Source organism: Streptomyces sp. NPDC054047, from assembly GCF_055585065.1.
The window spans coordinates 773344-886604 of the sequence record NZ_JBVJKV010000002.1 but is presented as its reverse complement, the minus strand read 5'-3'; the positions used below and the strand labels follow the sequence as shown (position 1 = coordinate 886604).

General features: G+C 71.5%; 89 protein-coding genes, 2 tRNA genes and 1 pseudogene (1 of these 92 running past the window's edge). 44 read left to right on the top strand and 48 right to left on the bottom strand.

Annotation, left to right across the window (positions count from 1 at the left end; translation table 11 throughout):
- The first annotated feature begins 85 nt into the window (after window positions 1-85).
- Window positions 86-1246 (top strand): acyl-CoA dehydrogenase family protein, encoded by a 1161-nt coding sequence (locus ACZ6ZP_RS10455; RefSeq protein ID WP_469406353.1) that lies wholly within the window; start codon window positions 86-88, stop codon window positions 1244-1246.
- Window positions 1247-1273: 27 nt separating this feature from the next.
- Here the strand turns inward: ACZ6ZP_RS10455 and ACZ6ZP_RS10450 are convergent, their stop codons facing one another.
- From ACZ6ZP_RS10450 to ACZ6ZP_RS10435, 4 genes are all read right to left on the bottom strand, one after another.
- Window positions 1274-2077: an alpha/beta fold hydrolase gene (locus tag ACZ6ZP_RS10450; RefSeq protein WP_351161127.1), complete on the bottom strand. Its 804-nt coding sequence runs from the start codon at window positions 2075-2077 to the stop codon at window positions 1274-1276.
- A gap of 79 nt (window positions 2078-2156) precedes the next feature.
- Window positions 2157-2636 carry a F0F1 ATP synthase subunit B family protein gene (locus tag ACZ6ZP_RS10445; RefSeq protein WP_351161125.1) on the bottom strand — a complete coding sequence of 160 codons (480 nt, stop codon included), beginning with the start codon at window positions 2634-2636 and terminating at the stop codon, window positions 2157-2159.
- A 78-nt stretch (window positions 2637-2714) separates the two neighbouring features.
- Window positions 2715-4172 (bottom strand): amino acid permease, encoded by a 1458-nt coding sequence (locus ACZ6ZP_RS10440; protein WP_351161122.1) that lies wholly within the window; start codon window positions 4170-4172, stop codon window positions 2715-2717.
- Window positions 4173-4352: 180 nt separating this feature from the next.
- The gene (locus ACZ6ZP_RS10435) at window positions 4353-6164 is read right to left on the bottom strand and encodes an AMP-dependent synthetase/ligase (protein WP_351161119.1); all 1812 of its coding nucleotides are present in this window, start codon (window positions 6162-6164) and stop codon (window positions 4353-4355) included.
- A gap of 138 nt (window positions 6165-6302) precedes the next feature.
- On the opposite strand from ACZ6ZP_RS10435, the gene ACZ6ZP_RS10430 reads away from it, so the two are divergent.
- Window positions 6303-7037 carry a MerR family transcriptional regulator gene (locus ACZ6ZP_RS10430; RefSeq protein ID WP_351161686.1) on the top strand — a complete coding sequence of 245 codons (735 nt, stop codon included), beginning with the start codon at window positions 6303-6305 and terminating at the stop codon, window positions 7035-7037.
- 25 nt (window positions 7038-7062) lie between these two features.
- Here the strand turns inward: ACZ6ZP_RS10430 and ACZ6ZP_RS10425 are convergent, their stop codons facing one another.
- From ACZ6ZP_RS10425 to ACZ6ZP_RS10400, 6 genes are all read right to left on the bottom strand, one after another.
- Complete coding sequence (locus ACZ6ZP_RS10425; RefSeq protein WP_351161116.1) at window positions 7063-9234, bottom strand: 3-hydroxyacyl-CoA dehydrogenase NAD-binding domain-containing protein; 2172 nt, start codon at window positions 9232-9234, stop codon at window positions 7063-7065.
- A gap of 251 nt (window positions 9235-9485) precedes the next feature.
- A complete protein-coding gene (locus tag ACZ6ZP_RS10420) occupies window positions 9486-10700 on the bottom strand; it encodes an acetyl-CoA C-acetyltransferase (RefSeq protein ID WP_468611818.1) in 1215 nt (404 codons plus the stop codon).
- 48 nt (window positions 10701-10748) lie between these two features.
- A complete protein-coding gene (locus ACZ6ZP_RS10415) occupies window positions 10749-11891 on the bottom strand; it encodes an acyl-CoA dehydrogenase family protein (RefSeq protein WP_351161112.1) in 1143 nt (380 codons plus the stop codon).
- A gap of 18 nt (window positions 11892-11909) precedes the next feature.
- Window positions 11910-12935, bottom strand: coding sequence for an LLM class F420-dependent oxidoreductase (locus ACZ6ZP_RS10410; RefSeq protein ID WP_366462393.1), 1026 nt, complete (start codon window positions 12933-12935; stop codon window positions 11910-11912).
- Window positions 12935-14083 carry a CaiB/BaiF CoA transferase family protein gene (locus ACZ6ZP_RS10405; protein WP_469406351.1) on the bottom strand — a complete coding sequence of 383 codons (1149 nt, stop codon included), beginning with the start codon at window positions 14081-14083 and terminating at the stop codon, window positions 12935-12937. The genes ACZ6ZP_RS10410 and ACZ6ZP_RS10405 overlap by 1 nt, the downstream gene beginning before the upstream one ends.
- A gap of 103 nt (window positions 14084-14186) precedes the next feature.
- Window positions 14187-14573, bottom strand: a complete 387-nt coding sequence (locus ACZ6ZP_RS10400; RefSeq protein WP_361461466.1) for an MmcQ/YjbR family DNA-binding protein — start codon at window positions 14571-14573, stop codon at window positions 14187-14189.
- A gap of 84 nt (window positions 14574-14657) precedes the next feature.
- On the opposite strand from ACZ6ZP_RS10400, the gene ACZ6ZP_RS10395 reads away from it, so the two are divergent.
- Window positions 14658-15869, top strand: coding sequence for a saccharopine dehydrogenase family protein (locus tag ACZ6ZP_RS10395; RefSeq protein ID WP_351161102.1), 1212 nt, complete (start codon window positions 14658-14660; stop codon window positions 15867-15869).
- Here ACZ6ZP_RS10395 and ACZ6ZP_RS10390 read toward each other — a convergent pair.
- Window positions 15841-16569: an endonuclease V gene (locus ACZ6ZP_RS10390; RefSeq protein WP_361461469.1), complete on the bottom strand. Its 729-nt coding sequence runs from the start codon at window positions 16567-16569 to the stop codon at window positions 15841-15843. The genes ACZ6ZP_RS10395 and ACZ6ZP_RS10390 overlap by 29 nt on opposite strands.
- Window positions 16570-16700: 131 nt before the next feature.
- On the bottom strand, window positions 16701-17297 hold the full coding sequence (locus ACZ6ZP_RS10385; protein WP_351161097.1) for a hypothetical protein: 597 nt from the start codon (window positions 17295-17297) through the stop codon (window positions 16701-16703).
- A 215-nt stretch (window positions 17298-17512) separates the two neighbouring features.
- Here ACZ6ZP_RS10385 and ACZ6ZP_RS10380 point away from each other — a divergent pair, with 215 nt between their 5' ends.
- On the top strand, window positions 17513-17809 hold the full coding sequence (locus tag ACZ6ZP_RS10380; RefSeq protein WP_361461474.1) for a YciI family protein: 297 nt from the start codon (window positions 17513-17515) through the stop codon (window positions 17807-17809).
- Between the two features lie 20 nt (window positions 17810-17829).
- Here ACZ6ZP_RS10380 and ACZ6ZP_RS10375 read toward each other — a convergent pair whose 3' ends face one another.
- Window positions 17830-18975 (bottom strand): WD40/YVTN/BNR-like repeat-containing protein, encoded by a 1146-nt coding sequence (locus tag ACZ6ZP_RS10375; protein ID WP_469406349.1) that lies wholly within the window; start codon window positions 18973-18975, stop codon window positions 17830-17832.
- A 171-nt stretch (window positions 18976-19146) separates the two neighbouring features.
- Between ACZ6ZP_RS10375 and ssgD the strand changes: the two genes are divergently transcribed.
- A complete protein-coding gene (gene ssgD / locus ACZ6ZP_RS10370; RefSeq protein WP_351161090.1) occupies window positions 19147-19563 on the top strand; it encodes a spore wall synthesis regulator SsgD in 417 nt (138 codons plus the stop codon).
- Window positions 19564-19584: 21 nt separating this feature from the next.
- Here ssgD and ACZ6ZP_RS10365 read toward each other — a convergent pair whose 3' ends face one another.
- On the bottom strand, window positions 19585-20265 hold the full coding sequence (locus ACZ6ZP_RS10365; protein ID WP_469406348.1) for a GOLPH3/VPS74 family protein: 681 nt from the start codon (window positions 20263-20265) through the stop codon (window positions 19585-19587).
- A gap of 310 nt (window positions 20266-20575) precedes the next feature.
- On the opposite strand from ACZ6ZP_RS10365, the gene ACZ6ZP_RS10360 reads away from it, so the two are divergent.
- The 4 genes from ACZ6ZP_RS10360 (at window position 20576) to ACZ6ZP_RS10345 (ending at window position 26569) form a co-directional block, all read left to right on the top strand.
- On the top strand, window positions 20576-22207 hold the full coding sequence (locus tag ACZ6ZP_RS10360; protein WP_361461480.1) for an ABC-F family ATP-binding cassette domain-containing protein: 1632 nt from the start codon (window positions 20576-20578) through the stop codon (window positions 22205-22207).
- Between the two features lie 10 nt (window positions 22208-22217).
- Window positions 22218-24509 (top strand): excinuclease ABC subunit UvrA, encoded by a 2292-nt coding sequence (locus tag ACZ6ZP_RS10355; RefSeq protein WP_351161083.1) that lies wholly within the window; start codon window positions 22218-22220, stop codon window positions 24507-24509.
- A gap of 74 nt (window positions 24510-24583) precedes the next feature.
- Window positions 24584-25414, top strand: a complete 831-nt coding sequence (locus tag ACZ6ZP_RS10350) for a dimethylarginine dimethylaminohydrolase family protein (RefSeq protein WP_366462399.1) — start codon at window positions 24584-24586, stop codon at window positions 25412-25414.
- Between the two features lie 183 nt (window positions 25415-25597).
- A complete protein-coding gene (locus ACZ6ZP_RS10345; RefSeq protein ID WP_351161079.1) occupies window positions 25598-26569 on the top strand; it encodes an acyl-ACP desaturase in 972 nt (323 codons plus the stop codon).
- Between the two features lie 31 nt (window positions 26570-26600).
- Here the strand turns inward: ACZ6ZP_RS10345 and ACZ6ZP_RS10340 are convergent, their stop codons facing one another.
- From ACZ6ZP_RS10340 to ACZ6ZP_RS10325, 4 genes are all read right to left on the bottom strand, one after another.
- The gene (locus ACZ6ZP_RS10340; protein WP_469406346.1) at window positions 26601-29954 is read right to left on the bottom strand and encodes a hypothetical protein; all 3354 of its coding nucleotides are present in this window, start codon (window positions 29952-29954) and stop codon (window positions 26601-26603) included.
- A gap of 97 nt (window positions 29955-30051) precedes the next feature.
- Window positions 30052-30127 (bottom strand) — tRNA-Trp (locus ACZ6ZP_RS10335).
- Between the two features lie 53 nt (window positions 30128-30180).
- Complete coding sequence (locus ACZ6ZP_RS10330; RefSeq protein WP_383823228.1) at window positions 30181-31560, bottom strand: SDR family NAD(P)-dependent oxidoreductase; 1380 nt, start codon at window positions 31558-31560, stop codon at window positions 30181-30183.
- A 40-nt stretch (window positions 31561-31600) separates the two neighbouring features.
- Window positions 31601-31672, bottom strand: a tRNA-Val gene (locus ACZ6ZP_RS10325).
- Between the two features lie 131 nt (window positions 31673-31803).
- On the opposite strand from ACZ6ZP_RS10325, the gene ACZ6ZP_RS10320 reads away from it, so the two are divergent.
- The gene (locus tag ACZ6ZP_RS10320) at window positions 31804-34275 is read left to right on the top strand and encodes a hypothetical protein (RefSeq protein ID WP_469406345.1); all 2472 of its coding nucleotides are present in this window, start codon (window positions 31804-31806) and stop codon (window positions 34273-34275) included.
- Here the strand turns inward: ACZ6ZP_RS10320 and ACZ6ZP_RS10315 are convergent.
- On the bottom strand, window positions 34262-34498 hold the full coding sequence (locus tag ACZ6ZP_RS10315; protein WP_351161069.1) for a WhiB family transcriptional regulator: 237 nt from the start codon (window positions 34496-34498) through the stop codon (window positions 34262-34264). The genes ACZ6ZP_RS10320 and ACZ6ZP_RS10315 overlap by 14 nt on opposite strands.
- A gap of 319 nt (window positions 34499-34817) precedes the next feature.
- On the bottom strand, window positions 34818-35612 hold the full coding sequence (locus ACZ6ZP_RS10310) for a VOC family protein (RefSeq protein WP_469406343.1): 795 nt from the start codon (window positions 35610-35612) through the stop codon (window positions 34818-34820).
- 234 nt (window positions 35613-35846) lie between these two features.
- Between ACZ6ZP_RS10310 and ACZ6ZP_RS10305 the strand changes: the two genes are divergently transcribed.
- Window positions 35847-37073 (top strand): glycoside hydrolase family 64 protein, encoded by a 1227-nt coding sequence (locus tag ACZ6ZP_RS10305; protein WP_383823220.1) that lies wholly within the window; start codon window positions 35847-35849, stop codon window positions 37071-37073.
- Between the two features lie 63 nt (window positions 37074-37136).
- Here ACZ6ZP_RS10305 and ACZ6ZP_RS10300 read toward each other — a convergent pair whose 3' ends face one another.
- The 3 genes from ACZ6ZP_RS10300 to ACZ6ZP_RS10290 all read right to left on the bottom strand — a co-directional run bounded on the left by ACZ6ZP_RS10300 (window position 37137) and on the right by ACZ6ZP_RS10290 (window position 40321).
- Complete coding sequence (locus ACZ6ZP_RS10300) at window positions 37137-37379, bottom strand: chaplin (RefSeq protein WP_351161061.1); 243 nt, start codon at window positions 37377-37379, stop codon at window positions 37137-37139.
- 213 nt (window positions 37380-37592) lie between these two features.
- Window positions 37593-38612 (bottom strand): LacI family DNA-binding transcriptional regulator, encoded by a 1020-nt coding sequence (locus ACZ6ZP_RS10295; protein WP_469406342.1) that lies wholly within the window; start codon window positions 38610-38612, stop codon window positions 37593-37595.
- 83 nt (window positions 38613-38695) lie between these two features.
- Entirely contained in the window at window positions 38696-40321 is a 1626-nt protein-coding gene (locus ACZ6ZP_RS10290; protein WP_469406340.1) for a GMC family oxidoreductase, read from the bottom strand.
- Window positions 40322-40635: 314 nt separating this feature from the next.
- On the opposite strand from ACZ6ZP_RS10290, the gene ACZ6ZP_RS10285 reads away from it, so the two are divergent.
- The gene (locus ACZ6ZP_RS10285; protein ID WP_469406339.1) at window positions 40636-42201 is read left to right on the top strand and encodes a hypothetical protein; all 1566 of its coding nucleotides are present in this window, start codon (window positions 40636-40638) and stop codon (window positions 42199-42201) included.
- Between the two features lie 26 nt (window positions 42202-42227).
- Here the strand turns inward: ACZ6ZP_RS10285 and ACZ6ZP_RS10280 are convergent, their stop codons facing one another.
- Window positions 42228-43310, bottom strand: a complete 1083-nt coding sequence (locus ACZ6ZP_RS10280; RefSeq protein WP_469406337.1) for a multicopper oxidase domain-containing protein — start codon at window positions 43308-43310, stop codon at window positions 42228-42230.
- A gap of 356 nt (window positions 43311-43666) precedes the next feature.
- On the opposite strand from ACZ6ZP_RS10280, the gene ACZ6ZP_RS10275 reads away from it, so the two are divergent.
- Both ACZ6ZP_RS10275 and ACZ6ZP_RS10270 read left to right on the top strand, forming a co-directional pair.
- Window positions 43667-46081 carry a ThuA domain-containing protein gene (locus ACZ6ZP_RS10275; protein ID WP_469406565.1) on the top strand — a complete coding sequence of 805 codons (2415 nt, stop codon included), beginning with the start codon at window positions 43667-43669 and terminating at the stop codon, window positions 46079-46081.
- Window positions 46078-48285, top strand: a complete 2208-nt coding sequence (locus ACZ6ZP_RS10270; RefSeq protein ID WP_383823206.1) for an OmpL47-type beta-barrel domain-containing protein — start codon at window positions 46078-46080, stop codon at window positions 48283-48285. The genes ACZ6ZP_RS10275 and ACZ6ZP_RS10270 overlap by 4 nt, the downstream gene beginning before the upstream one ends.
- A gap of 61 nt (window positions 48286-48346) precedes the next feature.
- Here the strand turns inward: ACZ6ZP_RS10270 and ligD are convergent, their stop codons facing one another.
- Window positions 48347-49360 carry a non-homologous end-joining DNA ligase gene (gene ligD / locus ACZ6ZP_RS10265; RefSeq protein WP_351161046.1) on the bottom strand — a complete coding sequence of 338 codons (1014 nt, stop codon included), beginning with the start codon at window positions 49358-49360 and terminating at the stop codon, window positions 48347-48349.
- Window positions 49361-49433: 73 nt separating this feature from the next.
- Between ligD and ACZ6ZP_RS10260 the strand changes: the two genes are divergently transcribed.
- The gene (locus ACZ6ZP_RS10260) at window positions 49434-50495 is read left to right on the top strand and encodes an ATP-dependent DNA ligase (RefSeq protein WP_383823203.1); all 1062 of its coding nucleotides are present in this window, start codon (window positions 49434-49436) and stop codon (window positions 50493-50495) included.
- 17 nt (window positions 50496-50512) lie between these two features.
- Here ACZ6ZP_RS10260 and ACZ6ZP_RS10255 read toward each other — a convergent pair whose 3' ends face one another.
- Genes ACZ6ZP_RS10255 through ACZ6ZP_RS10240 form a run of 4 tightly spaced genes read right to left on the bottom strand, consistent with a single transcriptional unit; the run spans window position 50513 to window position 54601 of the window.
- Window positions 50513-51835: an LLM class flavin-dependent oxidoreductase gene (locus ACZ6ZP_RS10255; protein ID WP_361461507.1), complete on the bottom strand. Its 1323-nt coding sequence runs from the start codon at window positions 51833-51835 to the stop codon at window positions 50513-50515.
- Window positions 51832-52665 (bottom strand): ABC transporter ATP-binding protein, encoded by an 834-nt coding sequence (locus ACZ6ZP_RS10250; protein ID WP_469406334.1) that lies wholly within the window; start codon window positions 52663-52665, stop codon window positions 51832-51834. The genes ACZ6ZP_RS10255 and ACZ6ZP_RS10250 overlap by 4 nt, the downstream gene beginning before the upstream one ends.
- Window positions 52641-53498 carry an ABC transporter permease gene (locus ACZ6ZP_RS10245; RefSeq protein ID WP_399973839.1) on the bottom strand — a complete coding sequence of 286 codons (858 nt, stop codon included), beginning with the start codon at window positions 53496-53498 and terminating at the stop codon, window positions 52641-52643. Before ACZ6ZP_RS10245 ends, ACZ6ZP_RS10250 begins: the two co-directional genes overlap by 25 nt.
- Window positions 53495-54601 carry an ABC transporter substrate-binding protein gene (locus ACZ6ZP_RS10240; RefSeq protein WP_469406331.1) on the bottom strand — a complete coding sequence of 369 codons (1107 nt, stop codon included), beginning with the start codon at window positions 54599-54601 and terminating at the stop codon, window positions 53495-53497. Before ACZ6ZP_RS10240 ends, ACZ6ZP_RS10245 begins: the two co-directional genes overlap by 4 nt.
- Window positions 54602-55033: 432 nt before the next feature.
- Here ACZ6ZP_RS10240 and ACZ6ZP_RS10235 point away from each other — a divergent pair, with 432 nt between their 5' ends.
- Both ACZ6ZP_RS10235 and ACZ6ZP_RS10230 read left to right on the top strand, forming a co-directional pair.
- Window positions 55034-56827 (top strand): hydroxysqualene dehydroxylase, encoded by a 1794-nt coding sequence (locus ACZ6ZP_RS10235; protein ID WP_469406329.1) that lies wholly within the window; start codon window positions 55034-55036, stop codon window positions 56825-56827.
- A 47-nt stretch (window positions 56828-56874) separates the two neighbouring features.
- Complete coding sequence (locus ACZ6ZP_RS10230; RefSeq protein ID WP_383823195.1) at window positions 56875-57828, top strand: DUF3048 domain-containing protein; 954 nt, start codon at window positions 56875-56877, stop codon at window positions 57826-57828.
- Window position 57829: 1 nt separating this feature from the next.
- Here the strand turns inward: ACZ6ZP_RS10230 and ACZ6ZP_RS10225 are convergent, their stop codons facing one another.
- A complete protein-coding gene (locus ACZ6ZP_RS10225; RefSeq protein ID WP_351161028.1) occupies window positions 57830-58297 on the bottom strand; it encodes a MarR family winged helix-turn-helix transcriptional regulator in 468 nt (155 codons plus the stop codon).
- A 191-nt stretch (window positions 58298-58488) separates the two neighbouring features.
- Here ACZ6ZP_RS10225 and ACZ6ZP_RS10220 point away from each other — a divergent pair, with 191 nt between their 5' ends.
- The 8 genes from ACZ6ZP_RS10220 (at window position 58489) to ACZ6ZP_RS10185 (ending at window position 66827) form a co-directional block, all read left to right on the top strand.
- Window positions 58489-59271, top strand: a complete 783-nt coding sequence (locus ACZ6ZP_RS10220; RefSeq protein WP_351161026.1) for a CoA transferase subunit A — start codon at window positions 58489-58491, stop codon at window positions 59269-59271.
- Entirely contained in the window at window positions 59271-59930 is a 660-nt protein-coding gene (locus ACZ6ZP_RS10215) for a CoA transferase subunit B (protein ID WP_469406325.1), read from the top strand. Before ACZ6ZP_RS10220 ends, ACZ6ZP_RS10215 begins: the two co-directional genes overlap by 1 nt.
- A 2-nt stretch (window positions 59931-59932) precedes the next feature.
- On the top strand, window positions 59933-61135 hold the full coding sequence (locus ACZ6ZP_RS10210; protein ID WP_469406564.1) for a thiolase family protein: 1203 nt from the start codon (window positions 59933-59935) through the stop codon (window positions 61133-61135).
- Window positions 61136-61235: 100 nt separating this feature from the next.
- Complete coding sequence (pcaH, locus tag ACZ6ZP_RS10205) at window positions 61236-61961, top strand: protocatechuate 3,4-dioxygenase subunit beta (protein WP_351161678.1); 726 nt, start codon at window positions 61236-61238, stop codon at window positions 61959-61961.
- Complete coding sequence (pcaG, locus tag ACZ6ZP_RS10200) at window positions 61961-62515, top strand: protocatechuate 3,4-dioxygenase subunit alpha (RefSeq protein WP_469406324.1); 555 nt, start codon at window positions 61961-61963, stop codon at window positions 62513-62515. The genes pcaH and pcaG overlap by 1 nt, the downstream gene beginning before the upstream one ends.
- A gap of 5 nt (window positions 62516-62520) precedes the next feature.
- Window positions 62521-63900 carry a 3-carboxy-cis,cis-muconate cycloisomerase gene (pcaB, locus tag ACZ6ZP_RS10195; RefSeq protein ID WP_469406322.1) on the top strand — a complete coding sequence of 460 codons (1380 nt, stop codon included), beginning with the start codon at window positions 62521-62523 and terminating at the stop codon, window positions 63898-63900.
- Window positions 63897-65009, top strand: a complete 1113-nt coding sequence (gene pcaDC, locus ACZ6ZP_RS10190; protein ID WP_469406319.1) for a bifunctional 3-oxoadipate enol-lactonase/4-carboxymuconolactone decarboxylase PcaDC — start codon at window positions 63897-63899, stop codon at window positions 65007-65009. Before pcaB ends, pcaDC begins: the two co-directional genes overlap by 4 nt.
- A 120-nt stretch (window positions 65010-65129) precedes the next feature.
- Window positions 65130-66827 carry a serine/threonine-protein kinase gene (locus ACZ6ZP_RS10185; protein ID WP_351161005.1) on the top strand — a complete coding sequence of 566 codons (1698 nt, stop codon included), beginning with the start codon at window positions 65130-65132 and terminating at the stop codon, window positions 66825-66827.
- A 9-nt stretch (window positions 66828-66836) separates the two neighbouring features.
- On the opposite strand, the gene ACZ6ZP_RS10180 is transcribed toward ACZ6ZP_RS10185, so the two are convergent.
- Window positions 66837-67853, bottom strand: a complete 1017-nt coding sequence (locus ACZ6ZP_RS10180) for an alpha/beta fold hydrolase (protein WP_351161003.1) — start codon at window positions 67851-67853, stop codon at window positions 66837-66839.
- A 312-nt stretch (window positions 67854-68165) separates the two neighbouring features.
- Here ACZ6ZP_RS10180 and ACZ6ZP_RS10175 point away from each other — a divergent pair, with 312 nt between their 5' ends.
- Together ACZ6ZP_RS10175 and ACZ6ZP_RS10170 are read left to right on the top strand one after the other, a co-directional pair.
- Window positions 68166-68540, top strand: a complete 375-nt coding sequence (locus ACZ6ZP_RS10175) for a hypothetical protein (RefSeq protein ID WP_469406317.1) — start codon at window positions 68166-68168, stop codon at window positions 68538-68540.
- Between the two features lie 125 nt (window positions 68541-68665).
- A complete protein-coding gene (locus tag ACZ6ZP_RS10170) occupies window positions 68666-70168 on the top strand; it encodes a SulP family inorganic anion transporter (protein ID WP_469406315.1) in 1503 nt (500 codons plus the stop codon).
- A 123-nt stretch (window positions 70169-70291) separates the two neighbouring features.
- Here ACZ6ZP_RS10170 and ACZ6ZP_RS10165 read toward each other — a convergent pair whose 3' ends face one another.
- Window positions 70292-71284 carry an SDR family oxidoreductase gene (locus ACZ6ZP_RS10165; RefSeq protein ID WP_469406313.1) on the bottom strand — a complete coding sequence of 331 codons (993 nt, stop codon included), beginning with the start codon at window positions 71282-71284 and terminating at the stop codon, window positions 70292-70294.
- A gap of 20 nt (window positions 71285-71304) precedes the next feature.
- Window positions 71305-72072 (bottom strand): SDR family oxidoreductase, encoded by a 768-nt coding sequence (locus ACZ6ZP_RS10160; RefSeq protein WP_469406311.1) that lies wholly within the window; start codon window positions 72070-72072, stop codon window positions 71305-71307.
- A gap of 67 nt (window positions 72073-72139) precedes the next feature.
- On the opposite strand from ACZ6ZP_RS10160, the gene ACZ6ZP_RS10155 reads away from it, so the two are divergent.
- The 4 genes from ACZ6ZP_RS10155 to ACZ6ZP_RS10140 are packed head-to-tail and all read left to right on the top strand — an operon-like array spanning window position 72140 to window position 75727.
- Window positions 72140-72925 carry an enoyl-CoA hydratase family protein gene (locus ACZ6ZP_RS10155; protein ID WP_469406309.1) on the top strand — a complete coding sequence of 262 codons (786 nt, stop codon included), beginning with the start codon at window positions 72140-72142 and terminating at the stop codon, window positions 72923-72925.
- Window positions 72922-73785 carry a CoA transferase subunit A gene (locus tag ACZ6ZP_RS10150; RefSeq protein WP_469406307.1) on the top strand — a complete coding sequence of 288 codons (864 nt, stop codon included), beginning with the start codon at window positions 72922-72924 and terminating at the stop codon, window positions 73783-73785. Before ACZ6ZP_RS10155 ends, ACZ6ZP_RS10150 begins: the two co-directional genes overlap by 4 nt.
- Window positions 73782-74615 (top strand): CoA-transferase subunit beta, encoded by an 834-nt coding sequence (locus ACZ6ZP_RS10145; protein WP_351160985.1) that lies wholly within the window; start codon window positions 73782-73784, stop codon window positions 74613-74615. The genes ACZ6ZP_RS10150 and ACZ6ZP_RS10145 overlap by 4 nt, the downstream gene beginning before the upstream one ends.
- Window positions 74616-74632: 17 nt before the next feature.
- The gene (locus ACZ6ZP_RS10140) at window positions 74633-75727 is read left to right on the top strand and encodes an NAD(P)H-dependent flavin oxidoreductase (protein WP_469406562.1); all 1095 of its coding nucleotides are present in this window, start codon (window positions 74633-74635) and stop codon (window positions 75725-75727) included.
- A gap of 229 nt (window positions 75728-75956) precedes the next feature.
- On the opposite strand, the pseudogene ACZ6ZP_RS10135 reads toward ACZ6ZP_RS10140, so the two are convergent.
- The 4 genes and pseudogenes from ACZ6ZP_RS10135 to ACZ6ZP_RS10120 form a co-directional block, all read right to left on the bottom strand.
- Window positions 75957-78606, bottom strand: a pseudogene (locus ACZ6ZP_RS10135) (ATP-binding protein).
- Between the two features lie 129 nt (window positions 78607-78735).
- A complete protein-coding gene (locus ACZ6ZP_RS10130; protein WP_469406303.1) occupies window positions 78736-79893 on the bottom strand; it encodes an acetyl-CoA C-acetyltransferase in 1158 nt (385 codons plus the stop codon).
- Window positions 79894-79951: 58 nt separating this feature from the next.
- Window positions 79952-80539 (bottom strand): TetR/AcrR family transcriptional regulator, encoded by a 588-nt coding sequence (locus ACZ6ZP_RS10125; protein ID WP_351161675.1) that lies wholly within the window; start codon window positions 80537-80539, stop codon window positions 79952-79954.
- A 126-nt stretch (window positions 80540-80665) separates the two neighbouring features.
- On the bottom strand, window positions 80666-81448 hold the full coding sequence (locus tag ACZ6ZP_RS10120; protein ID WP_361461563.1) for an SDR family oxidoreductase: 783 nt from the start codon (window positions 81446-81448) through the stop codon (window positions 80666-80668).
- A 155-nt stretch (window positions 81449-81603) separates the two neighbouring features.
- Between ACZ6ZP_RS10120 and ACZ6ZP_RS10115 the strand changes: the two genes are divergently transcribed.
- Together ACZ6ZP_RS10115 and ACZ6ZP_RS10110 are read left to right on the top strand one after the other, a co-directional pair.
- Window positions 81604-82758 (top strand): acyl-CoA dehydrogenase family protein, encoded by a 1155-nt coding sequence (locus ACZ6ZP_RS10115; RefSeq protein WP_469406301.1) that lies wholly within the window; start codon window positions 81604-81606, stop codon window positions 82756-82758.
- A complete protein-coding gene (locus tag ACZ6ZP_RS10110; protein WP_361461569.1) occupies window positions 82758-83753 on the top strand; it encodes an acyl-CoA dehydrogenase family protein in 996 nt (331 codons plus the stop codon). The genes ACZ6ZP_RS10115 and ACZ6ZP_RS10110 overlap by 1 nt, the downstream gene beginning before the upstream one ends.
- A gap of 48 nt (window positions 83754-83801) precedes the next feature.
- Here ACZ6ZP_RS10110 and ACZ6ZP_RS10105 read toward each other — a convergent pair whose 3' ends face one another.
- A complete protein-coding gene (locus ACZ6ZP_RS10105; RefSeq protein ID WP_469406299.1) occupies window positions 83802-84791 on the bottom strand; it encodes a hypothetical protein in 990 nt (329 codons plus the stop codon).
- Window positions 84792-84911: 120 nt separating this feature from the next.
- On the opposite strand from ACZ6ZP_RS10105, the gene ACZ6ZP_RS10100 reads away from it, so the two are divergent.
- A complete protein-coding gene (locus tag ACZ6ZP_RS10100; RefSeq protein ID WP_469406298.1) occupies window positions 84912-86081 on the top strand; it encodes an anhydro-N-acetylmuramic acid kinase in 1170 nt (389 codons plus the stop codon).
- Window positions 86082-86201: 120 nt separating this feature from the next.
- Window positions 86202-87200 (top strand): DUF2510 domain-containing protein, encoded by a 999-nt coding sequence (locus ACZ6ZP_RS10095; protein ID WP_351160964.1) that lies wholly within the window; start codon window positions 86202-86204, stop codon window positions 87198-87200.
- Between the two features lie 171 nt (window positions 87201-87371).
- On the opposite strand, the gene ACZ6ZP_RS10090 is transcribed toward ACZ6ZP_RS10095, so the two are convergent.
- The gene (locus ACZ6ZP_RS10090) at window positions 87372-88007 is read right to left on the bottom strand and encodes a TetR/AcrR family transcriptional regulator (protein ID WP_351160961.1); all 636 of its coding nucleotides are present in this window, start codon (window positions 88005-88007) and stop codon (window positions 87372-87374) included.
- A 169-nt stretch (window positions 88008-88176) separates the two neighbouring features.
- Here ACZ6ZP_RS10090 and ACZ6ZP_RS10085 point away from each other — a divergent pair, with 169 nt between their 5' ends.
- Together ACZ6ZP_RS10085 and ACZ6ZP_RS10080 are read left to right on the top strand one after the other, a co-directional pair.
- Window positions 88177-88989: a phosphatase PAP2 family protein gene (locus ACZ6ZP_RS10085; protein WP_469406297.1), complete on the top strand. Its 813-nt coding sequence runs from the start codon at window positions 88177-88179 to the stop codon at window positions 88987-88989.
- Window positions 88986-89918 (top strand): DMT family transporter, encoded by a 933-nt coding sequence (locus ACZ6ZP_RS10080; RefSeq protein ID WP_351160957.1) that lies wholly within the window; start codon window positions 88986-88988, stop codon window positions 89916-89918. Before ACZ6ZP_RS10085 ends, ACZ6ZP_RS10080 begins: the two co-directional genes overlap by 4 nt.
- A 123-nt stretch (window positions 89919-90041) precedes the next feature.
- Here the strand turns inward: ACZ6ZP_RS10080 and ACZ6ZP_RS10075 are convergent, their stop codons facing one another.
- The 3 genes from ACZ6ZP_RS10075 to ACZ6ZP_RS10065 form a co-directional block, all read right to left on the bottom strand.
- A complete protein-coding gene (locus ACZ6ZP_RS10075; protein WP_383823142.1) occupies window positions 90042-91028 on the bottom strand; it encodes an LURP-one-related family protein in 987 nt (328 codons plus the stop codon).
- Between the two features lie 65 nt (window positions 91029-91093).
- On the bottom strand, window positions 91094-93685 hold the full coding sequence (gene valS, locus ACZ6ZP_RS10070; protein WP_469406295.1) for a valine--tRNA ligase: 2592 nt from the start codon (window positions 93683-93685) through the stop codon (window positions 91094-91096).
- Window positions 93686-93803: 118 nt separating this feature from the next.
- Window positions 93804-95861: a phosphocholine-specific phospholipase C gene (locus ACZ6ZP_RS10065; RefSeq protein ID WP_469406294.1), complete on the bottom strand. Its 2058-nt coding sequence runs from the start codon at window positions 95859-95861 to the stop codon at window positions 93804-93806.
- A 504-nt stretch (window positions 95862-96365) separates the two neighbouring features.
- Between ACZ6ZP_RS10065 and mgtA the strand changes: the two genes are divergently transcribed.
- The gene (gene mgtA, locus ACZ6ZP_RS10060) at window positions 96366-99077 is read left to right on the top strand and encodes a magnesium-translocating P-type ATPase (protein WP_469406292.1); all 2712 of its coding nucleotides are present in this window, start codon (window positions 96366-96368) and stop codon (window positions 99075-99077) included.
- Between the two features lie 31 nt (window positions 99078-99108).
- Here the strand turns inward: mgtA and helR are convergent, their stop codons facing one another.
- Window positions 99109-101274: an RNA polymerase recycling motor ATPase HelR gene (gene helR, locus ACZ6ZP_RS10055; RefSeq protein ID WP_361461591.1), complete on the bottom strand. Its 2166-nt coding sequence runs from the start codon at window positions 101272-101274 to the stop codon at window positions 99109-99111.
- 178 nt (window positions 101275-101452) lie between these two features.
- Between helR and ACZ6ZP_RS10050 the strand changes: the two genes are divergently transcribed.
- Both ACZ6ZP_RS10050 and ACZ6ZP_RS10045 read left to right on the top strand, forming a co-directional pair.
- Entirely contained in the window at window positions 101453-102640 is a 1188-nt protein-coding gene (locus ACZ6ZP_RS10050) for a serine hydrolase domain-containing protein (protein ID WP_366464982.1), read from the top strand.
- Window positions 102641-102715: 75 nt separating this feature from the next.
- On the top strand, window positions 102716-103393 hold the full coding sequence (locus ACZ6ZP_RS10045) for a TetR/AcrR family transcriptional regulator (protein WP_383817897.1): 678 nt from the start codon (window positions 102716-102718) through the stop codon (window positions 103391-103393).
- Window positions 103394-103402: 9 nt separating this feature from the next.
- Here the strand turns inward: ACZ6ZP_RS10045 and ACZ6ZP_RS10040 are convergent, their stop codons facing one another.
- Both ACZ6ZP_RS10040 and ACZ6ZP_RS10035 read right to left on the bottom strand, forming a co-directional pair.
- Entirely contained in the window at window positions 103403-103876 is a 474-nt protein-coding gene (locus tag ACZ6ZP_RS10040; RefSeq protein ID WP_351160941.1) for a carboxymuconolactone decarboxylase family protein, read from the bottom strand.
- A 98-nt stretch (window positions 103877-103974) separates the two neighbouring features.
- A complete protein-coding gene (locus ACZ6ZP_RS10035; RefSeq protein ID WP_469406290.1) occupies window positions 103975-106566 on the bottom strand; it encodes a glycoside hydrolase family 3 protein in 2592 nt (863 codons plus the stop codon).
- Between the two features lie 437 nt (window positions 106567-107003).
- Between ACZ6ZP_RS10035 and ACZ6ZP_RS10030 the strand changes: the two genes are divergently transcribed.
- Together ACZ6ZP_RS10030 and ACZ6ZP_RS10025 are read left to right on the top strand one after the other, a co-directional pair.
- Window positions 107004-107945 (top strand): NADP-dependent oxidoreductase, encoded by a 942-nt coding sequence (locus ACZ6ZP_RS10030; protein WP_469406289.1) that lies wholly within the window; start codon window positions 107004-107006, stop codon window positions 107943-107945.
- 41 nt (window positions 107946-107986) lie between these two features.
- Window positions 107987-108724, top strand: coding sequence for a GNAT family N-acetyltransferase (locus tag ACZ6ZP_RS10025; protein ID WP_383817943.1), 738 nt, complete (start codon window positions 107987-107989; stop codon window positions 108722-108724).
- Between the two features lie 603 nt (window positions 108725-109327).
- On the opposite strand, the gene ACZ6ZP_RS10020 is transcribed toward ACZ6ZP_RS10025, so the two are convergent.
- Window positions 109328-109765, bottom strand: a complete 438-nt coding sequence (locus ACZ6ZP_RS10020; RefSeq protein WP_361461604.1) for a VOC family protein — start codon at window positions 109763-109765, stop codon at window positions 109328-109330.
- Window positions 109766-109847: 82 nt separating this feature from the next.
- Between ACZ6ZP_RS10020 and ACZ6ZP_RS10015 the strand changes: the two genes are divergently transcribed.
- A complete protein-coding gene (locus ACZ6ZP_RS10015) occupies window positions 109848-110237 on the top strand; it encodes a (2Fe-2S) ferredoxin domain-containing protein (protein ID WP_351160934.1) in 390 nt (129 codons plus the stop codon).
- Between the two features lie 3 nt (window positions 110238-110240).
- Here ACZ6ZP_RS10015 and ACZ6ZP_RS10010 read toward each other — a convergent pair whose 3' ends face one another.
- On the bottom strand, window positions 110241-110756 hold the full coding sequence (locus tag ACZ6ZP_RS10010; RefSeq protein ID WP_351160932.1) for an FBP domain-containing protein: 516 nt from the start codon (window positions 110754-110756) through the stop codon (window positions 110241-110243).
- Window positions 110757-111223: 467 nt separating this feature from the next.
- On the bottom strand, window positions 111224-112570 hold the full coding sequence (locus tag ACZ6ZP_RS10005) for a 6-phospho-beta-glucosidase (RefSeq protein ID WP_351160930.1): 1347 nt from the start codon (window positions 112568-112570) through the stop codon (window positions 111224-111226).
- A gap of 151 nt (window positions 112571-112721) precedes the next feature.
- On the opposite strand from ACZ6ZP_RS10005, the gene ACZ6ZP_RS10000 reads away from it, so the two are divergent.
- Window positions 112722-113261 carry the 5' portion of a hypothetical protein gene (locus tag ACZ6ZP_RS10000; RefSeq protein ID WP_351160928.1) on the top strand. Its footprint extends 363 nt past the window's final position, so the window shows 540 of its 903 coding nt (coding positions 1-540); the start codon lies at window positions 112722-112724; the stop codon falls past the right edge of the window.

Genomic DNA, 113261 nt, shown 5'->3' with positions numbered 1-113261 from the left:
TCCCCGTCGTCCCCACGCACTCAACCACAGCTACACAGACACTAACTCAATCTCTTTGTAACTACGCCCAGTCCAGGAGGGTTTCATGACGGAGAGGCTCGGCTCGGAACGGCTCAGCTCGGAGCAGCTCGACTTCATCGCCGCGCTGCGCGATTTCGCCCAGCGCGAGTGCGGCACGCGCGAGCAGCGCGACGCCCTGACGGCCGCGTCCGGCGGCCCGCACTCCCCCGCCCTCTACGCGAAGCTGGCCGAGCTGGGCTGGCTGGGCGTGTGCCTGCCCGAGGAGTTCGGCGGGTCGGGCGGCGGCATGACGGACGCCTGCCTCTTCCTGTGCGAGACGGCACGCGGTCTGGTCCCGGCGGGCGGCTTCGTCACCTCGGTCATCACGGCGAAGGCGTACGACAGGTTCGGCTCGGCGGCGCAGAAGAAGGCGGCGGTGGGCGGGGCCGTCGCCGGGCAGGTACTCTCGATCGCGATGTCGGAGCCGGACGCCGGGTCGGACGTGGCGGCGCTGCGGTGCCGGGCCGAACGGACCGCGGACGAGGGGTGGTTGATCAACGGGCACAAGACCTGGATCTCCAACGCGCATCTGGCGTCGTACATCCTCCTGGTCGCGCGCACGGACGCGAGCGGACCCAGGCACGAGGGCCTGACGATGTTTCATGTCCCCGCCGACACACCGGGGATCGAGATCCGGGGCATCTCCACGATGGGCGGGCGCGAGGTCAACGACGTCTACTTCACGGACGTACGGCTGCCCGCGGACGCGGTGGTGGGCGTCGAGGGCAGGGCCTGGCCTCAGCTGATGGCGGGGCTCAACGCGGAGCGGCTCTTCCTTGCCGCGAACATGCTGGGCCTGGCGGAGCGGATTCTCGACGACACGGTCACGTACGTGCGCGGGCGCGAGCAGTTCGGGCGTCCGGTCGGCTCGTTCCAGGCGCTGCGGCACCGGATCGCGGATCTGGCGACGGAGATCGAGTGCGCGCGGCTCCTCGTCTTCGACGTGGCGGCGAGGTGCGACGCCGAACCGGAGCGCCTCTTCCCGCGCGAGGCCTCGATGGCCAAGCTGAAGGCCACCGAGACGGCGAAGCGCGCGGCGCTGGAAGGCATGCAGATGATGGGCGGTTACGGCTACGCGACCGAGTACGACATGGAGCGGCATCTGCGGGCCGCGGTGGTCTCGACGGTGTACGGCGGGACCAGTGAGATCCAGCGGGAGATCATCGGGAAGAGCTACGGGCTGTGACAGCGCCCCGCGGCCCCACCGCCCCGCCTAGCGCGCGGCCGCGTACGCCTCCCGGATGATGTCGACGACCGCGTCCGGCTCGCGCAGGGTCGGGAAGTGATCACTGTCCCGCAGCCGCACGAGGCGGCAGCCCGGGATGCGGGACGCCATCTCCTCGTTGCAGCGGACCACCTCGGGATCGTCCCGCTCCCCCAGGACCAGGACACACGGCACGTCGAGCTCGCCGAGCCGGTCGAAGGCGGGCGGGTCGGGCACCTGGTGGGGGTGGACGGCGAACCAGGCCGGGATCACCGCCCTGATGAGCTCGTCCGCCTCGGGGTCGCCCCCGGTCCCCGCGGCGGCCGACGTGCGCTTAACCAGGGCCACGATGCCGTCCATGTCGCCCGCCTGGGCGAGCCGGCCGACCTCGGCCGTGAACGCCTCCATGACGAAGTCCGGGTTGCCGGTGATGCCGGGGACCAGCAGGGCGAGCCCCGCCACCCGGGCGGGGTCGCGCAGCGCGAGGCCGATGGCGGTGGCGCCGCCCATGCTCGATCCCGCGAGGAAGGCACGGGCGACGTCGAAGTGGTCGAGGACCGCGATCAGGTCGTCGACGAGCGAGAACGACGCGGTGGGGGCGGGCGACCTGCCGTATCCCCGCGCGTCGAAGCGGATGACCCTGCGCCCCTCCTCGAGGCGCGGCAGGATGCCGTCCCAGACCCGGGAGTCGCCGACTCCGGGGTGCAGCAGGACCAGCGGCAGCGCGTCACCGCCGGCGCCTGACGGGCCACCCGGTCCTCCCGAGTCCTCGGCCCAGACCTCGCCGTCCTTGACCGGCACCATGAGTTCCATGCACCGAGCGTGCCGTGACCCGGGCCGGGGCGCCAGACCGGTGGGCCGCACGGGCCCGGGCGGGACGCAAAGCGTCCCCTCAGCGGCCGGAACCCGTCGTCGCGGCGACCGGCTCGCCCACGATCCTGCCGGCCAGCTCGGAGGCCAACTCCGAGACGTGGGCCCGCAGTTCGGCATCCGCCGAGGCGCGCTGGGCCTCGATCCTGGCCTTGCCGCCCGCCAGCACCTCGTCGCGTTCGCGTACGCCGTCCTCGCGGGCGGCGGCGATCAGTGCGGCGCCTTCCTCGCGGGCCTGCTGGCGCACCTGCGCGGCCTCGCGACGGGCCTCGGCCAGGGTCGCCTCGCGCTCGGCGCGTATCCGCTCGGCCTCACGCCGCAGTTGCGCCGCAGGACCGCCGGTGACCCCTTCGAGGATCGTGGCGCGCTCTTCGAGTACGCGGTTGACGCGCAGGATCATGCGCCTGACGAAGACGTAGAGGGAGCCGAACAGCACGGCTCCGACGACCAGATTCTCGACATCCGGATTGATCGGCCCCAGCGGCATCGGTATGAGCTGCATGGAGCCGATCTACCCGCTCAACCGTGCGCAACAACGCACACCTGTACGAGAGTTGAGTGATTCCCGCCACGTACGCCGTTACTTCGTGAGGTTCGCCGCCTCGTGGTCCACCCTGCGGCGGATGCCGTACCAGCCGGCGACCAGGGCCGCCGCGATGACCGGGATGAGGTAGAGCGTCTTGCGGCCGATCTCCGGGTCCTTCCACATCAGGACGAGCACGGAGAGCAGGAAGACGATCGTGACGATCTCCGTGACCGGGCTGCCGGGGAGCCGGAAGCTGGGCCGGGTGATCACGCCCTCCTTGGCGCGGCGGACGAACGCCAGGTGGCAGACCATGATGATCACCCAGGTGCTGATGATGCCGAGGGACGCCACGTTCAGGACGATCTCGAAGGCCTGGCTCGGCATGAGGAAGTTCAGGCCGACGCCGAGCACACACACCGCGGAGGTGAGCAGGATGCCGCCGTAGGGCACCTGGCTCTTGTTCATCCTCGCGGTGAACTTCGGCGCCGAACCCGCCATCGCCATCGAGCGCAGGATGCGTCCCGTGGAGTACAGGCCCGAGTTCAGCGACGACAGTGCCGCCGTGAGGACGACCAGGTTCATCACGTCACCGGCCGCCGGGACGCCGATCTTGGAGAGGACCGTCACGAACGGGCTCTGGTCGGCCGAGTACACCGATCCCGGCAGGAGCAGCGCGAGCAGGACGACCGAGCCGACGTAGAAGAGACCCACCCGCCACATGATCGAGTTCACCGCGCGCGGGACGACCTTCTGCGGCTCGGCGGTCTCGCCCGCCGCGACGCCGACCAGCTCCAGCGATGCGTACGCGAAGACGACACCCTGCATGACGATCACGACCGGCATGATGCCGTTCGGCAGGAAGCCGCCGTTGTCGGTGATCACGCTCAGGCCCGGCGTCTGCCCGCCCACGTCGTGCTGGGTGACCAGCAGGAAGATGCCGATCAGCATGAAGGCGACCAGGGCCGCGACCTTGACGATCGCGAACCAGAACTCCATCTCGCCGAAGTACTTCACCGAGATCATGTTGATCACGAGGACGACGGCGAGGGCTATCAGCGCGAGCACCCACTGGGGGATGTCGGTGAAGAAGCTCCAGTAGTGCGTGTAGAGCGCGATGGCCGTGATGTCGGCGATGCCGGTGGTCGACCAGTTGAGGAAGTACATCCAGCCGGCGACGTAGGCGCCCTTCTCGCCGAGGAACTCACGCGCGTAACTGACGAACGAACCCGACGACGGCCGGTAGATGACCATCTCGCCGAGGGCACGCACGACGAAGAAGGCGAAGATGCCGCACACGAGGTACGCGACGGCGAGCGCGGGGCCCGCGGAGTGCAGGCGGCCGCCCGCACCGAGAAAGAGTCCAGTTCCGATCGCGCCACCGATGGCGATCATGTTGACGTGACGGGCCTTGAGGTCCTTGCTGTAACCGGCGTCGCCCGCGTCCGCGGGGGCCTGGGACGCATCTGTGCGGGATGCGTCCGCAGCGGCCGTGTCTACGGCTTCCTTGCTCACGTGGGGGGTCTACTCTCTGGTGCCCGGAAAACTCCGGTGTCCGGATGTGCTCCGGTCCACGACACCCCTGACGTGCGTGGACCGACGCGACACCTTCCCCCAGAGATCGCCCGGCATGCGGTGGCGCACGTCACATAGCGGCACTTCTCACATGGTGGGCAGGGGGTGTACACACAATGATCACGAGGTGTACAGGCTGTTGATGGCGTCCTCGTACTTCTCCCGGATGACCCGGCGGCGCAGCTTCAGGGACGGGGTCAGCTCCCCGGTCTCCGGGCCCCACTCCTCCCCCAGGAGCCGGTAGCGCTTGATCTGCTCGGTGCGGTTCAGGCGCGCGTTGGCCGCCTCGACGGCCCGCGCGACCTCCTCGTGCACGGCCTCGCTCGCCATCAGGTCGCCCGTGATGCCGCGCGACGCGGCCCACACGGGCGCCATCTCGGTGTCCAGGACCAGCAGCGCCACCAGGTAGGAGCGGCCGTCGCCGTGGACGAGGGCCTGGCCGATGAGGGGGTGCTCCTTGAGGGTGTTCTCGACGAGCGCGGGCGAGACGTTCTTGCCCGTCGACGTGACGATCAGTTCCTTCTTGCGGTCGGTGAGCCACAGGAAGCCGTCCTCGTCGATCCGCCCGACGTCGCCGGTGGCGAACCAGCCGTCCGCGTCGCAGGCCGACTCGACACCGCCTTCGGGCAGGAGATAGCCGTCGAAGACCGTCGCGCCGCGCACCAGGATCTCGCCGTCGCCGTCGGTGCGGATCTCCAGGCCGTCCAGGGGCCTGCCCACCGAGCCGAGCCGGAAGGCGGCCGGGGTGTTGATGGTGACGACCCCGGTCGTCTCCGTCAGCCCCCACGCGTCCATGATCACGATGCCGAAGCCCGACCAGAAGCGCACCACGTCGAGCGGCATCGACGCCGCCGCGCTCGCGGTCCACACCAGGCGGTCGAACCCGGCCAGGGAGAGCAGTGGGTCGAGGACCTTCTCCTTGGCCTCGCGGTACGCCGTCTCCAGGTCGGCCGGCGGGTCCTCGCCGCGCTCGACGTACGCCAGGTGCGCACGGGTCGTCTCGTTCGCCGCCTCGATCGACTCCCGCTGTTCCCGCGGCAGCCCGGCGAGCACGGCCTTCACGGACGTGGCCAGCTTCTCCCACACGCGCGGGACCCCGAAGAACTGCGCGGGACGCAGCTCGCGCGCGGTCGCGGCGACGGCGGTCGGATCCGCGCACAGGTGCACGTGCGAGGCGCGGAACACCGGCAGGTAGATGCCCAGCATGCGCTCGGCGACGTGGGCGAAGGGGAGGTAGCTGATGTGCTCCACGAAGTCGGGGAGCTCGACGACGGCGTCCAGGGCGACGCCGTTGAGGACGACGTTGCGGTGCGTGATGCGGACGCCTTTGGGGTCGCCGGTGGTGCCCGAGGTGTAGACGACGGTCAGCGGGTCCTCGGACCGGGACTCGCGCCAGGCCTTGTCGAAGGCGTCCGGGTCGAACAGGCGGCTTCCCGTGGCGTGCAGGGAGCCGTACGTGCGGTGCGTGCCCGCGTCGGCCGCCTCGACGACCACCAGGCGCTCCAGCGGAGCCGTGGTGTCCGACAGGAGGGGCTCCCACCGGGCCAGCTCGTGGGCGCCCTCGACGATCGCGAAGCGGGCCCGGCTGTGCCGGGCGATGTGCGCGATCTGCTCGGGGGCCGATGTGCCGTACACGGTGATGGGCACGGCGCCCAGGTGCACGAGGGCGAGATCGCTCAGCCAGTGTTCGGGACGGTTGCCCATCATCATCAGGACGTGCTCGCCGCGCCGTACGCCGAGCGCCGCGTACCCGGCGGCCAGGACGGCGACCTTGCGGCGGGCCTCGCTCCAGGTCAGTGTCGTCCACTCCCCTTCGGGGGTGGTGCGCCAGGAGAGTGCGGGGCGGTCGCCGTGGTCCTCGGCGTTGCGGAGCAGCAGGGCGGGGAGCGTGATGTCGGTGGGTTCCCCGGGGAGTCGCAGGATCGTGGTCATGACCGCCTCCTGGCGTCATCGACGAAGCAAGTGACTGGGCGGGACGCTTTCACAACAGTGGTGAGACAGCAATACTGTTGCACCTGATCGGTGCACAACACCGGTGCACGACTGGGGAGGCGAAGCGCTGCCATGACGATGACGACGACGTCGGACACCGACGAGCCGACGCTCACGGTCGACGAACTGGCCGCACGCGCGGGTGTCACCGTCCGCACCATCCGCTTCTACAGCACCAAGGGCCTGCTGCCGCCGCCCGTGATCGGCCCGCGCCGGGTCGGGCACTACGGCCAGGAGCACCTGTCCCGGCTGGGGCTCATCGAGGAGTTGCAGCACCAGGGCATGACACTGGCCGCGATCGAGCGGTATCTGGAGCAGCTGCCGCCCGACCTGAGCGCCCACGACCTCGCCATCCACCGTGCGGTGGTGGCCTCCTGGGCCCCGGACTCGGCCGAGGACACCGACCGGGCGGAGCTGGAGCGCAGGGCGGGCCGGTCGCTGACCGACGCGGACCTGGACCGGCTCTCGGCGATGGGGGTCGTCGCGCCGACGGAGTTCCCGGGGGCCTACCGCGTCGACCCGGGGCTGCTGCGCCTGGGCGTGGAGCTGCTCGACGTACCCATCGCGCACGAGACGATCCTGGCGGCGCGCACGGTGCTGATGGAGCACACCCGCTCGGCCGCCGTCGAGCTGTCCCGGCTCTTCCGCGACGAGGTGTGGGGGCCCTACCGCGAGCGGGAGTCGGACCCCGAGCACGTGGCGGCGATGCGGTCCCTGTCGGCCCACATGCAGCCGATGGTGGTGCAGGCCCTGGTGACGGCGTTCCAGCGCTCCCTCAAGGAGGAGCTGCGGGAGTGGCTCAAGGAAGGCTGAGCCGCTCCCGCAGCGGGGCGACAGGTCAGGCGTCGCTGAACTTCTCGCCCTTGTCCGCCTTCTCGACAAGCAGCGCGGGCGGCGTGAACCGCTCCCCGTAGCGGTCGGCCAACTCGCGTGCGCGGGCCACGAATCCGGGCAGGCCGCCCTCGTAGCCGTTGATGTACTGGAGCACGCCGCCGGTCCAGCCGGGGAAGCCGATGCCGAAGATGGAGCCGATGTTGGCGTCCGCGACGGACGTCAGGACGCCCTCCTCCACCAGGCGCACGGTGTCCAGCGACTCGGAGAAGAGCATGCGCTCCTGCATGTCCTCGAACGGGATCTGGGTGCCCGGCTTGGTGAAGTGCTCGCGCAGGCCCGGCCACAGCCCCGCGCGCTTGCCGTCCACGTAGTCGTAGAAGCCCGCTCCGCCGCTCCGGCCCGGACGCTCGAACTCGTCGACCATGCGGTCGATGACGGAGTCCGAGGGGTGCCCGGCCCAGGTGCCGCCGGCCTCCTCGACGGCGCGCTTCGTCTCGTTGCGGATCTTGCGCGGCAGGGTGAGGGTCAGCTCGTCCATCAGGGAGAGGACCTTCGCCGGGTAGCCCGCCTGGGCCGCCGCCTGCTCGATCGACGCGGGCTCGATGCCCTCGCCGACCATCGCGACGCCTTCGTTGATGAAGTGCCCGATGACGCGCGAGGTGAAGAAGCCGCGCGAGTCGTTGACGACGATCGGCGTCTTGTTGATCTGGCGTACGAGGTCGAAGGCGCGCGCAAGGGCCTCGTCCCCGGTCCGCTCGCCCTTGATGATCTCGACGAGCGGCATCTTGTCGACGGGCGAGAAGAAGTGCAGGCCGATGAAGTCGACGGGGCGCGTGACGCCCTCGGCGAGCTGGGTGATCGGCAGCGTCGAGGTGTTGGAGCACAGCAGCGCGTCCGGCTCGATGACGTCCTGGATCTCCTGGAACACCTTGTGCTTGAGCGCCGTGTCCTCGAAGACGGCCTCGATCACGGCGTCGCAGCCCGCGAGGTCCTGCGGGTCGGCGGTCGGTGTGATGCGGGCGAGCAGCGCGTCGGCCTTCTCCTGGGTCGTACGGCCGCGCTGCACCGCCTTGGCGCACAGCTTCTCGGAGTACGCCTTGCCCTTGGCGGCGGCCTCGGCGGAGACGTCCTTGAGGACGACCTCGATGCCCGCGCGGGCACAGGAGTAGGCGATGCCCGCGCCCATCATCCCGGCGCCGAGCACGGCGGCCTTGCGGACCGGGCGTGCCTCGATGCCCTTGGGGCGGTTGGCGCCGGAGTTGACGGCCTGGAGGTCGAAGAAGAACGCCTGGATCATGTTCTTAGCGGTCTGGCCGGTGACCAGCTCGGTGAAGTAGCGCGCCTCGATGGTCAGCGCGGTCTCGAAGTCGACCTGCGAGCCCTCGACGGCGGCCGCCAGGATGTTGCGCGGGGCCGGGTAGGGGGCGCCGTTGATCTGCTTCTTCAGGTTGGCCGGGAAGGCGGGCAGGTTCGCCGCGAACTTCGGGTTGGCCGGGGTACCGCCGGGGATGCGGTAGCCGGGCTTGTCCCAGGGCTGCGCGGACTCGGGGTTGGCGTCGATGAAGGCGCGGGCCTTCTCGATCATCTCCTCGCGGGTGGTGGCCACTTCGTGGACCAGGCCGTTCTCCAGGGCGCGCTTCGGGGAGTACTGGGTGCCCTGGAGCAGCACCTTCAGGAGCGCGTCCGCGATGCCCATCAGGCGCACGGTGCGGGTCACGCCGCCGCCCGCCGGGAGCAGGCCGAGGGTGACCTCGGGCAGGCCGATCTTGGAGCCGGGCGCGTCGAGCGCGACGCGGTGGTGGCTGGCCAGGGCGATCTCGTAGCCGCCGCCCAGGGCGGCGCCGTTGATCGCGGCGACGACGGGCTTGCCCAGGGTCTCGATGCGGCGCAGGGATGCCTTGATGGCGACGCCCGCCTCGAACGCGTCCCGCGCGTTCTCGGGGCCTGCCTGCATCATGTCCTTGAGGTCACCGCCCGCGAAGAAGGTCTTCTTGGCGGAGGTGTAGATGATGCCGCGGATGGAGTCCTTCTCGGCCTCCGCGCGCTCGGCGATCGCCGCGATGGAGTCCTTGAACCCCTGGTTCATGGTGTTCGCGGACTGGTTGGGGTCGTCGAGGACGAGGGTGAGGATGCCGGTGGCGTCCTGTTCCCAGCGGATAGTGGTGCTCTGCGTCATGATGCGCTCCGTGAAGTGTGAGTGGGCCCGGGCGGGATCCGGGGCGGGTAACTGAGGGGATGTGACCGGCTGACCGCCGGTGGGGGCTGGTCGCGCAGTTCCCCGCGCCCCTGGAGATGCGCACTGCGTGCGCCATCTCCAGGGCGCGTATCGGGGAAGGCTGCGCGCAGCGCATGCCTTCAGGGGCGCGGGGAACTGCGCGAGCAACCACGACGCACCCGCGGTCGGCGACGGCCCCAGCCCCAGCGGCGCTACACCCGTTCCACGATCGTGGCGATACCCATGCCCCCGCCCACGCAGAGGGTGGCCAAGCCGTACCGCAGGTCCCTGCGCTCCAGCTCGTCCACCAGCGTGCCCAGGATCATCGCCCCGGTCGCGCCCAGGGGATGGCCCAACGCGATCGCGCCGCCGTTGACGTTCACCTTGTCCAGCGAGAGCCCCATGTCCTTCACGAAGCGGAGCACCACCGCCGCGAAGGCCTCGTTGATCTCGACGAGGTCGATGTCGTCGATGGTCAGGCCCGCCTTGGCGAGCGCCTTGCGCGCGGCGGGGGCGGGGCCGGTGAGCATGATGGTCGGCTCGGAGCCGGAGACCGCCGCGGAGACGATGCGGGCGCGCGGGGTGAGGCCGTAGCGCTCGCCGACCTCCTTGGTGCCGATGGCCACGAGCGCGGCGCCGTCCACGATGCCGGAGGAGTTGCCCGCGTGGTGGACGTGGTCGATCTTCTCGACCCAGTGGTACTTCTGCAGCGCGACGGCGTCGAAGCCGCCGAGGTCGCCGATGTCCTTGAAGGACGGCTTCAGCTTGGCGAGCGAGTCGGCGGTGGTGCCGGGACGCATGTACTCGTCGTGGTCCAGGACGACCAGGCCGCTGCGGTCCTTGACCGGTACGACGGACCTCTCGAAGCGGTTGTCCTTCCAGGCGGCCGCGGCACGCTCCTGGGACAGGGCCGCGTACTCGTCGACGTCGCGCCGCGAGTAGCCCTCGACGGTGGCGATCAGGTCGGCGCCGATGCCCTGCGGCACGAAGCCCGTCTCGTAGTTGGTCATCGGGTCGGCGAACCAGGCGCCGCCGTCCGAGGCCATCGGGACGCGCGACATCGACTCGACGCCGCCCGCGAGGACGAGGTCCTCCCAGCCCGAACGCACCTTCATCGCGGCCATGTTGACCGCTTCGAGGCCCGAGGCGCAGAAGCGGTTCTCCTGCACGCCCGCCACCGTGTCCGGCAGCCCGGCGGCGATGGCCGCGATGCGCGCGATGTCGGAGCCCTGGTCGCCGACGGGGCCCACGACGCCGAGGACGATGTCGTCGACGGCCGCCGGGTCCAGGTCGGGGAACCGCGCCCGGATCTCGTGGATCAGGCCGACGACGAGGTCGATCGGCTTGGTGCCGTGCAGGGCGCCATTGGCCTTGCCGCGTCCGCGCGGGGTGCGGATCGCGTCGTATACGTACGCTTCGGTGGTCAAGACAGCAGCCTTTCGCAAAGAACTGTGCAGGTGAGGGTGGAGGAAGGCTCAGGCGAGCAGGGAGCGGCCGATGATCTCCTTCATGATCTCGGTCGTACCTCCGTAGATCGTCTGGATGCGGCCGTCGGTGAAGGCCTTGGCGACGCGGTATTCCGTCATGTAGCCGTATCCGCCGTGCAGTTGCAGACAGCGGTCGGCGACGCGTTTTTGCAGCTCGGTGGCCCACCACTTGGCCATCGACGCGTGCACGGCGTCGAGCTCCCCGTTCGAGTGATCCACGATGCAGCGGTCGAGGAACGTACGGGTGACGGCGCACTCGGTGGCCATCTCGGCGATCTCGAAGCGGATGTGCTGGAGCTTGGAGAGCGGGCGCCCGAAGGCCTCGCGCTCCTTGACGTACGTGGTGGTGATCTCCAGGAGGTGCTCGGCGGCGGCGATCCCCGCGACGGCGATGCCCATGCGCTCCTGCGCGAGGTTCGTCATCAGGTGGATGAAGGCGCCGTCGAGCTCGCCCAGGAGGTTCTCCTTGGGGACGCGTACGTCGTTGAAGAACAGCTCGGCGGTGTCCTGGGACTTCTGGCCGATCTTGTCGAGGTTGCGGCCCCGCTCGAAGCCGTCCATGCCGCGCTCGACGACCAGGAGGGACAGCCCCTTGGCGCCGCCCTCCGGCGATGTCTTGGCGACGACGACCACGAGGTCGGCCAGGATGCCGTTCGAGATGAACGTCTTGGAGCCGTTGAGCAGCCAGTGGTCGCCCTGGTCGGTGGCGGTGGTGCGGATGCCCTGGAGGTCGGAGCCCGCGCCCGGTTCGGTCATCGCGATGGCCGTGATGATCTCGCCGGAGCAGAAGCCGGGCAGCCAGCGCCGCTTCTGGTCGTCGGTGGCCAGGGAGGTCAGATACGGGCCGATGATGTCGTTGTGCAGGCCGAGCGCGAGCCCGGCCGCGCCCGCGCGGGTGAACTCCTCGGCCAGGACCGCGCTGTAGCGGAAGTCGGTGTTCCCGCCGCCTCCGAACTCCTCGGGCACGGCGAGTCCGAGCAGCCCCTGCTTGCCCGCGGCGCGCCAGGCGTCACGGCTGACGATGCCGTCCTTCTCCCACTCCTCGTAGTGGGGAAGCACCTCCTTGGCCAGGAAGGTGCGGACGGTCTCGCGGAACGCCTCGTGTTCGGCGGTAAAGATCTGTCGCTTCACGTACGGCCTCCTGGAGCCCTAGAGCCAGCCCTTGACGGTTTCGATCAACTTGGCCGGCTCGGGGCCGACGGGAATGACGTTGAGCATGTCGACGCCTGCCTCGCGGAAGGCCTCGACGCGCTCGCGGACGTAGCTCTCGGGGCCGCACAGCGACATGAGCTCGCAGAACTCGGCCGGGACGGCGGCCTCGGCCTCCTTCTTCTTGCCCGAGAGGTACAGCTCCTGGATGAGCTTGGCTTCCTTCTCGTAGCCGTACGCGACCGCGAGGTCGTTGTAGAAGTTCTTCCCCACAGCTCCCATGCCGCCTACGTAGAGGGCGATCTGGGGCCGGGCGAAATCCCGTACGGCGGCCGCGTCGTCACCGATGGCGAGCAGTCCTCCGGCGACCGTCTGCAACGGGCCGAGCGCCGGATCGCGCTTCTCCCTGCCCTCGGCGAGCGGTGCGCCCCACACCTGGTGGGCCTTCTCCGGGATGAACAGGGTGGGCAGCCAGCCGTCGGCGATCTCGGCGGTCATCCGGACGTTCGCGGGGCCCAGGGAAGCGACGTACAGCGGCACTTGCGAACGCACCGGCTTGGTGAGGATCTTGAGCGGCTTGCCCAGCTTGCCGCCCTTCTCCTTCGGCAGCGGCATGTCCGTGATGCCGTGGTGGTCGATGACCTCGCGGCGCAGGATGCGGCGGGTCAGCTCGATGGCCTCGCGGGTGCGGGCCAGGGGCTTGTCGTACGGCTTTCCGTGCCAGCCCTCGACGACCTGCGGGCCCGAGGCGCCGAGCCCGATGATCGCCCGGCCCCCGGAGATCGCGTCGAGTCCGGCGGCGGTCTGGGCGATGAGCGCGGGGGTGCGCGAGTAGACGTTGAGGATCGCCGCGCCGATCTTCATACGCTCGGTGCGCGCGGCCAGGTAGCCCATGATGGTGGGCGAGTCGAAGCCGTACGCCTCCGCCACCCAGACGGCGTCCAGACCGGCGGACTCCAGGGCCGCGACGTCGTCGGCGGCCTGGCGCGGGTCGCCCGCGTAGGCGAGAGGTGCGGAGAGTTGCATCAGTCGTCTTCCTTCGTGGGTGTGCCCCGCAGGGCCGGTACGTCCCAGTCGCGGGCCACGTCCTCGGTGTCCGCGCCCGGCTGGGCGGGGCCGCTGCGGACGTGGGTCGGGGTCGTGGAGAAGCGGGGGGCGGGAGCGGGCTGGGTGATGCCGCCGTGGTCGACGAAGGTGCCGCGGGCGGCGAGGTGCGGGTGATCGGGGGCCTCGGAGAGCGAGAGCACGGGCGCGACGCACGCGTCGGAGCCTTCGAAGACGGCCGTCCACTCCTCGCGCGTGCGGGCCTTGAAGCGGGCGGCGACCGCCTCGCGCAGCTCGCCCCAGCGGGCCGGGTCCTTGCGCGCGGGCGCCTCGTCCGCCAGGCCGAGCAGGGCGATGAACTCGTCGTAGAACTGCTGCTCAAGGGCGCCGACGGCCATGTAACCGCCGTCGGCGGTCTCGTAGTTGCCGTAGAAGGGGCAGCCGCCGTCCAGGAGGTTGGCGCCGCGCCGGTCCTGCCAGCCGCCGGCCGCGAGCATGCCGTGGATCATCGACGTGAGGTGGGCGGTGCCGTCGACGATCGCGGCGTCCACGACCTGCCCCGTGCCGTGCTCGCGGGCGTGGTGCAGGGCCGCGAGGATGCCGACGACGAGGTAGAGCGAGCCGCCCGCGTAGTCGCCGACGAGGTTCGCGGGGACGGTGGGCGGCTCTCCCGGATTGCCGATCATGCCGAGGGTGCCGGTGATGGCGATGTACGCGATGTCGTGCCCGGCGCGCTGGGCGAGCGGGCCCTCCTGCCCCCAGCCGGTCATCCGTCCGTAGACGAGCTTCGGGTTGCGGGCGTGAGCGGCGCCCGGCCCGACGCCGAGGCGCTCGGCGACGCCGGGGCGGTAGCCCTCGATGAGCACGTCGGCGCGGTCGACCAGGTCGAGGACGCGGTCCGCGCCGTCCGCCGCCTTGAGGTCGACGATCACGGAGCGTTTGTTGCGGTTGGTGACGTCGTACTCGGGATTGATCGCGAGGCCGCCGCCGCCCGGCCGGTCGACGCGTACGACGTCGGCGCCCAGGTCGGCGAGGAGCATGGCCGCGAACGGGCCGGGCCCGATGCCCGCCAGCTCGACCACACGCACCCCGGCGAGCGGTCCGTGAACACCCTTGTCCGGCACTGCCATTGAGCCCCCAGCGCTATGACACAACTGATGTAACACCAGTGATGCTAAGAACGTGTTCCACTCAACACAAGACCCTAGCAAGCAAGCGCTTAGACAAATCGGGTCACGTGGAGCGGGTGTCCAGTTCCGCGACCAGCTTCTTCGTGGCGATCGTGCGGTAGCTCTCCTCGACCCAGTCGCAGAGCAGGTCGGCGGCCGGGGCGCCCCTCTCCTCCAGCGGGACGCGCACCCATCCGGCCTTGCCCAGGCCGTAGCCCGCGGGCTCCGCGCCCGGCGCCGTCAGGGCATGGGCGTGCGCCGCCTCGTCCGTGAGCTTGACGGTGATGCCCAGTGGGTAGCTTCCGTCGTCCGTTCCGAGGAAGACGAACACCTTCTTGTTGACCTTGGCGACGCTCTCGCCCCACGGGAACTCCTCGACGGCGCCCGGCATCCCGAGCGCGAAGTCGCGCACCCGTTCCCACTTCGTCAGGGCACTCTTCAGGACAGCCATGGGGTACCTCCTGGTAACAACGCCGACTCCTCACGCTAGCCTCGGCCACCGACATCGGCGCGGGGTGCACGGCAGAGAGGTGCCATGACCAGTCAGAACGGCAACGGCAAGGAGCGTGCGGCGGACCGCACGTACGACATCGTCCTCTTCGGAGCCACCGGTTTCGTCGGCGTGCTGACCGCGGAGTACCTCGCCGCGCACGCGCCCGACGGGCTGCGCTGGGCGATCGCGGGGCGTGACACCGGCAAGCTGGAGCGGCTGCGGGAGACGCTCACCGAGGCCCACCCGGCCTGCGCGGAACTCCCCCTCGTCCGCGCGGACGTGGCGGACCCGGCGTCCCTGCGGGAGATGGCCGGGCAGGCGCGCGTGGTCGCCACCACCGTGGGCCCCTATCTCGCGTACGGCCAGGAGCTCGTCGCCGCGTGCGCGGAGGCGGGCACGGACTACGTGGACCTCACCGGGGAGCCGGAGTTCGTAGACCTCATGTACGTGCGGCACGACGCCCGCGCACGGGAGACGGGCGCCCGGCTCGTGCACTCCTGCGGCTTCGACTCGGTGCCGCACGACCTGGGCGCGTACTTCACGGTGCGCCGGCTCCCGGAGGGGGTGCCGCTGCGCGTCGACGGGTTCGTGCGCAGCAACGCGACGTTCTCCGGCGGCACGTTCGCCTCCGCGCTCGCCCAGTTCGCGCGCGGCCCGCAGATGCTGTCCGCCGCGCGGGACCGGCGACGGCACGAGCCGCGCCTGGTGGGCCGCAAGGCGTACGCACCGCCGGGCGCGCCCCGCTACGACGGCGAGGTCGGCGCCTGGGCCCTGCCCCTGCCGACGATCGACCCGCAGGTCGTGCAGCGCTCGGCGCGGGCCCTCGAACGCTACGGGCCCGACTTCCGCTACCGGCACTACGCGGCCGTCAAGACCCTGCCCTTCGCGGTGGGCGGCGCGGCGGCCGTCAGCACCCTGGTGGCCGCGGCGCAACTGCCGCCCGCGCGGCGGTGGTTGTCCTCGCGGCTCAAGCCGGGCGAGGGGCCAAGCGAGCGGCGGCGCGCGGAGAGCTGGTTCTCCGTGCGGTTCGTCGGCGAGGGCGGCGGCAAGCGGGTGTTCACGGAGGTCTCGGGCGGCGATCCGGGGTACGACGAGACGGCGAAGATGCTGGCCGAGGCGGCACTGTGCCTGGCCCTTGACGACGATCTGCCGGACGTGGCGGGGCAGCTGACCACCGCCGTGGCGATGGGCGACGCGCTGACCGCCCGGCTGACGGCGGCGGGGCTCAGGTTCCGGGTGGCGGCGTCGCGCTAGCGATCGCCTCGCGCAGGGCCGCGCGGCACAGGGCGTCCGCGCGCCGCGTCGACTCCGGGAGGCGGTAGCGCGGCGTCAGGGCGAGCGTGTGGGCGCAGGCGTTGTCCAGGCTCACGCGGTGGCCCACGGAGACGAAGACCGGTTTGACGTCCTCGCGGGTGCGCAGGGCGCGGCCGACTTCCTCGGTTCCGTCGAGGAGGGGAGCCGCGCTGCCCCGAGGCGCGCCGGGAGCCCCGTACGTGAACGTGAAGGGGTTCTTGGCCACGCCGATCGTGGGCAGGCCGGTGAGGACGCCGAGGTGGCTGGCGAGGCCGAACCCGCGGGGGTGCGCGATGCCGTAGCCGTCGCAGACGACGAGGCCCGGGGCGGCTTCGAGCTCCCCCAGGGCGGCGAGGACGGCGGGAATCTCGCGGAAGGCGAGCAGGCCCGGCACGTACGGGAAGGCCACGCGGCCCACCGCGGTGGCCTCCTCGACGACGTCGAGCGTCGCGGCGTCCAGGACGACGACCGCGGCGGCGACGAGGTCGCGCTCGTCGTCGTAGGCGACGTCGACCCCCGTGACGTGTCCCGTGCCCGGCCGCGGTCCCACTTCGTCGAGCACGACGCGGGTGCGGAGTCCGTCCTGGACGGCGCGGGCGGCCTGTTCGTCGGTGGGCCAGTCGGCGGGGATGTGCGCGAGGGCGGCGGCGTGGGTCGTCATGGTGCGGTCAAGACTAGGTCTTGCCTCGCCCCGGGCCGGAGTCGGCCCGTGAACGGGAGAGAGCGGGAGAGAGCGGGCAGGGAGCGGCCGAACACGGGGGCGGGCTGAGCTCGACCCGCCCCCGCCGTGCGCTACTTGGCCGCGAACTTCCAGGTGAACGGCTCGCCGTCCTCCTCGGACCAGTGGATCTCCAGGTCCTTGGCGTCCTTGGGGACCAGGTAGGTGTCGCACAGGACGTGGCTCTCGCCCTGCTTCCAGCCCTCGATGTCCAGGGCGTCCTCGCAGCCCGGCGCGTCGTCGGCGGCGCCGATGACCAGGGTGCCGCGCCGGCCGTCCGCCCAGATGGTCGTGCCGTCGTTGGCGTCCGGGGTCTCGGTGAGGGGCGCGCCGGACTTGTGCGTGTACTTCACGTACGAGATGGCCGGGACCAGGCCCTTGGCCTTCTTGGGGTCCGACACCATCTTCTTGGTGTCGGCCTCCGTGCCCAGGTCCACCTTCTGCGCGGTGATCTCGTAGGTGACGTCGGCGTCGCCCTCCTTCACCTTGCCGGTGGCGCTCTCGCCCGCCCCCATCTCGCCCCCGGACTCGGGCGACGGCTTCGCGCTGGCCTTGGCCTTGGGCTTCTCGTCCGCGGAACCCGACGCCTTGTCGTCGTTGCATCCGGTCAGCGCGAGGGCGAGCACGGCCACGGGTGCGGCAACGCGCAAAGCGGTCTTCCTGTACAGCAAAGTGAACTCCCGGCAGAAATGGACCGGCCGCGCACCACGAAGTCAGCTCATGGACCGGCCGGTTGAGCGGTCAGCATAGGAGTCGACTACACGCCGGGTCGAGGCGCTTTCACACCGTGCACACAAGGTGAGTTCACACTTGCTACGGATACGGGATAAAGCGAACGCACCTGCCCGCGGCCACGCCGGCGACGCGCGGCGGTAGCCTCGCGATCATGTTCGTTCTCGAATTGACCTACACCGCGCCCGTGTCCGCCGTCGACAAGGAGCTGGAGGCCCACGTCGCCTGGCTCGACCAGCTGTACGCGCAGGGCGTCTTCATCGCCTCCGGGCGCAAGAATCCGCGCGACGGCGGCGTGATCCTCGCCGTCGCCGACGACCGTGCGGCGATCGAGGAGATCGCGGCGAGCGACCCGTTCGTGGTCGCCGAGGTCTGCGAGTACCGCATCACCGAGTTCATCGCCACGAAGACGGCCCCGGAACTCGCCCCCTACCGGCAGGAACTGCCCTAGCCCTGCCGGCCGCAGCAGCGCTAGTCCCGCTCCCAGCGCGCGATCCGGCCCTTCTCGCCGGACGCCCAGCAGGCCCGGTCGCGCGTGCAGTCCACGGTGTCGTACGACCCCGTGTCGATCGTCCGCCAGCTGCGCCCGCCGTCCGCCGTGACGTCCGTGCCGGTCGGCCCGACCGCGAGGGCGCCCCGGCGGCTCCCGGGCAGCCAGGCCACCCCGGAGCGGTAGGCGGGCGGCGGCGCGGCGGACGTGGTCCAGCTGTGGCCGCCGTCGCCGGTGGTGGCCGCGGCCTTTGGCGACGGCTGGCCTGCGCGGTAGTCGCCGCCGACCGCGATGCCGTGCGTACGGTCGCGGAAGGCGAGGCCGAAGACGCCGCGGGCCGGGTCGCCCGCCGGGATCGGGGCGTCGGTGGCGCTCCAGGTGCGGCCGCGGTCGGCGGAGTGCAGCACCCGCGCGCGCGCCGCTCCGCCGGTGGCCAGCCACACGTCGCGGGTGCCGGAGCTCACCAGGCACTGGCCGCTCGCCGCGAAGCCCGACTCGCCCTCCTGGGCGGCGGGCATGCCCTTGTCGGGCAGGACCTTCCAGGAGCGGCCGCCGTCGGCGGTGGACAGGATGCGGTACTTGCCGTTCACCGGGTCGCTCATCGCCAGGCCGTGGCGGCGGTCGAAGAACGTCATGCAGTCGTAGAAGGCCTTGGGGTCGGTGTTGCGGAAGGACTCCGTCCAGGTCGCTCCGCCGTCCGCCGTGCGGAAGACCCGCGAGGCCTCGCCCTCCCCGATGGCCAGGACCACCGCGCGGCGGCCGTCGAAGGCCTCGATGTCGCGGAACTCCAGCTCCCCCGCTCCGGGCGGGGAGACGTCGCGCCAGCTGTCGCCGCCGTCCGACGTGCGCAGCACGGTGCCCTTCGCGCCGGCCACCCAGGCGGTGTCCCGGCTGACGGCGGCGAGACCGCGGAAACGGGCGTCGGTGCCGCTGCCCTTGAGGTCCCAGCCGCCGTGCTGCGGCTGACTCACCGGGCCGCCGCGCTGCGGCTGACCCGCCGGGGCGGGCGCCGCCTGGGCGAGCCCTGGCAGGGCAAGGGCCGTCGCGGCGAGAGCCGCCCCGCACAGCCCCACCGACACCGCACGACCCACCGACCGCGACCGTCTCGTCTTCCCCAAGGACTTCATGGCGGGCGAAGTTACCACCGGAACGCAGGATTCCTTCCGGAATTCCTGTGAAGACGGTGAAGAGCACGCGGTGACCGAGGTCACTCGGTGTTCGCGTGCACGGATTCCGTCATTCCGACGTCTATCCAAGTGCCGACCCGAGTCGTCCAGCTGTAGTTGAGGGAGCAGGCGTTGTCCAACACCATCGAGCAAGCCGTAGAGGCCCGCCTCGTCGCAGCCGCGCCGCGGATGCAGACCATTCCCGCGACGCTGCACTACGACCAGGGCGATCCGTTCGCCGTCCGGATGAGCTTCCCCGCCCCGGCCACCCTTGAGGGCGTCGAGGTCTACTGGACCTTCGCCCGCGAGCTGCTCTCCCAGGGCATGGAGCAGGCGGTGGGCGACGGCGACGTCCGCGTGCGGCCGTACGGCTTCGACCGCACGGTAGTGGAGTTCCACGCCCCCGAGGGCACGGCCATCGTCCACATCCGCACGGGCGAGCTGCGCCGCTTCCTGCACCGCTCCCTGACCCTGGTGCCCACGGGCGACGAGCATCTGCACGTCGACCTGGACCAGGACCTCGCCGACCTGATGCGGGACGCCTGCTGAACCGGCGCCATCGCCGGTCCCTCAGCCGCCCCCGCCGCTCGACCTCGCCGCCTCCGCGTACGAGACCGCCGACGCCAGCGCCTTGCGCAGCCCCCGCATCAGCTCGGGGAGCTCCGGGGACGGGGCCCCGCTGCGGTCGGTCAGCGCGTCGAGGCGGTCCTTGTACTGCCTGCGGTCCTTGCCCGAGATGATGCCGCGCAGCTTGCCCGTCGCCGCGCACACCACCAGGGCCGCGTCGCCCGCGGGGACCTCGGACACCGGCACCGGACCGCGCAGCACCGCCAGCGCCTCGGCGTGCAGGACCTCGACGTAACCGGCGCGCTCGAGCTCGTACCGCCGGGAGGGGAAGACCCCGAGGATGCGGGTGCGCTCCATCCGCAGATAGCCCTCCGCCGCCAGCTGGTCGCGCACCGCGTCCTGCGTGGCGTGGGACTTGTGGGTGATCCAGCCGCTCCATTTGCGGGGCCGGGACTCCTCGACGAGTTCGAGGACCGAGTCGAGCGCCGGATCTCCCGTGCGCGCGCCGAAGACCGGTGTGACGATGCCGCCCACATCCGAGACGAATCCGCGCTGGGCCAGCTCCGCGAGCGCGCAGGCCCGCACCGCGTAGTGCAGGTCGGGGGCGCCGGCGATCCGGTTCCGGCCGGTGTCCCAGGCCAGCAGGAAGATCCGGGTCGGCAGTGAGAGCGAGCCAAAAGGCATCGGGCCTCCTTGTTCGCGGTCACGATAAATCGTTGACAGCCATCGGGTCGCACCCTACGGTGTATAACGGTTCTGTTGTCGCCGATAGGAGTAGGACGTTGCTCGTCTGAGGTCTGGAGTCACCGCGTCACACGGCTCGGCCGTGTGCGTAGCGTGCGACCTCGGCGTTCGAGCCGTCCCCCGGCGCAGGGCCCATTTTTCCGCCCTCGCCTCCTGACGACGCTGCTTCCGCCCGATCCGTCGCGCCTCGCGGTGCCCCCGAAACGCGTGCCCCTGACCGCGCTTCATCTCACGCAACCGCGAGGACCCCATGTCTACTTCCCCCACCTCCATCACGTGCACCTCCCTCGACTTCACCTGGCCGGACGGCACCGGCGTCTTCGACGGGCTCCAGGCCGCCTTCGGGACCGGCAGGACCGGACTCATCGGCGTCAACGGATCAGGGAAGTCAACCCTGTTGAAGCTCATCGCCGGTGAACTCGCGCCGAGCGACGGCGCCGTGCGCGTCGCGGGCGACATCGGATATCTGCCACAGAACGTCACCCTCGACACCGGTCTGCGCGTCGACGAGGTGCTCGGCATCGCCGCGACGCGCGCCGCCCTGCACGCCATCGAGGCGGGCGACGTGGCCGAGGAGCACTTCACCGCGGTCGGTGACGACTGGGACGTCGAGGAGCGCGCCGTCGCGACCCTCGATCAGCTGGGCCTTGGCCACATCGGCCTGGACCGCACCACCGGCGAGGTGTCGGGCGGCGAGTCGGTGCTGCTGCGCCTTGCCGCGCTGCTGCTGCGCCGCCCCGACGTGCTCCTGCTCGACGAACCCACCAACAACCTCGACCTGTACGCCCGGCGGCGCCTGTACGCGGCCGTCGACGCCTGGTCCGGGGTCCTGGTCGTGGTCAGCCACGACCGTGAACTCCTGGACCTGGTCGACCAGATCGCCGACCTGCGGGACGGCGAGGTCAAGTGGTACGGAGGCAACTTCACCGCGTACGAGGAGGCACTGGCCGCCGAACAGGAGGCGGCGGAGCGCATGGTGCGCGTCGCCGAGTCGGACCTGAAGAAGCAGAAGCGCGAACTGGCCGACGCCCAGGTCAAGTTGGCCCGCCGCAAGCGGTACGGCCAGAAGATGTGGGACACCAAGCGCGAGCCCAAGGTCATCATGAGCGAACGCAAGCGCCAGGCCCAGGTGTCGGCGGGCAAGCACCGCATCATGCACGAGGAGAAACTCAGCGAGGCGAAGGAGCGCCTCGACGACGCCGTCGACGCGGTGCGGGACGACGACGAGATCCGGGTCGACCTGCCGCACACCGCGGTCCCGCCGGGCCGCACCGTACTCACCCTGCGCGAGCTCTCGCTGCGCTACGGAGCGCGCGTGCGGGGCGAGTTCGAGCTGCGCGGCCCCGAACGGATCGCGCTGGTCGGCCGCAACGGCGCGGGCAAGACCACGCTCCTGCGCACCATCGCCGGAGAGCTGGAAGCCGTGGAGGGCGAGGCGCGGGCGCACGTCCCGCTGCGTTTCCTGCCACAGCGGCTCGACGTGCTCGACGACGAACTGACCGTGGCCGAGAACGTGGCGCGCTTCGCCCCCGACGCCACCAACAACAGGATCCGGGCCCGCCTGGCCCGCTTCCTGTTCAAGGGGGCGCGGGCCGACCAGCGCGCGGCGACCCTGTCGGGCGGCGAGCGGTTCCGGGCCGCGCTGGCCGCGCTGCTGCTCGCGGAGCCCGCGCCGCAGCTCCTGATGCTGGACGAGCCGACGAACAACCTCGACATGGCGAGCGTGAAACAGCTGGCCACGGCCCTGGAGTCGTACGAGGGAGCGCTGATCGTGGCCAGTCACGACGTGCCGTTCCTGGAGTCGATCGGCATCACGCGCTGGCTGCTGCTGGACGGCGAAATGAAGGAAATCCCGACAGAAGGTGTCGGGTATTTTGGCTAGCTTCGGGTGTATGCACCAATACATCACGATCACCGGAGCCCGTGAGAACAACCTCAAGGAGGTGAGCCTGCGCATCCCGAAGGACCAGCTCACGGTCTTCACCGGCGTATCGGGGTCGGGGAAGTCGTCGGTCGTGTTCGACACGATCGCGGTCGAGTCGCAGCGCCAGCTGAACGAGACCTTCACGTGGTTCGTCCGCAACCGGCTGCCGAAGTACGAGCGGCCGCACGCGGACACCATCGAGGAGCTCTCGCCCGCGATCGTCGTCGACCAGCGGCCGATCGGCGGACACTCCCGGTCCACGGTGGGCACGATGACGGACATCTACTCGGTGATGCGCGTGCTGTTCTCGCGGCACGGCACACCGAGTGCCGGTCCCGCGACCGCCTACTCGTTCAACGACCCCTCGGGGATGTGCCCCCGGTGCCACGGCCTGGGCAAGACCGTGCGGCCCGACTACGACCGCATCCTGGACCCCGCCAAGTCCCTGGCGGACGGCGCGATCCTCTTCCCGCCGTTCGCCGCGGGCACCTGGCACGGCCAGACGTACACCAACACCCCCGACCTGGACACGCGCAAGCCGGTGGGACAGTTCACCGCGGCACAGCGGCAGTTCCTGATGCACGGCGACCGGCACAGCGGCAAGGTCAGCGTCGACAACACCGGCGGCGCGCGGGACATCGACTACGAAGGGCTCGCCGACCGCTTCGAGCGGCTCTACCTCAACCGCGATCTGTCGACGCTCTCCCAGAAGACCCGCGACCTGGTGCAGCGCTTCCTCGTCGAGGGCAGGTGCGACCTCTGCGACGGCGCGCGGCTCAACGCGGCGGCGCTGGCCACCCGCATCGACGGCCTGAACATCGCCGACTGCTCGCGCATGGAGGTCACCGACCTCATCGCCGCCCTGGAGCCGATCGACGACCCGGTGGCGGGACCGATCGCGGCGGCGGCCGTCGCGGCGCTCGAACGGATCGAGGCGATCGGCCTCGGCTACCTCAGCCTCGACCGCGAGACGTCCACGCTGTCCGGCGGCGAGGGCCAGCGCCTGAAGACGGTGCGGCACCTGGGCTCCAGCCTGACCGGCATGACGTACATCTTCGACGAGCCCAGCATCGGCCTGCACCCGCGCGACGTGGGCCGGCTCAACGACCTGCTGCTGCGCCTGCGCGACAAGGGCAACACCGTCCTGGTCGTCGAGCACGACCCGGACGTCATCGCCGTCGCCGACCACGTCGTCGACATGGGCCCCGCGGCGGGCACCGGCGGCGGCCTGGTGGTCTTCGAGGGGACGCCGGACGAGCTGCGCCGCGCGGACACGCTCACGGGACGGCATCTGAGGCGCTCCACGGGCATCAAGGAGAGCCCGCGCGAGGCCATCGGCGGCCGGTGGGTCAAGGGCGCCGATCTGCACAACCTCAAGGACGTCAGCGTGTGCGTGCCGACCGGGGTGCTCACGGCGGTGACGGGCGTCGCGGGCTCGGGCAAGAGCACGCTGGTGTCGGGGGCGTTCGTCGCCGGGCATCCGGACGCGGTGGTCGTCGACCAGTCGGGCATCGGCATCTCGGGCCGCTCCACCCCGGCGACATACCTGGGGATCATGGACTCGCTGCGCAAGCTGTTCGCGCGGGAGACCGGCCAGGAGACGGGGCTCTTCAGCTTCAACTCCCGTGGCGCGTGCGCGAGTTGCCAGGGCCGCGGGATCATCTACAGCGACCTGGCGTTCATGGACCCGGTGACGACGACCTGCGAGGCGTGCGAGGGGCGCCGCTTCAAGGACGAGGTGCTGCGGCTGACCGTCGACGGCAGCTCCATCGCCGACGTGCTCGACATGACGGCCGAGCGCGCCCTGGAGTTCCTCGCCGCCGTCGACGACACGGCGGTGCGCCGCCGGCTGCGGGCCCTGCACGACGTGGGGCTCACCTACCTGACGCTCGGGCAGCCGCTGAGCACCCTGTCGGGCGGCGAGCGCCAGCGCATCAAGCTCGCCACGCAGCTGCACCGCACGGGCACGACGTACGTCCTGGACGAGCCGACGACCGGACTGCACATGGCGGACGTGGACGGCCTGCTCGCCCTCCTGGACCGGCTCGTGGACGCGGGGAACACCGTGCTCGTCGTCGAGCACAACCTCCAGGTCGTCAAGCACGCGGACTGGGTCATCGACCTGGGCCCCGACGGCGGCAAGCACGGCGGCCGGGTCGTCTTCGAGGGCACTCCGGAGCAGCTGGTCGACGCGGACGGCTCGTTCACCGCCGCTCATCTGCGACGAGACCTGGGCCTGGACCCCTTGCACGCTGCATGATGTGCGGCAGCGCCTTGATCCGGCCCCCGCCGGACCGGGCGCCCCGCCGCTCCCGCACCTACGGAGACCCAGTCGTGCCCAGCCGGAAAGCGCTGATCCGCCGCCCCAGCCCGCGCCTCGCCGAAGGCCTGGTCACGCATGTCGAGCGGGCCCCGGTCGACGCGGGCCTCGCCCTCGACCAGTGGGAGGCGTACGCCGACGCGCTGCGGACGCACGGCTGGGAGACGGTCGAGGTGGAACCCGCCGACGACTGCCCGGACTCGGTCTTCGTCGAGGACACGGTGGTCGTCTTCCGCAACGTGGCGCTGATCGCCCGGCCCGGCGCCGAGTCGCGGCGGGCGGAGACCGCGGGCGTGGAGGAGGCGGTGGCCCGGCTCGGGGCCTCCGTGAACTGGGTGTGGGAGCCGGGCACGCTGGACGGCGGCGACATCCTCAAGATCGACGACACGATCTACGTGGGGCGTGGATCAGGAGGTGCGGCGCGCAGCGCCTCTTTGGAAGGGCGGGGGCGGGAGACGGGCGGGCGCACGAACGCGGCCGGCGTCCGGCAGCTGCGGGCCGTCTTCGAGCCGCTGGGGGCGCGGGTCGTGGCCGTGCCCGTCAGCAGGGTCCTGCACCTGAAGTCGGCGGTGACGGCGCTGCCGGACGGCACGGTCATCGGCCACCCGCCGCTCGTGGACACCCCCTCGCTCTTCCCGCGCTTCCTGCCGGTGCCCGAGGAGTCCGGGGCGCACGTGGTGCTGCTCGGCGGCTCGAAACTGCTCCTGGCGGCGAGCGCGCCGAAGAGCGCGGAGCTGCTCGCGGACCTCGGGTTCGACCCGGTCGTAGTCGACATCAGCGAGTTCGAGAAGCTCGAAGGCTGTGTGACATGCCTCTCAGTGCGGCTCAGGGAGCTGTACTCCTGACCAGTGCTGGGGCGGGTGGGGCAGGAGGGGCACAAGAGCCCCGCCGTCGCAAGCACTTTACGGAGCGCTTAACCTACGGCAACGTAACCTACGACACCGTAGGTAGGTAGCACCCGCTAGTGCTACCGCGTAACCCCTACGCACGTAGTCCGTAAAAAATCTCCCGTCCCCCCTGGAGCCCCCGTGACGATCACCTCTCCTCATCTCGGCAGCACGGACGACTGGACCGATGCCCGGTTGCTGTTCGCCCTGGAAGAAGTGGTCGAGAAGGAGCTCAACCGCCACATGAAGGTGGCGAAGGACTGGATGCCGCACGAGTACGTGCCGTTCTCCGACGCCAGGAACTTCCCCGGCTACTTCGAGGACGGCCAGGCCTGGGAGCCCGAGCAGTCCAAGGTGACCGACATCGGCAAGATCGCCCTTGTCGTCAACCTGCTGACCGAGGACAACCTCCCCAGCTACCACCACGAGATCGCCTCCCTCTTCGGCCGCGACGGCGCCTGGGGCACCTGGGTGCACCGCTGGACCGCCGAGGAGGGCCGCCACGGCATCGTGATGCGCGACTACCTCCTGGCCTCGCGCGCCGTGGACCCGGACAAGCTCGAGCAGTTCCGCATGGCGCACATGGCCGAGGGCTTCGAGTCCGACAACCGCCACTCGATGCTGCACTCGGTCGCGTACGTGGCCTTCCAGGAGCTCGCGACCCGCGTCTCGCACCGCAACACGGGCCACCAGTCGGGCGACCCGGTCTGCGACCGCATGCTGGCGCGCATCGCCACCGACGAGAACCTGCACATGGTCTTCTACCGCAACCTCCTGGGCGCGGCCTTCGAGCTCGCCCCGGACCTCACCATGCAGTCCGTGCGCGACGTCGTCGTCGACTTCCGGATGCCCGGACACGGCATGCCCGGCTTCGAGCGGGCCGCCGCGCAGATGGCGATCGGCGAGATCTACAACATGCGCATCCACCACGACGACGTGATCCAGCCCGTCCTGCGCTACCTGAAGGTCATGGAGATCGGCGGGCTCGGCCCCCAGGGTCTCAAGGCGCAGGAGGAGCTCGGGCTCTACATGAACGGCCTCGACACCGAGGCGAGCAAGTTCGACGAGAAGCTGGCCGCGCGCAAGGCGCGGATGGCAGCGCGGGGCAAGTAGTCCCCTGCCCTGCGGGCTGCCGGGTCCACGATCACTCGTACGACGTGCACACCGTCAGCGCGGCGTCCCGCACGTCCGGGACGCCGTGGGCCCGCAGGGACGTCAGCAGCTCCCTCCACGGGCCCGCCCAGTCCGTTCGCTCCCCGAGGGACTCGGCCGCCGCCACGGCGAAGAGACCGGCCGCGTGGCTTCCGTCCTCCGCCAGCCGGCGTGCCACCGCGAGCAGCGGGGCCACCCGCTCCGCCGACTCCGGGTCGGCGAGGCGCGAGCCCAGCGTCGACGCCGTGGCCACGGCCAGCGCGGGCCGCCCCTCGTGCAGCCGGGCGAGGCGCGACAGCGCGGCCCCCACCTCCGCGGGCGCGGCGTCCAGTGCGACCGCACCGGCGAGCAGCTCGGCGGCCTGCGGCACGAAATCCCCGTACCCGGCGAGAAGCTCGCCCGCCCGCAGGGCGGCGGCCCGGTACACCTCGCCCTCTCCGGCCAGCGACTGCGCCACGTACTCGATCCGCCGCCGCGCGGGCAGATCCCGGTCCGGCGACGGGGCCGCATCGGAGCCCGCGAGGGCCGCGAGCGCCCCGCACAGTGCCTCCTCGCCGTGCGGCGCCGTCGCCGCCGCCGTCACAAGGCCCCGCGCCGCCACCTGCCACGTGGCCCGCCGGTCGAGATCCGCGGCCGCCTGCGCGAGCACGGAGGCCGCGTCCGGCGACCACGGCGCCCACCGGGCCAGCGCGGCGAGCGCCGGGCCCGCCGCCTCGTCGTCGTCCGCGCCGACCACTTCGCGCACGAGACGCGCGTACCGCTCGCGATACCCCTGAGCCAGATCCAGCGGCCGCACCCGCAGCACAGCCGTCCGCAGCACCGCCTCGCCCCCGGCCGCATCCCGCAGCAGCCCCCACACCCGCTCCTCGCCGAGCAGCCCGCCCGCGAAGGCGACACAGGCCGCCCGTACGTCGCGGTGGGCGTCCGGCGCCTCGTAGGCGTCGCCGAGCAGCGCCGCCGCCTCGGGGGCGGGCAGCCGCACGGCGGCGAGGCGCGCGGCCTCCTTGCGGCTGGTCACCTTCTTGCCTGGCCCGCACAGGACGTCGCGCAGCAGCGCGGCGAGCCGGGACGGCGGGACGTGCCGGGACGCCTGCGTCGCCGCGTACACCGCGACCCGCGCCCGCTCGCCCCCGGCGTGCGCGAGCAGTTCGGGCAGCGCATCCCCCGGCCGCGAGACGTGGGCGAGGGCGCCGAGCGCCGCCTCGGCGAGGACGGTGTCGGGCGACCCGGTCCAGCGGCGGACGGTCTCCTCCCCCGCGCCGGGGATGTGCGCGCTGCGGGCGATCGCCAGCGCACGGTCCCACCGCGGGAGACCCGCGTCACTCGCGCTGCGCGCCAACTGCCTTGCCAGTGCTTCCTGTTGGCGTGGCAGCCAACGCTGGACCCGGGTGGGTTCGGCGGGCACGGTCCAGGCCGCGCCCTTGGTCAGGAACCGCCCGTACGGCGGTGTGCCGGACAGGAGTGGGTCGAGCAGGTCCGTGCGGCGGGCGCACAGCACGGAGTGGACCGGGGCGAGCACGGCCGTCGAGGGGTCCTGGGCCAGGACGCGGGCGACGCGTTCGTCGCGGGTGGCGGGCGGTTCGAGCCACAGGTCGACCGCCCGCGAAACGGTCGCGTTGCCGCCGAACCGGACGGCCTGCCACAGGAGTTCCTGAAGCTCCGCCATCCCGGCGGCACGTCGGCCGACCGCGCGGGCCAGCGCGAAGGCGAGGCTGTAGTCGGCCTTCTCCGCGCCCGCCTCGATCCAGGGGCGCAGCGCCTCGAACACGGCGTGCTCCTGGCCGCGGCGCAGGGTGTGGTCGAGGCGTCCGAGGTCGGCGCCGCCGGTGTTGCCGGAGATCCGGACCAGGGTGCGCAGCGCCCAGTTCACCAACTCCCGCCGCCCGCCCGCCGCGTGCTCGCGCAGCACGGCGACGGCCAGACGGCTGAGGCTGCCTCGGGTGCGGTGCGAGGAGTCGCGGGCCGCGACGGCGTCCGCGGAGATCCGGTCGAGGAGCGGTTCGGCTTCGGCGCCGAAGAGGGCGGGCCGGGTCTCGGCGAGCGCGGACAGCGCCGCGGCCCGTACGGGGTCCTGCTCGTTCACGAGCCGGGTCAGCTCTTCGAGTACGGCGGTGACGTGGGCCCTGCTGCCGGAGCGTGCCGCATTGCGGACGAGCAGCGGCCACGCCTCGGCGCGGTCGTCGGCGGCGGGCCGCCGGGTCGCCGCCACGAGCCGCTCGCGCACCTCGGCGCAGGGCAGGAAGGACTCGGCGAGCAGCACGGAACTCCACTGCCCGCCCCGCTCCTTGGCCCGCTCGGCCGCCCGGCGCGCCTCGTCGGCCACGGCGCTGCGGGGCAGCGCGGCGAGGATGACGGCGTCGACGGTGGCGTATCCCGCGCCGCGCCCCTCGACGGCCCGCGCGTGGACGGCGGCACGCTCGGCGGGGGCGTGCGCGAGCATCAGCCGGGCGAGGCCGGCGGAGTCGTCGGCGACGGTACGGGCGTACGTGAGGAGTTCGGGCGCTCCCGAGCGGGCGAGCTTGTGCAGCACGGAGGCCGTGAGCGCACCGCCGCGCCGCAGCGACCGGCCCCAGGTGCCGGAGAGGATCGCGAGGACGCGGCCGGGCGCCGCGTCGGCCAGCACGCCGAGACGGGGGCGGAGTTGACGGGGGAACGCGCTGGGCGCGAACCGGTCGAGCAGGTCGAGCACTCGCACCGGATCCGCCTCCGTGGCCGCCGCCATCCCCGCCGCGTACCGCTGCCACCACCCGTCCCGCAGCGCCTCGGGCAGCGCGCCGAGTTCGCGCGCCGCCACGTCGAACAGCGCACCCGCATGCCGCCTCGCCAACGGCCGCCACCCCCGCACGGCATGGAAGAGTTCCGGCAGGAGCCGCTCCACCACAGGGCCCGAGCAGCCGGGCAGCAGCCGGGCAGCCTCCACGTCACCCCACTGGTGGCGCAGCGGGTCGATGACGCGATCGGCGAGCGCGGTGCGCCGCCCGGCAACTATCGCGCGCAGCAACTGCCGCCGCACCGCCTCGGGAGCGTCCTGGAGCGCGGCCTCGAACGCGGCGTCCGGCACCCGGTGACTCTCCGCGGCCCGCAGCGCGTGCCCCCGCACGAAGGCGTCGGGGTCGGCGATCCGTGCCGCGGTCCACTCGGTGTCCCGGCCCGCACAGGCCAGCACGACGGCCACCCCGCGCTCGTAGGGGCCGCCGCCCTCCAGCTCCTCCAGGACGGGCCGCAGCGCGCCGCGCCCCGCGAAGTCCCGGGCGCTCTCGGCGATCTCCCGCATGCGCCGCGGATACGGCAGGGGGTCGAGGTCGGAGAGCAGATGGCGGGCGGCGGACTTCTCGGGCAGAGCCATGCGCGGATTCTGCCCGGCGGGAGCGGCCCGGGGACAGCGAATTGCCGAGGAGCGGGTCGTCGGGAGGGGCGGGGCGGCCGGCCATCGAGAAGGAGGGGGCGGGGCGGCTGGATTCGAACCAGCGTGTTCCGGTTTTGGAGACCGCCGCGACTGCCTCTGCGCTACGACCCCGCCCTTGGGACGGATCGTACCCTCCCGCTTCAGGCCGTCCCTCGGGCGGAGGTGTTCACCACTCCGCCTCCCGGTAGTCCTTGAGGAACACCCCCGAGAGCGGCGCGCCCGCCTCGCCCCGCACGATCGGGTCGTAGATCCGGGCCGCGCCGTCCACCACGTCCAGGGGCGTGCGGAAGCCCGCGCCGGCGATGCGGTCCTTCTTGGGTGCGGGGTTCTCGTCGGTGATCCAGCCGGTGTCGACGGCGCACATGTGCACGCCGCGCTCGGCGAGTTCGGCCGCGCTGGTCCGCGTGAGCATGTTCAGGGCGGCCTTGGCCATGTTCGTGTGCGGGTGCCCGGGCATCTTGTTGCGCACCGCGAAGCGGCCCTCGACCGCCGTGACATTGACGATGTACGTGCGGGGGCGGGGCGAGGCCAGCAGCAGCGGCAGCAACCGGTCGCAGAGCAGGGCCGGGGCGAGCGCGTTGACCAGCTGGGTCTCCAGGACCTCGGCCGGGTCGAGGCCGCCGAGCCGGGCCGACCAGGAGTTCTCCGGCGAGGGATCGGGCAGCAGACCCGCCTCGTCGGCCGCGCGAAGGACGTCCGACCCGGGCAGGACCTCGGACTCCGGCAGGACCAGGGCGAGCGCGTCCCGCGTCGCGGTCGAGCCCTCCGGCGTCCGCATCGGCCGGAACCCGGGCGCGCCCCGGGCCCCGGCGGGCAGTTCCGCGGACTCCCCCGCCGCCAGGGCCGCGTACGACTCGGGCGGCCTACGGACCGTCTGCGCCGCGTTGTTGACCAGGATGTCGAGCGGCTCACCCTCTTTCCGCAACTCCTCGCACAGACCGAGGACTTGGCGCGGGTCACGCAGGTCCACGGCGAGCACCGTGAGCCGGTCGAGCCACTTCTCGCTGCCCGGCACCGCGCGGAAGCGCCGCTCCGTGTCGTGCGGGAAGCGGCTGGTGACCAGGAGTTCGGCGCCGTCGCGCAGCAGCATCAGGGCCAGCTGGAAGCCGATCTTCACGCGGCCCCCGGTGAGCAGCGCGCGGCGCCCGCTCAGATCGGTGGTGAGCGCGCGCCGGGCACGGTTGTCGCCCGCGCAGTCGGGGCAGAGCCGGTGGTAGAAGGAGTCGACCTGTCGATACGACGCCTTGCAGACATAGCAGGGCCGTGGCCTCCGGAAGACCCCTGCCGCACCCTCGGCGACCAGCGGCGCGTCCTCGCGGCGGCCGTCGGCCCCGGTGGCGGTGGCCGCCATCACGGCGGCGTCGGCGGCGGAGAGTTCGGCCCCGCGCGCCTTGCGCCTGCGCAGCCGTCCGTCGCGGGCGAAGGAGGCGGCGACCTGTTCGGCGCGCAGCCGTACCGGGTCGTCGACCGGCAGCTCGCGGAGCCTGCCGATCATCTCGTGGAAGACCGCCAGGTCCGCCTCGCTGATCCCACCGCTCTCGTTCATCCGTCCCGCCCCGCCCGCGCCGTGCGCGCCGTTCCGCTCGTGGTCCCGACCGGATTCGAACCGGCGTATCCGCCATGTCATGGCGGTGAGTCTGCCTCTGCTCTACAGGACCCCGCACACGCGCCCGACCAGCAGTCTTCGGTCCGCCCGCGCCCCCGGATCGTATCCACACAAGGACCGGCGTGCCGAACGGATTTACGGCCGCCCACCCCGGTGCAACGGTGGGCAGCGGGGGTGGAACCCATGGCACAGACCCATGAGTGGATGTTCTACGAAGTCATGTGGCGCGGCTGGGCGGGGCGGGCCCGGGTGCCCTATCCCGTTCCGTGGTGGGCCCAGGCGGCCTTCCGGCGCTGGAGCGACGACTTCGACGCGGGAACGTACGAATCCAAGGAGGCCGCCTTCGCCTCCAACGCCCTGTACCGCTACTGGCACATGGTGGGCGTCAAGGACCACCGCCAGGAGTCCCTGATCGGGCAGGCGGGCGAGATCGAGCCGGTCTACGACAAGTACTGCCTGTCCTTCTTCCTCTACTCGCCCTCGACCGGCGCCGTGCGCCTGCCGCAGCTGACCGACGCCGGGGCCGTCGGCCAGCGCATGGAGGCGCCCCATCTGCCGGTGGTCCTGACGACGTTCCGCACGTCTGACGGCACCGAGTTCGTGCAGCGGACCTTCGGGACGGCCATCGGCCCCCGGCAGCGGGACCTCGTGGTGACCCGGCTGACCGTGGGCAGCGCGACCGGGCAGCCGCGCGAGGGCTGGCTGTGCGCGGCCGTCATGCCCGCGGGGCCGAGCGGCTTCCAGCGGCACGACCGCAACGGCCGCCAGATCACCGACCGGCGGCTGACCTTCCTGCGCCATCTGCCCGACGAGGGCAGGGTGGAGACCAACAGCGGCTGGGGGCCGGTGTTCGACACGCCTCCCGAGCAGTACGGCGTGTACGGCAACCCGGACTTCACGTACGACCCGGACTCCTATCTGACCCGCAACCCGTTCCACGACCTCGTCATGGGCGGCAAGCTGAACGGCGCGCAGCAGGCGCAGGACCAGATCGCGGGACTGTGCAGCGCGGCCTTCGCCTGGCCCTACCGGGTCGCGGACGACGAGCTGTTCGAGCTCGACGTCCGCCTTCCGGTCGACCGCTACAGCGGCGGCGCCGACCTGGCGGAGATCAGGGCCACTCCGGCCGCCGCACTGGAGGAGGCCAACCGCGTCTTCTGGACGGGCAAGCTGATCGCGCAGGGCGTGCAGCCCGAACTGCCGCAGCCCGTCGGCCACTTGGCCGACCAGTTCCGCCAGTGCCGCTCGCAGCTCCTGATCCTCTCCGACCACGGCGAGATCCATCCGGGCCCGACGGTGTACGACTCCTTCTGGATCCGTGACTCGTCCGTCGAGGCCACGGCGTGCTCGCTGGTCGGCGATGTGGCCCTGGCCGAGCGCCAGTTGGGCACGCACTATCCGCTGAAGTTCAACCGTGGCACGGGCCGGATCGGGCCGTGTGCCGAGTACGGCTTCTACGGCGGGCCGCACGAGAAGAACGACCACGAGTGGGACAGCAACGGCCAGGCGCTGTGGGCGATCGGCCGCTTCGACCGGACCCACGGCCGCTCCACCGCGTTCGGCGCCAAGCTCTACACGCCGTACGTCGTCGACGGCGCCCGGTGGCTGCGCGACAACCGCGATCAGTACGGCCTGCTGCACAGCGGGTGGAGCGCCGAGCACCTGGGCGAGCGAGACAAGCCGCACTACTGGGACGACCTGTGGGGCCTCGCCGGTCTGTACGAGGCCGCGCGGCTCGCGGAACGGATCGGCTCCCCCGACGTGCCCGAACTCTGGGGCGCCTTCGACGACTTGAAGCGGGCGACGGCGACCTCGATCCGCTGGGTCCTGGCCGAGCAGCGCAGGCGCGGCGCCTGGGAGACGTACATCCCGACCGGGCCCGCCGACGTCGGGCGGCTGGACTCGACGATGATCGGCGCGGCGGCGTTCTTCCACCCGCTGCGGCTGCACATGGGCAGCAAGCTGGGCGAGGACATCGACCGGGCGGCCCGCTGGACGCTCGACACCATGTACGCGCACTTCGTGACCGGCGGCTACCGCCACGAAGCGGCCTGGAACACCTACGGCCCCTACCTCACGACGCAGTTGGCGCACGCCTACCTGCTGTCCGGCGACACCGAGCGGATGGACGCGCTGCTCGGCTGGATCGTGGGCGCCTCGCTGCCGCGCACCGAGCAGCGGGCTGTGGCGCTGGGCGCCTGGAACGAGCAGCACGCGTTCCCCATCGCCTCCGACTACCGCGAAGTCCCCTCCCGCCACTGGTACATGGGGGACATCCCGCACGGCTGGGCGGCGGCCGAGTATCTGCTCCTGATCCGCGACATCCTCTTCTTCGAGGCCGACGAGGACCGGGACCCGCATCTCTACATCGCCCCGGGCGTACGTCCTCACTGGGTGCCGGACGGCGCGACGGTGGCCGTCGACGACGCCCCGAACCTGTTCGGCGCGCCCTTCGGCTACCGGCTCACCCATGACGCGGGCGGCCGGAAGGTCACCGTGGACATCACGCGGGCGCCGGAGCGCGTGCGGTACGTCTATCCGTGCCGGTTCGGCCCGGTGCGCGCGGCCACGGCGGACGGCCGGGATCTGACGGTGACGGGTGACGACGTGCACATTCCGGCGGGGACGAGGAGGTTCACGGTCACGTACGCCTGAGGCTGAGCCGTTCCTTCTCCGAGAGCCCGCCCCAGACGCCGAACCGCTCGTCATGGGCCAGGGCGTACTCGAGGCACGCCGGGCGCATCTCGCAGAGCTGGCAGATGTACTTGGCCTCGCGCACCGAGCTGCCCGGTTCGGGGAAGAAGAACTCGGAGCCCGTCTGGGCGCACAGGGCCTGCTCCCAGGCGATTTCCGGCTCGGCTGTCATGTGGATCTGCATGCCGACGATGCTGGCAGGGCGCGCGAAACAAGGGATCAACGAACGATCAACACCATGGCATGGGCTGTTTCGGCCGCTTCCGCCTCGGGCCCCTGCTGGCTGCCCACGCGGGAACGCGGCGAAACGCCCGCTGCGGGTTCGGGTGCCGGACGGGAGCCGGGGCGGCATCGGGGCGAGTGCCGGGTTGGCGCATGGCGAGTGCCGGACGGGATGGTTCCGTCCATCGTCTCTCGTGCCGCTCGTGCCGCTCGTGCCGCTCGTGCCGCTCGAACCTCGTACCGCGCCGTCCCGCCCGACCGTGCCCGCCGGCCCGCACTCCTCAGCCCGCGCCCGGCGCCTCCGGCTGCATCAGCGCGAACCGCGCCCCGGCCGGGTCGGCGAGCTTGGCGAAGCTGCCGACGCCGGCGAGGTCCATGCGCGGCACCCGCACCGTGCCCCCGGACGGCTCGACCTTGGCCAGCACCGCGTCCATGTCGGTCACCTGGAAGTACGGAGTCCAGTACGGCCCGGCATCGGCTTCCTCCGGGGCGTCGGACAGCGGCCACAGGCCGCCGAACATGTCGTTCTCCGTGCCGCCCGCGGGGTGCACCATCGTGTACGAACCGCCCTCGAAGGCCTGGGTGGTGGCGCCCCAGCCGAACACGGAGCCGTAGAACTCCTGGGCCGCCTCGATGTCCGGGGTGTAGAGCTCCGTCCAGCACAGGCTGTTCGGGGCGTCGACCAGGTCCAGGCCCTTGTTCGTGCCCGGCTGCCATACGGCGAAGCCGACGCCCTGCGCGTCGTTGAACACCGCCATGCGGCCGAGGTCGCCGACGTCCATGGCCTCGTACACCGTGCTGCCGCCCGCCTGCTCGACCGCCTTGGCCGTCGCGTCGGCGTCCTGCGTCTTGAAGTAGAGCGTCCAGCCCGGAGGGGACTGGTCGGCGGTGACGGTCATGGCGCCCGCCACGGCTTTCCCGTCCGCCTGATACATGCCGTATCCGCCGAATTCCGCGCCGCCCGACTGGAACTCCCAGCCGAAGAGCGCGCGGTAGAAGGCATGGGCGCCTTCCAGGTCCGGCGTGCCGAGGTCCACCCATGTCGGGGCGCCCACGACATAACGGGTATTGAGCATGATCGACTCCTTTGTCGCATCTCTCTTCCGTCCCCTGAGTCTGACACCCGGCACTGACAGTGCGCGTGTGCTGCCACCTTGTGAAGGAAACAAGATTCTGAGAGCGCTCTCAGCCATAACTCTTGACGCCGGAATTCGCCGCCGCGACAGTGGTCGCACCACGCGGCCGAGCACCCCCCACAGTCACCACGGCCGCACGACATCCCCCCACACACCCATCCCGGGAGACCTTCCGTGATATCGCGTCGAGTGTTCCTGTCCACTGCCGCGGGTGCCGCCGGAGCCCTCACCTACCCCGTCTGGGGAAGCGCCCTCAGCCCCGGCGCCAAGGCAGCCCCCGCGACCTGTGAACTCGCCCTCCAGAACAAGTCGTTGCCCGGCCAGGTGCGCGCCTACGTCACCGGACACGAGCAGGGCACCGACCGCTGGGTCCTGCTGAAGCCGGACGGCGGCGTCTACCGCCCCGACTCCCCCTCGGCCCCGCAGACTCCGCTGCCCGTCGACTGCGCGATTCCGCTCGGCGCGGCGGGATCGGCGCCCAAGGTCCTGACACTTCCTCACATGTTCGGCGCGCGTGTCTACTTCGTACGCGACGACAAGCTGGACTTCTTCCTCAACCCGGGCCCGTCGCTGGTCGAACCCGCCTTCGCGACCAAGGAGGACGCCAACTACGGGCGCACCTGGTCGTTCTGCGAATTCACCTTCAACAGCACGCAGTTGTACGCGAACATCAGCTACGTCGACCTCGTCACGGCCCTCCCCATCGGCCTGACCCTGGAGGGGGACGCCACCCACACGGTGGCACCGCTGCCGGACGGAGCCGTCGGCAAGATCGCCTCCGACCTCGTCGCCCAGGGGGAGAAGGACGGGCAACCCTGGGGTGACCTGGTGATCCGCGGCGACGGCGGCGACGTGCTGCGCGTCATCTCCCCCCAGAACCTCATGGCTCCGTACTTCGACCGCCCGAACGAGATGCCGTTCCGGGACGTGTGGAACAGCTACATCGACCAGGTGTGGGACAAGTACCGCAGCACCGACCTGAAGATCGACCTCCAGGGCGGCCGGGGCGTGTTCACCGGCCGGGTGAGCGGCGACACGCTGACGTTCAACGGCGGGCACACGTTCTCGAAGCCGACGTCCAAGGACATCTTCACCTGCAACCACGGGCCGTTCACCAACAACCCGGGGGACTCCGACGACAAGAAGGGCCTGCTCGCGCGGCTCGCCGCGGGGTTCAACCGGAGCATCATGCTGTCGCACCCGGAGCAGCCGAACGGCGCCGGCGCCGGGGACTACTACAAGGGCGACGTGACCAACCACTGGGCCCGCGTGGTGCACGCGAACTCGCCCATCGGCTACGCGTTCCCGTACGACGACGTCCGCCCGGACGGGCAGCCCGACGTCTCCGGGGCCGCACACGACGGGAACCCGCGGCGGTTCACCGTGAGCGTCGGGGCCTGACGCACACGCCCCGCCCCGCCCCGTAGCGATCAGCTCGCGACGGGGCGGGGCGGGGTCCGGGGCCTACTTGCAGGTGTTGCCGCCGGCCGGGTTGAGGAGGCCGACGACGTTCACGGAGTTGCCGCACGCGTTGACTGGGACATCCACGGGAACCTGCAGGAGGTTGCCGCTGATGACGCCGGGCGAGTTCTGAGCCGTGCCCTCGGCGTAGGCGCCGGGGCCGGGGTCGGCGACGGCAGAACCGGCACCGCCGATGACGGTGACCGCGGCGAAGGCCGCTGCTGCCAGGATCGCGCACTTGCGCATGGTGTTACCTCCGGATGAGGGGAAGTGCTGAACCGAGCCTCACCCCGGCACACCGCGGCAAAAACGCAGGTGGACCGTGCGGGGGAACGAGGGCACCCGTTCGTGGGACAACGACCGCCCCCGGGCCCTCGCGGCGCCCGTGAGCCGCGCGCCGACTGCCCTCACGGCCACCCGGAGGCGCGGGCCGGTAAGAGTCCCATTAGGCCGAGCCCCTTACGCCGACCCCCTCAGCACCAGCTTCGTCGGCAGGACCACGCTTTCCGTCGGCAGTTCGCCGCGCGCCAGGAGCATGCGGGCCATCAGGCGGCCCATTTCCTCGATGTCCTGACGTACCGTCGTCAGGGGTGGCTCCACCTGCTCGGCCACCGCCAGCATGTCGTCGAAGCCCACCACCGCTACGTCCTGGGGCACCCGCCTGCCCCGCTCGCGGAGCACCCGGAGCGCGCCCGACGCCGTCAGATCGTTGGCGGCGAAGACCGCGTCCAGCTCAGGGACGCGGTCCAACAGCTCGCGCATCGCGCGCTCACCGCCCGCCGGGGTGAAATCGCCCTGCGCGACGAACCTCTCCCCCGCATCCGGCAGGACGTCGCGGAAGCCGTCGAGGCGGTCCACCGCCGACGTCTGGTCGAGCGCTCCGGTGATGTGCGCGATGCGGGTGCGGCCCAGCGAGACCAGATGCCGCACCGCGTCCCGCGCTCCGCCTCGGTTGTCGCAGTCGACGTACGGAGACGTCACCGTCCCGTCCGGCCACCCCGGACGGCCGCCGAACACCGTCGGCACCCCCGCGCCCCGGATGATGCCGGGCAGCGGATCGTCCAGGTGCAGGGAGAAGACGAGGGCGCCGTCCACATGGCCGCCCGACAGGTAGCGGCCGACCCGCTCGTGGTCGTCCCGGCCCTCCGTGAGCAGCAGCACCAGTTGGACGTCCCGCGACGTCAACTCCTTGCTGATGCCCCGTAGTTGCATGGCGAAGAACGGGTCGGCGAAGACCCGTGTCTCCGGCTCGGCGATCACCACGGCGACCGCGTCGTGGCGGCGGGTCACCAGACTGCGGGCGGCGCGGTTCGGCACGTAGCCGAGCTCGTCGACCGCCCGCCTGACCTTCTCGGCGAGCACCTCGCGTACGCCCGTGTCGCCGTTGACGACGCGGGACACCGTGGCCCGGGAGACTCCGGCCCGGGCCGCCACGGCCTCCAGGGTGGGGCGCGGGGCGGCGCTCGGCGGCTCGGTCACGTGGGGCTCCTCGGGGGCGGCTGGCTGGTGCGCCGGTCAGGATACGACCGGCGGGCGGGGCGGGGGGACACCCCCTTCCCGCGTCACCTGCGCGCGTCCGCCCTGATCAGCTCGGCCGCCTTCTCGGCGAGCGCCACCGTGGGAGCGTGCGTGTGACCGCGCGTGATCCGCGGCATGACCGACGCGTCCACGACCCGCAGCGCCGTCACGCCCCGCACCCGCAGCCCGGGGTCGGTGACCGACTCCTCGTCGCTGCCCATCCGGCAGGTGCCGACCGGGTGGTAGAGCGTCTCGGACACCCCGCGGATCGTCCGGGCCAGGGCCGCGTCGTCGACCGTGCCCGGATGCGGCGCCAGCGGCCCCGACACGTACGGGGCGAGCGCGCGGCCCGCGACCAGCTCCTCCGCGCGGCGCACCCCGGCGACGAGGGTGCGGATGTCGGCCTCCGCCGTCAGATAGCCGGGGTCTATGTGGGGCGCGGTGCCGACCCCCGGGCCCCTCGGCGTGATCCGGCCCTCGCTCTCCGGCTGGAGCAGCACCACGCCGATCGTGATGCCGTGTTCGGTCGGCGGGGTCAGGCCGTGGTTGATGAAGGGGACCGGGGCGTAGATCAACTCGATGTCGGGGGCCGCGAGTTCGGGCCTGGTCTTGATGAAGGCGACGGCCTCGGCGACGTTCGACGTGAGCGGTCCGCGCCCGCCGAGCAGGAAGCGGCCGATGTTGGCGAAGGAGTCCGCTCCGGTCAGGGTGACGGGCTGCGGGCAGCGCATGGTGATCGCGTAGGCGAGGTGGTCCTGGAGGTGGCGGCCCACCCCCGGGGCCTCGACGCGCGTCTCGATGCCCGCTTTCGACAGGTCACGCGGGTCACCGACGCCGGAGGCCTGGAGGAGCTGCGGGGAGCCGATGGTGCCCGCGCTGAGGATCACCTCGCGGCGGGCGATCAGCCTGCCGGGTACGCCGTCGGCGATGACCCCGGCCACGCGCGTCCCGTCGAACTCCAGCCTGCGGACCCGGGCTTCGGTCAGGACGTGCAGGTTGCGGCGGCGCCGTGCCGGTTTCAGGTAGCCGTCGGCCGCGCTCCAGCGGCGGCCGCGGCGCTGGTTGACCGGGGTGAGCGCGAAGCCGCTGTGGTCGGGCTCGTTCAGTTCGGTCAGCTCGCGCAGGCCCGCGTCGCGGCAGGCGTCGAGGAAGGCGGTGGTGGTCGGGTTCAGGGCGCGGGGCGGGGAGATCCAGAGCGGCCCGTCACTTCCGTAGACACTGTTCGCTCCGGCCCCGCCCGCACCGCTCGCCCCGACAGCCCCGCCCTTCGGGCCCGACCACCGCTCCGCCCGCCGGAAGTAGGGCTCCAGCGCGTCGTAGGACCACTCGGGCCCCGCCGCCTCGCCCCAGGCGTCGTAGTCGTCGCGGTGGCCGCGCACCCACATCATGGCGTTCAGCGAGGACGAGCCGCCAAGGGTGTGGCCGCGCGGCCAGTACAGTTCGCGGCCGTTCAGCGCGGACTGCTTCGCGGTGGAGTAGTCCCAGTCGTAGGGCGTCTTGAACATCTTCGGGAAGGCCGCCGGGATGCGGATCTCGGGCTTGCGGTCGCGTGGCCCCGACTCGACGAGCGCCACGCGCACCGCGGGATCCTCGGAGAGCCGGGCGGCGAGGACGCATCCCGCGGAGCCGGCACCGACGATGACGTAGTCGTACACGCTGTCCTTGCTCAACTCGACTCCCTTGAATGGCAGTTCACGGAGGGTGCGCACGGAGGACGTACGGGGGGTGGCGCGTGGATGAGGCGACGTTGATGCGACGACGTGGGTGAGGCGTACAAGGAGTACACCCACCGTGGACCTTTGGGTAAAGGGATGGGGCCTGGACCGGCATGTCCTACAGGATCTCCACATGCCGACCGGAAGGCCGCCGTATACCCACCGGAATGGCCGCCGTATGCCCACCGGAATGGCCGCCGCCGGGCACGGCCCGCGGCCGGGCACGCACCCGCATCAAGCCCCTGCGGCCCGGCACCTAGGCTGTCGTGATGTTCACGAAGCGGAGAGCGCGCAAGCAGGCTGAGCTGCACGAGGAACTGGCCGCCGCGCTACGGGACCCGGACGCGGAGGTCCGGCGGATGGCGTCGAAGACCGCCGCCGAGTCCGGCGAGCTTTCCTGGGCGCTGCGCGAGCTGGCCTCGGCGGTGGAGCGCGAGCCGTGGGCGGAGGAGTTCTCCGAGACGGTGGTGGAGGGCTTCGCCGCGGCGCTGCGCCGCGAGCGGCCGCTGCGCGAGCGTACGGAGCGGATCTTCACGCAGCACCTGGACGACCCCGAGGGCCTCGTCCGCGCCTGGACCGAGCTGACGGCGGAGCTCGGCGGCGCCCCCGCGCTGCGGGAGGTCGACAGCGACCTGCGCGATGACATGCGGGCCGCCCTCCGCCGGCTGCGCGGCCGGGCATGGGCGTCCGAAGGTCTCTTCCGGACCGGTGATCCGGACGGATTCCTGCGCGCCATGGCCTTCGACGACGCGGTCACGCTGACCTGCGTGGCGATGCGCTGGAGCACACCCGTGTCCGGTCAGGAAGCGGACCAGGTCCGCGCCGAGGCACGCACTGCCCTCAAGAACGCGCTGCTCCACGCGCCGGGGAGCGAAGAACGAGCCGTGCTCCTGGCCCCGTTCGCCCCGGCCTCGGAGCAGGAGTCGTGGACCGACCGCGCCCGCGCCGCCATCCGCGCCGACGAGGCACTCGCCCTGTGCACGGACGAGGTACTTGACCTGTGCACGAGCGAGGCGAACAAGGCGAACGAGGGCGAGGCGAACGAGGAGGGGGAGAACGAGGGGCGGGACATGGTGACTCTGGGCGTGGAGGCCCTGGCCAAGATCCTCTTCTGCAACACGGTCCGGCGCGACCGGGTGCTCGAAACACTCGACCGCCTCGTCGCACGGCAGGCCCAGGACACGCGGGACCCCTTCCTCCTGAGCGGGATCCTGCGGTGCTACCAGCATCTGCACCTGCCTCGATCCCTGGAGGACCCGCCCCTGGACCTCTTCCTGGACGGGCTGCGTCACCCTCACCCCGCCGTCCGCGCCTCCGCCGCCGACGGCCTCCTCCCGATCGCCGCGGGCTCCCCCGAGGAGGCCAGGGCCGTGGAGGGACTCATCGGCCTCCTGGATCACGACCCCGAGGTCAGCGTCCGCCGCGTCGCGGCCAGTGAACTGCGCTGGCTCCAGGCGGGCGAGGCAGGCCACGCCCTTGCCGCCGACGCACTCGCCGCCCAAGCCCTGGAGCGCCAAGCGGACTCCGCCGAGCCCGAGATCCGCGCGCTGAGCATCGCCGACGCCCTGCGACGCGGCGCCCCGGACGCGTTCGACCGGCTCCTCGGCGCGCTCGAATCCCCCGACCCGCACTGGGAGCTGCTGGTGGGCCTCTCGTACGTGCCCGGCGGCGTCCGCAGCGGTCTCCCGTCGCGCTCCGTGCGCAAGGTGCTCATCGAGCGCCTCGAAGCCCTGCACGACACGGGCTGGGCCGTCCGCAACGCGCCGGAGGGTTTCTCGGACGCCGCCGCCAGGGAGGAGCTCGCCGTCCTCCTCGACAACGTGCGCAAGCGTTAGCCCTCGCGCCAGCCTTCGCGCTCGCGCTAGCTGTGATCGTGATCGTGCCCGGACGACCCGGCCTTGGCGGAATCCCCGGCAGCTGCGGACTCCTTCGCCCCGCCTGAGTCCCCGGACTTCTTCGCATCCCCCGAAGACTTCTTCGCGCCCCCGGCCACATGATGCGGCTCATAGTCCGGGATCGTCCCGTCCGCCTTCTTCACCAGGAAGTAGCCCGCCATCCCCATGTCGGAGTGGCTCTGCACGTGGCAGTGGTACATCCACGCGCCCGCGCCCACCCCCTCCCCCGCGATGACCTGGAAGCCGAACGAGTCCCCCGGTCCGGTGATCTTGTCGTCGAGGACCTGGCTCGGGTCGTCGGGGCCGGTCAGCAGGCCCGTGCGGTTGTCCGCCCAGCGGTGACCGTGCACGTGGAACGTGTGGTAGTACTCGCCGTGCGTGATCGAGACGAACTCGACCCGATCACCCACCGTGGCCTCGAAGTTGGGGCTGTCGTGACCCGCCTTGTTGTTGATCGTCATGTCGTTGAAGACGATCGTGAAGGTCTTGTCCGGCAGCAGATCGCCCTTGCGGCGCACGATCAGCGCGCCGTAGAGCCCCTTGCGCACGCCGCCCGTCCCGTGATCGGTGCCGACCACGTGGTCGTGGTAGTGCCAATAGCCGGCCGTACCCGGCCGCCACGTGCCGTCCTTGCGGCGGCCCGGCGCGTGCGTGCGCCAGGTGTAGGTCCGCTTGCCGCCCGGCTCGACGTGGCTCTTGGTGTGCCTGGTGCCGTCGCTGGATATCTCGTAGTCCATGCCGTGGACGTGCAGGCTTGCGTCCACGTCCATGGTGTTCTCGAACTCGATGTGGAGGGTGTCGCCCTCGTTCAGCTCGATCAGCGGGCCCGGGATGGACGCCTTGCCCTTCTCCAGGCCGTAGCCCATCTGCCCGTCCGGCAGCTTCTCGGCGTACATCTTGATGCGGCGCACCTCGCCGCCCGCAGGGGCGGTCTTCGGCCCTTCGGCCGTGCTCGCCTCGGGCGCGGTGGCCAGCGACAACGATGTCACCCCGGCCGTCGCGACCGCTCCACCCACGAGCATCCGCCGGTTGAAGCTCCGTCGGTCCATGCCCAACTCCCCACTGCGGTACGGAGACTGACGGGGCACAGGAGGCCCCCGAGACGGCCACACGGTATCGGGGGGATCTTCGTTTATCCACACGCAGGACAAAGTTCGCGGAATTCCGTCCGTACCTATTGGCGAGTGACGGAAAGAGGTCTAGCTTCATCCGCGCCTGTTGCTGTGACCGACGAGGGGTGGGTGTACTCATGCGGCTCACACCGCATCAAGAGCCCTTGGCTGTACGAGGGTTGAGCAGAGCCAGACGCAGATCGAACCGCCAGGACGAGCCAAGGAACCAGAACCAGAAGCCCAACCGGGTCGGCTCGCGCCGCGCCTGGGCCGCCGCCCTGCTCTCCGGGGCCATGGTCACCGGCGCGCTCTCCACACAGGCCGCCACCGCGCGGCCCTATCCCGAGCCACCGTTGACAACGATGTCCCTGCCGTCGCCGCCCGGCCAGGCGAACGTACGCGTCCTCGTCTTCCACGGCTCCGCCGCGGGCGGCGACGAGTCACCGGTGGTGAACGCGGGCATCGAGGCCATCGAGAAGATCGGCCAATCGGGCCCGGCCGCCCAGCGGTTCAAGATCGAGGCGACCGACGACCCGGCGGTCTTCACGAACGAGGCCAAGCTCGGCAAGTTCAACGCCATCGCCTTCCTGACCGGCGGCGGCGACATCCTCGACCCCGAGCAGGAGGCGGGTCTCGAGGCCTACATGGAGGCGGGCGGCGGTTTCGTCGGCATCCACGACGCGGCCCGCGCCGAGCCGTACTCGACCTGGTTCACCGGCCTGATCGGTGCCCGCCCGGCCGATTCGAGCCCCACGAACGTGCAGCGCGCCACCGTCGAGGTCGGCGACCGGGAGAACCCGGCCACCAAGGACCTGCCCCTCCAGTGGAAGCGCCCCGACCAGTGGCTGAACTGGACCAAGAACCCGACCGGCGAGGTCCACACCGTGGCCCGCGTGCGCGAGTCGACCTACCAGCCGGGCGAGAGCAAGAACGGCGCCGACCACCCGGTCTCCTGGTGCCGTGACTACGACGGCGGACGCTCCTTCTACACCGGCATGGGCGGCACGGCGGCCTCGTACGACGAGACCGACTTCCGCCAGCACCTGCGCGGCGCCCTGCTGTGGACGAGCCGCATCGCGCGCGCCGACTGCAAGTCGACGATCACCGCCAACTACAAGGCGCAGCGCCTGACCCAGGCCAACCAGCCGGGCCAGAACGACCAGATCGGCGAGCCGCACGGCCTGGTCACCGCGCCCGACGGCCGGATCTTCTACATCGGCCGCGGCGGCGCCGACTCCTCGCAGCCGGTCGTCACCGACTGGAACAACCCCGACATCGGCAAGGGCAAGGGCGAGATCCACGTCTACGACCCCAAGACCAAGAAGGTGACGCTCGCGGGAGCGCTCACCATCTTCGGCAACAAGGGCGGCGGCGATGAGCTGATCAAGGTCGAAGAGGGCCTGCTCGGGATCGAGTTGGACCCCAAGTTCGAGCAGAACGGCTGGGTGTACCTGCACTACACACCCCACTCGAAGATCAACCGCGAGACGCACATGGCCGAGCGCTACGTCTCGCGCTTCACGCTCGACCAGGCGACCGACAAGCTGGACCTCGCGAGCGAGAAGGTCCTGCTCAAGTGGCCGGTGCAGATCCACAGCTGCTGCCACGCGGGCGGCGGGATGGCCTGGGACTCCAAGGGCAATCTCTACATCGCGACCGGTGACAACAACTCCTCGGGCTTCAGCTCCGGTTACTCGGGCAACAACCCGCAGCCCAACTTCAAGGGCGTCTCCTTCGCCGACGCGCGCCGCACGGCGGGCAACACCAACAACCTCAACGGCAAGATCCTGCGCATCCACCCGGAGGCCGACGGGACGTACACGCTCCCCGAGGGCAACCTCTTCACCGGCAAGGAGCCGGACGAGGGCGGCGGCAAGACGCGCGGCGAGATCTATGTGATGGGCGTCAGGAACCCGGCGCGCATCTCCGTCGACAAGAAGACCGACACCCTCTACGCGGGCTGGGTCGGTCCCGACGCCGGTGAGCCGTCGACGACGTGGGGCCCGGCGAAGTACGACACGTTCGCCGCGATCACCCACGCCTCCAACCGCGGCTGGCCGTACTGCATGGGCAACAACCAGCCCTACCGCGACCGCAATCTCCCCGACCCGTCGAAGCCGCTGGGCTGGTACGACTGCAAGAAGCTCAAGAACGAGTCGCCCAACAACGACGGCCTGGTGAACATCCCGCCGGCCGAGCCGAACAACATCTGGTACTCGCCGCAGGGCGGCGGCGTCGACTACCCGCGCGACGCGAACGGCATCCCGAGCTACAAGACGTCGGAGCAGAAGACGCTCCTGCCGTGGCTCAAGGGCGGCGGCCAGGCCACGATGAACGGCCCGGTCTACCGCTACGACGCCACCAGCACCAGTGCGGACAAGTGGCCCTCGTACTGGGACGGCAAGTGGTTCGTCGGCGACTTCTACGACTCCGACCAGCCCCGGCACGCGGTCCTGACCGACCCGAAGACGGTCGGCAGCGGCGGTCTGCCCGTGCACGCCGAGTCCCTGAAGAAGATCATCCCGATCGGCAACGACGGCATCAAGAACCTCATGGACTGGAAGTTCGCCCCCGACGGCTCGTTGTACGTGCTCGACTACGGCCGCGGCTTCTTCACCTCGGACTCCAAGTCGGCGCTGTGGCGCGTCACTTACTCGGGCGGCGAGGCCACGCCGGCCGCCAAGGACCTGGCAAGGAGGGCGGGATGACGAAGCCCGCGATACGCAGGCGAAGACTCTGGACGGCGCTCTTCGCGTCGCTCCTGATGGTGCTCGGCCTGACGTCGACGGCGGCGAGCCAGCCCGACAACCCGGGCCGGGCCGCGGCCCAGACGCTGACCTGGACCGCGAACAACGCGATCGACAAGTACGCCTCCGCGCCCGCCACGGCGGTCGCGGGCGCGACGACGATCGTCTTCGAGAACAGCACGGCGACCGGCAACGACACCGGAATGCCGCACACGCTGACGTTCGACGTCTCCGACCCCGAGTACAACAACGACGTACCGCTGAACATCCTGGCCAACCCGAACGACGACCAGGGCGGCAAGCACACGGCCGAGGTCACCCTCTCTCCCGGTCGTTACCGCTACCACTGCACGATCCCCGGCCACGGCTCGATGCAGGGCATCCTCGTGGTGACCGAGGGCGGCGGCGAGGACACCACCGCTCCCGAGACGGCCGCCAAGGTCGAGGGGCAGACCAACGCCGACGGCGCGTACGTCGGTTCCGCCACCGTCTCGGTGACGGCGACCGACGCGGGTTCGGGCGTCGACAAGACCGAGTTCGCGGTCGGGGCCGACGGCGCCTGGCAGCCGTACACGGCGCCCGTGGTCGTCGACCAGGTCGGCACCCACAAGATCCGCTATCGCGCGAGCGACAAGGCGGGCAACGTGGCGGCGGAGAAGGCCGTCGACTTCACGGTGGTCGCGCCGGACACGAACGACAAGACGCCACCGGAGACCTCGGCCACGGTGAGCGGCGAGAAGAACGACAAGGGCGAGTACGTCGGGATGGCGACGGTCACCGTGACGGCGTCCGACACCGGCTCCGGCGTCAACAAGATCGAGTACGCGGTCGGTGACGGCGGTGCGTGGACGGCGTACACCGCGCCGGTCATGGTCCACGCGGCGGGCGCGCACAAGATCCGCTACCGCGCGTCCGACAAGGCGGGGAACCAGGCGGCGGAGAAGGCCGTCGAGTTCACCGTGGTCACGCCGCCGGTCGAGGACAAGACGCCGCCGGAGACCGCGGCGAAGGTCGAGGGCGACAAGAACTCGGACGGCGCGTACGTCGGCAGGGCGAAGGTGACGGTCACCGCGACCGACGCCGACTCGGGCGTCGACAAGGTCGAGTACTCCCTGGACGGCGGTCCGTATCTCGCGTACACCGCTCCGGTCGTCGTCGACCGCGTGGGCCGGCACACGGTGGCCTACCGCGCCGGCGACAAGGCGGGCAACACCGCGGCGGCCAAGGACGTCTCCTTCACGGTCGCGGAGGGCGGCGGGGTTCCGTCCCCCAACTGCGCCGAGTTCGACGAGCGGCTCACGGTCATCGTCGGCACGGTCGACACGGGCATCCCCAACCGCGTCACCAACAACCGGTGCCGCATCAACGAGCTGATCGAGGACGAGAAGGAGTGGACGTCCCACGCGCTGTTCCTGAAGCACGTCAAGGCCGTCACGGACAAGCTCCTGAAGGCCGGTGAGATCGACCAGCGCGAGTACAACAAGATCAACCGCGCCGCCAAGCAGTCCGGCATCGGCAAGCCGGGCCAGACCGAGGGCTACCGCAAGATCTTCGACGGCACCCAGGACTCCCTGAACAAGTGGGAGCAGGTCGGCGGCGGCAAGTTCGGCCTGAACCCCGACGGTTCGATCACCAGCAGCACCACCGTCCAGGGCATGGGCATGCTGTGGTTCCCGCAGCGCAAGTACGGCGACTTCTCGCTGAAGCTCCAGTGGCGGGACGACGCGCCGGGCAACGGCAACGCCAACGGCGGTGTCTTCGTGCGCTTCCCGCAGGTCCACGACCACCCGGAGGAGTCACGTCCGGAGTGGGTCGCCATCAAGTACGGGCACGAGATCCAGGCGCTCGACCGGCCTGACGGCGACATGTACAAGTCGGGCTCGATCTACGGCTTCGACCGGGTGGGTCTCGGCGGCGCCGGGGTCACCCCGAAGGGCACGTGGAACGACTACGAGATCAAGGTGGTGGACCAGCACTACTCGATCTACCGCAACGGTGTCCTGATCAACGAGTTCGACAACACCGGCGGCCAGGAGTTCACGCCGCCGCGTGGCGACGACCCGGGCACGGACGGGCGGCGTTACTCGTCCGGCTATGTCGGGTTGCAGGTCCACGGGGTCACGGACGTGATCTCCTACCGGGACATCAGGATCAAGGAGCTGTAGTCAGCCCCTGACCGGTCCGGCTCCGGCCCCCGCACCCCGACCCGGGGCGCGGGGGCCTTCGTCACTCCTCGTGCCGGGCCCGGCTCGGCTGCACGCGCTTCGGCTCGCCCGGCATCTTCGGGTACTCGGGCGGATAGGGCAGATTGCCGAGGCCGTGCTCCCGCTCGTCCCGTTCGGCGAGTTCGAGGAGGGGCTCCAGGGAGAAGGCGTGCTTCTCCATGTCCGCGTGCACGTCGCCGAGCCGGGCGAACCGCTCCGGCATCGTGCCGATGTCGAAGTCCTCGGGCACCGCGTCGGAGACCTCGTCCCAGGTCAGCGGCGCCGACACGGGGGCGTTCGGGCGGGGGCGCACCGAGTAGGCGGAGGCGATGGTGCGGTCGCGGGCGGTCTGGTTGTAGTCGACGAAGATCCGCTCGCCCCGCTCCTCCTTCCACCACGCGGTCGTGACGGCGTCCGGCATCCGGCGCTCCAGCTCGCGCCCGCAGGCGATCGCGGCCCGACGTACACCGGTGAAGTCCCACCTCGGTTCGATGGGCACGAAGACGTGCAGGCCCCGCCCGCCGGAGGTCTTGGGCCAGCCCTGGAGGCCGTACGCGTCGAGAACCGCACGCAGCTCGTGCGCGGCGCGCACCGCGTCGGCGTAGTCCGTGCCGGGCTGCGGGTCCAGGTCGATGCGGAGTTCGTCGGGGTGGTCGGTGTCCGCGCGCCGGACCGGCCAGGGGTGGAAGGTCAGCGTGTTGAACTGGGCGGCCCAGATGACGGCCGCGATCTCCGTGGGGCACATCTCGTCGGCGGTGCGGCCGCTGGGGAAGGCGATGGTGGCCGTGGGGATCCAGTCGGGATGGTTCTTGGGGATGCGTTTCTGGTAGAAGAACTCGCCCGCGACCCCGTCCGGGAAGCGCTGGAGCGTCGTGGGCCGGTCCCGCAGGGCGCGCACGATCCCGTCGCCGACCGCGAGGAAGTACTGCGCCACGTCCAGCTTGGTGAAGCCCCGCTCCGGAAAGACGACCTTGTCCGGACTGGAGAGCCGCACAGAGCGCCCGCCCGCGTCGAGCTCCACCGCTTTTCCACCCATGCGGCCACGCTAGGCGCAACGGACGAGAGTCGCATACCGGGCGGAGGGTGACTTATGGGGACAGAATCGAGGCATGGATCTGCCGGTCATGCCCCCCGTCAAGCCCATGCTCGCCAAACCCGTGGCGAAGATCCCGCCGGGCATGCAGTACGAGGCCAAGTGGGACGGCTTTCGCGCGATCGTCTTCCGGGACGGCGCGGACCTGGAGATCGGCAGCCGTACGGGCAAGCCGCTGCCCCGGTACTTCCCCGAGCTGGCCGAGGCCCTGCTCGAGCGCCTTCCCGACCGCTGCGTCCTCGACGGTGAGATCGTGATCGCCCGGGACGGGCGGCTCGACTTCGACGCGCTCACCGAGCGCATCCACCCCGCCGCGTCCCGCGTGCGGACGCTCGCCGAGCGGACCCCGGCCTCGTTCGTGGCCTTCGACCTCCTCGCCCTGGGCGATGCGGGCCATCTCGACACTCCTCTCAGCGAGCGGCGCGCCTTGCTGACCGAGGCCCTGGAGGGCGTGACGGCCCCCGTCCACCTCGCGCCCGCCACCCTGGACCCCGAGCTCGCCCGGAAGTGGTTCGAGCAGTACGAGGGCGCGGGCCTGGACGGCGTCATCGCCAAGCCGCTCGATCTGCGCTACCGGCAGAACGAACGCCTCATGTTCAAGATCAAGCACGAGCGCACGGCGGACTGCGTGGTCGCGGGCTACCGCCTCCACAAGAGCGGCCCCGTCGTCGGCTCGCTCCTCCTGGGCCTGTACGACGACGAGGGCACCCTCCAGCACGTCGGCGTCTGCGCCGCGTTCTCCATGCAGCGGCGCGCGGAGCTGATCGACGAGTTGGAACCGCTGCGGATGGAGACGGCCGCGGGCCACCCCTGGGCGGCCTGGACGGACGAGTCCGCGCACGAGGCGTCCCGGATGCCGGGCGCGCCCAGCCGCTGGTCGGGCAAGAAGGACCTGTCCTGGGTGGCGCTGAGCCCCGAGCGCGTCTGCGAGGTGGCATACGACCACATGGAGAACGGGCAGCGCTTCCGGCACACGGCACGGTTCCGCACCTGGCGACCGGACCGTACTCCTGACAGCTGTACGTTCGCCCAGCTGGAGGAGCCGGTCCGGTACGACCTGGCCGATGTGCTGCGCTAGTACGCCGCGCTAGAGGCTCACGCGGCGTACTGGCTCTCCGGGCGGGCCAGGCCGTAGTGGTCGCGCAGGGTCGTGCCCGTGTACTCGGTGCGGAACAGGCCGCGGGCGCGCAGGATCGGCACGACCTGGTCGGCGAAGAGGTCGAAGCCGCCGGGCAGGCCGGGCGGCATGACGTTGAAGCCGTCGGCGGCGCCCTGCTCGAACCACTCCTGGATCTGGTCCGCCACCTGCTCGGGCGTGCCCGCGACGACACGGTGGCCGCGCGCCCCGGCGAGGCGGTGCAACAGGCCGCGCACGGTGGGCTGTTCGCGGTCGATGATGTCGAGGATCACCTGGAAGCGGCTGCCGTTGCCGCGCTCACCACCGGTCTCGATGAGCTCGCGGGGTACGGGTCCGTCCAGTTGCCCGGCGGTCAGCCGCAGGCCGAGCATGCGGTGCAGGAGCTGCAAGGAGTACTCGGGCTGGGTGAGTTCGTTGTACTCGTCGTGCAGGGCGTGCGCCTCGGCCTCCGTGGAGCCGATGAAGGGGCTGATGCCGGGCAGGACAAGCACCTTGTCGGGGTCGCGGCCGGCCCCCGCCGCCCGCTTCTTCAGATCGGCGTAGAAGTCCTGGCCGTTGCCGAGCGTCTGGTGCGCGGTGAACACGGCCTCCGCGTACCGCGCGGCAAAGGCGCGACCGTCCTCCGACGAGCCCGCCTGCACGTAGACGGGGCGGCCCTGCGGTGTGCGCGGGGTGTTGAGCGGGCCGCGCACCTTCAGGTGCGGCCCTTCGTGGTCGATGGTGTGGATGCGGTCGGTGTCGGCGAAGAGCCCGGTCTTCTGGTCGGCGACGAGCGCATCGTCCTCCCAGCTGTCCCAGAGCTTGGTGACGACGTCGAGGAACTCCTGTGCGCGGTCGTACCGTTCGGCGTGCACCGGGTGCGCGTCGAGGCCGAAGTTCCGGGCGGCCTGCGGCGCTCCGGTGGTGACGATGTTCCAGCCCGCGCGCCCGCGGCTGAGATGGTCGAGCGAGGCGAAGAGACGGGCCAGGTTGTACGGCTCGCTGTAGGTGGTGGACGCGGTCGCGATGAGGCCGATGCGCCGCGTGACGGCGGCGATCGCGGAGAGCCAGGTGAAGGGCTCCAGGCGGAAGCGGCTCGCGTAGCGGACGTTGTCGGCGAGGGCCGGGCCGTCGGCGAGGAAGATCCCGTCGAAGGTGGCGGCCTCCGCGCGCCGTGCGAGGTCCTGGTAGAAGTCGATGTCCAGGATGCGCGCGGGGTCGGAGCCGTGGTGGCGCCAGGCGGCCTCGTGGTGCCCGCCGGGGTAGACGAAGAGGTTGAGGTGCAGTTCGCGGCGGCTCATGCGACGGCCACCTCGTCCTTCGGGGCGTGCGAGGCGGACGGGGCAGGTACGGCATGCGGGGCGCGCTCGGCGCCGCCGGCGGGCACGGGATCGTCGCCGGACAGGTCGACCCCCAGCTGCCGCAGCAGCCTCCCCCGCAGCTCCGCGTACTGAGGACTCCCCTGGCCGCGCGGCGCGGGAAGCTCCACCCGTACGTCGGCCGCGATGCGCCCCGCGTCCAGGACGACCACCCGGTCGGCGAGGGCGATCGCCTCGTCGACGTCATGGGTGACCAGGAGCACGGCGGGGCGGTGCGCCTCGCACAGGCGGCGCAGCAACGCGTGCATCCGGATGCGGGTGAGCGCGTCAAGGGCGCCGAACGGCTCGTCCGCGAGCAGGAGTTGCGGTTCGCGGACCAGGGAGCGGGCGAGCGAGACCCGTTGCTGTTCGCCGCCGGACAGGTCCGCCGGCCAGGCGTCTTCCCGGCCCGCCAGACCCACTTCGGCGAGCGCCGCGCTGCCGCGCTCCCGTGCTCCGGGGCCCGTCAGACCCAGTACGACGTTGTCCAGGACCCGCTTCCAGGGCAGCAGCCGGGCGTCCTGGAAGACCACCGAGACATCGCCGGGTGCCGACAGCTCCCCGCTGCCCTCGACCTCGTGGTCGAGGCCCGCCAGGGCCCGCAGGAGCGTGGACTTCCCTGAGCCGCTGCGGCCGAGCAGCGCCACGAACTCGCCCGGCGCGATGGACAGTTCGAGTCCGTCGAGAATCGTGCGGTCCCCGAAGGACCGGACCAGCCGCTCGATGCGCACGGCCGGACCGTCGTCCGTCAGCCCGCCAGTGTGCGTCGCCATGACAGCGCCTTCCTCTCCACGAGCCGGACGAGTGCGTCCGAGATGAGACCGAGGAGGCCGTACACGACGAGGCCGACGATGATGATGTCGGTCTGCCCGTAGGTGCGGGCGAGCTCCATCATGTAGCCGATGCCACTGGTCGCGTTGACCTGCTCGACCACGACGAGCGAGAGCCACGCCGCGGTGACCGCGAACCGCATGCCGAGCAGGAAGCCCGGCAGCGCCCCCGGCAGGACGACGTGCCGCACGAACCCGGTCCGCGAAAGCCTTACGGTCTCGGCGAGTTCGGCGTAGCGGCCGTCGATCGTGCGCAGCCCGTTGTGGGTGTGGATGTAGACCGGCACGAACACGCCGAGCGCGATGGTGATGACCTTCATCGACTCGCCGATGCCGAACCAGAGGATGAGCAGCGGGATCAGCGCGAGCGAGGGGATGGCCCGCTTGATCTGCACGGGTCCGTCGATGATGCCCTCGCCGATCCTGCTGAGCCCGGCGGCGATCGCCAGGGCGAGTCCGGCCGCGGTGCCGAACAGCAGCCCCAGCAGGGCGCGTTCGGCGGAGGTGGCGAGGTTCGACTGGAGCCGCCCCTCGGCGATCAGGTCGCCTGCGGTGCTCACCACGGTCCAGGGCGCGGAGAGGTTGCGGGCGTCGATGAACCCGGCGGCCGACCCCGCCGACCAGAGGGCGAGCAGGAGCAGGGGGCCGATCGCCCATCCGTAGGGGACGGGCCTGCCGGGTCCGAGCCTGCGGCGCGGACGTTTCCCCGCCGCCCGGACCACGGGCGCGGGGCGGGTGGCGGAAGCCTTGGTCAGGGTGGGGGCCTCGGCGCTCATGAGCCCTCCCCCGCACCGGACTTGCCCGCGTCCGCACCGGACTTGCTGTCGGTCGCCCCGGACTTGACCGCGTCCGCGGCGACCGACTCGTAGCGCCGGTCGAAGAGGACCTCCGCGTCGAAGGTCTCCTTCCCGGTCTCCTTCGCCAGCAGGTCGACGGTCTTCTGCTGCCGGGCGATGGCGGCGGTCCAGTCGGCCGGGATGTCGGGGTGGCCGATCCCCTTGACCAGGTACTCGCCGTCGGCGCGGGTCAGGCCCTGGTCCTTGACGTAGTAGCCGTCGATCCATTCCTTGGGGTGCTGGTCGGCCCATGCGGAGGCGCGCGCCCAGTACTTCACGAACTCCCGGATGGCCGCGGCCTTCTGGGGGTCCTCCACCGACTCGGTGGGCACCCACAGGTGGCCCGGGTCGTCCCGCAGCCCGTGCTGGATCGTCTTCGCGCCGTCCTTGCCGTACTTCGCGGGATAGCGCTTGATGTTGACCCCGCCCAGCGGCGCGGCGTCGACCTGGCCGTTGCCGAGCGCGGACGGGTACACGTCGCCGGTGCTGGGCAGTTCGACGAGCTGTACGTCGTCCTTGGCGAGCCCGGCCTTGGCGAGGATGCGCAGGACGAGGGCGCCCTGCGCCTGCCCCGGGCTGTAGGCGATCTTCTTGCCGCGCAGGTCCTTCAGCGTGTCGATGTCGGCTCCGGGAGCGATGCCGAGTTCGTACACGGGGTGCTTCAGCGGGTCCTTGCGGTATTTGGCCGCCACCAATTTCGTGTCGAGCCCCGTCCAATGCGCGTGAATGGACGGAATTTCGGCCGCGGAGCACACGTCGAGGGAATTCGCCCGGAATGCCTCGGAGCACTGGGGGCCGCCGCTGATGTTGGCCCATTTCACCTTGAAGGGAATCTTGTCGAGCTGTCCGGAGAGTTTCAGGGCGACCTGGGCTTCCGGCGCCCCGACGGTGATGGTGGTGCCCGGATCCACTTTCGCCGGGATCTTGGCGGAGACCTGCTTGGCGTCGACGGTCGTGGTCGACGAGGCGTTGTCGGCGCATCCTGCCAGGAGCAGCGGGGCGACGAGGGCAGCGCCTAGCGCCGCCCGTTTGTGTGTGGGCATGGGCTCTTTCCCGGGAGTGGCGGACGTACACGGAAGGGGAAGCCTGGAATGGCGCGCGGCTTCCTGCGAGAAAGCGTTCCGAGCGTCAGCTACACAGGGCGGCGGCGACGCGCATCAGATCAACAGCGCGCCGCTGCTTGAACCGCCGGGATATTCGCATGGCGTCGAAACTAGCCACGGCACCAAGAGAGGGTCAAGTCATCTCGCCCGCCCCGGCTCTCCGGAAACGCAGCCTTCGTACTCCTGCCATACGCGCGTCACACCGGCCGAAGGCCCCCGGCCGGGAGAACCTCCGGGAACTGCCGAAAACCACCGGGTACGCATTCACGCCAATGTTCGCGCCCGCGCCCTCGCGCCGCTTCCCCGTCATCGGCGGCGACCGTAAGCTCCTGCGCCTGACACGGGAGTTACTTACGGTAAGGGGGCCGGGTCATGGGGTACTCGGGAGCTGCGGGCAGCACGAGACGGACGTTCGTCGCGGGGGCGGCCGCGGCGGGCGGCGCGGTGGCACTGGGGGCGGGAGCGCTGCCGGCGGCGGCCGATGAGCGCGCCGCGACAGCGGATGCGGCGCAGCGGAATGTGGCCGTGCTGGGCGGCGGCGTCGCGGGACTGACCGCCGCCCACGAGCTCGCCGAGCGCGGCTTCTCCGTCACGGTCTACGAGCGCAGGGCCCTTGGCGGCAAGGCCCGCAGCATGGACGTACCGAACAGCGCGAAGGGCAACCGCAGGCCGCTGCCCGGCGAGCACGGGTTCCGCTTCATCCCGGGGATCTACCACAACCTCCCGGACACGATGCGCCGCATCCCCTTCCCCGGGAACGCGAACGGCGTCTGGGACAACCTCGCGGCGCCGCGCGAGATGGCGTTCGCGCGCACCGGGCGCGAGGACATCCGGATGCCGATCCCGTGGCCGGGCAGCGAGCCGGAGAAGCTCACCCTGGACGACATCGCCCGCGCGCTCACCGCGCTCCTGGACACCGCGTTCAACCTGCCCGCGCACGAGGCCGCGTACTTCGTGAACCGCGCCCTCGTCTTCCTCACCAGCTGCGACGAGCGCCGCGACGACACCTGGGAGGCCATGCCCTGGTGGGAGTTCGTGCGCGCCGCGAAGATGTCGAAGGACTACCAGCGCATCCTCGCGATCGGCGTCACCCGCAACATCGTCGCCACCAAGGCCGAGGAGGCGAGCACCCGCACCGTCGGCACACTGGGCGAGGCCTTCGTCTTCAACGCGCTCGGCCAGGGCGCGGACGGCCCGCCCGACCGGCTGCTCAACGCGCCGACGAACGAGGCGTGGATCGACCCGTGGGTGACCCATCTGAAGTCCCTCGGCGTGGAGTTCCGCATCGGCTGGACCGTGCGGCAGCTGGGCTTCGCAGGCGGGCGCATCACGAAGGCCGTCGTCGATGACCCCGACGGCGTACGCCGCGACGTCACCGCCGACCACTACGTCCAGGCGATGCCGGTGGAGCACGCGCGCAGGACGTGGAGCGCGGAAATGAAGGCGGCCGACCCGCAGTTGGCGCGCTGCGACAAGCTGGAGACGGACTGGATGACGGGCATCCAGTTCTATCTGACGGAGCGTCCGCCCGTGGTGAAGGGCCACTTCAACCTCATCGACTCGCCCTGGTCGCTCACCGGCATCGCGCAGGCGTCCCACTGGCCGGATCGCGACTTCCCCGCGGACTACGGCGACGGCGTCGCGGTCGAGTGCCTCTCCGTGGACATCTCCGAGTGGGACAAGCCGGGAATCCTCTACGGCAAGACGGCCAAGCAGTGCACGCGCGACGAGGTCGCCAAGGAGGTGTGGGCGCAGCTCAAGGCCGCGCTCAACGACACCGGCAAGGTCGTCCTGAGCGACGGCAAGCTGCACTCGTGGTTCCTGGACCCGGGCGTCGACGGCATCGGGACGCCGAACCCGACCAATGAGGACGAGCTCCTCATCCACCCGGTCGGCACCCTCTACAACCGCCCGTCGGCCGTCACGAAGATCCCCAACCTCTATCTGGCGGGCGACTACGTGTCCGTGCCGATCGACCTCGCGACGATGGAGGGCGCCAACACGTCGGCGCGCCAGGCGGTGAACGCCATCCTGAAGAGCGTCGGCTCGGACGCCGCACCCTGCACGGTGGCCTCTCTGTACCGCGTCCCGGCGATCGAGCTCCTCAAGCGCCACGACCGCACCCGCTACCGGCTCGGCCTGCGCAACGCCCTCGATCTGGGCTGAGGGGCCCGGGGACGGGAGAGCAGGGGCGGACGGGGTAGGAACTCCGTATGGGAACGGGATCGGGAACGCGGACACGACGCATGACGGCGGCGGCGGTGGCGGCCGTCGCCGCCTTGGGCCTCGCGCCCGGCTGCACCCCGAACGACACCGGCGGCGGCGACGGGAAGGGGCCGTCCGACGAGGGCGGACGCGTGCTCGCCGTGAAGATCGACAACGTGGGCCCGGCCCGCCCGCAGACGGGCCTGGAGACGGCCGACGTCGTGTACGCGGAGCAGGTCGAGGCGGGCCTGAGCCGGCTGATGGCGGTGTACGCCGGCCGGCTGCCACCGATCATCGGCCCGGTGCGCAGCGCGCGGGAGACGGATCTGGAGCTGCTCCGGCAGTTCGACGATCCGGCCCTCGCGTTCTCCGGGGCCCAGTCGAAGCTCCTGCCGCTGATCTCGGCGGCTCCCCTGCGCCCCCTGTCGCCCGGCAAGGCACCGGAGGACGCCTACTTCCGCAGCGGCGCCAAGCCGGCCCCGCACAACCTCTTCGTACGCCCGGAGAAACTCAACGCCGACCTGGGCGAGGGAGGCCTGGAGAGCACGGGCTTCCTCTTCGGCCCGCGCCCCAAGAAGGGCGGCACCCCGGAACGGGAGCGCACGGTCCGCTTCCCGGCGGCGCGGTTCACCTTCACCTGGTCGGCCGAGCGGGCGCGCTGGCTGGTCTCCATGGACGGTGCGCAGGCGCGCACCGTCAACGGAAAGCAGCTGGCCGCTTCGACGGTCGTCGTGCAGTACGTGAAGGTGCGCGAGTCCCGCTTCCACGACCGCTCCGGCAACAACACGCCGTTCACCGAGACCATCGGCTCGGGGAAGGCGCGCGTCCTGCGGGACGGCCGCGCCTACGACGTGCGCTGGGAGCGGTCGTCCGCCGACGACGGCACGGAGTTCACGACGGCCGACGGCGATCGACTGCCGTTCGCCCCGGGCCAGGTGTGGGTGGTGTACGCGAAGGGGTGACTCAGGTCCTGCCCGCCGCGAAGGGCTCGGCGGGATGGCGCAGGCCCTCCGCCGCCTCCGAGACCCGCTGGATCAGGTCGAAGAAGACGGTCTGCTCGTCCGCGGAGAGCGGGCCGAGGAAGACCTGGTTCATCCGGGCCGTCCGCACGGTCAGCTTGCGGTGCGTGCGCTTGCCCTCGTCGGTGAGGTGCAGCAGATAGCGGCGGCCGTCCTGCGGGTCGCGCACCTTGTCGAGCAGCTCGCGGCGGATCAGGCGGCTGATGACCTCCGCGATGGTCGACCGGTCCAGGCCGACCCGCTCGCCGACGGTGCGCTGGTCGAGGCCGGGCTCGGCCACCAGCGCGTTCAGGACGGCGAACTGCGGCGAGGTGATCTCCTCGGAGACCATCGTGTTCCACAGCAGATAGTGCGCCTGCTGCAGACGCCGGGCCAGGTGCCCGGGGTGGGTGGTCAGGTCCACCGCGGCCATGGGTTCCTCCACTGACTGTGCCGGTAGCTGTGCCTGTGACTGTGCCGGAGATTTCTGTAGGTGCACTGAACACTACTCGCTCTTGACGGCCCAGGGAACGAGTGGCAGCGTAAGTTCAACCTCGTAGAAATAGTCAGTGCCCTGATTAATGCGTGGGGCATCGAAGACTTGGAAGAGATGGGGCTCGACGGATGGACAAGGTGGTGGCCTCGGCCGCCGACGCGGTGGCCGATGTGGGCGACGGTGCGTCCCTGGCGGTGGGCGGGTTCGGGCTGAGCGGTGTGCCCGGCGTGCTGATCGGGGCGCTGTACGAGGCCGGAGTGTCGGGCCTGCGGGTGGTGTCCAACAACTGCGGGGCGATGGAGTCGGGGCTCGCGGTGCTGCTCTCGGCGGGCCGCATCGCCCGGGTGACCGGTTCGTACATCGGCGCGAACAAGGAGTTCGCGCGCCAGTACCTGGGCGGTGAGCTGGAGGTGGAGATGATCCCGCAGGGCACGCTCGCCGAGCGGCTGCGCGCCGGAGGGTGCGGCATCCCCGCGTTCTTCACGCCGGCCGGGGTGGGCACACAGGTCGCCGACGGCGGGCTGCCGTGGCGCTACGACGGCTCGGGCGGGGTGGCCCTCGCCTCACCGGCCAAGGAGGTGCGGGAGTTCGACGGGCAGGAGTACGTCCTGGAGCGCGGCATCCGTACGGACTTCGCGCTGGTGCGGGCCGCCAAGGGCGACCGGCACGGGAACCTCGTGTTCAACAAGTCCACCCGCAACTTCAACCCGCTGGCCGCGATGGCCGGACGGGTCACGATCGCCGAGGTGGAGGAGCTGGTGGAGCCGGGCGAGATCGACCCGGACGCGGTGCACCTGCCGGGGATCTACGTCCAGCGGGTCGTCGAGCTGACCCCGGAGCAGGCGGTGGACAAGGGCATCGAACGGCGCACGGTCTCCGTGCCCGAAGCACGAGGGACGGTGAGCGGCTGATGGCCTGGACCCGTGAGCAGATGGCCGCACGCGCCGCACGCGAGCTGCGCGACGGACAGTACGTGAACCTGGGCATCGGACTGCCCACCCTGATCCCGAACTACCTCCCCGAGGGCGTCGAGGTGGTCCTGGAGTCCGAGAACGGCATCCTCGGCGTGGGCCGCTACCCCACGGACGCCGAGGTGGACCCGGATCTGATCAACGCGGGCAAGGAGACGGTCACCGTGCGGCCCGGCGCCTCCTACTTCGACTCCGCGCTGTCCTTCGGGATGATCCGCGGCGGTCACATCGACGTCGCAGTGCTCGGCGCGATGCAGGTCTCCGCGCGCGGAGACCTGGCCAACTGGGCGATCCCCGGCAAGATGATCACGGGGATCGGCGGGGCGATGGACCTGGTGCACGGGGCGCGCACGGTGATCGTGGCGATGACGCACACCGCCAAGGACGGTTCGCCCAAGATCCTTGAGGAGTGCGCGCTGCCGCTGACCGGCCGGACCTGCGTGAACCGGATCATCACCGATCTCGGCGTCCTGGACGTCACCGAATCCGGCCTGGAACTGGTCGAGTTGGCCCCCGGTGTCACCCCGGACGAGATCACCGCCAAGACCGCGGCCAAGGTCCACGTCCCCGTGTCCGTCTCCGAGGGATTCCCGTCATGAGCCTGCGTGACGTCTACATCGTCGACGCCGTGCGCACCCCCGTCGGCAAGTACAACGGCGCGCTCGCGGGCGTCCGCCCGGACGACCTCGGCGCGCACGCCATCCGCGAACTCCTCGCCCGTACACCGGACTTGGACCCTTCCCTGATCGGCGACGTGTACTTCGGCAACGCGAACGGCGCGGGCGAGGAGAACCGCAACGTCGGCCGCATGGCGGCCCTGCTCGCGGGCCTGCCCGTGACGGTGCCGGGCGTGACCGTCAACCGGCTCTGCGCCTCCGGTCTCGAAGCCGTCATCCAGGCCGCGCGGGCCATCGCGCTGGGCGACGTCTCCATCGCCCTGGCCGGCGGGGTCGAGTCGATGACCCGCGCCCCCTACGTCCTGCCGAAGAACGACCGGCCCTTCCCCGCCGGGGGCACCGAGCTGTACTCCACCACGCTGGGCTGGCGCATGGTCAACCCGCGGATGGAGCCGCAGTGGACGATTCCGCTGGGCGAGAGTGCCGAACTCGTCGCGGACAAGCACCGGATCACGCGCGAGCAGCAGGACGCGTACGCCCTCGCATCGCACCGCAAGGCGGCACAGGCCTGGCAGGACGGCCTGTTCGACGCGGAGGTCGCGCCGGTCTCCGTCCCCCGGCGCAAGGGTGACGCGGCCCTCTTCGAGCGCGACGAGTGCGTGCGCGCCGACGCGTCCCAGGAGGCGATGGCCAAGCTCAAGCCGTCCTTCCGCACCTCCGGCGGCACGGTCACACCCGGCAACGCGTCGCCGCTCAACGACGGCGCCGCCGCACTCCTCCTGGTCGACGAGGAGGGCCTGCGGGCGACGGGCCGCGAGCCGCTGGCCCGTGTATCGGCATCCGCCGTCTCCGCGATCGAGCCGCACTACTTCGGCCTCGCGCCGGTCGAGGCCGTCAACCGCGCCCTCGCGAAGGCGGGCAGGTCCTTCGGCGATCTGAGCACGCTGGAGCTCAACGAAGCTTTCGCGGCCCAGGTGTTGGGGTGCGTGGCCGAATGGCCCGACCTCGACCCGGACGTCCTGAACCCCCTCGGCGGCGCCATCGCGCTCGGCCATCCGCTGGGCGCGTCCGGCGCACGCCTCGCCGGAAGCGTCGCCCACCAGCTCGCCCGGCGCGGCTCGGGCACGGGCGTCGCCACCCTCTGCATCGGTGTCGGCCAGGGCCTGGCCCTGGTCCTCGAACGCTGAGCCGCCGCCCACCACCACCGTCAGCACCACGCCGTACCTCACGGAGCCGAGAGACATGACCCTCACCGAACCCCTGCCCGACGGGCTGAGCCAGCAGGAGATGGACACGGAGGTCGCCAAGGCGCAGGCCGCCGCGGCGCCCTCCGACCACCCGCCGCGCGACTACCCCCCCTACCGCAGCAGCCACTTCCGCCACCCCAAGCAGCCGCTGATCCCGCTGCACGACCCGGAGGCGGTGGAGCTGAGCGGCCCCGCGTTCGGCGTCACCGACATCACCGCGCTCGACCGCGACCTGACCCGCCAGCACCTGGGCGAGCCGCTCGGCGAGCGGATCACCGTGTCCGGCCGGGTCCTCGACCGCCAAGGGCGGCCCGTGCGCGGCCAGTTGGTCGAGCTGTGGCAGGCCAACGCGTCCGGCAGGTACGCCCACCAGCTCGACCAGCACCCGGCGCCGCTCGACCCGAACTTCACGGGCTTCGGCCGCTGCCTGACCGACGACGAGGGAACGTACTCCTTCACGACGATCAAGCCGGGCGCCTACCCGTGGCGCAACCACGTCAACGCGTGGCGCCCCGCGCACATCCACTTCTCGCTCTTCGGCACGGCGTTCACGCAGCGTCTGGTGACGCAGATGTACTTCCCGGGCGACCCGCTGTTCGCCCACGACCCGGTGCTGCGCTCAGTCACCGACGAGTCGGCGCGCCGGCGCCTGGTCTCCGCCTACGACCACGATCTCTCCGCCCCCGAGTGGTCGCTCGGCTACCGCTGGGACATCGTCCTCGACGGCCCCTCCGCCACGCTCTTCGAGGAAGGCGACCACCACTGATGTCGTACGCTCCCACTCCCTCCCAGACGGTCGGCCCCTTCTACGGCTACGCGCTGCCCTTCCCGCGGGGCGGCGAGGTCGCACCGGCCGGCCACCCGGAAACGATCACCCTGCACGGGTACGTGTACGACGGCGCGGGCAACCCCGTGCCGGACGCCCTCATCGAGACCTGGCAGCCCGCGCCCGACGGCTCCCGCACGGGCGCCCCGGGATCGCTGCGGCACGACCCGGTCACGGGCGAGGTCATCGGGCGCGACGGGCTCGCGTTCACCGGGTTCGGCCGCGTGCCGACCGACGCGGACGGCCACTGGACGGTCCGTACGCTCCCGCCCGGCGGCGTCTCGTACATCGCGGTCGCGGTCTTCGCGCGCGGCCTGCTCCACCACCTGTACACGCGCGCCTACCTGGTCGACGAGCCGGGCGACGCGTTCCTCGGCTCCCTGGACCCGGCGCGGCGCACGACGCTGATCGCCCGCCCCGAGGCGAGCCGCACGTACCGTTTCGACATCCGCCTTCAGGGCGAGGGCGAAACGGTGTTCCTGGAGTTCCAGTGAGTCTTGTGAGTCTTGTTCCAGCGGATCTTGAAGGTGCCGACGTCGGCCTGCTCGCCCCGGGGCATGCGGGCACCCCCGCCGAGGCCACGACGGGCGACACCGCGTTCCTGCGGGCGATGCTGGACGCGGAGGCGGCGCTGACGCGGGCCCAGGCGACGGTGGGCATGGCTCCGGCACAGGCGGCGACGGACGTCGCCGCCGCGGCCGACGCCGACCGCTTCGACGTACGCGATGTGGCGCTGCGCGCGCGGGGCGGCGGCAATCCGGTGATCCCGCTGGTCGCGGACCTGACGGCGGCGGTGCCCGCGGACGCCGCGCCCTACGTCCACCGGGGCGCGACGAGCCAGGACATCATGGACACCGCGATGATGCTGGTCGCGCGACGCACGCTGGACCTCATCCTGGCGGACCTGACCCGCACGGAGGCGGCACTGGCCCGCCTCGCGTCGGAACACCGGAACACGGTGATGCCGGGCCGTACCCTGACGCAACACGCGGTGCCGACGACGTTCGGCCTCAAGGCGGCGGGCTGGCGCTCACTGGTCCTCGACGCGCGGGACAGGGTGAGGTCCGTCCGCGACACCCTCCCGGCCCAACTGGGCGGCGCAGCAGGCACGTTGGCTGCTTTCGAGACGTACGCGGGCACCTCGCGACCGGGGACGTCCGCCGATGCGGGCGGGCTCGGCGAGCGTCTCGTGTCGGCCTACGCCCGTCATCTCCGGCTGGCCGGACCCGCCCTCCCCTGGCACACCCTCCGTACCCCGATCGCCGATCTCGCCGCTGCTCTCGCCTTCACCGCGGGAGCCCTGGGCAAGGCGGCCACGGACGTGCTCACCCTCAGCCGTACCGAGCTCGGCGAGCTCTCGGAGGGGTCGGGCGGCGGCTCGTCCGCCATGCCGCACAAGGCGAACCCGGTCCGCTCCACCCTCGTCGCGGCCGCGGCCCGCCGCGCCCCCGCCCTGGCGGCGACGCTCCACGCGTCGATGGCCGCCGAGGACGAACGCCCGGCAGGTGCCTGGCACGCGGAGTGGGAGGCCCTGCGCGACCTCCTGCGCACGGTCGGCGGCGCGAGCCACCATGCGGCGGAGCTCGCCGAACATCTCCGGGTCCACCCGGAGGTCATGCGTGAACACCTCGGCCTCACCCACGGGTTGATCGTCTCCGAACGCCTCACGGCGGAGCTGGCACCGCTCCTGGGCCGGGCCCGCGCGAAGGAACTCCTCACGTCGGCGGCCCGCCGCACCCGCGACGAGGGCAGGTCCCTCGCGGAGGTGCTCGCCGAAGAGCCCGCTCTCTCGGCCGTCGACCTCACCGAACTCACCGACCCCGCCCGTTACACCGGCTCCGCAGGAGCCCTCACGGACCGAGCCCTGGAGCGACGATGACCGGCAAGCTGCCGCACCACACCACCGAGGGCGCCCCGACCGCTCCCCCGCTCCTCCTCGGCTCCTCCGTCGGCACGTCCACCGCGCTGTGGGACGCCGTCGCGCCCGAACTCTCCACCACCCACCGGGTCGTGCGCTGGGACCTGCCCGGCCACGGCAAGTCGCCCGCCGACCTGATCGGCCCGGGAGCCACCGTCGCCGACCTGGCCGCGCTCGTCGTCGCGCTCGCCGACTCGCTCGGCATCGACCGCTTCTCGTACGCGGGGGTCTCCCTCGGCGGCGCCGTCGGCCTGCACCTGGCCGTGCACCACCCGGAGCGGGTGGCAAGCCTGGCAGTGATCTGCTCGTCGGCGCACTTCGGCGGCAGCGCCCGCTGGGAGGAGCGCGCCGCGCTGGTGCGCCGCGAAGGCCTCGCCACGCTGGCGCAGAGCGCGCCGGACCGCTGGTTCACGCCCGGGTTCACGGTCCCCGGCCTGGTGGACGACCACCGGAACACCGACCCCGACGCGTACGCGGCGTGCTGCGACGCGCTGGCGGCGTACGACATCAGGGACGCGCTGGCCACGATCACCGCGCCCACGCTCGTCGTCGCGGGCCGCGAGGACCCCGCGACGCCGCCCGCCCACGCGCGCGAGATCGCCGACGCGGTGCCGGGCGCCTCCCTCACGGAGCTGGCGGGCGCCTCGCATCTGGCGCCCGCGGAGCGGCCGGAGGCCGTGGTCGCCGCGTTGCGGACGCACTTGACGGGTGCGGCGGCGAGCGGGATGGCCGTACGGCGGGCGGTCCTGGGCGACGCGCACGTGGACCGCGCGCAGGGGAACACCACGCCCTTCACGGCCCGCTTCCAGGACTTCATCTCCCGCTACGCCTGGGGCGAGGTCTGGACCGACCCCACCCTCGCGCGCCGCGAACGCAGCATGATCACCATGACCGCCCTGGTCGCGCACGGGCACTACGACGAGCTGGCCATGCACGTCCGGGCGGCCCGCCGCAATGGACTCACGCCCGAGGAGATCGGCGCGGTGCTGCTCCAGACGGCGGTCTACTGCGGTGTCCCCGCGGCCAATTCGGCGTTCGCGGTGGCACAGCGGGTCCTCGCGGAGGAGTAGCGGAGGGCAGGACAGGAGGCCGACGGAGGAGTAACGGCCGCGAGTGCCGCCACCAGCACCCTTTAGGCTGCTGCTGATCAGGGGGGTCCTGGGATCAGGGGAAGCAGGGGGCAAGGGGCGATGAACGACGCGTCTGAGGTGTTCCAGCCGCTACAGACGGACGATCCGCCGGTGGTGGCCGGTTACCGACTCGCCGCCCGGATCGGCGCGGGAGGCATGGGCCGTGTCTACCTGTCGCACACGCAGGGCGGCCGCCCTGTCGCGATCAAGGTGGTACGGCCGGAGCTTGCCGACGACCCGGCCTTCCGGCGGCGGTTCGGCCGGGAGATCAAGGCGGCCCAGCGGGTCCGGGGCGCGTACACGGCCGAGCTGATCGACGCCGACGCGGACGGCGTGCCGCCCTGGCTCGCCACCTTGTACGTGCCCGGCCCCTCCCTGACGGAGGCCGTCGCCCGGCGCGGACCGCTTCCGGTGCCGGCGGTCCTGTGGCTGATGGCGGGGATCGCGGAAGCGCTCCAGGCCATCCACGGCGCGGGCATCGTGCACCGGGACCTGAAGCCGTCGAACGTGCTCCTCGCCGCCGACGGGCCGCGCGTGATCGACTTCGGCATCTCACTGACGTCCAGCGCCACCTCCGCGTACACGGCCACGGGTTCCGCAGCCGGCACGCCCCAGTTCATGGCTCCCGAGCAGGCGTCAGCGGGCGAGGTCACGGCGGCCACCGACGTCTTCGCGCTCGGTCAGACGGCGGCGTTCGCGGCGCTGGGCGAGCCACTGTACGGGGACGGCCCCTCGGTCAGCGTGCTGTACCGGATCGTGCACTCGGAGCCCGACCTGTCCCTGCTGCCCGCGCAGCTCCGTCCGCTGTTCGCCCGTTGTCTGGCCGCCGACCCGGCGGAGCGGGCCACCCTGGCGGAGGTCGTCCACTGGTGCCGCCAGCGGCTCGGCGGGGGTGCCGACGCGGGCGCGGGGCCTGCCGTCTGGCGGGAGATCACGGGGCCCGAGGTGGCGGTTCCGGCTCCGGTCCCCCACCCCACCCGGGTGCACACGCAGCCGTTGCTGTTCGCGCCGCCGCAGCCGACCGTGCCTACGGGGGCGGACGAACGGCGGACCCGGCGAAGACGCAACGCGCTCATCACGGGCGCCGTGACGGCGAGCGCCCTGCTGCTGGCGGGCCTGACGTGGACGGTCATGGACGCGACGGACCTCCTCCGCCACCGGGACGCGTCCTCGAAGTCCGGTGCGTCGGGCTCCGAACGGTCGTCGGGCTCCGGTGCGGCATCCGGCGGGACGACCTCGGGGGACGGCGAGAGGGCGGCGACCGGTGAGAAATCGGGGACCGGCGACAAGGGCGACGGGGCCGCAGGCGCTTCGCGCCCCTCCGCGGGCTCTTCCTCGACCGCGACCACCCCGCCGCAGGCCATCGCGTACCCCCAGCAGTGGTTCGACGAGAAGAACTCCGTGAGCCTCCGGGAGCCGGTCGACCGCAAGGACCGCAAGGGCGATCTCCGCTTCACCTGCGGGGCGTCGAGCTGCTCGCTGGAGAGCGACAAGAGCGTGATCACGCCGCTGTACGGCAAGCCTGGGGCCACCCTCGATGCGTGCCGCACCATCCTGAAGGGCGCCGACAGCCACAATCTGCCGCTGGCCGCGGTGGCGGCCGGCAGCGAGATCTGCGTGAAGAACCCTGCCGGGGACATCGCCCTGCTCGTGGTCCTGGTGAAGTCGACGGCGATGCCGCAGGACGGGGTCAGCTTCCTGACGGCGGACATGACGGTCCGGCCGGCGCGCCAGCCACCTGGAGCCCCTGGGACCTGAGGCGGGCCCTCAGGTGGCGCTCCGTTCGCTCGCCTCGCGGTACCGCCGCTCCATCTCGTCGATGTACGCGTCGTCGCCCGGCCGACCCGCCCGCAGCAGGCGCCACCACTGGTCGATGCTCCAATTGGCCGGTTCCGTCGACCCGATGAACTCCTCGACGAGCGAGAGGAAGCGCGCGGGATCGGCGTGAAAGGGGAAGTGCCCGGCCTCCGGGAAGATCTCCAGGCGGCTGCCGGGCATCGCCTCGTGCGCGGTGTAGGCGTGGTCGACCGGCAGGACGCCGTCCCGGTCGCCCCAGACGAGGAGCGTGGGCATGCCCTGGGCGAGGTAGCAGCGGTCCAGCATGGTGACCACCTGGCCGCGCCAGTCGACGACGGACCGCAGCGTGCGGATGAACGCGGCCCGCGCCCACACGTCCGGCAGCGCGTCGACCAGGCCCACCAGCTCCGGCGCGTCCCGCCCCAGACCCGTGTCGAGCAGCCGCAGCAGCGCGACCACCGCCCGCACCGGCACGTCGGCGCCGGGCAGTCCGAGCAGCGAGAGCAGCAGCGCGGCGCCGGGCAGCGACACACCCCGCAGCACGGGGGTGACCTGCGGGCCGACGCCTCCCGTGCTCACCAGGACGAGCCGGTCGACGCGCTCGGGGAACTGGTAGGCGAACTGCATCGCGACACCGCCGCCGAACGAGTGCCCGACGAGGGTGACCCGTTCGACGCCGAGCACGCCGAGCAGGTCCCGGACTCCGTTGGCGTACGCGGCCACCGAGTAGTCGGCCCGCGGCTTCTCGGAGGCACCGTGGCCGAGCAGGTCGGGGGCGATGACCGTGTGGCTCCGGGCCAGTTGGGGGATCAGCGGGGACCACGTCGCCGAAGAGTCGCCGATGCCGTGGATCAGCAGAATCGCCGGTCCCTCACCCGCGACGCGGTACGCGCGCCGGTAGCCGTGCACGGTACGGAACCGCAGTGAGGCCCCGCTCTCGTCGCCGGTGGGAAGCCGCCTGGGCTGGAAGGGCAGGATCCGCGCCATGGGCCGGAGTGTAGGTGGGCGGCGCGGTGGGGTGGTTTCGGATGGGTTTCGGGTGGCGCAATACGGGCGTACCCCAGCAGAGTCGCGCGACGGCGCGGTGTCCAGGGAACGTGTCGACTCCTGCGCCTGCCAGACACACCGTCGGGCCGTCACTGGGGCCGTTACCGCACCGGCCGAAAGGGCGGCACGCACGCCTGATCGAAGGGTGGCCGTCGCGCCGTGTCACCACCGGGTCACCCAGGTGACACATCTGGCGGGTTAAGTTACTTGGTGACCATGCGAGTTGCGCAGCCACGTGAGGACTTTGCCACCGTGACGGGAGCCGGAGTGCGCAGGCGGGTACTGCCCGCGGCGCTCGTCGCCGTGCTCCTGGTGATCGTCCAGTTCTTCGCGCACGGCGTCAACGAACCCGCGTCCGGCGTGCCCTCCCGTACGCCACCGGCCACGGCCCCCTACGCGCACTGCGGCGACGACACGCACCCCGGGGAGACCTCCGAGCGCTTCCGGGCCCGCGGCCGGCCGCACTGCCGCGACCTCACCCCCGACACGGCCCCGCCCCTCGCCGCCCGCGAGGTCACGGCCGCGGCCGTCGGCACGCCCGCGCCGCGCCCCGTCACCGTCGGCCACCACGACACGGGACCGACAGGACGCGAACTACCCGCCCTGCTACAGGTCTTCCGCTGCTGATCGGCTCACCCGGCACGGCCATGCCGCCAGGCGCTCACGTCTGAGGCGACCCCGCCGGCCGGACCCGGACACCGGTCCACGTCACACCGACGCGCCCCCCCCACGGCGCTCAGGAGTCAACCGACATGCAGCTTTCCCCTGCCTCCGTACACGACCGCGCCCGCTCCCTGTTCCGGGCGCCCGACAACGCGCGGCGCGATCTCACCGCATCCGTGGTCGTCTTCCTCGTCGCCCTGCCCCTGTGCCTGGGCGTGGCCGTCGCCTCCGGAGCACCCGCCGAACTCGGCCTGATCACCGGCATCGTCGGCGGTCTCGTCACCGGTCTGCTGCCCGGCAGCAGCCTCCAGGTCAGCGGTCCCGCCGCCGGCCTCACCGTCCTCGTCTACGAAGCCGTGCGGGAGTACGGTCTCGCGGCGCTCGGCGCCCTGGTGCTCGCCGCCGGGGTCCTCCAGCTGGTCATGGGCTTCCTCAGGCTCGGCCGCTTCTTCCGGGCCATCTCCGTGGCCGTCGTCGAGGGCATGCTCGCCGGGATCGGACTCGTCCTGGTCGCCGGGCAGTTGTACGCCATGGCCGACCGCGAAGCCCCCGCGAGCGGCCTCGACAAGATCGCCGGGCTGCCGGGCCTGCTCACCGGGGTGATCGGCTCGGAGCGCGCGCTGACCGCCTTCGGTCTCGGCCTGGCCACCATCGCCGTGCTCGTCCTCTGGCGCAGGCTCCCCGCGAAGCTCCGCGCGGTGCCCGCACAGCTCGCCGCCGTGGCGCTCGCCACGGGGGCCACGCTGCTCTTCTCCCTGCCGGTGGCCACGGTCGAGGTGCGGGGGCTCATCGAGGCGGTGCGGATGCCGGACGCCACCGCCTTCGGTGATCTGCTCGGCATCGGCGCCATCGGCACCGTCATCGCCTTCGCCCTGATCGCCTCGGCGGAGAGCCTGTTCAGCGCGGCCGCCGTGGACCGACTGCACGACGGTCCGCGCACGTCGTACGACAAGGAACTGATCGCGCAGGGCGCGGGCAACACCGTGTGCGGGCTGCTCGGCGCCCTGCCGATGACCGCCGTCATCGTCCGCAGCGCGGCCAACGTACAGGCGGGTGCGCGGACGAAGGCGTCCCGCGTCCTGCACGGCGTCTGGCTGCTCCTCTTCGCGGCGCTGCTGCCCGCCGCGCTCGGCCTCATCCCGGTCGCGGCGCTCGCGGGCGTCCTCGTGCACGCGGGCTGCAAGCTGATCCCCGTACGGCAGTTGGCCAAGCTCTGGCGCGAGCACCGCAGCGAGGCGGTCGTCCTGGTCGTGACGGCCGTGGCGATCGTTTCGGTGAACATGTTCGAGGGGGTCCTGATCGGCCTGGCACTGGCCGTCATAAAGATCGCCTGGGAGACGCCGCGCGTGCAGGTGGAGGTCGTCGACAAGGGGACGGGACCGCTCCGCGTCCATCTGTCGGGGCACGCCACGTTCCTGTGCCTCCCCAAGCTCCTCGACGCGTTGGAGGCCCTGCCCCAGGACCGCCCGATCGAGCTCGACCTCGCGGAGCTGCGGCACCTCGACCACGCGTGCCGTACGTCGCTGGAGAACTGGGCGGCGCGGCACAGCACGGAGGGCACGCAACCGGTGCGCGTGGCGTCCGGGGCCTGACGTCGCCTCGCGCCGGACGGGCTTTTGCCGCACGGACTCTTGCCGCACGGACTCTTGCCGTACGGACTCCCACCGGACGGGCTCTCGCGGCAGGCCCGTCCGGCGCCGCCGGGGCCCTGCCTCCTACCTCGCCCCGTACACCGGCTGGGGCACCTCCGATCCCGCGAGCAGCTTCAGCGTCGCGTCGCCCGCCTCCGCCGGGGTCCAGCGGGCCCCCTTGTCGGCCGTGGGTCCCGGCCGCCAGCCCTCCATGACGGTGATGCGCCCCGCCTCGGCCTCGAAGACGCGGCCGGTGACGCCCGCGGATGCCTCGGAGCCGAGCCACACCACGACCGGCGACACGTTCTCCGGAGCCATCGCGTCGAAGCCGCCGCCCTCGGGCGCGGCCATGGTCCGGGCGAAGGTCCGCTCCGTCATCCGCGTCCGCGCGGCGGGCGCGATCGCGTTCACGCGCACTCCGTAGGCGGCGAATTCGGCCGAGGCGACCATGGTGAGCCCGAGAATCCCGGCCTTGGCCGCGCTGTAGTTCCCCTGCCCGACGCTCCCCAACAGGCCCGCTCCGGAGCTGGTGTTGACCACGCACGCGTGCCGCGCGCGCCCCGCCTTCGCCTCGCCTCGCCAGTAGGCGGCCGCGTGCTTCAGCGGCAGAAAGTGCCCCTTCAGGTGAACGCGCATCACCGCGTCCCAGTCGTCCTCGTCGAGGTTGACCAGCATCCGGTCGCGCAGGAACCCCGCGTTGTTGACCAGGGCGTCCAGCTGTCCGTACGTGTCGAGCGCGGCTCGCACCAGGGACGCGGCGCCCTCAGACGTGGCGATGTCGCCGCCGTGCGCCACGGCGTCGCCGCCCGCCGCGCGGATCTCGTCGACGACGTCGTGCGCGGGCCCACCGGACGCCCCGGAGCCGTCGGGCCCCACACCGAGGTCGTTCACGACGACCTTGGCACCCTCGGCCGCGTACGCGCGCGCGTGCGCACGGCCGAGGCCGCGGCCCGCGCCCGTGACGATCACGACGCGGCCCTCGCAGATTCCCGTGCCCGGCTTGTTCGTGCCCGGCTTGTTCGTGCCCGGCTTGTCCGTGCCCGGCTTGTCCGTGCCCGGCTTGTCGGCTGAGGTCATGCGGAACTCCTCGGATACGTTCAGTGGTTGACTGACGCGACGTCCAGGAAGGCGGGGCGTTCGCCGCCCCCGTGCAGATGCAGTGCGGCGCCGCTGATGTAGCGCGCGGCGTCGGACGCGAGGAAGACGCACGCGTCCCCGACGTCCGACGGATCGGCGAGGCGACCGAGCGGGACGGTGCGGGCGACCTGCGCGATGCCCGCCTCGTCGCCGTAGTGCAGATGGGCGCTCTCGGTGCGGGCGAGGCCGAGCACGACGGTGTTCACGCGCACCGTCGGGGCCCACTCGACGGCCATCGTGCGCGCGAGGTTCTCCAGGCCCGCCTTGGCCGCGCCGTAGGCACCAGTGCCGGGCGAGGGCCGCGAGCCGCTCACGCTCCCGATCATGGTGATGCTGCCCCCACCGGTCTGCTGGCCGCGCATCACCTCGTACGCCGCCAAGGACGCGTACAGCGGGACCAGCAGGTTGAGTTCGACGATCTTGGCCTGGCGGGCGGGGGCGGACTCGGCGAGGAGCCCGAAAGGCGTGCCGCCCGCGTTGTTCACCAGCGCGTCCAGCCGTCCGTGATCGGCGGCCACATCGGCGAAGAACGCGTGCGTGGCCTGCGCGTCACGCAGGTCGAGGGGCCGGAACTCGGCTGCTTCCCCGCCGACTTCGACCGGTTGGTCCGGGGGCCTGCGGGCGCAGACGACGACCCGCGCGCCCGCGGCGAGGAAGCTGCGGGCGATACCGGCGCCGACGCCTCGGGTGCCGCCGGTGACGACGACCACCTGTCGGGTGTCAGTCATCGCTGCTACCGTCCTAACTAACAAATGTTTGGTTGAAGGGCCTGGTTGAAAGGTAGCGGATCCTCTGATGTCTGTCTCCACCTCGACCCCGGACAAGGGCGTCGCCGTCGTCACCGTCGACTTCCCGCCCGTCAACGCCCTGCCCGTGCAGGGGTGGTTCGACCTGGCGGCCGCCGTGCGCGCGGCGGGCCGTGACCCCGGGACGCGCTGTGTCGTCCTGGCCGCCGAGGGCCGCGGTTTCAACGCGGGCGTGGACATCAAGGAGATGCAGCGCGACAGCGGCCACAGCGCCCTGATAGGCGCCAACCGCGGGTGCTACGAAGCGTTTTCCGCGGTGTACGAATGCGAGGTGCCGGTCGTGGCCGCGGTGCACGGCTTCTGCCTGGGCGGCGGCATCGGCCTGGTGGGCAACGCGGACGCGATCGTGGCCAGCGAGGACGCCACCTTCGGCCTGCCCGAGCTGGACCGGGGCGCGCTCGGCGCCGCGACCCATCTCGCCCGCCTGGTGCCGCAGCACCTGATGCGCGCGCTGTACTACACCTCGCGCACGGCCACGGCGGCCGAGCTGCACGCGCACGGATCGGTGTGGCGTGTCGTGTCGCGCGAGGAACTGCCGGACGCGGCCCTGGAGTTGGCGCGCGAGATCGCGCAGAAGGACGGGACGCTGCTGCGGTTCGCCAAGGCCGCGATCAACGGCATCGACCCGGTCGACGTGCACCGCAGCTACCGCTTCGAGCAGGGCTTCACCTTCGAGGCGAACCTGAGCGGTCTGGCCGACCGCGTCCGCGGGGGCTTCGGACAGGAATCCGGCAAGGAAAAGAAGGAAGAGAAGCAAGAGAAGGGCAGGGCATGAGGGACAAGACCATGACGCCCGACGCGATCGTGGGGCGGCTGCGGAGCGGGATGACGCTCGGCATCGGCGGCTGGGGTTCGCGCCGCAAGCCGATGGCGCTGGTGCGGGCCCTGCTGCGGTCCGGGATCACGGACCTCACCGTCGTGTCGTACGGCGGCCCGGACATCGGCCTGCTCGCCGCAGCGGGCAAGATCCGCAAGCTGGTCACGGCGTTCACGACACTCGACTCGATCCCGCTGGAGCCGCACTTCCGCGCGGCGCGCGAGCGTGGCGCCTTCGAACTGGTCGAGCTGGACGAGGCGATGTTCATGCAGGGCCTGACGGCCGGTGTCCAGCGGCTGCCGTTCCTGCCGATCCGCGCGGGACTCGGCTCGGACGTCCTGCGGGTCAACCCCCAGCTGCGTACGGTGACTTCGCCGTACGAGGACGGGGAGAAGCTCGTCGCCGTGCCCGCCCTGCGGATGGACGCGGCGCTCGTCCACCTGAACCGCGCCGACCGCCTGGGCAACGCCCAGTATCTGGGCCCCGATCCGTACTTCGACGACTTGTTCTGCGAGGCGGCCGACACGGCGTACGTGTCGTGCGAGCGGATCGTCGAGTCGAGCGAGCTCACCGAGCGCGCGGCGCCGCAGGCCATGCTGATCTCCCGGCACGCGGTGACGGGGGTGGCCGAGACGCCCCAGGGCGCGCACTTCACGTCGTGCGTGCCGGACTACGACCGCGACGAACTCTTCCAGAAGGCGTACGCGACCGCCGCTGCCGACCCGGAGGCCTGGAAGGAGTTCGAGGACCGCTTCCTCGGCGGCACCGAGCAGGATTACCAAGCGGCTGTCCAGGCCTGGCACAAGGAGCAGCGATGACGCAGACCGACCCGACGGCGGCGGCCGTCACCCCCGAGGAGACCGCCGCGACCGCCACGACCGCCTCCACTGCCGTCAGCGCCGCCACTCGCGCCGAGTACTGCGTGATCGCCTGCGCCGAGGCCTGGCGTGGCGCCGGTGAGATCCTCGCGTCGCCGATGGGCACGGTCCCGGCGATCGCAGCCCGCCTGGCCAAGCTGACCTTCTCGCCCGAACTGCTGCTCACGGACGGGGAGGCGCTGCTGATCGGGGATGTGCCCGCCGTGGGGGCGCCGTCGGCGGTGACGGAGGGCTGGTTGCCGTACCGCAAGCACTTGACCATGGTCATGGGCGGCAGGCGTCACGTGATGATGGGCGCGAGCCAGATCGACCGCTTCGGGAACCAGAACATCTCCTGCATCGGCGACTGGGAGCGGCCCAAGCGCCAGCTGCTCGGGGTGCGCGGAGCGCCGGTCAACACCCTCAACAATCCGGTGAGTTACTGGATACCCCGTCACTCGACGCGCGTCTTCGTCGAGAAGGTCGACATGATCAGCGGGGTCGGTTACGACAGCGCGGCGGCGGCCGGTCCCTCCGCGACGCGCTTCCACGATCTGCGCCGGGTCGTGTCCAACCTCGGCGTCTTCGACTTCGGGGCGGCGGACCACGCGATGCGCCTGGTGTCCCTGCATCCGGGCGTGACGGTGGAGCAGGTGCGCGAGGCGACGGCCTTCCCGCTGGCGGCGGCGGACGACGTGCCGTGCACCCGCGAGCCGACCGCGGAGGAACTGCGGCTGATCCGGGACGTGGTGGACCCGCGCGCTCTGCGCGAGCGCGAGGTGCGCTCGTGACTCCGGCCCCGCCGGGCATGGAGACGGCGCTGACGCGGCTGGTCGGGGTCCGGTACCCGATCGTGCAGACCGGCATGGGCTGGGTGGCGGGCCCCCGCCTGGTCTCCGCGACGGCGAACGCGGGCGCCCTCGGCATCCTGGCCTCCGCGACGATGACCGTCGAGCAGCTGCGCTCGGCCGTCCGGGAGGTCAGGTCCCGTACGGAGGAGCCGTTCGGGGTCAATCTCCGTGCCGACGCGGGCGACGCTCGGGACCGGGTGCGGGTCATCGTCGACGAGGGAGTGCGCGTCGCGTCCTTCGCGCTCGCCCCCTCGAAGGAGCTGATCGCGGAACTGAAGGACGCCGGGGTGGTCGTCATCCCGTCCATCGGTGCGCGACGGCATGCCGAGAAGGTGGCGGCGTGGGGTGCGGACGCGGTGGTCGTGCAGGGTGGCGAGGGCGGCGGGCACACGGGCGAGGTCGCGACGACCGTGCTGTTGCCGCAGGTCGTGGACGCGGTGGACATACCGGTGGTCGCGGCGGGCGGCTTCTTCGACGGGCGGGGGCTGGTCGCCGCGCTCGCCTACGGCGCGGCGGGCGTCGCGATGGGCACGCGCTTCCTGCTGACGTCGGACTCGACGGTGCCGGACGCGGTCAAGGCGCGGTATCTGGCCGCGTCGGTCAAGGACGTCACGGTGACCACACGCGTGGACGGTCTCCCGCACCGGATGCTGCGGACGGAGCTGGTGGCCTCACTGGAGAGGTCGGGGCGCATGACATCCCTCGCACGCGCCGTACGCCACGCGGCGGCGTTCCGGAAGATGTCCGGCATGGGCTGGGGAGAGATGGTCCGTGACGGGCTCGCGATGCGGCACGGGAAGGGGATGACGTGGAGCCAGGTCCTGCTCGCCGCGAACACACCGATGATGTTGAAGTCGGCGATGGTGGACGGGGTGCCGGAGGCGGGGGTCATGGCTTCCGGGCAGGTGGCCGGGGTCATCGAGAACCTGCCCTCGTGCGAGGAGCTGATCTCGCTGACGATGCTGGAGGCAGCCGAGGTACTGAGCCGATTGACCTTCCCTACCTCACTCACCCCCAAGGCCTGGTCTCACCCCCAGCCCCCGACCCGTTAGCACCACACGGGACGGGCTGCGAGCACTGGCCCGCCACTGCCGACTGCCGACCTGGCAGCCGAGCGCCCGTCAGCGCCGGACAGGCCACTGAACACCATCCCACCAGCGCCGCACGGCCGCTGAGCAGCAGACTGCCGGCCGCCGCACGGACTGCTGAGCACCGGACGGGCCGCCGGGCATCAGCCCGCCGGCACCATGCACGCCGCTGAGCGTCAGCCCGCCCCTCAGCTCACACCCCCGCGACCTCCAAGGACGCTCGTGCTCGCGCGGCCAGGCCGTCTGCGCCGCAGGATTCGGCCAGGGCGAGGCCGCGGGCCAGGTCGGTTGCCGAGCCCGCCGCGATTCCGTACTCGACCCGGGCGAGCGCGTGCTCATAGGCGCACGGCGATGCCTCCAGGCAGGCGACGGCTCGGGCGTACAGCGCGATCGCGCGCTGGCCGCTCTCCAAGGACGCCGCGCACCGCAGCGCCTCGCCGATCGCCGTCTCCGTGCCGAACAGCTCCGCCTGGACCCGCGCGTCCGCGACCAGCTCGGCGGCCCGCCGCGGGTCGTCAACGGCGAGTTCGCGGGCCAGGTCGTGTGCCCACGGGTTGACGACCGTGTTGTAGCGGCCACGTTCGTTCGCCGCCTTGGCCGCCACCTCCAACTCGCTGATGCCGTCAGCCCGTTGCCCCGTGGCGATCAGCAGGCGGCCCCGCACGGAGTGGATGTCGGGCAGGAGGATCGTGGACGGGTAGGGCGGCGCGATGCCGTACCGGTCGGCGACCTCCTGTGCTTCGTCGGCCCTGCCCCCGGACGAGCAGGGTGTCGATGAGCTTGCACGCGGCATCCCAGTGCATCGGCAGGCCGCTGCCGACGCGGTCCGTCAGGCGCAGGCTCTCCCGCAGCGAGGCCTCCGCCTCGCTCAGACGTCCGCGTCTGCGGTACACCAGGCCCAGCCAGGCCTTGGCGACGGCCAGATGACCGCCGCTCCAGCCCGCCGCCTCATAGGCGCGGACCCCTTCGGCGAAGACGCTCTCGGCACGGTCGAGGCGGTCGGTGAAGATGTAGGCGCCGCCCAGCATCGTCAGGAGCTCGAAGCCCCACTCCGTGTCGGTCCAGCCGAGCCCGGGCGCGAGGCGGCCGTTGACGAGGGAGCGGTCGCAGAGTTCGACGATCTCCTCCGCGTTCTCCCCGCGGGTCATGGCGTCGAAGGCGCGCAGGATCAGCAGCGCGCGCTCGGAGTTGTCCCGTCCCTGCAGCGGTCCGGCGAGCGCGGCGAGGCGGCGTGATCGGCCCGTCGCGTCCTCCTCGCGGGAGTAGATGCCCTCCCACATGTAGTGGACGCCCTGGAGACGCATCTGGTCGGGCCCCGGCGCCAGCCGGGCAGCCTCGGCGTCCACGACCCGCAGGGCCTCCTCCAACTGGTCGTTGTGCACTAGGGCTTGGGAGAGCCGGCAGACGGCGTCCACGTGCAGCTTGCGGTCGAGACCGGGGGTGTGGAGTGCCTCGCGCAGGTGGCCGATGGTGGTGGCGGGCGAGGTGAGGAGCGTGGCGCAGCCCAGTTCGTAGAGCACGCGGGCGTGGGTCTCGGGCAGCGGCGGTTCCCGCAGGGCTCGTTCGAGACAGCGGCGGGCCGCGTCGGGCGCGCCGACCGCGAGGTGCTCGGCCGCCGCTTCGCGCAGCTGCTTGACCAGCTCGGGGTCGTCGTCCGGATGGACCTCCAGGAGGTGCCGGGAAGCGGCCGCCGCGCCGCGGCCCGACAGGGTGACGGCCCAGGCGGCCTGGCCGTGCATCGCGGTGCGGGTGGCGGGCGGGATCGAGCGGTAGACGGTGCTGGCGATCAGCGGATGGACGAACTCCAGGCCCTCGTCGGCGCCGAGCAGGATGCGCGCGGTGCGAAGCCGCTCCGCGCACCGCTCGGCCGCCTCGCGGGTCATTCCGGCGAGCGAGGCGGCGAGGTCGAGCGGGATGTTGGTGCCCAGGATGCCGGCCGCCCAGGCGAACCGCGTGACGTCCGTGCCGAGTCCTTCGAGGCGGGCGACGAGTCCACGGCCGCGCGCCGAGCGGTTCAGGGCGCGCAGTTCGGCGGCGGAGCTCTCCACCGGCTCGAGATCGCTGTCCTGCACCTTGGCGAGCAGTTCCACGGATTCGTAGGGATTGCCGCCGGTGACCGCCCATACCTCGCGGCAGAACGGGGCGTCCGCGTGCTCACCGAGGGTGGCGCGGGTGAGCCCGGCCGCCGCGTCCGGGGTGAGCGCACGCAGCGGGGGCGAGGGACGGGCCGCCGCGCCGACCGCCGCGAGGTGGCGCGCGCTCTCGCCGGTGGCGTCGTCCGGGCGGTGGGCGACTACCACGAGGACGGGCAGTTCGTCGAGGCGCTGGGCGAACGCGGCCAGCCAGTGCAGGGTCTCCTGGTCGGCCCAGTGCGCGTCGTCGATGAGCAGGACCAGCGGCCAGTGCACCCCCGAAAGGCGCACGACCGCCTCGACCAGGCCGTCGCACACACCTTGCGGGTCGGCCTGGATACCGGTCGGCTCGGCTATGCCGAGAGCGGGGCCGGCGATCTCGTACCAGTCGCCGAGATACTCCCGTGCCTCTTCCTGCGAGAGGGCGACGAGAGCCGGCTGCAACAACTGGCGTACGACGTTGAAGGGAACGGAGGTGACGGTCTCGCCGCCGCGCGCGGACCACACCATGGCCCGCCCTTGCGCGATGCGGCGCACCTCGGCCAGCAGCGCCGTCTTGCCGATGCCCGCCTCGCCCTGGAAGACGAGCAGCCCGCCCGCCGTCGTGGATTCGGAGCACAGTTCGTCGACGGCCCTCGTGGCCGCGGCGAGTTCCGCATCGCGTTCCCACAGCGGGGCCCAGATGGCACCTCCGGGCCGTCCCTGCGTCATCGCGCTACCTCCCGAGGTCGCTCAATCGACGTACAGACATCGAGACTAGCTGGGGAGAGGGCCTCACGGTGCGGGGTCCGGCCAGCAATTGCCGCAAGGAGTGACGGACGGGCCCGAAGCTGGACGCGATCAGAGGCGCTCGATGATGGTCACGTTCGCCTGGCCGCCACCTTCGCACATGGTCTGGAGGGCGAACCGGCCGCCGGTGCGCTCCAGTTCGTGCAGGAGCGTCGTCATCAGCTTGACGCCGGTCGCCCCGAGGGGATGTCCGAGAGCGATCGCACCACCATTGACATTGACCTTCTCCGGGTCGGCCCCGGTCTCCTTCAACCAGGCGAGGACGACCGGCGCGAACGCTTCGTTGATCTCGACGAGGTCGATGTCGCCGATGCTCATGCCGGTCTTCTTGAGGGCGTACGCGGTGGCGGGGATCGGCGCGGACAGCATCCGGATCGGGTCCTCGCCGCGCACCGAGAGGTGATGGATGCGGGCGCGGGGCGTCAACCCGTGCTCCCGCACGGCCCGTTCGCTCGCGACGAGCATCGCTGCGGCTCCGTCCGACACCTGCGAGGAGCAGGCGGCGGTGATGGTGCCGTCGTCCAGGACGGGTTTGAGGCCCGCCATCTTCTCCAGGGTCGTGTCGCGGCGCGGGCCCTCGTCGGTGGTCACGTCTCCGTAGGCGGTGAGTTCGCGGTCGAAGCGGCCCTCGTCGATCGCGCGCACGGCCCGCTGGTGCGAGCGGAGCGCGAACTCCTCCATGTCACGGCGGGATATGCCCCACTTCTCGGCGATCAGCTGGGCGCCGTGGAACTGGTTGACGGGCCGCTCTCCGTAGCGGGCGCGCCAGCCCTCGCTGCCCGCGTACGGGCCTTCGGTGAGGCCGAGCGGTTCGGCGGCCTGCCGGGAGGCGAAGGCGATGGGGATCATCGACATGTTCTGGGTGCCGCCCGCGACGACGAGGTCCTGGGTGCCGGACAGGACGCCCTGCGCCGCGAAGTGCACGGCCTGCTGCGAGGATCCGCACTGCCGGTCGATCGTCACGCCGGGCACCTCTTCGGGGAGGCCCGCCGCCAGCCAGGAGGTGCGGGCGATGTCCCCGGCCTGCGGGCCCACCGTGTCCAGGCAGCCGAAGACGATGTCCTCGACGGCGGCGGGGTCGATCCCGGCGCGCTCGACGAGCGCCGTCAGGACGTGGGCTCCCAGGTCGGCGGGGTGGACGGCCGCGAGGCCGCCCTTGCGCCTGCCGACGGGGGTACGGACCGCTTCGACGATGTAGGCCTCGGCCATGACTGCGTACTCCTCGTACTCCTCGGTCGGGGCGGTCGCCGGGGTGACGACGCGCTCCCTACGTGCGGACGGCGATGCCGTCCAGGACCATCGACAGGTACTGGCGGGCGATCTCCTCGGGGCTGTGGCCTCCCCCTGGGCGGTACCAGGACGCGGCGACCCAGACGGTGTCGCGCACGAAGCGGTAGGCGAGCCGGATGTCCAGGTCGTCGCGGAAGACGCGCTCGGCGACTCCGCGCTCCAGCGTCGTCAGCCACGTCTTCTCGAAGCGCTGCTGCGAGTCGGTCAGGTACTGGAAGCGCGCCTGGGCGACCAGGTGCTTGGCCTCCTTCTGGTAGATGGCGACGGCGGAGCGGTGCCGGTCGATCTCCCGGAAGGATTCGGTGACGAGCGCCTCAAGGGTCTCGCGGGGGCCGAGCTGCGACTGGAGCACGGTGTCGTACCCGTCCCAGAGCTCGGCGAGGAAGGTGGAGAGGATCTCTTCGAGCATCGACTCCTTGGAGTCGAAGTGGTAGTAGAGGCTGCCGGCGAGCATGCCGGCGGCGTCCGCGATCTTGCGGACCGTGGTCGCGTTGTACCCCTGCTCGGCGAAGACGTCGGCCGCGATGGCGAGGAGTTCGCCGCGGCGCTCGGGCGATGGACTCACCGGGGCCTTCTTCTTCGCGGTGCCGCCCTGCTTCGTCGCGGCGCTGCCGCCCTGCTTCGCCATGGTGCTGCTCTGCTTCGTCGTGGTGCTGCTCTGCTTCGGTTTCGACACACGGTCATTCTCCGCCTAGGCGTGCTGGTTGCTGACCGAGACCGTCTCCCCCGTCATGTACGAGGAGTACTCACTGGCCAGGAAGACGATGACGTTGGCTATCTCCCAGGGCTCGGCATGCCGCCCGAACGCCTCGCGCGCGGTGAGCTCTTCGAGCAGCTCGGGCGATGTGACCTTCGCGAGGTGCGGGTGCATGGCGAGGCTGGGCGACACCGCGTTGATCCGTATGCCGTGGGGCGCGGCCTCGACGGCGGCGCAGCGGGTGAGCGCCATGACGCCGGCCTTCGCCGCGGCGTAGTGCGCCTGGCCCGCCTGGGCGCGCCAGCCGAGCACCGAGGCGTTGTTCACGATCACGCCGCCACGGTCGGCGGCCCGCATGCGGCGCAGGGCGGCCCTGGTGGAGCGGAACGTGCCGTTCAGTGTCACGTCGATGACTCTGTCCCACTGCTCGTCGGTCATCTCGGTGAGCTCGGCCGTGCCGCCGAGTCCCGCGTTGTTCACGACGACGTCCAGGCCGCCGTGGCGCTGCTCCGCCAGGTCGTACAGCCCCTGCACCTGGGCCTCGTCCGTCACGTCGCACGGGGTCCCGTCGATCCGGTCGGCGCCGAACTCCCCGGCCAGCGCCTCCACCGTCTCCTTCGTGCGGCGCGGGTGGGCGTCGCCGATGACGATGCGCGCGCCCTCCTCCAGGAAGCGACGGGCGGTGGCGCCGCCGATGCCCGCTCCGGCCGCCGCGGTGATGACAGCGGTCCGGCCCGCGAGCAGACCGTGCCCCGGCACATACGCGGGTGCGTCCATGCTCGGCCCCCTTCAGCTCTCGACTCGCTCTCGACGACTGGCCCAACACCAGGGTAATCTACCAAACACTTGTTAGGGAAGACCGCCGGAGAAGAACCGCCCCTGGCACCGCTCGAAGCACCGACCGAAGCACCGACCGAAGAGGTGGGCCACTGATGGACCTCGACTTCACCGCCGGGGAAGAGGAGTTCAGGCAGCGGGCGCGCGACTGGCTCCGCGGGCACGTGCCCGCGGAGCCGCTCCCGTCACTGGAGACCCAGGAGGGCTTCGCGGCCCACCGCGCCTGGGAGGGCGAGCTCGCGGCCGACCGCTGGTCGGTGGTGTCCTGGCCCGAGGAGTACGGCGGGCAGGGCGTCGACATCGTCAAGTGGCTGGTGTTCGAGGAGGAGTACTTCGCGGCGGGCGGCCCCGGCCGGGTCTCGCAGAACGGCATCAACCTCCTCGCGCCGACCCTCTTCGACGTCGGCACGGACGAGCAGCGCGCACGGATACTGCCCCCGATGGCGAGCGGCGAGGTCATCTGGGCACAGGCCTGGTCCGAGCCGGAGTCGGGCTCGGACCTGGCCTCCCTGCGCTCCACCGCGCGCCGCACGGACGGCGGTTGGCTGCTCAGCGGGCTGAAGACGTGGTCGTCACGGGCCGCCTTCGCCGACCGCGCGTTCGGCCTGTTCCGCAGCGACCCCGCCGTCGACTCCGCCAAGCCGCACCGGGGCCTGACGTATCTGATGTTCCCGCTCGACGCGGACGGCGTGACCGTCCGCCCCATCGGGCGCCTGGACGGCAGACCGGCCTTCGCCGAGCTCTTCCTCGACGACGTCTTCGTGCCGGACGAGGACGTGATCGGCCAGCCGGGCCAGGGCTGGCGGATCGCCATGTCGACGACGGGCAACGAACGGGGCCTGACGCTGCGCTCCCCCGGCCGCTTCGTCGCCTCGGCCGACCGCCTGGTGCGGCAGTGGCGCGCGCACGGCGACCCCGCGGACACCGCGCTGCGCGACCGGGTGGCCGACGCCGTGATCGGTGCCCGCGCCTATCAGCTGTTCACCTGGGCCAACGCCTCGCGCTTCGCGGCGGGCGAGACGATCGGCGCGGAGTCGAGCCTGAACAAGGTCTTCTGGTCCGAGTACGACATAGCGCTGCACGAGACGGCGCTCGACCTCCTGGGCGCGGAGGGCGAGTTGGCGGACGGCGGCGAATGGGCCGAGGGGTACGTCTTCTCGCTCGCCGGGCCGATCTACGCGGGCACGAACGAAATACAGCGCGACATCATCGCCGAGCGGCTGCTCGGACTGCCGAAGGGACGCCGCTGATGAGGTTCCTCCTCGACGCCGAGCAGCGCGAGTTCGCGCGCTCGCTCGACGCCATGCTGACGGCGGCCGACACCCCGGCGGCCGCGAGGGCGTGGGCCGCCGGGGACCACGCGCCGGGCCGCGCCGTGTGGGGGCGGCTCGCGGATGCGGGCGTCTTCGCCCTGGCCGTCCCCGAGGAGCACGAGGGGGTGGGGCCGCTCCCGGTAGAAGTGGCCGTCGCATTCGTCGAGTTGGGGCGCCATGCGGTGCCGGGGCCGCTGGTCGAGACGGTGGCGGCGGGCGCGCTGCTCGCCCGCCTCGCCGAGCTGGGCGAAGCGGCCCCGGCCAAGCGGCTCCTTCCACCCCTGGCCTCCGGGGAGGCCGTCACGACGCTCGCTCTCCCCGAAGGGGGGCCTTTCGCCCTGGATGCGGACGCGGCGACGCTGCGGCTGAGCGCCACGGGCGGTGAGCTGCGCGTGGCCTCCGGGCACGCGCGCGTGGAGCGGTCGTTGGATCCCGTACGGCGCCTGGCGCGACTGTGGCCGGGCGGCGAACTCCTCGCCTCGGGCCCGGCGGTGACGACGGCTTCCCGGTACGCGGCCGACTGGGCCTCGCTCGCGACGGCCGCGCAGGCGTTGGGGGTCGGGCTCGCACTGCTGGACAAGACGGTCGCGTACGTGAAGCAGCGCACCCAGTTCGGCACGCCGATCGGCGGCTTCCAGGCGGTCAAGCACCGCCTCGCGGACGTCCTGATAGGCCTCGAATTCGCCAGGCCTCTGCTGTACGGGGCAGCGTTGACCCTGGAGACGGCCGATGTGGCCGCGGCGAAGGCGGCGGCGGGCGAAGCCGCGTACGGCGCCGCGCGAGCGGCGCTGCAACTGCACGGGGCGATCGGTTACACCGCGGAGTACGACCTGTCGCTGTGGCTGACGAAGGCGCGGGCCCTGCGCACCGCTTGGGGCAGCCCCGGGGAGTGCCGGCGGCTGGTGCTGTCGGGAGGGCGGGGGCACGGCTGACGCGTCATCCGAAGCGGCCCCTGCCGCGCACATGGGGCCCCACCTCCCTCACGCGTACTCCCATCCCCCCTCGCCCACCTGCTCGCGCGCGATCCGGCGCCACTCCGGGAGGCCGCCCGGGAGCGGCCACGCCCACGTGGGGCGGTGTGCCGTGCGCAGCTCGTGGAGGCGGCGGGCGAGGGCCGGTCCGGCGAACTCGGCGCCGTCGGGGACCCGCGGGCCCTGCGTGGCGCGCAGTTCGGTGAACCTCGCCAGCTCCGCCTCGTACGCCGCGACGGCCCGCTCGGTGCCGGTGTCCACCTCGTCCCGCGGAGTGGTCCGCTGCAGTTCCAGGACGGCCGGTTCCACGGATTCGGCGATCGCCGCGGCCAGCCGTGCGTGGCCGTCCAGGACGAGGTGGCTGTCGAGCCCGCTCACCCACCAGAGCAGGACGGGCGGCAGCGTGCCGTCCCTCGCCTGCTTGCGGTACGCCTTGACGCGGGGGTCGTCGGCGTCCGGCATCGCCCGCAGCGGAAAGATCTCCCACGAGCCGCTGTGAATCCACCAGTCGATGTAGCCGTCGGGATCGCCCTCGACGAGCAGCGAGCGCCAGTACTCCCCCTCGCGCTCGCCCGGATGCTTCCACCGGAGCAACAGCGGGTCCGGCTTCAGCACCCACCGCCCGTCGTGCAGAGGGCTGTCGGGGGATGCGGTGAGCAGCGTCGCGAAGTGGTGGGCCCAGCGTTGCCGGGAGCCTCCGTAGGCGCGGGCCTGGTGTGCGCGCAGCGGTGGGACGAGGGGGCGGTGGCGACCGGTCCGGTAGAAGTCGACCCCGTGGCGGTCCGGGTCCACCAGGGCAAGGAGCAGCGGTTCGGCGGCGGCTCCCCGCGTCAGGAGCAGACGGTTTTCGGCGGTCCACAGGCGCAGGCCGGGGAGCGGCCGTTCGCGCACCTCCAGGAGCAAGCCGTTCCAGACGCCGTCGGTTCGGGGGCCATCGGTTCGGGTGAGGTTCGTGCGCCGCGTCCCCGCGCTCGGGCCCGGCGATCCCGTGGTGGACATGGACAAGGCGCGCTCTCCCCCACGTCGATGGCCTGAACTGGATCGTACGTGCGAGTGCGCATGCCTCGTCATCGCTGCGATGATCAAACACACCGGTGAGGAGAGCGAGAGGGGTAGCACGTGCGCGTAATCGGGCTGATGTCGGGGACTTCGTACGACGCCATCGACGCCGCGGCGGCCGACCTGTCGATCGACGGCGACCGGCTGCTGCTCTCCCCGTTGGGTCTCATCACCCGGGGGTACGACGAGTCGCTGCGGACGGCGCTCGGTGCCGCGCTGCCGCCCGCCGCGACCACGCTGGCCGACGTCTGCCGCCTCGACACCCGCATCGGCCAGGCCTTCGCCGCGGCGGCGGCCGAGGCGGACCGCGAACTGTGCGACGGGCGCGCCGAGTTGGTCGCGTCGCACGGGCAGACGGTCTACCACTGGGTGGAGGACGGCCAGGTGCACGGCACGCTGCAGATCGGGCAGCCCGCGTGGATCGCCGAGCGGACGGGCCTTCCGGTGGTCGCCGACTTCCGCCCCCGTGACATCGCGGCGGGCGGCCAGGGCGCGCCCCTGGTCAGCATCGTCGACCGGATGTGGCTGCGCGGCAGGTCCGGCGCCCCCGCCGCGCTGAATCTGGGCGGCATCGCCAACATCACCGCCCCGGACGGCACCGCCTTCGACACGGGCCCCGCCAATGCCCTCATCGACGCCGCCGTGCGCGAGCTGACGCGGGAGCGGCTCACCTGCGACCTCGACGGCGAGATGGCCGCGCGCGGCACGGTCGACGAAGGGCTGCTCGCGGCCCTGCTGAGCGAGCCGTACTACGCGCGGCCCGCCCCGAAGACCACCGGCAAGGAGCTCTTCCACCTGCCCTATCTGCGGGCGGCCCTCACCGGGTACGAGGACCTCGCCCCGCAGGACGTCGTCGCCACGCTCACCCTGCTGACCGCCCGCACGGTCGCCGACGCCGTCAGGGGGGTCGACGCCTCCGAGGTGATCGCCTCCGGCGGCGGTACGCGCAATCCGACGCTGATGGCGTTCCTGCGGGCCGAGTTGGGCGGCAAGATCCCGGTGCGCACCTCCGACGAGCTCGGTCTTCCGTCCGCCGCGAAGGAGGCGTACGCGTTCGCGGTGCTCGGTTTCCTGACGGCGCACGGGCTGCCGGGGACGGTGCCGCAGAGCACGGGGGCCCGGCATGCGAGCGTGCTGGGGTCGATCACTCCGGGGCGGGCCGGGGTGCGGGTGCCCGCTCCGGAGGGTGGCGGACCTGTGCGGTTGGTGGTGGACGGGCAGGGGAGGTGAACTCGCCTCTTCCCCGGGCGAATCCCGCCTCTCCCCCTGGCGAATACAGCGGCCGAACGGTGACCTCCGTACAGGCCCCCTCTCATCCCGCTTTCACCGAATGCTCATACCCTGGCGCCCATGACCCAGGTAACCCCTCCCGGCTGGTACCCCGACCCCGGCCAGACAACTGACGGCCCCCGTACCGAACGCTGGTGGGACGGGAGCGTATGGACGGATCAGGTCCGCGCGGTGGGTTCCGCCGCCGGGTGGGGCGGGCCCGCCCCGGCGGCTCCGCCGGCCTATCCGCCCGCGGCTCCGACCGGTGCGCCGCATGTCGCCCAGGGCGCGTACCCGAGCTATCCCTCCTATCCGGGGCAGCCCACCGCCCCTCGCCGCGGCCTCCGCATAGGCATAGCCGTGGGCGTGGCCATCGCGGTGCTCGCCGGGATAGGCGGCGGCGTCTACTTCCTGACCGCCGACGACGACGGCAGCGACAGCGCCTCCGAGCCCCCTTCCTCCACCGCTCCCTCGAAGCCCGGCGCACCTCAGGACCCCGAGCAGTCGCAGCCCCCCGGCCGCTCCGCGCCGCCGTCGGAGGAGGGGTACGCCACCGACCTCCTCAGCGGCATAAGCCTCCCTGTTCCAGACGGCTGGACCGGCGCGAGCGGCCAGGAGGGCGGCGCCTCGGTGACCACGGGTCCCTATCCCTGCCCCAGGGAAACCTCCAAGACCTGCACCCGCGGCGGCGCCTACTCCGGCCCCGCCAAGGGCTTCAAGGTCGACGCCAAGACGGCGGAGGCAGCCGCCAAAGCGGACATCGCCGTCAACGCCAAGGAGTCCTACGGCGGCAAGACCTACGGCAAGATCACCTCGCACAAGGAGCTGGAGTCCAAGGCGGTCACCGTGGCCGGACAGAAGGGCTACCTCGTGCGCTGGAAGGCCGTCACCGAGAAGAGCGACGACGGGTACGTCCAGTCGCTTGCCTTCCCCTCACCCACCGTGAAGTCCGAGCTGGTCATCGTCCGCTTCGGCATCGACGTCAACGACAAGTCCCCGAAGGTGTCCGTTATGGACGAGATCACCAAGGGGATCAAGGCCGCGGCGGGCGGCGGAGGCGGCAACGGCCAGGAGGTCTGAGAACTCTGAGGCGGCCTCGCCACGACTGCGACCGGAACGTCGGAGCCGGGCGGGCCGGAACCACGAGGGTTCCGGCCGCCCGGCCAAGGTCGGCCACGCCACCCCCGTCCCCACGGTGCGGCGCGGCGCAGGCAGATCGGGGTCCGTCATCCGTCGGACCCCGGTCCACGATCAGGTGGGTCCGGTCAGACCCAGTGCGGGCAGCACGCACGCCTCCACGAAGTCGGACAGGTACTCCTCGTCCGCGTGCTTGCCCTCCAGGACCGGGCGGGCCCGGACCACGCCCATGAGCTGAGCCGTGATGAACCGCGTGGCCGGATGGTCCGCCGCGATCTCGCCCCGGGCCACTCCCCGCGCGACCAGGTCGTCCAGCGCCCGGGTCTCCGGCTCGACCAGCGCCTCGCGCAGCGCGCTGCGCAGATCCTCGTCCTGCAGCACGGCATGGCTCAGCGCCTGGACCAGCATGCTGTCCCGGGTCGACCACTCCCCCGCGGCCCGCGCCGCCTCGCGCAGGTCACCGGCGAGCGTGCCGGTGTCGATGCCCGCGAAGCGCACGCAGCGGTTGGCGCGCAGTGCGGCCGCGACGAACTGGGGCTTCGTCTTCCACTGGCGGTAGAGGGTGGACTTGCTGCAGCGGGTCGTCGAGGCCACGCCTTCCATGGTCACGGCGTCGTACCCGCACTCGCGGAGCTGGTCGAGGACGGCGTCGTAGAACTCCTGCTCACGCTCGGGCGTGATCTTGGAGCGGCGCGACGAGCACGCGGGGTCCGCTGTCGCTGTATCTGGTGCCTGGTCCGGCGACGTCATGACTCTTCTCCTCGATGCGGCGGCTTCGACCGACCCTATCGATACGCCAGTGTACCGGTACGTCTCCGTATCGGTACACTGGCGTATCGGTACACTGGCGTATCGATGCGTGGGGCGCTCCCTCACTCACTACCCGCACCACCCAGTCATCACGTAAAGGGGCCGGGGGATGGAATCCCGAACCGAGCCTGCCGAAAGGGAACCGGACATAACCGTCCGGGAGCCGGACACATCTGCCCGACCGCCCCTCGTCCGCGAGCTCCTCCTCGTCGTAGGACTCTTTCTCGTCTACAAATTCGGCAGGCAGCTGGCCAACGGCCACACCGGTGAGGCCTTCCGCAACGCCCACCACGTGTGGGACGCCGAGCGCACCCTGCGCCTGCCGGGCGAAGGGGCCGTACAGGACGCGCTGCTCAGCAGCGACACCCTGGTGCACATCGCGAACACCTACTACGCGACCGCCCACTTCCCGGCCACCGCGCTGTTCCTGGTCTGGCTCTACCTGCGCAGGCCCCGGCACTACGTATGGAGCCGGCGGGTGCTCGCCGCGCTGACCGCGGCGGCCCTCGTGCTGCACCTGACCTTCCCTCTCGCACCGCCCCGGATGCTGGAGGCGGCGGGCCTCGTGGACACCGGGCAGGTGTACGGCCCCACGGTCTACGGCTCCACCCCGCAGACCGACACGATGGCGAACCAGTTCGCCGCGATGCCGTCCCTGCACTTCGGGTGGGCGCTGATGCTCGCCGTCGGACTCATCGCCGCGACCTCCTCGCGGTGGCGCTGGCTGTGGCTGCTGCATCCGCTGGTCACCCTGCTCGTGGTCGTCGGGACCGCCAATCACTACTGGCTCGACGCCATCGCGGTGACCGCACTGCTGGGCATCGCGCTCGCCGTGATCAAGCTGCCGCATCCCGCGCGCTCGTTCGTCGTACGACGCCACGCACCCGCCCGCGAACTGGCCGCCCCGGGGGTCCGCCGATGAACGCGACCCTCCTCGCCGTCGCGCTCTCACTCGTGTCGGCCGCCGCGTACGCCTCCGCCGCCGTGGCCCAGGAACGCCTCGCCGCCCGCATCGCGGGCACCGGCAACGGCTTCCTGCGGCTGCTCGGCAGCGGCGCGTGGTGGTCGTCCGTCGGGCTCAACGCATGCGCGGCGCTGCTGCACGTGGCGGCCCTGAAGTACGGCCCGCTCACCCTGGTCCAGCCGCTCGGCGCGCTCACCCTGGTGGCCGCCGTGCCGCTGGGCGCGCGGCTCGCGGGGCGGCGGGTCACCCCGCTGGAGTGGCGTGGCACGGGGCTCACGCTGATCGGCCTCGGCGCCCTGCTGCTCACGGCCTCCGGGCCCGCGCCCGACGACACGCTGACCCTGACGGAGGCGGTGGCCGTCGCGGCCCTCACGATGACCGTGATCGGCGCCCTGTCCCGCCCGGGCACACGGCCGGGACTGCGGCACGCGACGGCTTCCGGGTTCGCGTCGGGCGTCGCGTCCGCGCTCACCCAGACCGTGACGGTCGCCGCGACGGACCGCTCGGGTCCGCTGCTCAGCCCGCAGGTGATCGTCGTGGCGCTGCTCGTCGCCGCGTTCGCCGTGGGCGGTCTCTTCCTGTCCCAGACCGCGTACCGCGGGGGCCTCGGAGCGCCGCTTGCGGTCGTCACCCTGGCCAACCCGGTGGCCGCGGCCGTCATCGGCCTGACGCTGCTCGGGGAGCGCCTGCAAGGAGGCGTGGCCGGACTGTTCCTGGCGGCCGGGGGTGCGGCGATCGCGGCGTACGGAGTGGTGGTCCTGACGAGGTCACCGCGCGACGAGGCCTACGACAAGGCACCTTCGGAGCGGTCCTCGGAGCTGTCTTCGGAGGACTTCCTGCCGTCCATCCCAAGCCAGGCGGAGCCGGTCGCCATGCACCTGCCCTAGCCCGTAGGGGCGCGGGGAACTGCGCGACAAGCCCCCACACACCCGCAGACGAAAGAACAGAAACGGCATCGGCGCCCAAGATCCAGGGCGCCGATGCCGTTCCCGTCCCCGTGAGGAACAACCTCACCCGAAGCCGCGCGAGTCCTGCTTCAGGGCCGTGTCGACCGTCAGGGCCGTCGCCACGACGAGGCTCAGGAGCGGCTCGGGCAGCTGGTAGTGGATCTGCAGGACGTAGTTGTCCGCGGTCGTGAACATCGTCTTGGCGAGGCCTTCCCAGGTCTTCGTGATCCGGGCGACCTCGTTGTCCGCGTGGTCGACGATCGAGAAGTTCCAGGCGCGCCAGTTCTCGGCCTTGATCGCGCCGGCCTGCTGGCCGTTCACCATGATCGCGAAGTTGATCTTCCCGATCATGTTCTGCTGGACGATCTCACCGATCGGCTGGCCGTCGGCGCGCTCGACGATGACACGCGACTTCATGAACTTGCGGGGGCGGGTCAGCTGCATCACCGGCTGGCCGTACGCGTCACGGATCTCGAGCTTGTGCGTCATGAACTGGTCGATGCTGGAGACGAAGCGCGCGACCTTCTTCAGCGTGCTCTGGCCGACCTGGACGACCGAGCCGAGCGTGTTGCCCGCCTGGTCCATGACGCTGTACTCGTTCGTCAGCTCGATGAGCTTGGCCTTCTGGTTCACCACCAGGACCGGCTCGGTGAAGAGCGTGCCGCCGCCCTGGGCCGAGGGCGTGACGCCCGCCTGCTGCTGGACCTGACGCTGCACCTTGGCGGGGTCGGCCTGCGCGGCCGCCTGCTGCGGGTGACCGTACCCCTGCTGCGGAGCCTGCTGCTGGGGCTGCTGGACGAACTGCCCTTGCTGCTGCCCGTATTGAGCCTGCTGCTGACCCTGCGAGGCCTGGGCCTGCGCGGGCTGCTGGACCTCGGCGGGCTGCTGGGCCTGCTGCGGGACCTGCTGTGCCTGCGCGGGCTGGCCACCGGCCTGCTGGTTGGGGCTGGTGTGCTGGGTCCACTGGGAACCGTCCCACCAGCGCAGCAGCTGGAGCGCGCCCTGGGGGTCCGGATACCAGCCTGCAGGAGTGTTCGATTGCGTTGTCACCCGCGCACACTACCCCGCAGGCAGGGGCCGTCCGCCAGCCCTGCGCGGCCCCTGTGACGACGGCCTCACCGTGGCGCGTTCTCGACGCTGACCTCGACCCTCAGCGGAGTGTCGGCCTCCGCCAGTTCGACCGCCCCGACCCGCCCCGCGGCCCGGACGTCCGCCTGCGCGAGGGCGAAGCGGTCCAGGCTCGCGCGCGGGCCGAAAACCACCACTCGGGCCACCTCCGCCCGCATGGAGAGCCGCGCCTCCGACTTCGCCTTGCGGACCGCGGCGATGACCTCCGAGGCCGTCGCCAGGACGGAGGCGTCCGCTCCGGCGGGGACCCGCGGGGTCGGCCACGCCGCACGGTGCACCGAGCCCGTGGCGTACCAGGACCACACCTCCTCCGTCACGAAGGGAAGGACCGGCGCGAACAGCCGCAGCAGCGCGTCCAGGACCGCCCGCAGCGTCACGCGCGCCGACTCCGTCCCCGCGCCCTCCCCCTGGTCGCCGTACGCCCGCGCCTTGACCAGCTCCACGTAGTCGTCGCAGAAGCGCCAGAAGAACCGCTCCGTACGTTCCAACGCCCGCGCGTAGTCGAAGTCGTCGAAGGCGGCGGTCGCCTCCTCGACGGTCGCGGCGAGTTCGGCGAGCACCGCCAGGTCCAGCGGCTCGGTGACCGCGGCGAGGTCCGGTCCGTCCGCCGCACCGAGGCTCAGGACGAACTTGCCGATGTTCAGGAGCTTCGTCGCCAGGCGGCGGCCGACCTTCATCTGGCCGACGTCGAACGCCGTGTCCGTGCCGGGCCGCCCGCTCGCCGCCCAGTAGCGGACCGCGTCCGAGCCGTGCTTCACGAGCAGGTCCCCGGGCGTGACCACGTTCGACTTGGTCTTCGACATCTTCTTGCGATCAGGGTCGAGGATCCAGCCGGAGATCGCGGCATGACGCCACGGCAGCTCCCCCTGCTCGGCGTGCGCCCGCACCACCGTCGAGAACAGCCAGGTACGGATGATCTCGTGCGCCTGCGGCCGGACGTCCATGGGGAAGACCCGCGCGAACAGATCCGGGTCCGAGCGCCAGCCGCCCGCGATCTGCGGGGTGAGCGAGGAGGTGGCCCAGGTGTCCATGACGTCCGGGTCGCCGATGAAGCCGTGCGGCACGCCGCGCCGGGTCTCCTCGTATCCGGGCGGTGCCTCCGCGCTCGGATCGACGGGCAGGGCGGACGCGGCCGGGACGATCGGGTGGCCGTAGTCCGGCTCGCCGTGGCCGTCCAGCGGGTACCAGACCGGGATCGGGACGCCGAAGAAGCGCTGCCTGCTGACCAGCCAGTCGCCGTTGAGACCGCCGACCCAGTTCTCGTAGCGCACCCGCATGTGCGGCGGATGCCACGCCAACTCGCTCCCGCGCGCCATGAGTTCCTCCCGCAGCGCCTCGTCGCGGCCGCCGTTGCGCAGGTACCACTGCCGGGTGGTGACGATCTCCAGGGGCCGGTCGCCCTTCTCGTAGAACTTCACGGCGTGGGTGACGGGCCGCGGCTCGCCCTCCAGTTCACCGCTCGCCCGCAGCAGCTCCACGATCCGCTCCCGCGCCGTGTGCGCCGTGGCGCCCGCCAGCTTCGCGTACGCCGCGACGGCAGCCGCCGACTCGACCCCGCTCGGCGGCCGCGCGAGGAAGCGGCCGTCCCAGCCGATCACCGGGCGCGTGGCGAGCCGCAGCTCGCGCCACCAGGTGACGTCGGCCGTGTCGCCGAACGTGCAGATCATCGCGATGCCCGTGCCCTTGTCCGGGACCGCGGCGCGGTGGGCCACGACGGGCACCTCGACGCCGAAGAGCGGCGTGCGGACCGTCGCGCCGACCAGCTGCCGGTGGCGTTCGTCGTCCGGGTGCACGACCAGCGCGACGCAGGCCGGGAGCAGTTCGGGCCGGGTCGTGTCGATCGCGACCGGCAGGCCGTCCGGCCCGTGGAAGGTGAGCCGGTGGTAGGCGCCCGGCCGCTCCCTGTCCTCCAGTTCGGCCTGGGCCACGGCCGTGCGGTAGGTGATGTCCCACAGCGTGGGCGCCTCGGCGATGTAGGCCTCGCCACGCGCCAGGTTGTTGAGGAACGCGAGCTGCGCGGTGGCACGTGCTTCGGTGCCGATCGTCCGGTACGTGCGCGACCAGTCGACGGACAGGCCCAGCAGCCGCCACAGTTCCTCGAAGGCCTTCTCGTCCTCGACCGTGAGGCGCTCGCACAGTTCGATGAAGTTCCGCCGGGAGACGGGCAGTTGACCCTTCGCATGACCCTTCGCATGACCCTTCGCAGATTCCGGTGGCCGGAACGACGGGTCGTACGGCAGGGCGGGATCGCACCGCACGCCGAAGTGGATCTGGACGCGGCGCTCGGTGGGCAGGCCGTTGTCGTCCCAGCCCATCGGGTAGAAGACTTCCTTGCCGCGCATGCGCTGATAGCGGGCGACGGTGTCGGTGTGCGTGTACGAGAAGACGTGTCCGACGTGCAGGGAGCCGCTGACCGTGGGCGGCGGCGTGTCGACGGAGAAGACCTCCTCACGCGTCCTGGAGCGGTCGAAGGTGTATACGCCCGACTCGTCCCATCGCCGCGACCACTTCTCTTCGAGCCCGTCGAGAACAGGCTTGTCGGGGGCGCCGTCCGCGCTGGTGCGATGGGGGAAGGTCATGCCTCCGCATGCTAGGCGCGGGCGGGACGCGCCGGCCTCCTGTTTTCGGCAGCCTCCAGGGCGTGGGGCCGCCGCCGGAGATCCGGCTCCGGCGGCGGCCCCGCTCCGTGCCCCGCGCCTAGGCGGAGACGATCGCCGGGTCGCTGACCCCGGCCCGGCCGTTCTCCACGTGTCCGGCGAAGCGCCGCAGGAAGGTGGCGTCCGCGTCGGACTTCACCGTCACGTCGTACCAGCGCTTGCTCGTCCGCAGGTCGACGGTGTGCTCGACGGTGCCGCCCGCCTTCACCTTGAACGTCTGGGCCGCGCCGCCGTAGGAGTTGGCGACGCTGAGGTTCACGTCGACGCCGCCCGCGTTCCTCAGCGTCAGCTTGAGGTTGCCGGTGGCCTTGTCGTGGCGTGCGGTGACCTCCGGGCCCGCCTTCTTGCCGGGCCCCTTGAAGACGCGCAGGAAACCGTTCGGGCCGAACACCGACAGGTCGTACGCACCCTTCGAGTACGCCGTGTTCCAGGTGTCGGAGAGCTTCTTGCCGGCCCCCGTGGTGTACGTCCAGGGCCCGTCCGTGCGGTTGTTGGAGCGCACGTGGAAGCAGACGCCCGCCGCGTCACCGCCGCCGAAGGTCAGCGTGAACTTGCCGTCGGCGGGCGTTCCCGCTCCGTCCACCAGCGGGGCGTACGGCAGCGGGCGCGCGGGCCGGGAGCCGGTCTCCTGCTTGGGCAGGTTCGCCTTCGCGGGGGCCTTGGGCACGTAGTCGGGGTGGCGCTCGTTGTCCGGCGGCTCGTAGGCGTCGGTGTCCGGCAGCTTCGCGGGGTCGGTGTCCTTGCCCGCGAAGTCGAAGGCGGAGGTGAGGTCGCCGCAGATGGCGCGCCGCCACGGCGAGATGTTGGGCTCCTGCACGCCGAAACGCTTCTCCATGAACCGGATGATCGACGTGTGGTCGAAGACCTCGGAGTTCACGTAGCCGCCGGTGCTCCACGGCGAGACGACGATCATCGGGACGCGCTGGCCCAGGCCGTAGTGTCCTGCGGCGTACTGCGCGTTGCCCGGGAAGTAGTCGAGTGCCGTGTCGACGGTGGACTTGCCCTGGCCCGCGTCCTTGGGGACGTACGGCGGGACGACGTGGTCGAAGTAGCCGTCGTTCTCGTCGTACGTGATGAACAGCGCCGTCTTGGCCCACACCTCGGGGTTGGAGGTGAGGGCGTCCAGGACCTGCGCGATGTACCAGGCGCCGAAGTTCACCGGCCAGTTGGGGTGTTCGGTGAAGGCCTCGGGCGCGGCGATGTAGGAGACCTGCGGGAGCTTGTCGGCCTTGACGTCGGCCTTGAGGAGGTCGAAGTAGCCGTCGCCCGCCTTGACGTTCGTGCCGGTGCGCGCCTTGTCGTAGAGGGGGTCGCCGGGCTTGGCGTTGCGGTACTTGTTGAAGTAGAGCAGCGAGTTGTCGCCGTAGTTCCCGCGGTAGGCGTCGTCTATCCAGCCCCAGTGCCCGGCCGCGTCCAGGCCGTCGCCGATGTCCTGGTAGACCTTCCAGGAGACCCCGGCCTGCTCCAGGCGCTCGGCGTACGTCGTCCAGTCGTAGCCCAACTCCTGGTTGCCGAGGACCGGGCCGCCGCCCTTGCCGTCGTTGCCGACGTGGCCCGTCAGCATGTAGTAGCGGTTGGGGTCGGTGGCCCCCATGAACGAACAGTGGTAGTCGTCGCAGACGGTGAACGCGTCGGCGAGGGCGTAGTGGAACGGGATGTCGTCGCGTGTCAGGTAGGCCATCGTCCGCTCGGACTTGGCGGCGATCCAGTTGTCGTACCTGCCGTTGCCGAAGGCGCTGTGGCCACCGGCCCAGTCGTGGTCGAGGCCCGCGATGAACTGCATGCCGAGGTCCTCGGCGTCCGGGTGGAAGGGCAGCACCTCTTTGCCGCCGCCGGACTGGTTCCAGACGGGCTTTCCGCTGGGCAGGGTCACCGGACGCGGGTCGCCGAAGCCGCGTACGCCCTTCATCGTGCCGAAGTAGTGGTCGAAGGACCGGTTCTCCTGCATCAGGACGACGACGTGCTCGACGTCCTCGATGGAGCCTGAGCGGCGCTGGGCGGGCAGGGCGGCGGCGCGGGCGATGCTCTGCGAGAGCGTCGCGAAGGCTGCGGTGCCGCCGGCGAGTTGCATGAACCGGCGCCGATTGAGTTCTGGCATGAGTGGATTCGACCTCGTCATATGGGGTGTGGGGGACGTGAGCGGGTGCAGTGTGTCAAGGGGAGCAAGGATCAGGGAAGGGGCCGTGACCTGGATGTGAAGAGAAGTCCAACCCTTGGTGGGTGGGACACAAGTCCCGACCCTATGGGGCCTAAAGTCCCGTATTTGACATATGTGAACCGACATGCCTGACTTGGCCCTGCACCGCTCGATGGTGCGTTCTTCCGTGTCCCGCGATCGCTTGGAGGTGTTCGGGATGAGTCCCGAAGGAAGTCCTCGCGTCAGCGCCACGTCTCTCTGAAGCGCACTGCTCACTGAAGCGACAGCGCTTCCCGGCTGAGGCGCCGTTGCGCCTCGCCCCTCTTTTCCGTCATCACACGGTCATGCACCCGCGGCCCTGCGCCGCGGTCATGCGCCGTGCCCGCCGACGGCACCACCCATCACCCCTACGACCCCTGTGCACGGGCGTGCTTCGCCATGCCCCCGCACGGAGGGAGGTCTGCCATGAACAAGCTGATTCCCCAGGTACGCCCGGCGACGCCGGGCGAGAACCCCGTGAACAACCGCGAGCGCAAGGCCGCCGAGCTGGACGCCCGCACCCGCGAAGTCGGCCTACGACTGGCTGAGTTGAGCGCGAAGCCCGCCCACGACGTCTTGCGGGACCTCGGCACGGACAGCCGTGGACTGCGCCAGGACCAGGTCCTCGAGCGCCTGGAGCGGCACGGCGAGAACGTCGTCGCCCAGGAGCGCGCGCCGCACTGGACTTCGCAGCTCGCCAAGTCCTTCCGCAACCCCTTCATCGGCGTCCTGGTCGTGCTCGCCGCGGTCATGTACTGGCAGGACCCGGCCGACCCCGGCGTCTGGATCCTCACCTCGATGGTGCTGATCAGCGGACTGCTGCGGTTCTGGCAGGAGTTCCGCTCGACCCGCTCGGCCGAGGCGCTCAAAGCGCTGGTCACCACCTCCTGCGCGGTCCGGCGCCGGTGGAGCGAGCACCCCGCGACCGAAGAGATCCCCATGGAGCAGGTCGTCCCCGGCGACCTCGTGCGGCTCGCCGCCGGTGACATGGTCCCGGCCGACCTGCGGCTGCTCACGGCCAAGGACCTGATGGTCAGCCAGGCCGCCCTGTCGGGCGAGTCGCTGCCGGCCGCCAAGGCGGACACGCGCTCCCCCGACCTCGGCCAGCGCGCCACCACCGACCCCGTCGAGGCCGACAACCTCTGCCTGATGGGTACGTCGGTGACCTCGGGCACGGCCACCGGAGTGGCCGTCGCCACCGGCGCGGACACCTACTTCGGCTCGATGGCGGGCGCCCTGGTCGGCGACCGCCCGCAGACCGCCTTCGACCTCGGGGTGCGGCGGGTCAGCTTCCTGCTCATCCGCTTCATGCTGGTGATGGTCCCGATCGTCTTCGCCGTCAACGGCTTCACCAAGGGCGACTGGGACCAGGCGCTGCTGTTCTCCGTCTCCGTGGCGGTCGGGCTCACGCCCGAGATGCTGCCGATGGTGGTCTCGGCGAACCTGGCGCGCGGCGCGGTCGCGATGTCGCAGCACAAGGTCGTCGTCAAGCAGCTCAACGCGATCCAGAACCTGGGCGCGATGGACGTGCTGTGCACCGACAAGACGGGCACGCTCACCGAGGACCGCATCGTCCTCGACCGCTACCTCGACGCACACGGTCACGAGGACCGCGAGGTGCTCGAATACGCCTACCTCAACGCGCACTTCCAGACGGGCCTGCGGGGCCTCATGGACCAGGCGGTCGTCGACCGCGTCGACGAGGCCGAGGAGGTTGTCGTCGACCGGCTCTTCACGATGGTCGACGAGATCCCCTTCGACTTCGCCCGACGGCGGATGTCCGTCGTGCTGCGCCGCGACGAACTGTCCGGACCGGCCGACGAGCACACGATCGTCACCAAAGGAGCGGTGGAGGAGGTCGTCGAGCTCTGCGCCCACGTCATGGACCGCGGCGAGCGCGTCGAGCTCACGGACCAACTGCGCGCCCAGGTCAGGCACATCAGTGAGCGCCACAACCGTGAGGGCCTGCGGGTCCTTGCGGTCGCGACGCGCGGCGTGCCCGCCGATCGCGACACCTACACGGCGGCGGACGAGTCGGACCTGGCCCTGGTCGGATTCCTGGCGTTCCTCGACCCGCCGAAGCAGGACGCGGCCGAGGCCCTGCGCGCGCTCGCCGAGAACGGCGTCGCGGTCAAGGTCGTCACCGGCGACAACGAACTGGTCGCCGCGCGGGTCTGCGCGGACGTCGGCCTCGACGTCAGCGAGCTGATCACGGGCGCCACGATCGACCTGGTCGACGACGCCGAACTGATGCGCCTCGCGCGTACGACGACGGTGTTCGCGAAGGTCAACCCGGTCCAGAAGGCACGGATCGTACGGGCCCTGAAGGCCGACGGGCACACGGTCGGCTTCCTCGGGGACGGCATCAACGACGCGGCGGCGCTGCGCGAGGCCGACGTGGGCGTCTCCGTGGACACGGCCGTCGACATCGCCAAGGAGTCCGCCGACATCATTCTCCTGGAGAAGGACCTGATGGTCCTGGAACAGGGCGTGCTGACGGGACGTCAGACCTTTGGCAACACCATCAAGTACATCAAGATGACGGCGTCGTCGAACTTCGGCAACGTCTTCTCGGTCCTGGTCGCGTCGGCGTTCCTCCCCTTCCAGCCGATGCTCGCCATCCACCTCCTGGTGCAGAACCTCTGCTACGACATCAGCCAGCTGTCGATCCCCTGGGACCGGATGGACAAGGAGTACCTGCGCGAGCCGCGCACCTGGGACGCGAAGGGCATCGGCCGGTTCATGATCCGGGTCGGTCCCATCAGCTCGGTCTTCGACATCACCACGTTCCTGGTGATGTGGTACGTCTTCCAGGCGAACTCGCCCGCGCAGCAGACCCTCTTCCAGACGGGCTGGTTCGTGGAGGGTCTGCTGTCGCAGACGCTGATCGTGCACATGATCCGCACGCGCCGGATCCCGTTCGTCCAGTCGCGCGCGTCACTGCCGGTGCTCCTGATGACGGGCGCGGTGATGGTCCTCGGCCTGTGGCTGCCGTTCTCGCCGCTGGCTTCGGCCCTGTCGATGGGGCCGCTGCCGATGAGCTACTTCCCGTGGCTGATCGGGACGCTGCTCGCGTACTGCACGCTCACCCAGGTGGTGAAGGGCTTGTACATCCGGCGCTACGGCAGCTGGCTCTGACACCGCCGTGACGCTGACCGGCGCGACGCCGTCAGCTCGTGAGGACGACGAGTTGCTGCGTCGCGCGGGTCATCGCCACATAGCGGTCGACCGCTCCTTCGATCCCGTCCCCGAAGGTCTCGGGGTCGATGAGCACGACCAGGTCGAACTCGAGTCCCTTCGACAGCTCCGGGGTCAGTGACCGGACACGGGACGTCGCCGCGAAGGCGGGATCGCCGATGACACAGGCGATCCCGTCCGTGTGCGCGGCCAGCCAGGTGTCGAGGACCGAGTCCAGGTCCGCGACAAAACCGTGGACGACGGGGACACCGCTGCTGCGGATGGAGGTCGGCACGTTGGCGTCCGGGAGCGCGGCCCGGATGACCGGCTCGGCCTCCGTCATGACCTCCTGTGGCGTCCGGTAGTTGACGCTCAGGGACTCCACGCCGACGCGGTCGAGCCCGATCCGCTCGAGACGTTCCTGCCACGACTCCGTGAACCCGTGCCTGGCCTGCGCGCGGTCCCCGACGATGGTGAAGCTGCGGGACGGGCATCGCAGCAGCAGCATCTGCCACTCCGCGTCCGTCAGTTCCTGGGCCTCGTCCACGACGACGTGCGCGAACGGCCCCGCGAGCCGGTCCGGGTCGGCGGGCGGCAGCTCGGACTCGTCGACCAGGCTGACCTGGGCGTCCTGACCGCGCAACATCCGCACCAGGCCCACACCGTCGTCCCCGTCGGCGCCGGAGGCGGACGCGGCGTCGATCAGGTTGTCGACGACCTGCGTCATCTGCTCGCGCTGGGCGGCGAGGACGGCCTCGTGGCGGCGCTTCTGCCGGGCCGCCTCCGGGTCGCCGAGCCGCTGGCGTGCCGCGTCCAGGAGCGGCAGGTCGCAGACCGTCCAGGCCTGGGGCGCCTCCTTGCGCATGAGCGTGCGCACCTCGTCCCGGTCGAGCCAGGGCGCGCACATCCGCAGATAGGCGGAGTTCGACCACAGGTCTCCGACGAGGTCCGCCGCTTCGAGCAGCGGCCAGGCCTGGTGCAGGGTGGTGACCAGCTCCTCGTCGTGCCGCAGCGACTTCTCGAAGAGCTCGCCGGGAACGTCGCCGTCGAGCTTGTCCAGGAGGATCGCGACGAGCTCCTCCCACACCAGCTCGCGCGCCTCGTTGTGCGGGGTGCCGTGGCCCGCCGCGCCGAACGCCTCGGCCCAGTCGTCGGCGCTCAGCCGGACGTCGGCCCAGTCGGTCGAGACCGTCATCCCCTTGGTCGGCGGCTCCTCGTAGAACCTGACGGCCTTCTCGATCGCCTTGACCATGTCCGCGGACGACTTCAGGCGGGCCACTTCGGGGTCGGTCTCGGGCCGCGCCGCCGCTCCCTCGGTGACGAGGTCCTGAAGGATGCAGGTCTGCACGCCCTCCTCGCCGAGGCTGGGCAGGACGTCGGCGACGTAGTTCAGGTAGGGCCGGTGCGGGCCGACGAAGAGCACGCCGCCCCTGCTGTGACCGAGGCGCGGGTCGGAGTAGAGGAGGTAGGCGGAGCGGTGCAGGGCGACCACGGTCTTGCCCGTGCCCGGGCCGCCGTCGACGACGAGGGCGCCGCGGGACCCCGCGCGGATGATGGCGTCCTGGTCGGACTGGATGGTGGAGAGCACGTCCCGCATCCGGGCCGACCGGTTGCTGCCCAGGCTGGCGATGAAGGCGGACTGGTCGTCGAGGGCCGCGTGCCCTTCGAGCCCGTCGGCGGTGAACACCTCGTCCCAGTAGTCGCTGATCCGGCCGTCGGTCCAGCGATACCTGCGGCGGCTCGCGAGACCCATCGGGTCGGCGTGGGTCGCCGCGAAGAACGGCTCGGCCGCGGGGGCGCGCCAGTCGAGCAGCAGCCGACGGCCCTCGCTGTCGGTGAGACCGAGCCGTCCGATGTACACCGGCTGGGAGTCGTCCGCGCCGACGATGTGTCCCAGGCACAGGTCGAGCCCGAAGCGGTTCAGGGCGCTCAGGCGACCGGTCAGGCGGTGGATCTCCAGATCCCGGTCCATCGCGTCGCGGCCCATGCCGCCGGGCGCCTTGCGCAGGACGTCGAGACGGTGGGACACCTCGGCGATGGTCTGCTCGAGGGTCTGGGCGATCGCCGCGAAGTGCTTCTCGTCACCGGCGATCAGCGTGGGGTCGGCCTTGGGGGCGAGATGGGCAGGAAGGTCGAACGCAGACAGCAACGCAGGCACTTGGTGAATCTCCCGTTTCCGCAGGTCCTGGCTTTGGCCTGCGATTGTGCGGCATCACCGGGGCCTTGCCGCAAGCCCCCCTGTGCGCTATAAATTAAGAGTGGCAAGGAGTGGGAACACCTCCTTGCCTTTTCTTTTTGCCTCCGCCAAGATGCGCTTCCGGCGATCGAGGAGAGTCATGACCGCACGCGTCCACGGCACCTGCGCCCCCGGATTCGAGAGCGTACGCGAGGAGTTCGAGCGGAACTTCTCCGAGCGCGGCGATCTCGGGGCGGCCGTCGCGGCCACCGTGGACGGCGAGTTCGTCGTCGATCTGTGGGGCGGTGACGCGGACAAGAGGGGCACGCGCGCGTGGGAGCGCGACGCGCTGGTGAACGTGTACTCCACGACCAAGGGGATGACCGCGCTGTGCGCGCATCTCCTGGCCGACCGCGGCGATCTCGACCTGGACGCTCCGGTCGCCCGCTACTGGCCCCAGTTCGCCCGAGAAGGCAAGGAGGACATCCCGGTGCGCTGGCTGCTGAGCCATCGCTCCGGGGTGATCGCACCGCGCGAGCCCATGACGTCGGAGGACCTCTACGACTGGGAGAAGGTCTGCGGGGCGCTGGCCGCGACGCCGCCGTGGTGGAAGCCGGGCTCGGCCCAGGGGTACCACGCGGTCAGCTTCGGCTATCTGGTCGGCGAGGTCGTCCGGCGGATCACGGGGGTCTCGCTCGGTACGTTCCTGCGCGAGGAGGTCACCGGGCCGCTGGGGGCCGATGTCTTCGTGGGCACCCCGGAGAGCGAGCACGGCCGGTGCGCGGACATGGCGAGGCCGCTCGCATCCGACGACGGCCCGCGCAGCGCGCTGGGCTCCGCCCCTCCGCCCGCACCGCCGGTGACGTCGATCGACGAGCACCCGATGGCCGCCGTCACGCTGGCCCTGCAGTACCTGCCCGTGGGCAACGTGAACAAGGCGGCGTACCGATCCGCCGAGATCCCCGCGGCCAACGGGCACGCGTCCGCGCGGGGGCTCGCGACGGTATACGCGGCGCTGGGGGCCGGGGAGTTGCTGAGTCCCGCCGCGCTGGAGCGGCTGCGGACGCGGCAGGGGGAGCCCGACGAGCCCGATCTGGTGCTCGCGGCGGGCACGGAGTGGGGCGCGAAATGGGACTGGGGGCTCGGCTACATGCTGAACCTGTACGGGCAGGCCGGGCCCAACCCGCGCGCCTTCGGGCACGGGGGCGCTGGCGGGTCGTACGCGTTCGCCGATCCGGAGAACAAGGTCGCGTACGCGTACGTGATGAATCGGATGGGCGGCGGGACCTCGGGGGAGGATCTGCGGAGCGTGCACCTGGTGGGGGCGCTGTACCGAAGCCTGAAGTGATCTGAGTGACCTGAAGTGAAGGGACCGGGGGACGTAGCCCGAGGTGAGGGACGCGGGGAACGTAATCTGCCCCCCATGGAGCAGCACACCCCGCGCCACCGCCCGTCAGGGCAGTACGCCGCCGCCGACACCCGCAGAGCGGCCATCATCGACTCCGCTCTCGCGCTCTTCGCCAAGGCGGGCTATCTGAACTCCTCCCTGGCGAAGATCGCCGCGGAGGCGGGCACCTCCGCCACCGTCATCACCCACCACTTCGGGTCGAAGCAGCGGCTCCTGATGGCGGTCCTCGAAGCCCGCGACGAGCGCACGATGCGTACGTTCGGAGAGCTGGGCCCCGACTCCGGCGGCGACGACGTGCGTGCGCTGTTCCGGGAGGTGCTCGCGCTGGCCGCGTACAACCTCACCCAGCCGGGGCTCATCCAGCTCTACACCAAGCTGTCGGCGGAGGCCGGAGATCCCGCGCACCCGGCGCACGCCTACTTCGCCGAGCGGTACGAGCGTGTCGCGCACTCCCTCGCTTCCGCGCTGCAACGCTCTTTCGACGCGGGGCAGTTGAGGCCCGGCACCGATCCGGAGAGCATCGCGCGCGAGATCCTCGCCGTGTCCGACGGACTCCAGGTGCAGTGGGCGATCGCCGAAGGGCGCCTGGACTTCGTCGGGCTGTACCGCGCGCACCTGGACCGGCTCACCCAGGCCCTCACCGTGGACGGTCAGGGCCTCGATGAGCCGGCTGGGGCGGAGCGACTCCCCTAGGTCGCCTCCTCAGTGGTACTGGCCGACCTGGTAGTCGCCGGCGGGCTGCTGGTTGATGACGTTCCCGCGGTTGAAGGCGTTGATGAGGGCGATCTGGGCCACCAGGGCGGCGAGCTGGTCCTCGTCGTAGTGCTTGGCGGCGTTCGCCCACGCCTCGTCCGTGACGCCACCGGCCGCGTCAGCGATCCGCGTCCCCTGCTCGGTCAGCTCCAGGGCCGCGCGCTCGGCCTCGGTGAAGACCGTGGCCTCGCGCCAGGCGGCGACCAGGTTGAGGCGCAGCGAGGTCTCCCCCGCGTGCGTGGCGTCCTTGGTGTGCATGTCGACGCAGAACCCGCAGCCGTTGATCTGGCTGGCGCGCAGGCTCACCAGTTCCCGCGTCGAGGCCGGCAGCGTCGACTCCGTGAGCGCCTGGCCCGCGGCGACGAGGTGCTTCAGGGCCTTGGCGGCGACCGGGTTCGCCATGAGGTTCAACCGAGCTTCCATGGTGTACTCCTGTGTCGTCCTTGCTGGATACACCCTTTGGACGAGACGGCCCCCGTGAGTTGTGACATGCACGAACGTGACGTGGGTCTCACCGCCGTCTAGCGCGCTGTCCCCGTCAGCCGGATGTCGCGCGACGACGACCCGACGTACACCGCACGCCTCCCTTCCGGGCGCACCCAGCGGCCCCGGTCCGTGTCCCAGTACGACAGCTGCCGCTCGGCGACCCGCACCCTGACCCGGCGCGACTCCCCCGCGCGCAGCTCGACGCGGTCGAAGGCGGCCAGCGTCCTCACGGCCATCTCGACATCTGCGCCGCGCGGCGCCCCGACGTACACCTGCGGGACCTCGGCGCCCGTGCGCCGCCCCCGGTTGGTCACCGTGAACGACACCTCGTAGCCGTCGCCCGCCCTGCGCACGGACAGGTCGCGGTAGCCGAACTCCGTGTAGGACAGGCCGTGTCCGAAGGGGAAGAGGGGCTCGATGCCCGCCTTGTCGAAGCCGCGGTAGCCGGTGAAGATCCCCTCGCTGTACGTGACCACTCCGTCGACCCCGTAGTAGCGCTCGGGGTGAGCCGGGTCCAGGGTGGGGTGGTCGGTGTCCTTCTTCGGCCAGGTCACCGTGGCCTTGCCGCCCGGGTTCGCGCGGCCGGTGAGCAGATCGGCGGTGGACCAGCCGCCCTCCTGGCCGACGTAACCGGTGTGCAGGATCGTGCCGACCTCGCGGCGCCAGGGCATCGTCGCCGGGCAGCCGGTGGTGAGCACGACGACGGTACGCGGATTGGCCTCGGCCACGGCCGTGATCAGCTCGTCCTGGTGGGCGGGGAGCGTCAGCGTGGTGAAGTCGCCGCCACCGCCCACCGATCCGCCCGAGCCGTTGAAGGCGAAGACGACCGGGGTGTGGACGCGCCGGGCCAGCTTCGCCGCCGCGTCGATGGAGGCGCCGCGCCGCTCGGGCGTCACCCAGGCGAACCGGACCTGGACCGGGCCGCGGTCGGCGACGGTCGCGGCCCAGCCGGTGGCCTTGACGACGACCTGGTAGGACCTGCCGCCGGTGAGCTCGACGGGTTCGGCCTGGCCGTTGTCGAGGCCGTCGGTGGTCGGGACGATGGAGGACCACTTGCGCGCGAAGCTGTCGCGGGCGCCCGCCGCGGTCGTCAGCTCCTTGCCGTCGATACTGAGCGAGACCGCCGCGCTCCAGCCCTGGATCTTGAGCGCGTACTCGCCGGTGGTGGGCGGCACGAAGGTGCCGGTCCACTCGGCCGTCGTGCCGACGGGAAGGGCCTTGTCGCCGACGAAGTCGATCTTCTTGTCCGTGCCGCCGCCCTTGCGCGTCAGGCCCTTGGGGAACGCGGAGGCGGGGACGGCCGTGCCCGTGAGGTCGACGCCGACCTCGTACGCGATCTTCCGCTTGGTGCTGCGGCGCAGCGCGTCGAGCGGGCTGACCAGGCGCTCCTCGAAGCCGTACGCGCGCTCGCCCGAGACCGAAGTGGCGACCTGGCCCGCGGTCGGGCCTATGAGCGCGAGATCGCGCAGCGCTGCGTGCGACAGCGGAAGGCCGCCGTCGTTGGCGAGCAGCACCGCGCCCTGGGTGGCGACTTCGCGGGCGACGCGGGCACCCGCCCTCACGTCGATCTCCTTGCGGGCGGGGACGCGGCTGCCGTCGAGCATGCCGAAGGCGTCGTACCGGCCGAGGATGCGGGAGACGGCGGTGTCCAGGGCGGACTCGGGGATGGAGCCGTCCTTGATGGCCTTCTTCAGGGGCTCGCCGTAGAACGAGCCGTCCCACATCTGCATGTCCTGGCCCGCTTCGAGCGCGGCCGTGGAGTGGGTGGCGCCCCAGTCGGACGTGACGAAGCCCTTGAAGCCGAGTTCGCCGCGGAGGATGTCGGTGAGGGTGCTGCTCTGCTCCGAGTTCCACTTGCCGTTGAGGTGGTTGTACGCCGACATGACGGAGGCGACCCCGGCGCGGACGACGGCCTCGAAGGCGGGCAGATAGAGCTCGTGCAGGGTGCGGTCGTCGACGACGAAGTCGTAGGAGTTCTCCGGCTTCTCGCGGTCGAACTCGTGCAGGCGCTGGTTGTTGGCGAGGAAGTGCTTGGCCTGGGCGAGCATGCCCTGCGCCTGGACGCCCTCGACCTGGGCGGCGCCGATCAGGCCGTTGAGGTACGGGTCCTCGCCGGACTGGTCCTTGTTGCGGCTGAAGAAGGGCGTGCGGGAGAGCTCGATCTGCGGGGCGAGCAGCACGTCCATGTCGAGGGTGCGGCCCTCACGGCCCATCACTTCGCCGTACTGGCGGGCGAGTTCGACGTTGAACGAGGAGCCGAGGGTCGCGACCGGCGGGAGGCCGGTGGCGGACCGGGTGACGTTCACGCCCGCGGGGCCGTCGCTCAGGCGCAGCTCCGGTATGCCCAGGCGTTTGACGCCCGGCAGGTATCCGGCCTGGCCCAGTCTTCGCGGATCGGTGGCGCCGTGGACGAGGCTGATCTTCTCGTCGAGGGTGAGGCGGGCGATGAGCCCCCGGACGCGGCGCGTGGCGGCGGCCGCGCCCGGGGAGGCGGTGGCCTCGGCGCCTGCGCCGACGGCCGCGGCGGGCGAGGCCGCGGCGATCGGGCCGGCGGCGGCCACGAAGGCGAAGGCGGCTGCGGTGCCGCCCAGTTGCTTCATGAGTTCACGACGTGTGGTGGCAGGCATGGCGAATGGCCTCCGAACGCGGCTCTGGGCGTGCCGAACTGGGTCGACGACGCCAAGAGCTGAATGCGTCATCCGCGCCAGTGCGGTGTTACGGGGCCTGAGTCTTGATTGGTTGAACACTTAAGGTCAAGGCTCGCGTCGGCAAAACTTTGCGGGGTGTTCAGTTTTTGGGCGGCGACGGAGAAGGCTCGCCCGCGCTTCTCGCCGACGCCCCTCGACCACACTTCTCGCCCGCGCCCCTCGCCCGCGCCCGCGCCCGTCATTGCGAGCTCGTGAACGCTGCGTCGCCTGGGGAATAGCGGGGTGATCATGGCGGTCGTGGAAGGTGACACCTGCGTCGATGCACGGTTCACGCGGTTCACGTGCACGGTTTACGGCACACGGTTCACGGTTTACGGCACACGGTTCACGGCACGCGGTTCGAAGCGAGGGAGCACATGTCCAAGGCGTACGTATTCACCCGGTTCGGCGGCCCCGAAGTGGAGGGCTTCGTCGACCAGGACCCGCCGGAGCCCGGCCCGGGTCAGCTCCTGGTCGCGGTGCGGGCGGCCGGGGTCAACCCGGTCGACTGGAAGCTGCGGGCCGGGAAGCGGAGGCCGGGGGCGCCGCCCGTCGCGTTCCCCGAGGTGCTGGGTAGTGAGGTCGCCGGGGTGGTCGAGGCGGTCGGCGCGGACGTGGAGGGCTTCGCCGTCGGCGACGCGGTGTTCGGCAACCCGGACACCGGCGGCTACGCCGAGCACACCCTCCTGCCGGCCTCGCTCGCCGCGCACAAGCCCTCGGGGCTGACCTTCGCGGAGGCCGCCGCGCTGCCGGTCGCGGTGGCGACGGCGTACGACGGGGTGCGGCAGCTGGATCTGCCCGCCGGGGCGACGCTGCTGATCACCGGGGTCGGTGGCGGCGTGGGCGTGGCCGCGGCGCAGCTGGCGCGGCACTTCGGTGTCCGTGTCGTGGGCACGGCGAGCGCGGGCAAGAAGGACTTCGTCGAGGCGCTGGGGGCGGTGCATGTGCCGTCGGGGCACGGCGGCCTTGGGACGGATCTCGCGGACCGGGTGCGGGCGGCCGCGCCGGGCGGGCGCGTCGACGCGATCTTCGACCTGGTGGGCGGCGAGGATCTCGTGGCGGTGGCGTCCCTGCTTCCCGACCGCGCGGGGAAGCTGATCACGGCCGCGGCCAAGGAGACGGTCGCCGAGCTGGGCGGGGCGGCGGTCGCGCGGGCGCGGACCCGTGAGGTCCTGGACGCAGTGGCGCGGCTTGCCGTCGACGGGGTGCTGCGGCCGCAGGTGACGGCGACGTATCCGCTGGAGCGGGCCGGGGAGGCGCTCCGTGCGGTGGAGGGTGGGCATGCGCGCGGCAAGGTTGTGATCGAGGTGGGCGTGTGACTGAGGTGACGGGGCTGACGGGCCTGACGGGCCTGACGGGGCTGACGGGGGCCGGCCTTGAGCCCCTGAGCCGTGAGGTGCCCCCGCTCGGGTCGCACCCCTTGGACAACCCGGCCTACGCCGCGTTGAACGGGCCCCACGCGCGGTTCGCCGAGCGGCGGGGGCGTGTGGCGCGGTACCAGCTGGACGTGTCGCCGTGGATCGGCCTGCCCGATGTTCCGGAGGCGGACGACTGGGCGGATCTCGCCGCGCTCGCGGGGCCCGGGGTGGAGGTTCCGCTGGCGGGGGCGCGGGTGGTGCTTCCGGAGGGTTGGGAGGTGGCGTTCGACATCGACGGCGTGCAGATGGTGGATGAGGGGGTGGCGGCGGCGCCTGAACCGGAGGCTGTGCGGCTCGGGGCGGATGACGTGCCGGAGATGCTGGATCTGGTCCGGCGCACCCGGCCAGGTCCCTTCTTGCCACGCACCGTCGAGCTCGGCACGTACCTCGGCATACGTCGTGGGGGTGCGCTCGTGGCGATGGCCGGGGAGCGGTTGCGTCCGCCGGGGTGGACGGAGATCAGCGCGGTCTGCACGGATCCGGGGTTCCGGGGAGAGGGGCTTGCGTCGCGGTTGGTGCTGGCGGTGGCGGATGGGATCCGCGGCCGTGGGGAGACGCCGTTCCTGCACACGTCGGCGCGGAACACCGACGCGATCCGGCTGTACGAGTCACTGGGGTTCCGGCTGCGGCGCAGGGTGCGGTTCTTGGCGGCTCGGGTGCCGGTGGGGGGTGCGGGTTAGCGGGGCGGGTCTGGGTGGGGGGTACGGGGCCGCGCCGGTATGTCCGTCCTCGCTATCGTCCGGTGACCGCGAGGGTGCTGCGGCACCGGAGCGCCGCGAACCGTGCTCCGGGCGGACATACCGGCACGTCCCCTCGCGTGCCCGGCCGCCTGCAGGCCGTGGGGCTTGCTGCGGGGCCGGTCCCGTGGTGGGGACGGTGCCGTGCCGGTATGTCCGTCCTCGCTATCGTCCGGTCGCCGCGAGGGTGCTGCGGCGCCGGAGGGTTGGGAGCCGTGCTCCGGGCGGACATACCGGCACGTCCCCTCGCGTCTCGCTGCCGACTGCAGGCCGTGGGGCTTGCTGCGGGGCCGGTCCCGTGGTGGGGACGGTGCCGTGCCGGTATGTCCGTCCTCGCTATCGTCCGGTGACCGCCAGGGTGCTGCGGCACCGGAGGAGTGGGAGCCGTGCTCCGGGCGGACATACCGGCACGCCCCCTCGTGCCTCGCTGCCGACTGCGGGTAATCGCTCGTTGCTGCGGGGCAATCGGGCGGGTGGGCGGGAAAGGCTTGTTCGGTCTGGTGGGGCTGCGGGGGACCCGCATGACGTTGAGGCGCCCACGCCAGGTCAAAGCAGGCAGAACTCGTTGCCCTCCGGATCAGCCATCTCCACGTGATCCGGCCTCCCCCGCATCTCGTGCTCCCGGATCACCCGCGCCCCCGCAGCAGTCAACTTCTCGACCGCCGCGACGACCCGCGGCCACCGCACCTCCCACGGAGTCTCACGGCCGCCGCCCACCTGCACGTCCAGGTGCAGGCGGTTCTTGACCACCTTCGACTCCGGGACCTTCATGAAGGAGAGGCTGGGGCCCGAACCGTCCGGATCCGACAGATAGGCACCGTCGTCCCACTCCTCCTCCGGGACCTCATGGAGCGCGAACCACGCCTCCCAACTGGCGAAGCCGACCGGCGGCGGCTTCTGCGCATAACCCAGCGCCAGCGCCCAGAACTTGGCCAGTTCTCCCGGCTTCGCGCAGTCGATGGTCACGGTCCACTTGGTCGACATGGAGGCTCTCCCTCTTGCCCGCAGGGTGCGATGGACCGAGCGTGCCATGAGGGACTGACAACAGAACTGAGATGATCACCGGATGAGTCCCGTCATCTCCATCGGATCCGCCGCCGCCCGCCCCTGCACACTGGTCGTGTGCCGAGGCTGCTGCTGCGGCAACGCTCGCAAGCACCCCGGCACCGACCACGACTGGCAGCTGGCGCGGATGCAGGCCGCCGCCGCGCAGTCGGCAGGGCGGTTCGCGGTGCGTACGAGTGAGTGCCTCGGGCCCTGCGGGCAGGCGAACATCGTCGTCGTACAGCCCTCGCGAGAAGGTCGCCGCAGAGGCGGTCGAGCCGTCTGGGTCGGCTTCGCCATGGACGACGAGTCGATCGACGAGATAGTCGCGTGGGCCGAGGCGGGCGGGCCGGGGATCGCGGCACCCTCGGCGGCGCTCACGCTCCAGGTGGTCGACCCCCGGAAGGTCTGAGGCTCAGGCCGCCGACTTCGAGCCTTCGAGGACCTTGTCGATGAAGCCGTGCAGGTTCGCCACGGTGCGCGCGTTCTGCTCCTCCAGCGTGAGGCTCTCCTCGAAGCGGCGGGCCAGCGCCGTGGTCTTCTTGCCGCGTACGTAGAGGGAGCAGGCGAGGTCCGCGCAGATGTAGATGCCGACCGAGTTGCCCTGTCGGCCCGCCGGGCCGGAGAGGGGCGCCACGAGCAGGGTGATGCCCGAGCCGGACTGCGGGGTCACGCAGACCGAGCAGATGCTGGACTTGAGCAGGCTCTTGCGCGCGCCGGTCGAGGCGCGCAGCGCGATGCCGACGTACTCGCCGTCCCGCTCCGTCACGATGTAGCCGCGGTCCGGCGCCTTGGGGTCACGCCAACCGAGGAAGTCCAGGTCGGCCCAGGGCGTCTCCGGAAAGCCCGCGGGGAGAGTGAGTCTGCGGGCTTCGCCCTTGGAGCAGTTCACGAAGGCCGCGCGAATCTCTTTCTCGCCGATAGGTTCCATGATCCGGAATTTACCAATCCCCCCTCCAGCCGTCCTCCCATTTTCTCCCGCCGCGCACCCGCAGCCGGCAACGAGACGCGAGGGGACGCGCCGGTATGTCCGCCCGGAGCACGGCTCCCAACCCTCCGGAGCCGAAGCAACCCCACGGCCATCGGACGATAGCGAGGACGGACATACCGGCACGGCACCGTCCCCACCACGGGACCGGCCCCGCAGCAAGCCCCACGACCCGCAGCCGGCAGCGAGACGCGAGGGGACGTGCCGGTATGTCCGCCCGGAGCACGGTTCCCAACCCTCCGGCGCCGCAGCACCCTCGCGGCCACCGGACGATAGCGAGGACGGACATACCGGCACGGCACCGTCCCCACCACGGGACCGGCCCCGCAGCAAGCCCCACGACCCGCAGCCGGCGACGCACCCGGGATGCAAACGGACCGCCCTGCCCCCCCCAAGGCCCCCGGCCCGATTCAGCGCAAGTACCCCAACCCCTCATGCACCGCCCGATACCCCTCCACCAACCGCCGCGCCACCGCCACGGAATCCACCAGCGGATGCAGCGCGAACGCCTTCACCGCGGTGGTGCGTGAGCCGCTCTCCGCAGCGGAGAGCACCTCCCTCTCCACCGCCTTCACCGCGCACACGAGCCCCGTCGCATGCCCGGGCAGCGGATCGACGGACATGGGGTGTGCGCCATTGGCGTCGACCGAGCACGGCACCTCGATCACCGCGTCCGCGTCCAGCGCCGAAAGGGTCGTACGGTTGCGGACGTTGAGGATCAGCGTCGTCCGCTCGTCCCGCGCGATCGCCCGCATCAGGGCGAGGGCGACCTTTTCGTATCCCCCGGATTCCAGGTCCTCGGCAGCCCGATCACCGACCCCCGCAGCCTCCCGGTTCTCGGCCATGTACGTGGCCTCCCGCTCCGCCCGCGTCGCGTCCCACGCCTTCAGCGCGGATGTCGACGCCTGCCCTCCACTCAACTCCTCGTAGAAACGCGCCTGTTGGTCGCGCAGGAACGCTCCCCGCGTCTGCTCCGCCTCCTGGTACGCGCGTACCGCCTCGCGGTTGAAGTAGTAGTAGTGCAAGTACTCGTTCGGGATCGCCCCCAGTGACTGGAGCCACTCCGCCCCGAAGAGCCGCCCCTCCTCGAACGAGCCCAGCAGCTCCGCATCGGCGAGCAGCCGCGGCAGCTCGTCGCGGCCCGCGATCCGCAGGCCCCGCAGCCAGCCCAGGTGATTGAGCCCCACGTAGTCGATGAACGCCTCGTCGGGGTTGCCGCCCAGCATGCGTGCCACCCGGCGGCCCAGGCCCACCGGCGAGTCGCAGATGCCGATGACGCGGTCGCCGATGTGCCGGGACATGGCCTCGGTGACCAGGCCCGCGGGGTTGGTGAAGTTGATGACCCAGGCGTCGGGGGCGAGCTGTCGTACCCGGCGCGCGATGTCGACCGCCACGGGCACGGTCCGCAGGCCGTACGCGATACCGCCCGCGCCGACCGTCTCCTGCCCCAGGACACCCTCCGCGAGAGCGACCCGCTCGTCGGCCGCACGCCCCTCGAGACCGCCCACCCGGATCGCGGAGAAGACGAAGTCCGCGCCCCGCAGCGCCTCGTCGAGGTCGGTGGTGGCCGTGACGGCGGGCGCGTCCGGCACCCCGACCGCCTGCTCGGCCAGCACGCGGGCGACCGCGCCCAGCCGCCCCGCGTCCAGGTCGTGCAGCACGACCTCGGTGACCCGGCCCTCGGCGTGGTCACCGAGCAGCGCGCCGTACACGAGCGGAACGCGGAATCCGCCGCCACCGAGAATGACCAGCTTCACGTCTCAACCACCTTCTGTCGGAACAGCCGTCGCGCCATCAGGCCACAGGCTCACGCTCATCTGTCGACCTGTCAGAACTCGACCGTCGACAGAGGCCACGTTACGTACGATTGCCCGGCAGCGATCGACCCCCCACGGAGGTAGCGCACCGATGACACCCCTCAAGACCTTCGCGAAGACATCCGCCAAAGCATCCCTCGCCCTGCTCTGCGCCCTCACCCTCGCGACAGCGACCGGAACCAGCGCCTCCGCCGATACGTCCGCCGACGCCGCCCCGAGATCCCCCGGCGGCTGGCAGGAGACCGGCGTCTCGTCCGTCAACTCCCTCACCGGCAGCCAGGGCCTGGCCAGCCGCGCCGACGGCAGCCTCCTCTACCGCGGCCTCGCCTCGATCCCGCTCGACCTGCGGATCAAGGGCTGGGGCCACGTCGGCGACCCGGACATAGCCGCGGGCCACACCGTCGACGCCTATCAGGGCGGCGACGGCGCGAAGTCGAAGATGTTCGCCGTCACGACACCCGGCGGCAAGCGCTACCTCTACGAGCACCAGCTCGACGCGGGCGAGAAGCTCAACAACTCCTTCGCGGCCGTGTCGCCCGACAACCAGTGGCTGGTGTCGGGCGAGTGGGGCGACCAGAGCCGCCTCCAGGTCTTCCCCGCCCCGCTCCTCAACTCCTCCACCCCGCCCACC

Bases quoted from the DNA above. Each gene is read 5' to 3' on its own strand.
- ACZ6ZP_RS10425 (WP_351161116.1), bottom strand. From the start codon at position 9,234: ATGACGCAGAGCACCACTATCCGCTGGGAACAGGACGCCACCGGCATC.
- ACZ6ZP_RS10110 (WP_361461569.1), top strand. From the start codon at position 82,758: ATGAGGTTCCTCCTCGACGCCGAGCAGCGCGAGTTCGCGCGCTCGCTC.
- ACZ6ZP_RS10255 (WP_361461507.1), bottom strand. From the start codon at position 51,835: ATGAGCCGCCGCGAACTGCACCTCAACCTCTTCGTCTACCCCGGCGGG.
- ACZ6ZP_RS10180 (WP_351161003.1), bottom strand. From the start codon at position 67,853: ATGGCGCGGATCCTGCCCTTCCAGCCCAGGCGGCTTCCCACCGGCGAC.
- ACZ6ZP_RS10165 (WP_469406313.1), bottom strand. From the start codon at position 71,284: ATGACCTCAGCCGACAAGCCGGGCACGGACAAGCCGGGCACGGACAAG.
- ACZ6ZP_RS10455 (WP_469406353.1), top strand. From the start codon at position 86: ATGACGGAGAGGCTCGGCTCGGAACGGCTCAGCTCGGAGCAGCTCGAC.
- ACZ6ZP_RS10185 (WP_351161005.1), top strand. From the start codon at position 65,130: ATGAACGACGCGTCTGAGGTGTTCCAGCCGCTACAGACGGACGATCCG.
- ACZ6ZP_RS10355 (WP_351161083.1), top strand. From the start codon at position 22,218: ATGCACCAATACATCACGATCACCGGAGCCCGTGAGAACAACCTCAAG.
- pcaDC (WP_469406319.1), top strand. From the start codon at position 63,897: ATGACCGGCAAGCTGCCGCACCACACCACCGAGGGCGCCCCGACCGCT.
- ACZ6ZP_RS10105 (WP_469406299.1), bottom strand. From the start codon at position 84,791: ATGTCCACCACGGGATCGCCGGGCCCGAGCGCGGGGACGCGGCGCACG.
- ACZ6ZP_RS10095 (WP_351160964.1), top strand. From the start codon at position 86,202: ATGACCCAGGTAACCCCTCCCGGCTGGTACCCCGACCCCGGCCAGACA.
- ACZ6ZP_RS10405 (WP_469406351.1), bottom strand. From the start codon at position 14,083: ATGGCAGTGCCGGACAAGGGTGTTCACGGACCGCTCGCCGGGGTGCGT.
- ACZ6ZP_RS10035 (WP_469406290.1), bottom strand. From the start codon at position 106,566: ATGCCTGCCACCACACGTCGTGAACTCATGAAGCAACTGGGCGGCACC.
- ACZ6ZP_RS10250 (WP_469406334.1), bottom strand. From the start codon at position 52,665: ATGGCGACGCACACTGGCGGGCTGACGGACGACGGTCCGGCCGTGCGC.
- ACZ6ZP_RS10090 (WP_351160961.1), bottom strand. From the start codon at position 88,007: ATGACGTCGCCGGACCAGGCACCAGATACAGCGACAGCGGACCCCGCG.
- ACZ6ZP_RS10015 (WP_351160934.1), top strand. From the start codon at position 109,848: ATGAGTCCCGTCATCTCCATCGGATCCGCCGCCGCCCGCCCCTGCACA.
- ACZ6ZP_RS10040 (WP_351160941.1), bottom strand. From the start codon at position 103,876: ATGGAAGCTCGGTTGAACCTCATGGCGAACCCGGTCGCCGCCAAGGCC.
- ACZ6ZP_RS10450 (WP_351161127.1), bottom strand. From the start codon at position 2,077: ATGGAACTCATGGTGCCGGTCAAGGACGGCGAGGTCTGGGCCGAGGAC.
- pcaH (WP_351161678.1), top strand. From the start codon at position 61,236: ATGGACACGGAGGTCGCCAAGGCGCAGGCCGCCGCGGCGCCCTCCGAC.
- ACZ6ZP_RS10235 (WP_469406329.1), top strand. From the start codon at position 55,034: ATGGGGTACTCGGGAGCTGCGGGCAGCACGAGACGGACGTTCGTCGCG.
- ligD (WP_351161046.1), bottom strand. From the start codon at position 49,360: ATGGGTGGAAAAGCGGTGGAGCTCGACGCGGGCGGGCGCTCTGTGCGG.
- ACZ6ZP_RS10220 (WP_351161026.1), top strand. From the start codon at position 58,489: ATGGACAAGGTGGTGGCCTCGGCCGCCGACGCGGTGGCCGATGTGGGC.
- ACZ6ZP_RS10395 (WP_351161102.1), top strand. From the start codon at position 14,658: ATGACCAGTCAGAACGGCAACGGCAAGGAGCGTGCGGCGGACCGCACG.
- ACZ6ZP_RS10050 (WP_366464982.1), top strand. From the start codon at position 101,453: ATGACCGCACGCGTCCACGGCACCTGCGCCCCCGGATTCGAGAGCGTA.
- ACZ6ZP_RS10330 (WP_383823228.1), bottom strand. From the start codon at position 31,560: ATGAACGAGAGCGGTGGGATCAGCGAGGCGGACCTGGCGGTCTTCCAC.
- ACZ6ZP_RS10270 (WP_383823206.1), top strand. From the start codon at position 46,078: ATGACGAAGCCCGCGATACGCAGGCGAAGACTCTGGACGGCGCTCTTC.
- ACZ6ZP_RS10340 (WP_469406346.1), bottom strand. From the start codon at position 29,954: ATGGCTCTGCCCGAGAAGTCCGCCGCCCGCCATCTGCTCTCCGACCTC.
- ACZ6ZP_RS10080 (WP_351160957.1), top strand. From the start codon at position 88,986: ATGAACGCGACCCTCCTCGCCGTCGCGCTCTCACTCGTGTCGGCCGCC.
- ACZ6ZP_RS10130 (WP_469406303.1), bottom strand. From the start codon at position 79,893: ATGGCCGAGGCCTACATCGTCGAAGCGGTCCGTACCCCCGTCGGCAGG.
- ACZ6ZP_RS10310 (WP_469406343.1), bottom strand. From the start codon at position 35,612: ATGCTCAATACCCGTTATGTCGTGGGCGCCCCGACATGGGTGGACCTC.
- ACZ6ZP_RS10375 (WP_469406349.1), bottom strand. From the start codon at position 18,975: ATGAAGTCCTTGGGGAAGACGAGACGGTCGCGGTCGGTGGGTCGTGCG.
- ACZ6ZP_RS10280 (WP_469406337.1), bottom strand. From the start codon at position 43,310: ATGGACCGACGGAGCTTCAACCGGCGGATGCTCGTGGGTGGAGCGGTC.
- ACZ6ZP_RS10365 (WP_469406348.1), bottom strand. From the start codon at position 20,265: ATGCCTTTTGGCTCGCTCTCACTGCCGACCCGGATCTTCCTGCTGGCC.
- ACZ6ZP_RS10170 (WP_469406315.1), top strand. From the start codon at position 68,666: ATGCAGCTTTCCCCTGCCTCCGTACACGACCGCGCCCGCTCCCTGTTC.
- ACZ6ZP_RS10240 (WP_469406331.1), bottom strand. From the start codon at position 54,601: ATGCCCACACACAAACGGGCGGCGCTAGGCGCTGCCCTCGTCGCCCCG.
- ACZ6ZP_RS10400 (WP_361461466.1), bottom strand. From the start codon at position 14,573: ATGGCTGTCCTGAAGAGTGCCCTGACGAAGTGGGAACGGGTGCGCGAC.
- ACZ6ZP_RS10030 (WP_469406289.1), top strand. From the start codon at position 107,004: ATGTCCAAGGCGTACGTATTCACCCGGTTCGGCGGCCCCGAAGTGGAG.
- ACZ6ZP_RS10380 (WP_361461474.1), top strand. From the start codon at position 17,513: ATGTTCGTTCTCGAATTGACCTACACCGCGCCCGTGTCCGCCGTCGAC.
- ACZ6ZP_RS10315 (WP_351161069.1), bottom strand. From the start codon at position 34,498: ATGCAGATCCACATGACAGCCGAGCCGGAAATCGCCTGGGAGCAGGCC.
- mgtA (WP_469406292.1), top strand. From the start codon at position 96,366: ATGAACAAGCTGATTCCCCAGGTACGCCCGGCGACGCCGGGCGAGAAC.
- ACZ6ZP_RS10020 (WP_361461604.1), bottom strand. From the start codon at position 109,765: ATGTCGACCAAGTGGACCGTGACCATCGACTGCGCGAAGCCGGGAGAA.
- valS (WP_469406295.1), bottom strand. From the start codon at position 93,685: ATGACCTTCCCCCATCGCACCAGCGCGGACGGCGCCCCCGACAAGCCT.
- ACZ6ZP_RS10230 (WP_383823195.1), top strand. From the start codon at position 56,875: ATGGGAACGGGATCGGGAACGCGGACACGACGCATGACGGCGGCGGCG.
- ACZ6ZP_RS10145 (WP_351160985.1), top strand. From the start codon at position 73,782: ATGACGCAGACCGACCCGACGGCGGCGGCCGTCACCCCCGAGGAGACC.
- ACZ6ZP_RS10300 (WP_351161061.1), bottom strand. From the start codon at position 37,379: ATGCGCAAGTGCGCGATCCTGGCAGCAGCGGCCTTCGCCGCGGTCACC.
- ACZ6ZP_RS10320 (WP_469406345.1), top strand. From the start codon at position 31,804: ATGGCACAGACCCATGAGTGGATGTTCTACGAAGTCATGTGGCGCGGC.
- ACZ6ZP_RS10115 (WP_469406301.1), top strand. From the start codon at position 81,604: ATGGACCTCGACTTCACCGCCGGGGAAGAGGAGTTCAGGCAGCGGGCG.
- pcaG (WP_469406324.1), top strand. From the start codon at position 61,961: ATGTCGTACGCTCCCACTCCCTCCCAGACGGTCGGCCCCTTCTACGGC.
- ACZ6ZP_RS10275 (WP_469406565.1), top strand. From the start codon at position 43,667: ATGGTCACCGGCGCGCTCTCCACACAGGCCGCCACCGCGCGGCCCTAT.
- ACZ6ZP_RS10360 (WP_361461480.1), top strand. From the start codon at position 20,576: ATGTCTACTTCCCCCACCTCCATCACGTGCACCTCCCTCGACTTCACC.
- ACZ6ZP_RS10155 (WP_469406309.1), top strand. From the start codon at position 72,140: ATGTCTGTCTCCACCTCGACCCCGGACAAGGGCGTCGCCGTCGTCACC.
- ACZ6ZP_RS10390 (WP_361461469.1), bottom strand. From the start codon at position 16,569: ATGACGACCCACGCCGCCGCCCTCGCGCACATCCCCGCCGACTGGCCC.
- ACZ6ZP_RS10120 (WP_361461563.1), bottom strand. From the start codon at position 81,448: ATGGACGCACCCGCGTATGTGCCGGGGCACGGTCTGCTCGCGGGCCGG.
- ACZ6ZP_RS10065 (WP_469406294.1), bottom strand. From the start codon at position 95,861: ATGCCAGAACTCAATCGGCGCCGGTTCATGCAACTCGCCGGCGGCACC.
- ACZ6ZP_RS10140 (WP_469406562.1), top strand. From the start codon at position 74,633: ATGGAGACGGCGCTGACGCGGCTGGTCGGGGTCCGGTACCCGATCGTG.
- ACZ6ZP_RS10215 (WP_469406325.1), top strand. From the start codon at position 59,271: ATGGCCTGGACCCGTGAGCAGATGGCCGCACGCGCCGCACGCGAGCTG.
- ACZ6ZP_RS10435 (WP_351161119.1), bottom strand. From the start codon at position 6,164: ATGACCACGATCCTGCGACTCCCCGGGGAACCCACCGACATCACGCTC.
- ACZ6ZP_RS10430 (WP_351161686.1), top strand. From the start codon at position 6,303: ATGACGACGACGTCGGACACCGACGAGCCGACGCTCACGGTCGACGAA.
- ACZ6ZP_RS10225 (WP_351161028.1), bottom strand. From the start codon at position 58,297: ATGGCCGCGGTGGACCTGACCACCCACCCCGGGCACCTGGCCCGGCGT.
- ACZ6ZP_RS10085 (WP_469406297.1), top strand. From the start codon at position 88,177: ATGGAATCCCGAACCGAGCCTGCCGAAAGGGAACCGGACATAACCGTC.
- ACZ6ZP_RS10045 (WP_383817897.1), top strand. From the start codon at position 102,716: ATGGAGCAGCACACCCCGCGCCACCGCCCGTCAGGGCAGTACGCCGCC.
- ACZ6ZP_RS10160 (WP_469406311.1), bottom strand. From the start codon at position 72,072: ATGACTGACACCCGACAGGTGGTCGTCGTCACCGGCGGCACCCGAGGC.
- ACZ6ZP_RS10010 (WP_351160932.1), bottom strand. From the start codon at position 110,756: ATGGAACCTATCGGCGAGAAAGAGATTCGCGCGGCCTTCGTGAACTGC.
- ACZ6ZP_RS10285 (WP_469406339.1), top strand. From the start codon at position 40,636: ATGTTCACGAAGCGGAGAGCGCGCAAGCAGGCTGAGCTGCACGAGGAA.
- ACZ6ZP_RS10410 (WP_366462393.1), bottom strand. From the start codon at position 12,935: ATGCAACTCTCCGCACCTCTCGCCTACGCGGGCGACCCGCGCCAGGCC.
- ACZ6ZP_RS10245 (WP_399973839.1), bottom strand. From the start codon at position 53,498: ATGAGCGCCGAGGCCCCCACCCTGACCAAGGCTTCCGCCACCCGCCCC.
- ACZ6ZP_RS10150 (WP_469406307.1), top strand. From the start codon at position 72,922: ATGAGGGACAAGACCATGACGCCCGACGCGATCGTGGGGCGGCTGCGG.
- ACZ6ZP_RS10260 (WP_383823203.1), top strand. From the start codon at position 49,434: ATGGATCTGCCGGTCATGCCCCCCGTCAAGCCCATGCTCGCCAAACCC.
- ACZ6ZP_RS10445 (WP_351161125.1), bottom strand. From the start codon at position 2,636: ATGCAGCTCATACCGATGCCGCTGGGGCCGATCAATCCGGATGTCGAG.